Source organism: Acinetobacter seifertii (genome assembly GCF_000368065.1).
Lineage (GTDB): Bacteria > Pseudomonadota > Gammaproteobacteria > Pseudomonadales > Moraxellaceae > Acinetobacter > Acinetobacter seifertii.
The window spans coordinates 492,543-607,885 of sequence record NZ_KB851200.1 but is presented as its reverse complement, the minus strand read 5'-3'; the positions used below and the strand labels follow the sequence as shown (position 1 = coordinate 607,885).

Genomic DNA, 115,343 nt, shown 5'->3' with positions numbered 1-115,343 from the left:
CATAAATTCAGCAAACGCTAAACAGGCTGCAAACATACCCAATGTAGTAATTGCATTATCGGCTGTAATTAAACGAACTTGATGCGGATTTTCAAACGGCGCGAGATCATCCGAATTTTGTTCAACATGCGTATCACGGTTTTGAATTTCCGCATTGGTTTTTGCTTGAGCTAAGCCATAACGATTAATCAGCAATTTAGCTAGTGGACCACCAATCACACCACCAATGATCAAACCAAAAGTAGCGCTCGCCATACCTAGCGCTAATGCACCCTGTATACCATGCTGAGTTTCTAAAATTTCACCCCATGCACCTGCTGTACCATGACCACCCGTTAAAGTAATTGAGCCAGCAATCAAACCAATAAGTGGGTCTAAACCCAATAAGGTGGCGAGGCTCATACCAACCGCATCTTGCACAACAATAAATGAAGCGACACATATTAAGAAGATAATTAAAGCAGTACCGCCCTCTTTAAGCTTCATGAAATTGGCACTTAAACCAATTGAAGCAAAGAACACGAGCATAAAGCTGGTTTGCAACTCACTGCTGAAAACAACGCTATATCCCCACAATGTGTGAACAAGTAAAGACACTACAGCAGCAACCAAACCACCAGCTACAGGTTCGGGGATATTGTAACGTTTTAAAAAATCAATCCGATTGACAAGAAAGCGGCCCAACAGTAGAACGATGACCGCCGAAATTAGTGTATAAAAACCATTAAAAACAAATTCCATATATACTACTTTCTAATTACATTTCTAATCGATTGTAAAATAATTATATTTTATTTTTTCATATGTAAAAAAAACACAAATAAACTTTACAAAATTACCCTAGCAATGTGTTTTTCACTATTCTTAAAAATAGCTTAAAATTTTTAATAATTTAGAAAAATTTATCTGAAAATTATTATTAATTTATTAATATCAAAAACTTATATTAAAAAATTCATATTTTTATAGTATTTATGACTTGATATCTTAAGCAAAAAATACTGTCTTTTAAGTCACTGAACTCCCCTATTTTTATCGTTAATATGCCTCAAAACCAGCTCGTTATTGCTCTGGGCAACATCTTTACAGGTTTTATATTCAATGAGTTTATTGCTTAAAGTTCGTCAAAATGTGCCGCAGGTGCAATCGCTTAAAACATCTCTTAAAAAACATGCTGGCCAGAAACTACCTCACATGCTAGCCAATGCATCAGATCTGTTTTTTAGAGGTCAGCAAATTGCTTTGTCAGGAAAAACGCCTTTTGATGTGATTTATAAGCATGAAATTATGAGCTTACGTCACTATAGAAATGAGGCTGAAGTTCCTACGCATAAACACCGCGTACCCTTAGTGATTGTTCCGCCATTGGCAGTCAACATGCTCATTTACGATTTATTCCCTACACGCAGCCTTATTCGTTACTTTTTGGCTCAAGGATTTGATGTTTATTTAATAGACTGGGGCGTACCAACACTACATCAGGCAAAATATAATTTTGGTACTTATGTAAAAGTTTTTATGCCTGAATTGTTGAAGCAAGTCCGTGCACATAGTGGACAACAGCAGCTTTCATTACATGGCTGGAGTTTGGGCGGTGCACTTTCACTCTGCTATACCGCATTATTTAAAGATAAAGATATTAAAAATCTGATTATTCTTGCTTCACCGATCGATACTCACAAAGCAGGCTATATGGGCAAACTCTATGGAAGCCTAACCAAACCTGCCGAATGGGTTCGCAAACACACACCTTTTCGTATTCGCCAACATGTACCAAGTAAAGTGTTCCATATACATGGCTGGCAAAACACTCTAGGTTTTAAATTAACTGACCCGATTGGCAACTTAAAAACCTATTGGCAACTTTTTAAAAATTTAGATAACCGAGAATTTATAGTAGACCACGCCACCTCTAGTTCATTTATAGATAACATGCTGGCTTATCCAGGCGGCGTGATGCGAGACATTATTCTTCGTTTCTGGATAGATAATGAACTTTCAACGGGCGTAGTTAAATTTGGTGAACTCACTGCCAATCTTAAAGATATTGAATGCTCTGTGTTAGCTGTAGGAGGTAGTACCGATATTATTGTGACCAGTGATGCTGTGAAGCCACTTATGGATTTAATTAGCAGCCAAGATAAAACGTTTAAAGTTGTCTCAGGTGGTCATATGGGTATAGTTTCCGGCAGCCAAGCACCTATTTCTGTTTGGCCAGAAATAAATAGCTGGTTAGCTACACGTTCAAGTTAATTTACCCGTACATCAACACCAGTGTAGCCAATCAAACCTACACTGGTGAATATCAAATTTTGCAAAATTATTCTTTTTAATCACATTTATATTTCAATATATTTTATTCCAAAATTTTAAACCTCCTTTATATTTTAAATATATAAATCTACAACAAGATAATATTACTTAGTATCAAAAAATTATCACAAACACAAAAATCATAAAATTTATTTATAAAAAGTTTATTTTAAAAATAAAATATTTTATCAAACGTTAAAAAATAATTAATCAAAAAACCACACAGTAAGTTAATGCTTTTCTTTCAGAATGATTACCTTCTTAAAGGGGATGTTACTTTTTGTTATTTTTGTAAAGCTTACATCAATAAAATTTTGCAATAAATATTTGAAAAAAAAGTATTTTAAAAAATTAAACTTTGTAAAATTTGATCATTATTCAAACAAATGTAGGCAATATCTCACAAACATGTAAGCTAAATCTTACAACACAAGCGATTGTTTTTCCTATAATTAATTTCAGTACATATAAGCACTCTTTACTATTAAATAGAAAGCTGAATATTAATAAAGAGATCTGGAGAAAATGATAAAGTCATCTTTATTAATATAAAAACTCTCAATAGTAGAAAAAGAATCTCAAAAATTAATATGTACTATCTTTCCTCTGGAAACAGAGGAAAGATACCTTTTAATTCTTCAGATAGGATATAGAAAATGTTTATCGCAAAAAATATATTTGTATATTTACTATCAATGTTAGCTTTATGCTTAATGATTATTCTTTTTAACTATCTTGGAATGAATGAAACCTTAAACCTACTCATTTCTTCGGCTCTGTTTGGAATATTTATTACATGGTATTACAAAGGTAGCGGTCTATGTATTGCTCTATTTAGTTTTTTCTATTGGGCAATGTTTGTGATTAGTCAAAGTTTAGAAGTGATATGGATGCTCGCGACTTCGGTTATTGTTTATCTCGTAATGACGAAACTAGTACCTAAGCTCAAGAACATTCATATCGGTATCGCATCTAATAGTTAAAATGGGTTTACTCCCCGATTGACCATTCCAACTTTCTTATCTGTATTAACCTTAGTTTGCTCTGCAACTAACAATTCATTTAAAAAGTTTTTGAGATTTTGTTGATCTAGCGAAATTGGGTTAAAGGTATTTTCTCCCATCTTAAGAAAGAAAGCCTCAATATTTGTATTACGTTGTACATATTTCATTGACCAACGTTGAAAAGCGTTTTGGTCGATGGAATATGTGCATAACCATTTAACATTGTAGTGTCTTTCATCTTTTTGGATCTTTTCAAATAATTGCTCTACCACCTCTTGTTCGCCTTCTAAACATTGAAAAAATGCATTATCGGCATAATAAAGTACCCCACAAATCTCGTTTAAATCATTGAAATCACGAGCTTCAGTCAGGATATCACGCAAATCTTGTAGCAAATCTTCATTTTTTTCGTTTCGTTGGCTGGCATAACACAGTCGAACGTTCATAAGACTTCCGTGAAATTTAAAATTTCATTACTAATTGAATTTTCAAATTAACACACCTTTCTTAGAATTACTTTATATTTCTTTCTTATAAAAATCATAACTTTAGGTATTTTCATAAAAAGTCCAAATCTCGCTCAAACTCTCAAGACTAAAAAATGTATTAAATCCCTAGTACTAGATTTTTTGTTTTATCGTGCTAAATATAGAGTACGGTTGTTGAGTTGTTTGAACATTACATGTCGCAGTATAGTTATTTTTTAATAAAAAAAACCACATCGGGTGATGTGGCAAAAGATGTAACGCAATGAACACTAAAACAATCGGTGTAACAGAGGATATATATTAAGATTAAAAAGCAATTATTAAAATAAACTTAATAAAATTATCATAATTAAAGATTTTCTAAAAAAATTGATAAACCTTGAGGTGCCCTGCCTTCCAAGCGACTGCTAGTCGTTACACGCACTAAATTACTCCAAGTAATATTGCAGCAATGTCTAGTCAGTTTCTCAATCAGTGAAACATCCTCATGACATGGGATCGACTCAAAACCGCCCACTTGCATATAAGCAGCAGCACTAAAACTTAAATTTGCACCATGAATATGATGATGATCCATACAATCTTGATAATGTGACAAATACTTTTTTTGTTTTTGAGCCGATAAATGACTCAAATCATCTAAAGTGACAATACCGCAAATTGCATCGGTAGGTTGATGCCGAATTTGACAACTGAACCAGTCTGAACTAACAACAGTGTCGGCATCTGTACAGGCAATCCAGCTCGCTCCATTTTGAATGAGTTGGCGAATACCTAAATCCCGAGCCTTGCCAACGCATTTATAATCACATTCAATCCAATTTACTGCGTAACGCTGTACAACTAAACGCGACATATCTGTACAGCTATCTAGTACAACCATGACCTCGATTTGTTCATGTGGAACTCTTTCAATTGCAACCTGAATCGAATGTAAACAGGCAGACAAATATTGCTCTTCGTTATGCGCTGGAACTACCACACCTATTTTCATCGTAATTGTTCTCGCTGAGCTATGGATGATGTGCTAACCGTCCAAACATCAACCATAAAATCTGGATCGTTTAGGCTTAAATAGTGATGAAATGGAAAATATTGCTGAAAGCTTTGGTGAACTTGCTGAGCATTCAATTCAAAATCTTGAATATCGTGTCGCCAATGGCAACAAAGAATTTCCCCTTCTGGCTTTAATGCATCCTTTAATTTTTTAATAAACTCATCTAACTCATCACATGTGAGGTAATACGCCACTTCACTAATCACAATCAGGTCAAATTTTTGTTCGTACAACTCTTCAGGGATTTTTCTATTTTCTACAGTTACATGTTCAAATGATTGTAAGCGCTGAGTCGCTAAATGAACGGCGTGTTCAGATACATCAATACATAAAAGATGAGCCGCACGTTTTGCCAAATGAACACTTAAATGCCCATTTGAACAGCCAATTTCCAAAACATTTTGATAGTGTGGTCGTGTTAATAATGCAAGACAGATTTGTCTTTTACGGGCTTCATACCAGTGATAATCATAGCCCCACGGATCATTATTAGTACGATACAACTCCTCAAAATACATACGAGAATGAGTCACTCAGATATACCTCATAAGGCATTAAAAGCCGGCGAATTGCACTTGAAGATAAAACGGCGGAATTGCCTGTGCTTTCATCGGCTTCAATTTGGGTTTTAAATTGCATAAGCGCTTGATGTTTTTTAATTAACTGATTTTCCGTTAGGGCATAAGCTTTTGCTTTGGACCAATCAATCCGTGGGTCTAAAGGCTCTGCCCAATGCCATGCCCAAATCAATACATGTAGACAGAGTAACTGATGAGTTTTTGCAAAGGCCTGTACCGTTTTTCCGACGGCTTCGTGGTCAGGATGACCATCAAATTCATAGCTACAAATTAAAATATCCTCGGGCTGAACGATTCTGCTGAGCGCTTGATTCAACTGATGAGTCTGCAAATGAATCTGACCATCCATAAGATTTAAAGCAATTCGTTCAGAATGATCTGACACACCTAGACTATCCAAAGCAGCTAAAGTTTCTTGTGGTCGTAAATCGTTTAATTGGTCTGGGCTGTATTTTGTTGAATGAGGATGGCTTTGCGTGCCATTACTGACCGCCACAATAATAATGTGGCAGTTTTCTTTGACTAGCTGTTGCATTAAACCACCGCAACCCAGCACTTCGTCATCGGGATGCGGCGCAACAATCACCACTCGTTTAGATTGAAATAACTGTAAATTCAGCCCATCTAAAGGATGCTTTTTAAATGCCTCTAGCCATCTGAACTTCGGTGTCCCTTCACCTGAAATCACGCGGTCCTCGACCAAGGGATGCGTTAAAGTTCCCATAAGCTTTTCTCCGACAAACAGAGTTCTGCAATACACTCATAGTCAAAAGCTGCATGGCTCTGTCGAATAAAGACGGGCAAATCAGCAATGAGCTGAGAAAATATAGCTTCTTCACAATAAGGGCGTGCACCTAAAGCTTTGCCAACGAGTTGAATAACACTCTGGCAGCATTGTTCTGTTTGGGCACGTAATATACGGATTTCACGCTCATGGCTGAGCATAGGCTCGTCATCTATAAGCTTGGCAATATATTGAAAATACTGTTTGGTTACAGAAAGCTGTTGAGCTAGCTCTCCTAAATACATTTTTTTAAATGCGTTTGGATTAAGTTCGCAGCTTTCATGTAGAAAGCCAACTAAGCGTACCGCCGCACCATACCAACACGCAGCGACACCAGCGGCACCATGCCAAAATCCGGGACGCTCCAAATAGCGATTTGGCTGACCTGTAACAGTAACGGGAGTATTATCAAAATGTACTTGGGCTGTTTGAGTTCCCCACATGCCTACTGCTTGCCAGTGGCTGAGGTCAACCTGAACCGAAGGATGAGCAAGTTCAACAATACAAAGCTGTGCTTGGCCTTGTTTATCCTTATAGCTCATTAAGGCTTTTTGAATAAACTCAGCACCTGAACACCACGTTTTGATACCGCTACAGTGATTGTTCTCTACTTGTATGGGTACAGGCCCACCCTCTGCTGCCCATACAGCCCAAGTTTGGTCGTCTATTTCAGCTTGATAACCCAGTTCTTTTAAAATACTTAAAGCATCACAATGCGACTCAAATAATTTAGCAAGACTTAAGTCGTACCCTGCAATTTGAGCAAACATTTGCCACCGCTGATAGGTTTGACCTGATGCGGGATAGGGTAAATTTTTAGCCAAATCTACCAATTTGTATAGTAAATCTTGGCGTAGCTGACTTTTGTTTTCAGCATGAGTATCTTCAAACTCATTCAACATACTCAAGATTTTCATATTTATAGATATTTTAATATTCATTACAAATAATTATTCAAAAGTATTCACTTAAACATATCGAAATAATTCTGTTTATTTAAAGATATAAAATGTAATAAAAAGATATTTTATACAATCTTTATTAAATGAATATTTCTTTTTATTTCATTGTTATTTAAGTATATTGCTTAAGTGAAATTATAAAATAATCATGTAAGGTTTATTAAAAAACAAAGATTTCTCCGATTTTATCCAGTAATTTAGTTTCTACGGTTTTTCTATTTCCAAAGAAGAGGTCAAAAAATGAATACTTTAAATATTAATGATATTAAAAAACATGCCGACGTTATTGCTTCTTGTGGCACAAAAGTAGGAACTGTCGATCACCTTGAAGGTGAAAACCAGTTAAAACTTACTCGTGATGAAAACGATCAACATCACCTTATTCCAACGTCTTGGATTGGTGAGGTAAAAGATGATCAAGTGATTTTAAATAAAAATTCACAAGAAGTTAAAGACAACTGGCAAGCGATTTAAGTCTCTGGCTGAGTTATTTTATAACTCTGCCGCCTATTTAAAATATAAATAACAACTAAAATAAAAATATCAGACTTAAAAAATAAAAAGCTCCTTTTTCATTAAGGAGCTTTTTATTTATACCATTAAAATTTTATTTAATATTTTTATAAATTACTCTGATTTATGGCAACCGAGCTAGTTACTTTACGCTTTCGGGTCACAACCAATCCGCAAACCACCACAGCCAAAGTCACACCTAAAGATAAAGTTGTTTCATAACTATATGCAGGTGATAAGAACATATAAGCGAGCACACTTAAAATAATGATAATCACAAACCAAGTCAGCCATGGAAATAACCACATTTTAAATGGAACTTCCGCTCCAACTGCCTCTAGCTTATGTCTTAAACGTAACTGTGAGAACGCAATAACCAAGTACACCAGCAACGCAATTGACCCTGTGCTTGAGAGCAATAGGCCAAAAATTTTTCCTGGGAATACATAGTTAATAACACAGCACACCAGCCCAATAAAGGTTGAAGCGAACACTGCAATGGCAGGCACACCGGCATAATTCACCTTAGTGACGGCCTGTGGCGCTTCATTACGTGTGCCTAAACGAAATAACATACGAGAAGACGTATAAATTGCAGCATTCATACAACTCGCCACGGCGATAAATACGACCGTATCAATGATGAGTTTCGTGCCCGGTACGTTTAAACTCATTAAAACGTATTGGAATGTCCCGTATTTCTGTAAGTCTGGTGAACGCCAATCGACCAGCGAAACGGCAATAAACATTGAAACCACAAAGAAAAGAATAATACGGTACAGCACCAAGTTGGTGGCACGTCTAATTTTCTGTTTAGGGTTTGATGACTCGGCTGCGGCAATGGAAACAATTTCTACCCCAAAAAATGAAAATGCCGTAATTAAAATGGCAGATAAAACACCTCCCATACCGTGCGGCATAAAACCTGCGTTATTGTATAAATTGGCAACGCCGCTGACATTTTTAGCTAAAGGCCAAACACCTGAAATTGCCAAAATACCAATAATGATAAACCCAATAATGGCAAGGACTTTGACTAAAGAAAACCAGAACTCAAACTCACCAAAACTTTTGGTACTAAAAAAGTTGGCCAAGCTTAGGAACACAATAAAGCAAAACGCATAGATAGAAACCGAAACGCTCGGAAACCACGAATGTAAAATTTCAGCACCAGCAATGGCTTCGACCGGAATCGCGAGTACCCAAAACCACCAATATAACCAACCAATGGTAAAGCCTGCCCACGGGCCAATTGCTTTACGGGCATAGGTAGAAAATGAACCAGTGTCCGGCTCTAAAACGGCCATTTCACCTAACATACGCATCACTAGAAAGACCATAATACTGGTAATCAGGTAAGCAAGAATAACTGCGGGGCCTGCCTTGGCAATTGCAGAAGATGAACCGACAAATAAACCTGCACCAATAACACCGCCAATACTAATCATTGTGATATGGCGATTTGAAAGTCCTTCGCCTAATTTTTTTGTTCTATCATTATTCATATTTCATTCCTTAAAAATATATCCATCAAAACAATCTATTACATGTTTAAAATCCTACAGTCATGAAAAAGGGAAAACCTCATGTTTTCCCCTTGTGGTAATTATTAATTTAAAGTCGGCATTGAAAATTGCTTTGCTTCACGGACTTGAGCCGATGGCCAACGTTGAGTAATGGTTTTACGGCGTGTGTAGAAACGGACACCATCTGGACCATATGCATGTAAATCACCAAACAACGAACGTTTCCAGCCACCAAAGCTGTGGTAAGCCACAGGTACTGGTAAAGGCACATTAATACCGACCATACCCACTTGAATATGACTGCTAAAATAGCGCGCTGCCTCACCATCACGGGTATAGATACAAGTACCGTTGCCATATTCGTGGTCATTAATCAGCTGCATCGCTTCTTGCATGCTATTCACACGCATAACTTGCAACACAGGACCAAAAATCTCTTGCTGGTAACTGGTCATGTTTGGTGTGACTTGGTCAATTAAAGTTGGCCCAACAAAGAAACCTTTTTCATAGCCTGCAGGTTTTGCATCACGGCCATCTACCACAATTTTTGCGCCTTGCTGCTCTGCACTTTGTATATAAGCCTGCACTTTGTCTTTATGTGCTTGGGTAATCAGTGGCCCAAAGTCATTGCTTGCATCTGCATAGTTACCGAACTTCAATTTTTTCATTTCTTGAGTCAGTTTATCAATCACAACATCGGCAACTTCATTACCAATGGCAACAGCAACCGAAAGTGCCATACAACGTTCGCCCGAAGAGCCAAAAGCTGCACCTAACAATGAAGTCACCACGTTATCAATATCGGCGTCAGGCATGATAATCGCATGGTTTTTTGCACCGCCTAATGCTTGGCAACGTTTACCTGTTGAAGTTGCGGTACGGTAAATATATTCAGCAATTGGTGTTGAACCTACAAAGCTAACTGCCTGAATACGAGGATGATGCAATAAAGCATCTACCGCTTCTTTGTCACCATTCACCACATTAAATACGCCATCAGGTAAACCTGCTTGTTTTAATAGTTCTGCAAGGTATAAAACCACAGAAGGTGCTTTTTCAGACGGCTTTAAAATAAAGCAGTTACCGCAGACTAGTGCCATTGGGAACATCCATAAAGCGACCATAGCTGGGAAGTTAAATGGCGTAATACCAGCGACAACACCTAACGGTTGGAACTCGCTCCATGAGTCGATATCTGGACCGACATTTTTTGAAAACTCCCCTTTTAAAAGCTCTGGTGCACCGCAAGCATATTCAACATTTTCTATACCACGTTGCAATTCACCTTGAGCATCATGAGAAATTTTACCGTGCTCTTGCCCAATCAAAGCGCAAATCTTTTCGGCATTTTGTTCTAGTAATTGTTTGAACTTGAACATAACACGTGCACGTTTAATAACTGGTGTATCACGCCATGCAGGAAATGCTTGCTCGGCTACCTGAACGGCTTCATTTACCGTTTGAGCATCTGCAATTTCGACTTCTTTACTAATTTCACCCGTCGCAGGATTGTAAACTGGCTGTTTTCTTGCCGTTTTAGATACAATTCGTCCTTGAATGAAATGCCCTAGCACTTTTTTGGCTTGTTCACTATGCGTACTATTTTCAGTTGAAACTTCGTCATAGCTAAAATCTTCTAGGCCATTTGTCATTGTTGTTACTCCTTACTACAATTAATTTTCAGATCAAACTGCTTTTTCATCTGGTTTCTAAAGAGCATCTATTACCGTTATAGATGCTCATGAAATGTCTCTAAGCCTTATTTCACTTGATAAAGCGCATCGCCCACGGCATTCATTAAGCGGTCAATATCAGCCTCAGTGCTGTTAAACATTGGACCGAACTGAAGCGTGTCACCCCCAAAGCGAACATAGAAACCTTCTTTCCAGAGTTTCATACCAAGCTCAAAACCTCGAATGGTGGCATCGCCATCACGCGGAGCTAACTGCAAAGCTCCAATCAAGCCACAGTTACGTATGTCTAAAATGTGCGGTGCGCCTTTTAAACCGTGTAGCATTTTTTCAAAACTTGGAGCCAACGCCGCAGATTGAGCTAACAGGTTTTTCTTTTCTAAAACTTCAAGCGCAGCTAAAGCAGCCGCACAAGCAACCGGATGTGCCGAATAGGTATAGCCGTGAGTAAATTCAATGGCGTGTTCTGGTAAGTCTTGCTGCATAAAGGCAGAGTAAATTTCATGGCTAGCCACCACACCACCTAAAGGAATGGCACCGTTGGTGACTTGTTTAGCAAAGTTCAAAATATCTGGCGTAACTCCGAAATATTCCGCCCCCGTCCACGTTCCTAAACGGCCAAAACCTGTAATCACCTCATCAAAAATTAACAAGATGTCATGCTGATCACAGATCTCTCTTAAACGTTGTAAATAACCCGTTGGCGGCACAATACAACCTGCCGAGCCAGAAATAGGCTCTACAATGACGGCTGCAATATTTGAAGCATCGTGTAGCTCAATTAACTTAAGCATTTCATTGGCAAGTTCTACACCGCCTGTTTCTGCACAGCCTTTGGTAAAAGTTAAATTCGGCTGTAAGGTATGCGGTAAATGGTCTACATCCATAAGTTGACCAAACATTTTACGGTTGCCGCCAATCCCACCTAGACTTGTTCCCGCAACGTTTACCCCATGGTAGCCACGGGCACGACCAATCAATTTGGTTTTGCTTGGTTTACCTTTAATACGCCAATACGCACGTGCCATTTTTATAGACGTATCTGCCGACTCCGAACCTGAGTTGGTAAAGAAAACGTGTTGTAGTTTTTCAGGCATATGCTGAACAATTTTATCTGCCAGCTTAAAAGAAAGTGGATGACCAAACTGAAAAGCTGGTGAGTAGTCGAGCTGACCTAACTGAGCGCTCACCGCTTGTTGAATTTCAGGCAAGGTATGACCTGCACCACACGTCCATAAGCCCGAAAGTGAGTCATAAATTTCACGGCCAGAATCATCAATCAGGTATGACCCTTTTGCACCGACGATCATGCGCGGGTCTTTAGCAAAGTTTCGATTTGCAGAGAAAGGCATCCAGTGTGCCTGATAATTTATATGCATATTATTATTAGGTTGAACCGCATCTAAAGTATGCTCAGAGTCGCTAAATTTATCCGTATCAAACATAACCATTCCTGTTTATTTTCAAATTATGGTTTGAGTGTACATAGCGACATAAGTTTGATAAATTCAAATTATCTTGAGTTTAGATTTAAAAAAACAAAACTAAATGAAACCTAAAAAATTAAATCAAGTCACTGATTTTGATATAAAACTTCTCAAAATATTTAAAACGGTTTGCGACTGTCACAGCTTTACATCTGCCGAAAGTATTTTAGGTATTAGCCGCTCTGCAATTAGTTTGCATATGAGTGATTTAGAAAATCGTCTGGGGATTCGACTATGTCAGCGAGGCTGTGCTGGATTTGCCCTCACCGATGAAGGACGGGAAATTTTAGAATATATTGAAGTGCTCACAGCAGCAATTGAAGACTTCCGCTCTAAAGTCAACCAAATGCATAATCGCCTCAAGGGTGAGTTTAATATCGGCATTATTAACAACCTTGTGACTATGCCTAGAGGCTATATCACCAACACCTTGACTCAACTTGCCGAAGAGCATGCCGAAGTTATTATTAATATTAGTATGAGCACTTTGTCAGATATTGAGTGCCGTGTACTCGATAATCGATTGCATGCGGGTGTTATTCCTCTTGTGACGGCTTTGTCTGGTTTAGACTATTTCGATTTATATAGTGAAAGTTCATTTTTATATTGCGGCAAAAACCATCCTTTATTTAACCACTGTAGCAACATCAATTTAAATGAATTAAAAAAATGGCAAGCCATTCTTCCTAATTATGCGATTACATCGGAAGCAGCAAAGTTACATCAGCTTTTAGATTGTAAAGCCACCGCTAGTGACCGCGAAGGTATTGCCTTTCTGATTTTAACCGGAAAATTTTTAGGTTTTTTACCCGACCACTATGCAAAAAAATGGGTTGAAGATGGTGTGATGCAACCTGTTTTAAAAGATAAAATGCACTATAGTACCCCTATATGTTTAATTACTCATAAGGGTAAGAACCACAATAATATTTTAAAAACATTTGTAGATATGCTTGAGAAAAGAATCAGCAGTGATTAAAAATATTTATATATAGATATAAGAATGTAGATTATTTATAAATAACAAGCCTTTTTATTTATAAAAACTTCACAATAAAAATTTACAAAACTAAAGCTCCATAGGGGCTTTTTAGGTAAAAATGACTATGCAGTATATTTAAATATATTTAATATTTAACAAATACAACTTAACAGTCTGTTTTTAATAAATAAAAAATATATAATCACGCCCGCAAAGTAAACATAAATACTTAAGGTTTATTCATGAAAAAAATTTCAACTTTAGCAGTTTCTATTTCATTTATTATGTTAACGGGGTGCGGTGGAGGTAGTTCAAGCTCTAATAATACTGAAAATGTATCATCACAAGCTCAGGAACAATCTACTCAAAATGTATCATCGCAAGCTCAAGGGCAATCTACTCAAAATGTAAATAGTCTAAAGTGTGATAGAGGTATTCTCTTAAATTCTACGCTTTCAACCAATACAATTTTTGATGAAACGCTATATTCTTTAAATTATAGATTTAAGGAAATTTCTTCAGGAAATCCTCCAACTTCAATTCCACAACTTTATGCATATGAAATTAAAAGAAATGATCAAATGTTATATGCTTATCCAAAAGCACTTTACAATATAACTGCTGATGAAATTGAAAGTAGTTTGGCTGAAGATATCGTCCAAAGTTATGACCTTAACTCTTTCGGTCTTTTCACTAAAAAGACATACCAAAAGCAAAATAATGGTTGGCCTTTAGGTTATGTCGTTGCATCCCAAGGCTCACAAATTACGACTGCTCAATTTAATGATAGTTGTAGTTTAAATTCAGATAATGTGAGTTACGACTACGAAAAAATTGATGTTTCAGGTAAAAAAATATCTGACATTTTCCCATCAAATATTTTAACAAGTCGACCAGAAAATATAGACTACTTATATATGAGTAATCGCTTTGCTGGAACACTTAAAAATAATCAAACAGCTTTTACGAGCTTATTGAATAGTAATGCGACTTTCCCAAGTGGTTCTTTTGTTTATGTACCGAAGTCTGTTGTTTATAACAATACCGAATTTTATTTCTTTGATAGCTCACTCACTAGTTTCAAAACCGTAGCTGAATGGCAACAAGCTCTTTATCCAAAGGCCAACTATAAATTTGATACTGTTGCTGGCTACAATGTGACTTACTCTGTAGACAGTGCAGGAAACCAAATTTATTCGGGTGGTAAAGACCCTGCTATTGAAATGAATGGCAAAATTTACGATGGTGAATGGCAAGTTAAAGGTAATGTTGTTTCTGAAACATACGGTGAACCAGCAATTATGTCGACCACTAACTATGAAACAAAAGGAAAATTTGCTTTATACAATAAAGCGAGTTATGACTTTCTTGCTGCCCAAATCCAAACTTACTATAAGTAAAATTTAAGACCTGTATATCCCAAAGTACCTTGCCCATGTACTTTGGGATATTTATCTAAACCACACCAAGCTTTAGTAAAAAATAATCCAGTACCTTCTCTGTTTCAGCCACATTGCAGTTATCTAACAATTGAATAATCGTGCCTTCAATCACATATAAAAAGAGTCTGGCCTCATTAAATGTTGCATCGGTTTTTAACTGTCTGAGATGGCTATAAATTTCATTGATAAGCCACATTCTATATCTCACTGCGGTCTGAAAAGCGTTTGGATAGCTAATTTTTGTTTCAAAAATGGCCTTAAATAATAAGTAATATGGCCCTTCTATATCGCTATGTAAAAAGTACAGCTTCTTAAGTTTATCTAGTGTACTTGTAGCGTGGTCATATTCGACCATTTCAATCACTTGTTCTTGAAGACGTTCTTTTTGCACGATTAAACAGATTTCAATAAAGCGCTGTTTAGAGTGAAAATAATTATAAAACGTCATTTTTGTGACTTCTGTTTCCCTCACAATCTTGTCGACGCCAACTGTGTGAAATCCACCATGATGGAAAAGATGAATCCCTTTTTTTACAACATTTAAAGCACGTGTTGGGAGTGTTAAATTTGGCATAGTTTTACCGTTATAAAATAAATTTTTGTTGTATATAAGTGAGTTAAAAAAATCTGTGCCCTTTCTGGGAGAAAAAAAGGCACAGCAAAACCCATAAAGACTGTGCTTAGCACATCTCGAGTTTTATAGTTGCTAAGTTTTTGGTCGTGATGATTTAAAGCTTGATAAACCCAATGGCGATCAAACTCGTTAATAAACTAAGTTGTGTTGTTATAGCTTTTGGCAAAGGCTGCCAAGAAATAATGAATGTACAAAGCCAACTCCTTTTTATTGGGAGTTCTGCCAGACATTAAAATTATGGTGGCAGAACGAAGGGGGTTCGCAGACTGGTCAAACGAGGCCAGCACACCCAAAGGTGTCCCCCTCCGTTCCACCGTAGAGGGGGCACGAGGGTGTACACACTAAAAGAAGAATCTTTTAATGCTCGTTTGATTCGGTCTGCGACAACCGACTGGCAATGTAGGCCAGCACGCAAAGAATAATAGTCACTCTATTTATCGTCAAGCACAAAAAGTGACAACTGTTTTAAAATAAATCAGACAAAGTATTTGATAAATCAGTGGGTTTTAAGATGAACTACAAAATCTACGGGTAAAATCAGATGTTTTTATTTCTATAGGTTTTTTAAAAAATAATTGAGTTCAGCAATAAGAAAGATTGGGCTAATTCTTATAGTTCCTAATCAGAATAGATGAGAAAAATAAGCCTCTTACTCTCAGTTGGCTTGAGGCTTAGTAAATCCTTTTCAATAGCACCTGTTTAAAGATGCTACACAAAATAATTAATGGTTCTTTTTAGAGAATTTATGACCTTTAGGAAGTGGAGCATCACATGGTTGATCCGTCTTTACATCCACCATTTTCACTGGCCCATCATTGTAGACTGTTACTTTACAGCCTTTTACAACATATTCCTGTTCAATACCACCGTACCTTTCATCATCAGAAACGGGAGCTACAGAAGTTACACCATAACAAGCTCCATCAGCACCACATTCAACCTCTACTCCACTAACATCAGCTCCACCCGCTTCTGCCACTTCTGCTCCAGCAGCTTCCATTGCATCAACCTCTTCAACCTGTGTCTTTGCTGCATATGTATTTGAAAGACTCATCATAAGAAAAACTGCAAGAAAGAACTTACTACTGCGATTTATTGAATTCATGTTTTATCCATATCTATTGATTTGAAATTGGTGCTTTCTGGGAGGGATGAAAATTAATTAGCGATAGTAGAATTTCTACTTCAACTTATTTAAAAGCCTTTCTATATCAACCTTATGTTTATTATATACATCTTTCTTTATTTCATATTGAAATATTCTATTCAGATGATAACTCAATAGAGTTAAATCTTCATTATTTTTATCAGTTACAATTTCTTCCAAAATTTTCATAAACTCTGACAACGGTGAAATCTTCAAAAATACTAAATATGGCCTTTCTGATGAAAATGGTAACTTATGTAAATAATAATTCATTAATATTTTTCTTTCCTTTTTTCCCCATGAAAAATGAGGGATTAACTGGAATGCCAAATAATAATCCTCACTATTTAAAGGATAGTTATTCAACAACCAAAAGCATCTTTCCTCATTAGTATATTTTTTTAAATTTTTGATAATATTCTTTAATTCATCAACCATTTAACCTCCCATAAAACACAAATTTTTATAGATCTTACCTACTATCTCAAACTTTTAAATTGTACAAGTCAAATGCTTATGTATCAATACAGGAAAACTCGGCTTCCTCCGTCGCTCTCATTTAGTCCGTGACTTTATAAACACTCAATGGTATAGAAATTTTATATTTCCCGATTAAAGATAAGAATTCAGCATTTAAAACCTCAAAATTACATTGCTCATCTTCTGAAATATATACCTCCATAAATAAACTAAAACCATCAGCTCCATTTTTTATAAAATTTTCAATATTTTTAGAAATGAACTCATAAAATATAGACTCATATTCTTCATCATAATATTCATTAGAAAAATCTTTGTTAGAGTTAAACTGAATATAATTGGGGTATTCTTCATCAAAAGCAAAATAAATCTTATCACTAGATATATTTTTAAAGCTTGAATAGCATCCAAAAAGTCTCCAGACACATTAAAAGTCAACCTAATATACATTATAAAAATTTCTCCAGATTAATTTAATTATTTCTTTTGCTTATAAAAACATGAATAATTAAATAACAATCTAAATACCAATTATTATGATTTATACTCATTCACTTTAAATAGCTTTTTTCATGCAAATCCTTTAAAGCTAGGTTTTTATAAACTGCTCACATTTAAGTAAAAAAATAGGCATGAATTCGGTCTAATTGAGTAAATTTATTGAGCACTGTTACGCGTGTACGTATTCTTATTTAAATACACACTAATTCTTCCTTTACTTGGCCATTAAAGTACAAATAATGCGAACCTATAAATTATTTTGTCTAGGATTAAGTTAAGGCTCCGCTATTTTCCTTGGCGGTTTTTATACTGGTCGTGGTATAAATAAATATTAGACCTCTTGCATAATTGTACAAAATAAAATCAACTCGATAGTAAAAGCCTTTGTTTTATAAATTCTAGACTGATCATTTTTTTGATTTATCCAAGAGGTATCTTGACTTACCAAGCCAATATATTTATATCATCCTTTTCATTGCATTCTAGCTAAATGTAGTTCAAATTATAAATCTTTACCCAACAAAGCTCAGGTGTTATCTATACATTTTTGGGAAGTATTCACTTATTTTCTCGTTATCAAATAATCTATCCACAGTAAAATCAACTGTATCAGAGACAGCTATTCCATGATGTAATTCTATTGGGAAATCATTAATTGATGCATACACTGTTGGCATTAAATATCTAAAATAATCTCCTATCTTCGTTTCTCGATTATAACCCACAGGGTAGTCTTTGCCAGCATTATCGCCCTCAAGACTATGATAAATAAAAAAACCTTTTTTTGAAGGCATATTAATTTCATTTAAATCTTCAGAATTTTGCTTACTTTTCACCCAAAACTCAACATCTTGTCTAGGGTAATTTTCCCCATGGACTAAAGATGAATACAAATCTAGGATAGTTTCTCCATTTTTTTCTGCAGGATAACTCGCATACTTTTCTGATTCTTGCCATTTATATTCATTAAGATCATCTAATAAATCTTCAAAGTTAGGTATAACCAACAATGCTTCCGGTAGCCGTCCCCAACAATTATTCACCATTACTGCTATTTTTCCATTTTTATCCATAGCAAACCATGTAAATATTTCACCAAAACCTGGTTCCCAATCACTTCTAGAAATATGCATTATTTTGTTCCTTTCGGCCATGTAACTTGACAATTACTACATGTTTCAATAATTATCTTATGCTTCCTGACGGTTGGCATCAAAATTCTTCGTTACGTCCATCTGTAAATTAATTTCACTTTGAACTCTATCTTTATCAAAATTGTTTTGCAGTGCTACAATATTCTCACGTGTGGTATCTGTGGTTACAAACGTCAATATCTCAGATTTAATTTGTCAGGCAGTTTTACCTGTTAATGCTTTCTGACTTCGTTCATCTTGGATTGTAATGTTTTGGGTTTAATACCACTTTTGGTCACACTATAAGATAACCTTGATTAATTAACTAAGCTCTTGCTTTCAATTTGGATTATTTTTCCCATCAAATTCTTTTAGTTTTTCTAGAAAAATTTGCCAAGGCTCTGGAACACCTTCAACTATATCTATATATAAATCCCAGTCCTCTTTTAATATATTATACAGAACAGGATGCATTTGACGAATATCGTTATATAAGGCAGCCTTAAACTCAAATAACTCACATGAATCATTACTAGTTATATCTATTTCATTTTCAAAAAAAACCCTCAGCCCCATATAATTTTCTATCATTAACAAGTAGTGATATTTTCCATCAGTAAAATATATAGAACCTACCATCCCTTTCAATCCAGAGTCTTTCTCAACAAATCTCATTTTACTTACTCCAAGCTGGTTTAGGGGTTGTTATCTTCATATCATACGCTTTATTTGTATACTGATTATATTGATATAGCAAACCATATATTTTAGTGATTCATGCATAAGAATGGATTCAAATTTTTCCAAGCTGAAAATGGAGTATGATTGGTTAAACAAGTACTATAAGAGTTTATAGCTTTTCAGTAAAATGAGAATTATGCTTCCACTCAGAGGTGGAAGATTTTTTTAAAAATCCTATCTATATTAGTTTAGATTTTACCTAATTTTCTATTTTATTTAGCCTTTCTCTCAGATATTAAGTTTTGTAAATTAACTAATGTATTATTAATTATATTTATTTCCTCACTAGTGAGAATGAACTTTTTATCTAAACTTTCTTCTTGCCTTTCTAAAGCTAATGCATAAATTGTTTCAATCGTAAACCATTCCTCATTAAAAGAATTTCTCCAAGTTTCAGGAATAGATTCCAAAGCATTGAACAAGGATTTCAAACTTAAAATAAGTTGCTTAATACCAATCTTCTCTTTTTTAAAGTCGGATATTATCTCTAACATTAAATTATATTGTCTCTCATTATGTTCATTTTGCCATGAGTTCATAAAAAGACCTCTTCTGTATTAATAGTTCTCATTTTGTTTTATTAATTTTATAAAAAACTATTTAAAAATTGAGTGGGGAGCTCTACACCTGTAAATCTTAACTTCATTACCCCACTTACGATAGTTCAGGCAACTTTTTTATTCGTACCTCTATATTAATGAAACCGGATCTATACTGTTTTGGAAGTCATTTATTTTGGTCTTGAAGCTACAATCGTATTTATAACATGACTCTTTTATCTCTAAATATGGTAATACTAACCATATAATTTCCAAAAATTCATTCCATTAACAATCCAATATTGATATCTATCTGGAATTAATGACCAAAATTGACTGGATGCCTTACCTTTCCAATTGTCTGGCAATTGATTTTCAAACTCACGTTGCCAATCTGTATGGAAAAATAAATTCCTATCAAGATTTAAGTAAAATTTCGGCAATCTAGATTCCATTATAGCCCATAATTCATTTTTTATATCTCCCTCCCCAGACATAAGATAGTCTTCCACATAAATATATAATTTTTCCAAATCATCCATATTAATTTTATACTTAAAAAAACTCTTCATCCAATCAAGCGTTTTAATATTCATTTCAGGCAAGTTTGACAAATATAGTGGTAAAGTTTCATTATTTAAAATTGATGCTCCCCCTCTAAATTCCTTTAAAGCAAAGGTATAGCTATTTTCATCAAGTATACCTTTTTCTAAATATGAATCATAAAATGGTTTTATATCTATAACAAAGTTTTCTTTATCATCAACAATGAAATAATGCTTTCCTTGTGAAACAATAATAGCTATTTCACAACTACCTTCAAATATAGAATTTAATAAAAATTCATATTGATTATTATTTTCTATATTCATTTTCAAACTCCTTCTGCGTTAACACTCTTGCTTTAGAAGAACTTTCTTCTAATAATCTATCCCATACTTTAGGTAACTCTAAATTAATACTTGGCTGACCTTTAGATTCATCCACAATCTTTGGTGCATTAGGATTACGGCTAATGCCTGGTATAGGTTTTTGCGGAATAGCTTCTGAAAGGATTTTTTGATGTAGAGCTTTATCTATCTCAAATACAACAACTTTCCCATCTGGACGTTTTTCTGAAAGATAGTATAAAGCATGTGATGGTCCATTTGTACTAACACATAATTGACCAGAGCATCCAGAGTTAATTGAAATCGTTTGGTCAGAATTTACAGTGATTCTATTCAGACTACTTTTCGTTCCGACTCCTCCGCCTTCAACCCTATAATATGTTTGAGTTTCAATTTTCTTAACAATATCTTTACCATATTGCTTTTCAATCGCAACCAATACCTCATCAGTTAATCGAGTAACCCCAGAAACAGATTTAGTAAACCCTAATCCCAATATAGAGGCTTTAGCTAACTGTCTTTCATTTGGTGTAATTTCCTCACCTGTCAAAGGATCATATTTTGCCCCAGCCGCTGCAGCGAGTTGACGAAGAGTCATATCATTAATGACATTTAAGGTCTTATCACTCAGGCTCTTTTCAGGTATTGGAATAATACAACTTTTATCTTTACAATTTGCCATTATTTTATCATTAAGATCCTTTTTCTTTTTGTTTTCAGCGATGGCTTTTTCAATTCCTTTATTAATTATAGAAAAGTCATTATTCTCCACCGCATTCTGCGCAACTTGCCCACTCTGAACTGTAGAACCAATATCACCAGTCGTTGATCCAACTGCACTACCCGCTAAACCTACAATAGAACTAATCGTAGATTTCTGATCTGCTGTGAGGTCTTTGGCATCTTTTCCATACAAGAAACTCGATAATACTGGTGCCGCTGCCTCTGCTCCTCCTGCTGAAAGTCCCGCAGTCAACGCATCATTTCCACCAGCCGCCGCAACTGCTGCACCAAGAACGGTATGAGCTAAAATATGTGCTGCTTCTTGACCACTCAGTACACCATTAGTTCTCAATTCAGCCTTTTGCGCATGAATATTTTGTATATCCATATTTAAGCCAGCTTGGCCCGAATGCAAGATCACACCAGAGTCACTATTGAGTCCCTGTGCTTGAATATTTAGTTGATTTGCATTGGTGAGAATACGGCCTTGCTGGTTATTAATGACTCCCTGAACAGTTAAATTCAGATCATCTGTCGCAGTGTGCTGAATCAAACCTTGTTGGTTATTAATATCTTTCCCAATATTCAGATTCAATTTTTTCGCAAGAATTTGACCACTCTGGTTAATCAAACTTTGCTGGTTTTGTACAGCATTTAATTGGATAGTGTCAGCCTGCAACATACCAGACTGATTATTTATATCTCCATCACGAGCTGTAATATTTATATTTTGAGCTGCTGCAGTTCCTTGTGATAAATCTACATTTGCCCCATCTAAATCAATATTACGGCTTGCCAGTAGTTTCCCGTGATGCTCAAGTGACTGTTCTGTTTTAATATTTAAATCTGCTTGAGTATTTTGATCTTGCTCACCTTGAGCATTGATACCGACCGCAATAACACTTTTTTCATCACTAACAAGACGCTGACTTGCTAAATCAATACTACCGTAGGCAGAAAGGATACCTCCTTGCTGCGTCATAACACCTGTATTATTAATTTTTAATTGTTGATCAGCACGAATATAACCGTGATTGGCAAGTTGCTGGCTGTCAATTTGCAGATTTTCATGGCTAGATAACGTACCGTTGACTGCATTATTTAAAGATCCAGTTTGAATTTTTAAACTTTGGTCAGCATAAATCGTTCCTGAACCATTATTTAAAGCCTGATCTTTGTTTTGAATCGTAATATTTTTTGCAGAAATTTCACCTTGGTCGTTATCTAAACCAAAAAGCGAACTATCCAAGTTATTATTAGTGACTATTTTTCCTTTCTGGTTATTCAAATGACCTGAAAGATTAAGTTTTAATAATTGTTCAGCCTCCAGATCACCCCCACTATTATTTAGGCCCAACCCCTGTAAATAAAGTTCAGACGAACTCGCGATCTGCCCCGCTTGATTTAGAATGTTTCCGCTCGAGATCATACTAATATTATTTAAGGCATTAATTTTACCGCCCTGATTATCAATCGACTGGCTATTTACATCTAAAGAAGTGAGCGATTGCAGCAATCCTTGTTGGTTACTAAAACTTGAGGTTTGAATATCAGCACTTTTAACTGTGAGCTCACCTTGGTTGTTATTAAAGCTATTCCCTTTAATATGAATAGCACCCAAATTAAGTTGACCGCCTTGGTTATCTAACCCATTTTGGCTATCTAAATCTACACCACCATTGGCAATGATCGCCCCTTGGTCATTATTTAGTTGTTCCTTAACATGAATATATCCTTGATCATAAGTTTTTGGAGTGGTATCTGTTGGAGTGGCAACTTCTAAACTTCCGCCATCTTTGGATGGATCAATTGGAACTGTCGGAACACTGCCACCTGTCGACCCACCCGTACCACCACCTGTGGTACTTTTGGCAATTCCGATTTTACCGCCAAGGTTGGTCATTGAACCCGACTTTAAATCCAGCCCTTGCAAACCTGTTTGTTCGATAGAGCCACTATTTTTTAAGCTTCCCGCATCAATAACAACGCGAGCGGCATTCAATGTGCCACTATTACTTAAACTATTCTGGTGATTAAGATGTAACTCGTCTGCACTACTGATTAAACCAGAGTTATCTAGACTTTGACTCTCAACTAAAATTTGTGAAGTTGCACTACTGACATTACCGGTATTTTGAATATTTTGAGCTTTCAGCTGTACCTGATCTTTGTTCGCAATCAAGTTACCATTATTGACCAAATCACCATTTGCATCCAGTGTAAGCGTACTTTGGTTACTATTTATCGTACCTGCGTTACGTACACCTAGCCCTTGCTCTGTTCCCACCAAAAAGATTTTTCCAGCATACATCCCACCGAGTTGGCCTACATCTAAAGCAAAGCTTGGCGGAGGTGTGGTAGTAGCTGCTGTCGTTGCCGTGATTTGAGGAGCTACTTGGTCTTTGACTTGAATATCATTTTGTCCAAGTACCGTATTAAGCTCATTTGCATATAAGCCTGCATTCACTTTTAAAGCACGCGCATAAATATCTGTATAGGGAGTTAAACTTCCGTTTAAGCCTTTACCTTCAATCGTGACCTGCCCCTCGCGGACGCGGAATGATTCAAGATAACCTTGGTTCATCACCGCTTGACCTGTAGTTAAAGTAAAACGGTCTGCGTTAATCACACCACAGCCATCACAGATCAAACCAGATGGATTCGCAATAACAACTTGTGCTTGTTTTCCGGCAACCTCAATATAGCCTTTGAGTTGACTTGGATTATTACTATTCACTTCATTCAAAATAACTTTGGCTTCGCCTTTTGCGAGCCATGGGTTACCTTGTACCCAGCCTCCTAATTGGGTTTGGGTGTTATTACGTGAGTTATTTAAAATAGCGCCTTCTTGCCCAACATCAAATTGAGTATAGGTATTACGTGAAACACCCCCAGCGCTTGGTGTCTGAATATTGACCTGAGTTGTTCCATTTGCGCTATTTAAAATGGTCGGTTGCTGCGATGTAGGTGCACCTTTATCGGCAATAATCTGAGTTTCAGCAACACTGCTCATTGGCAAGCTAATCACCAACGCTCCCAAACAGCCAATTACAGCAAAATTAAGTGGATTTAGTTTTTTATAATGAATAGGTAGAACCGAATCTATGGTCGAATCTGTTCCGATTTGTCCCTGACTTTGCCCTGCTTGCTTGGTTTTACTTTTTACAATTTCAGCAACAGCAATAAACATACCGCGAGCATGGCTAAAAATAATACGATAACGGTTCTTATTCATTCTAAAATCTCACTAAATCTTTTTTTAATAAAGTTGATTAAGTTCTGGACCTTTAAACTTGAATTAATAGGTCCAATTCACGCTAAATCCAGTCGTGTAATCATCTGTTTCGAAGTGATCTGGCTTTTTCAAAGGCGCACCCACAAAAGCGTCATAATTCAAACGCAAGGGAGCAATTTGTCCACGCAACCCGATAACTGCACCTAATAAACTCGTGCCTGGTAAAGGATTCGGATAATGTGCAGTTTTTCCACCAACCTCTCCGTAATCGATACCTGCATACCAAGAGTGTGGCCTATTCATAATTGAGCCACTTAGTTCATTGCGAACTAAGAAACCGTTATCGGCCAATAAAGTTTGCTCACCATCAAAACCTCTTACGGTATAACGGTTTCCAATTGAAAATCTGTCTTGAGGAGTTAAAGGTTGATTGCTGTGTTGAGTACGCCATTCAGCTAGATATTGCAGATTTTGCTGACCCACTTTAAAAGGCACTTGTAAACTGGCATTGGCTTGTAGAATCCCGACATGCGTATAAGCTTCCCCAAAGTCTTCTTCTGGTGCTCTCATTGCATTCAACCAGCCTGTACCACGCTTATAAGTCACATTGCCGCTTAAAGTAGAGTTAGAAAAATATTCAGTATGATCAAGGGTTGCTTTCCAACCCGCGGTTTTACGGCGTTGTACTTCAATTTCTACATCATTAATATAGTTTTGTGATTCACGGTACCACCCACCAAAACCTAAGGCTGTTTTACGGTGTGCATCTCGATAAATCACTCGAGATAAATCTGCATTAATGAGTTCGCTTTTACCGCTATATTGATAAGTTTCACTACTTCCAGCCACTGTTTGCAGGTAATTAGAGCGACTATAACTGGTTGAAAATAACCAATAATCAAATGGAATAGTATAACTTGCATAAAAGCCATCAGTACCATGTTTACCAGAGTTTCCACCACCTAAATCATGGTTATAGCTGATATAAAATAGATCATTTAAGGTCAGCAGATGATCAAGCGATAAAGTTGCTGTACCTTGATATTTTCCGGTCGCCTCACTCCCTGAATCATCAATTCCGAGGTGTAAGCGATAAGGTTTAGCTTGTTGCCAAGCCAAAACCACATCACTATAGCCTGGTTCTTTTTTTTGTTCTGCTGGCTGGATTTTAAAGTCAGCCTCAACTGTCGGCACTCGTTTGAGGTTTTCTAGACCTTGCTCCATATCACGAATATTTAACAGCTCTCCCGACTTCATCGGTAAAGCATTCCACAAATGTGCACGTTTAGAAGTACCCTCAGCAAACTTAATCTGATCCACTCGTCCCGGAATAACACGAACGCGAACCTTGCCAGATGCGATATTTTGTTGAGGAAGCAAAACTCGTGTTGTGACATAACCATCTGCAATAATTTTATTTTGTACAAGATCAAGGGCTTGGTTTAGTCCATTTACCCCCAAACAGCGTCCAATAATATTATTCCTGCCAGTCGTAATCACATGAAAATCTGATATGAATTGATGAGCTTCTTCACCTTCTAAAAGTATTTTCTTAATTTCAAAACACGGGGTTTCACTGTTAGAGCGTAAATATTGTAATTGCTGAACTGAAATCTTATTTTGTTCTTGCCCTAGATTGACGTTTACATCTGGTTGTATTTGTTTTTCTAAAGCACTATCACGTTGCTGTTGTCGAATAGTTTGATCAGCCTGAATTCTCTGACGAATAGGATCATCCGAGTCCGCAGCAAAACTTAGGCCCCCTGTTAGTGATAAGCAGATGAATAAGACACTTTTATTAAATTTGTTATAGTTCAACATATAAAATTAAACCGTGATTAATATCAACTTAATTTTATTTTAACAAAACCTTAACAAAGTGGAAGCATTTTTTATACAGATTTGTCTGTATGTAAAATAAATCTTATTTTCTTAAATCTTACTTTTATAAGATATTAGTTTTAAATCACAATTTATTTATAAAAATCAGTTAGACATAAAAAAACTCCCGTAACAGGAGCTTTTTTTGAATCTTGGCAGAGGATCAAGGATTCGAACCTTGACGAACGGTTTTGGAGACCGTCATGCTACCATTACACCAATCCTCTATATATACAATTAAACCCTTTAGATTTAATCATAAAAAAAGCAAGATCATCGTCTTGCTTCTTTCAATGGTGGGGGCGAAGAGACTCGAACTCTTACACCTTGCGGCGCTGGAACCTAAATCCAGTGCGTCTACCAATTTCGCCACGCCCCCATCTGGGACATTTATTTAAAATAAATGTGGCAGAGGATCAAGGATTCGAACCTTGACGAACGGTTTTGGAGACCGTCATGCTACCATTACACCAATCCTCTTCCAAGATTTAAATGACTTAACATTCAAATCAACTTTAAGTTAAAACTTAAAGTGGTGGGGGCGAAGAGACTCGAACTCTTACACCTTGCGGCGCTGGAACCTAAATCCAGTGCGTCTACCAATTTCGCCACGCCCCCGATGGCTGTGTATATTAGCGATAAGATCTAACAGTGACAAGTGTTTTTTTTCTAAAAAAAACTGACCGTGTAAATTGTATACAGATACTAGATCAATGATTTTTATAAGTTTGAATGTACTTTTAAACAATTTATCGCTTCAAATGCATTTGAAAACCGATTTTTCTGTTGTTTTTGCAATAATCCCGCCAGTAAAGGATAAAAAACTTGAACTGAATCAGGCAACTGAATGTCTAAATTTTGACAATGCAATACAGCCCAATCATGATAACTATTTGCTTGTAAACGCATTTGGCTTAACCATTCATACAAAACAATTCCAAAAGCATATAAATCGCTTTGTATACTCTTACTTGCTCCATGGAACAGTTCAGGAGCCATATATCTTGGGGTAGCATCAACGATTGAATCAGGACTCGATATAAGCCGTGTTTTTTCAAAATCAATTAAATAGAGCTGCTGTTCAAACTTTCGAAAGTGTTCCCTTTTTATATCTCCATGAATCCATCCCAACCCATGAAGCGCTGTTAAAGCCTTAAGTGCGCTAATAACTGTCTCATAAATATCTTTTAAGTTTTGCTTTGGGATGGAACGATCAAACCAGTCTTCTGTATCCGGCAAAATTAATATTTTCCCTTCATGTTGTTGTAGTTGGGAAACAGTGTCGGCATCAACTATTTTAAATGGTAAAAGCCAATTTACGTTTTTATGCTGAATATCTTCATAAAATTGCAATTCATGCAAAAAATCTTGCTCATTTTGAGCATATACATGCGGCACTTGATATTTTAGCCAGTAGTGATGGGCATCTATAGTACATGTCCATAGATGCCGTCCTAAATCTGCACTTTTAGGTTTTGTCACACTTTTTAGATTTTCTATATGAGAAGCAAAATCATGCTTCAGCATAATAAGACTCTGGTTGTTGTCTCTTTTCTTCAAAACGTAGAACTTCTAAACAATGCTGAATAGTTTTACCAATACGTGCATGAGTTTCAATAGAGGAAATTTTTGGCCAAGTCGCCCGCTCACCTTCTCGTTGTAAACGCTTAAACAAATGCGGACGAGGGTTTTGCAATGTATAGGCATAATGTTTTAGGCCATATTTAGCAATAATATTGACATCGCCATAATAGCGCTGCCCTATTACCCCATATCCATGATCAAGCAATCTTCTTACTGGAGAAATAGCACCAAGTCTTTGACGAGTAAAGTCCATTACTCCCATAGACAGGACTTTACCTTGGCGTCTTAAAATTCGTTCTGGCCAACTTAAAAGATCTTTACGGAAACGGTGTGCATCATCTTGCATAAATGGCACAACATGCGGATTCACTTGACTGGCAATGGTGTAGTTTAAATTGTAAAGCCTTGCCATTCTTTCTTGTGGAAAGTCACTGCGCACACTGCCATCTACCCATTTTGTATTTGCCATATAAGGCGTATGTTCACCATCATAACGCTTACTGGTTAAACGCACAGGGGGAAATAAAACTGGCACAGCACAAGAAGCCAATACAGCACTCCAAACCAAAACGTTGGGTGTCATAATTGCATTCATAATTCGCGGGTTTTCTGTTGCATCGTATGGTGCAACGGCCACATTAATATTTAAACCCGATTTTTTAAATGCCTCTTCAAAAGTCAAATCACCTAAGTTTTCGATAAGGAATTTTTTCAAATAGTGGACATCCGCAATGCCCCCATTCCCTTTTATAAGTTCACGAAGCTTTCTAAAATGAAATGCATCACTAAAAAATTGCTCGCCATTTAATAAGTTTTGAACGTCTTCACTCGCAGAAGTTCCAAGCATGCCTGTCATAATGGCGCCAGCACTTGAACCAGAGAGGACTTTGGGCATTAAGTCTTGTTCAATTAAAGCCTTACATACACCTGTATGAAAAAGACCTAAAGTTGCACCACCCGAAAACATAAGCGCGGGTTGCCCATATGCTTTTTCACAATTTTCAAAAAACTCGATTTTTTCTTTTCTTTGAAAGGTAATACATTCACTAGAAGCAATATAAGCTAAGCTTTGGCTGACTTCTTCGATATAATCTTCAATTAACTTTTTTGTACCTACATGCGTTGCAGCAAATAACATAGGATGACCAATATTTGCAATATCGTAAGTTAGCCCTTCTTTTAAAAGATAAATCAAATCTAAAGTACGATGTTGCTGACGATATCTTTTCAGTAAAGTGTAACGATAAGAAATGAGCTCAGCATCAAAATAAGGTGAACTATTATCGAACTTCCACTCTTGTGCACCTGTTTCTTCATCCAGTTTTAATGCAAAAGACTTCCACTCTTCATAAGATTCAGCCATGTCTAATTGACGTTGTAATTTTTTGATACGGTAAGCCTGATGCGGATTCATATCACTTCGTATTTTTTCAAACATATTTCGTCCTCATCTTCACAGATGATTTTACTGAATAGACATGACAACACTATGCGCGGTCTGAACATTTCAATCAATTGCAAAACAGATAAACTAGATTGGCAGTATCTTTTTTGTCAGCTTGCAAATTTCGGTGTTAGTATCCTAGTAAATTACTGTTTAACATGATTGATTAACCATGGCTACCATTGATTTACCCGACAATTTAGTTCAAACCTTATCACTTGTATTAAATCAGTTACAGCAGGTTTTACCTGAACCGAAACAAGAAACTGATTTCACTGCACCTGCTTTTAGATGGGAAAACCAGCAACTTAAAGCCATTTATACGCCTAAGAATATTTATCTTGATGACTTAAAAGGCATCGAACGTCAAAAAGAAAAAATCATTCAAAATACTTTGCAGTTTTTAAATGGCCTACCTGCAAATGATGTACTGTTAACGGGTTCACGTGGTACAGGCAAATCCTCTATAGTACGTGCTTTACTCACTGAATATGCGCCTCAAGGACTACGTTTAATTGAAATTGAGCGTGATGATTTAGCAGACTTACCTAAAATCCAAAAAATCATTCAAAACCGCTCTGAAAAGTATATCGTCTACTGTGATGACTTAGCTTTTAATGCTGAAGATGAAAATTATCGTAGTCTAAAAAGTGTATTAGATGGTTCATTACAATCTGGTTCAACAAATTTTATTATTTATGCGACCAGTAACCGCCGTCACTTATTACCCGAGTTCATGCATGAAAATACGCCTGTAACTAAGGTTGATGTACCTCAATATACCGAACTACATCCACAAGAAGCGATTGAGGAAAAGATTTCTCTATCAGACCGTTTTGGCTTATGGTTATCTTTCTATCCAATGGATCAAAATTTATATTTAGAAATCGTAGAACATTATCTTGATAAAGCAAACATGCCTTTTAATGATGAAGTTCGTGCTGAGAGTTTACGTTGGTGTCAAATGCGTGGTCAGCGCTCTGGTCGTGCGGCTTATCAGTTTTCTAAGCATTGGATTGGTTTGAATGCTTTAAAAGAGTTGTCTAACAGTTAAATAAAATGTCCCACAAAGCCTTAGCTTTGGCCTGTAAACCGCTTAGCTTTGGCAGTTGTTTTTCATAACCTAAAACCAAGATCGCCCCCTTTTAGGTTTATATATATGAAAAAACAATTGCCAAAATTTTCTATCGCAAGCAAAACTATTGCTAAAAGTTTGTTATTCGCACAAGGCTTTTTAGACCAAGCAAAAAAATATTCAACGCTTCCTTTTACTCAATCTCATATCATTCGCCCACGTGTTGACGAAAAATATTATAGCTGGACTCATTACGGCATCTTTTTTCCCCTTTTGCCAGAACCGCATCGCTATTTAAATATTATGATTTTATTAGGCACACCTGGTGCGCTTGCTTTTGATCATGATGACATTATTGTTGGCAATCCCAGAAAAACAGCGACTTTTTTTTCAAGCACAGCCGCCCTTGAACAAGCCTTATTGAAAGCCTATATCATTCCTAAAGATACAAAAATTAATGAAGATGGAAGCTTAATCGAACTAGGTCAGGAAATTTCAATTCAAGGAAAATTTCCTAAAATTCATATTAATGGACATTATGAAAGTCTAGATTTTGACTTTGATATTGATGTGACCTCACATGTTTCATGGTTTGTAAAAACGCCTGTTTATGATCATTTGAGTTTATTAGCCAAATTTAAAGGTTTTTTAAACTATCAAGATAAATACATTGAAAGCGAAGGACTTTGCACTTACGAATATGCTCGAGCAGTTGGCCCCCACTCATTAACAAATCAACTTGTCCCTGAAAACCATAAATTACCGCTGGATTTTTTTACCTATCAAATCATTAATTTGAATGAAAATACTCAACTTCTTCTAACCAAAGCTGATATTGCGGGTCAAACAGTAACTTATACATTGCATATTAGACATCTTGATCGGCCAGCTGAAATTTTTACAGATGTCAGCTTTGATATTATTTCATATCAAATTGATGACTTCATTTCTCCAACGGGCAAGAAAATGCGACTTCCCAAATACTTTTCTTGGATTGCTAGAAATGATGCAAAGCAAATTATTTTAAATATTCAGGCAGAAATTGACTGCCCATTCCGCTATGGTCATGGGCAAGGTTATGCAAGTGGTTATATATTTACTGGTCATTATTTTAGCAATGAAGTGCAAGGCCGTGGTTATATCGAATATATAGATATTGAAAACCAACAAGCCTTTGCAGATAAATAATTTTACTCAGGAATAGATAATTCAGTCATTGGCCAACGTGGTGTAGTCGTAACAGCCAAGCCATCATGTTGGCCTGCTTTTAAGCGCTGATATCCTGCAAATGCAATCATTGCACCATTATCTGTACATAAAGCAGGTTCTGCATTGTAAACCTGCGCTTTAATTTTCGCTAAGGAAGTTTCTAACTGTTCGCGTAATCGTAAATTTGCACTTACCCCACCAGCAATCACTAAACGCTTAAGCCCAGTTTGCTTTAAAGCTTTTACCGATTTTTTCACCAAGGTATCTACAATTGCTTCTTGGAATGAAGCAGCTATATCAGCATCTCTGTTTTCACCATTCAATTTTTTCAATTGAACAGAAACGGCTGTTTTTAAGCCACTAAAAGAAAAATCTAGGCCTTGATGAAGCATTGGTCGTGGAAATTCAAATGCTAGCGGATCACCAGATAGCGCCAGTTTTGCGATATTTGGCCCACCCGGATATGGCAAGCTCATCATTTTCGCAACTTTATCGAAAGCTTCACCAGCAGCATCATCAATAGACTCACCTAAGAGTTCATATTGACCAATTGCATGGGCAGCCATCAATTGTGTATGACCACCTGAAACAAGCAATGCTACAAATGGAAATTCGGGTGGCTGACTTGAAAGTAATGGAGCCAACATATGACCTTCCATATGGTGAACACCAATCGCAGGCTTATTCAAAGAAAAAGCTAAAGTTCTTCCAAATAATGCACCTGTCATTAATGCTCCCATTAAACCTGGGCCACGCGTATAAGCAACTGCATCAATCTCTTGTTTCGTTACACCACTTTGTTCAAGCAATTGATTCATTAAAGGAATAAGCTTACGAACATGGTCACGAGAAGCCAACTCTGGAACCACCCCACCATATTCAGCATGAAGTTTTATCTGGCTATAAAGAACCTGTCCCCGCAAGCCGAGTTCGCTATCATAAAGTGCCAACCCTGTTTCATCACAAGAAGTTTCTAAGCCTAAAACAATCATCAAAACTGCCTTTTATATGAGTCAAAATATTGCAATCGCTATTATAGACTTGTGATATGAGTTGTAAATGAGTAAAATACTGACCTTCACTTGTGATCCGGCGCAATGGTGTGCCTGATCTTATCCATAATCTAGAGGATTTTACATGCCACAAGTTAAGTTGAAAGAAGGCGAACCAGTTGACGTAGCTATCCGTCGTTTCAAACGTTCATGCGAAAAAGCTGGTGTTTTAGCTGACGTTCGTAAGCGCGAATTCTACGAAAAACCAACTCAAGAACGTAAGCGCAAAAAAGCTGCTGCAGTTAAACGCTACCAAAAGAAATTGGCTCGCGAATCTGTACGTACTACTCGCCTTTACTAATTAATTTGTGATTGACTGCTGAAATTATGACTACTTTAAAAGACCAAATTACTGATGCATTAAAAACTTCTATGCGTGCCAAAGATATGGCAACAGTGACGGTTTTGCGTAGTCTACAAGCAGCAATTAAGCAAATCGAAGTTGATGAGCGCATAGAGCTTGGCGACGCTCAGGTTCTTGCGGTCATTGAAAAGCAAATTAAACAACGTAAAGAATCGATCAAAGCCTTTGAAGGTGCTGGTCGTGATGATTTAGCTAGTAAAGAACAAGCCGAAGCTGAGATTATTTCCCAGTTTCTACCAGAAGCTATGACTGAGGAAGAGCTTGATTCTATCATTGAGCAAACGATTGCTGCTCAAGAAGCAACTAGCATGAAAGATATGGGTAAGGTGATGAATTCTCTACGTCCGATCATAGCCGGGCGTGCCGATCCTGCTCAAGTTTCAGCAAAAATTAAAGCTAAGTTAGCTTAATTCCCTCCTCTTTCCTTATACATTCTTAGACCAAGCTTTCAGTTACTTGTCAGTTTAAGTAAATTCGTGTCTGCGAAAATCACAAGATTACTCTACACGTCCTAAATTTTCATTCGTCGTTCATCTTGCATTTGCTTTAAGCGGCTATCTATTTTAGCAGACATTGCATGATTGTCTTTTGCAAGTCGCTGTGCATGTAACATCGATTTAATTGCATTTTCTTCACTACCAGACCAAAATTGTGCTTCTGCTCGATAGCGCAAAACATTCACCGCCCTTAAAGGCGACTCTTTATCTAAATTAGCGGCTTGCTGTAATAGTTGCCAGCCTTGAATATCTCGGGCATTTTTATTAATAAAACGCTGAACAAGTGTCTGTACTTGCGCATATTTCCCCTGACGTAACAAAACCTCAGCCAACTTATAGCTAAATGCTTTATTTTCAGGCATGGTCATTTGCAATGGCGCAATAGAATTATAGGCCTGATCAAGTTTATTTTGCCCCAAATAAATATCTGTTTGAATTAAAGAAACAAGCGGCTTACCACTAGATTTTACTTGATCTAAGGTTGTTTGAGCTTGCGTATAATCACCTTGTTTTAAATAAAATGCAGACAACGCCAATAACCCTGCCAGATTTTTTTGCGAGGCTAAACTTTGAAGCTGATTTTCTGTAGCTTCTCCAGCAACCACCATGGTGTACCATTTTAAAATTTCAAAATCGACATCATATATTCGACTTTTAACACGAGGCATTTGATTAGCTCTTAGACGAGCCTCACTCATACGCTCAGTCGTTAAAGGATGGGTAAGCCAAAAATCCGGCAGAAAACTTACATGGCTAGTTGCCCTATGCATTGTTTCAAAATAATCCGCCATACTTTGCGGGTTATAACCCGCGGCATACATGTATTGCATTCCGATGCGATCGGCTTCACGCTCTTGATTACGGCTATAGGTAAGCTGCTTATCCAAAAGTGCAGCTTGCGTACCTAACATGACTGCCGCCCCTGCATCTCCACCCGCCTGAGCAGCCAAAGCTACGCCTGCCAGCAAACCAGCCAAACTTAAGAGTGCTTGCCCTTTAAAGGCTTCTTCTGAACGACTAAAGTGCCTTTGAGAAACGTGAGCAATTTCGTGTGCCATCACACCAGCAATCTCATCAATATTGCGAGCAGATGAAATAAGGCCAGTATTTAATGCAAATAGCCCACCTGGGACAGCAAATGCGTTAATTTGAGGGTCTTTAATTACAACTAGACCAATAGGTTGCCCAAGCTGGGTTTGACCCAAAATATTAGAGAAGACTTGAAAAAACTGATCTTCCAGCCATACATCCTGTATGACTGGCATTTGCTTATGAACTTCACGAAAAACTTTTTCACCAATAAATTTTTCTTTCTGTTGGTCAAGCAATCCTATTCCACTACCAATATTCGGAATTTCAACTTGCCCAGAAGCTGGTTTGGAATCAAAAGGATCGGCATAAGAGGCATTTGTTATAAAAGCCAAACTTAAAATAACTGGCAAAAATTTCAAAAGTTCTTCTCTATTAAAAATTAGACCAACAAAAAAGCCCATTCATACAATGCTTGAATTATCTTGCATCATATCAATAGGCTTTCACTATAACATTGAAAATAGACTATATTTGCAATGAAGTGTTATTCAATTTTTATGCAAAATTAGGGTTCACCAAATATCTTGGAGTTTTATCTTCCAGTGCTTCCACTAAGTTTTTATAAGCTAAATTTGCCATTTTTTTGCGAGTTTCAGCTGTAGCAGAACCTACATGAGGCAAGGTAACAACATTTGGTAATTTGAAAAGTGCCGAATCTTGCAAAGGCTCTTTTTCATATACATCAAGACCAGCAGCAAAAATAAGTTCATTCTGCAAAGCTTCAATAAGCGCCTGCTCATCGACCACTGAACCACGCGCAATATTGACAAAAATAGCGTGCTTTTGCATAAGTTCAAATTGAGCTTTACCCATTAAAGCTTTAGATTCTGTATTTAAATCAACTGCTGTGACTACAAAATCAGACTGTTGTAACAACTCATCCAAACTTAAATATTGAGCATTCAATGGCTCGGCCAATTCAGGCTTTTCTCGTCGATTATGGTAAACAATATTCATGTTAAAACCATAAAAACCACGACGTGCAATTGCAGCACCAATATTACCAAGCCCAATAATTCCTAGCGTCTTCCCAAAAACATCTAGTCCAAACTGCTGTGGCCCAACTGTTCTTTTCCATTCACCTTGTTTAGTCCAATGGTCTAGAAATGGTACTTTTCTAGCTGCACTTAATAATAGTGTAAAAGCAAGATCTGCCGTAGTTTCAGTCAAAACATGCGGTGTATTTGATAACCAAATTTTCTTTTGGTTCAAATAAGCAACATCATAATTATCATAACCAACTGTCACAGATGAAATAATTTTTAGTTTTTGTGCTGGAGCAAGATTACTTTCATTGAGCAAGCGCCCCGCGCCAATCATTCCATCAGCATCTACGACTTCTCTTCTTATCTGTTCATTAATATCACCCAGTTTAGGGTTTAATACGACAACATGATAATCCCGCTGTAACCGTGACAAAATTTCTTCATCAATTTGGCTAAAAACCACAACCTTTTTCATGTATATCCCTACTACTCATTGTTATCTTGCATAAGTTGCCACAGCCTTTTTTTAAGGAGAGGCTTATCTAACATCTCTTTTAAACTAGCTAAATGAATAATATTTGCATGTTGAATATAGGTACATTTACCTAAACACAAAATCTTTTTTTCTGCCGCTACAGCATCTAAAAAACCTTGAATATATGAACCGACACCGCGTTGATCTTGATAAGCTGCTAATGGAAAAGGCCACCTTAATTCAGCATAATGTCCAACTTTGGCCTTTTGTATATTTGCCCAAAGTTGCTTTTCCTCTTTCTCTAATGCAGTTACATCAACAAAGATTACACACTTTTCAAGACAATAAGCCTGCAACTCAAATGGAGCAATTACCTCTCGCTCAACAACGATAGGTTTTTCTACAACCACTTCAGGCTGCGGAACATCCACAATGGCTATTGAAGGCTCCTCAACCACTTTAGCAACTTCAAGCAGTTCAGGATTAGATGGTACCTGTTCAAATGCAGGAATATCTACAGCAATAGGTATATTAATTGGAATATGAGGCTCAACAACCTGATCACGCCATAAAGTATGAGCATTATTTTTTTGGCACACTTGTGTTCTAGGAATCCACACATCGATTCCTAAAGTTGCCAGTATATTTCTTTGCTGCCCAATCATGTTTAAATCAGTATCTCTAATCTACTCACATTCTAACGGGCTTCTGATTTTTTTTCAGCGTTTTCTTTAAATGATCTCTTTTCAAAACCACATATGTTTCTTAAATAATCATAACGCTATTTTTCTTCTGCATTTGCTCTACAATTTCATCTGACTCAAAACCAAATCGCCAATAAAGCAACTCAAGTACATCAAGTTCATCTTGAGTAATAATTCTGTCACTCCATAAGCACATTTCAGCAATTGCCAAAATGCTTAAACGATCACGAAGTAAAAGCCCAGCAATGTCATTTAAAATTTCAGCCAAATCCAAAGGCTCATCCGAAATTTCATCATAAATATTCATTTCATCTGGGTTTAGCAATGAACGTAAAATACGTTCACGAACTTCCAACTGGTTTGGACTATTAATTTGCTGCACATGAAGTAGTGCATCAATTAAACGAACTATTTGAGGTTTTACTTCTTCAAATGCCGTAGGTAAGTGAAGTGGCATCAGGTTCAATTCATATTTAACCCGCTCTAATAACAAGGCATCAAGCAGTCCTATTTCGCCATCTTCCTGAATAATGAGTGCCAGTTTTGTCAAAAATTGACGAGCAATACTCGCCGGCATATGGCCAATATTTTTACATGCATCGTGAAATATCTGAATATGAATACGACCATCTAAATTAAGCAAAGCATCAACAATAGAATGACTTACAGGAGCTTCTTGCGGAATAAATTCTCGATATTGACGAATCATTAAAATTGCAACCATCACCTCACGCGAACCAGTAGCAGTTTGCAAGGCGCGCTGAATGAGCTCCGGCCGTTTTTTATTACGCCGAATATCATTACTTAAAGGTTTAATCGCATCATTTAATGCAAAACTAATTGGAGAAAGGCGCAACAAAGGCAAAGGCTGTGGTGATGACCACGGAATATAAATTTCTGTTTCAGATTCTTCTAATGAACGAAAAAGACTAAATAACGGTCTATTGCGAAGTTTCTTTAAATTTTCTAATTGTAAATCTTGCAATAGAGTTGGATTTAGTTCGTAAATACGCTCACGAATACTTGGGTGAATATTCATCCAACTTTGAGGGCTAAGTGAGTTTGCAAAACACATATGTGCAATAGATTCAGAGTAAGCACTATGAATTTGCGAACCTGAATGGTGAACATAAATACGCAATAAAGTTTGGGTGTTCGTACTATTTTTTAGCAACCGCATGGTTTTTTGGTCGTTGCGGAACGTACGACCACTTAATGTTAAATATTTAATAAAACGTGTGATTAATACACCCAAGCTTCCTGCCAGCCAGATTACACCACCAACAGCTACAAAGACTGTTTCAAATTTATGCTTATAACCAGGACTATAGCGTTTGAAACCCTGCTTGGCGAGCTTACTGCCCCATTGACTAAAGGTTGTTAAACCACTATATAAAATTTTTAATTTAGTATTTTCTACAGCTTCACCGGATAAAATCTGGTTAAACTCATGACCCAATAGACCATACAGCTCTAGTTCATCTAGATTCTGCAAAGCTCCCCAAGTCAAAATAATGACAATATCGTTTGAGTGAAAACCTGCAGTTAATGCATTCACTCCTACTTCGTCAGGCAAAACATAAAGTGTTGGAATATTCAGAGAAAATGTTTGCGCCAAATGTTCTGTAATTTTTAATGCAGCATGTTCTTCCGGTGTACTCTCACCTTTTACCAAACGACGCGCTTTAAGCTGTTTAGCAAGTGAATGTCCTCCTTTACGCAAAATATAAAGCTCGATCACTACAGACCAAACCATAATAAAAAGCAAAAGAGCAACAAAATATGGACTTAAGGTATGCCACCAAATTGGCTGGCTATAATCAAAGAAATGAACAAGTAAACCCAAAATGAGATTTAAAATAAAAATAGTTAAAAGCACAGCGACCAAACACATAGTGATGGACCATGCCATATTCTTATTTTCGATTAAATAGTGGCTTACTTCTTTCAATGTAAATAATCCCAATTACATTGTTAAGTTTCATCATAAAAGAAAAAAGCGGGAAACACCCGCTTTTTTCGGCTATTTCTATTCTTCTTTAATACCCGTCAAATCTACTGACGCTGCATCAATATTGACATCAATATAACCATCTTTTTTCTTTTTCGCAGAGTCATTACGCTTCTGCTCCAAATTATTCAGATAGTCTGCATCGATACCGCCAGTTACATAAATTCCATCAAAAACAGAGCAATCAAACTCAGTCAATGTAGGAACCTTACTTGTACGTACGGCGTTCTTCAAGTCTTCCAAATCTTGGAATACTAAACGGTCAGCACCAATAATTTCTTGGATTTCTTCTACACTGCGTTCCGAAGCGATAAGCTCAGTCTTAGCAGGCATATCGATACCATAAACGTTTGGATACATCACTTTTGGTGCTGCTGAAGCAAAGTATACTTTTTTCGCACCTGAGTCACGCGCCATCTGAATAATCTCATTACACGTAGTACCACGTACAATAGAGTCATCCACCAATAAGACGTTTTTACCTTTAAACTCTAACTCAACAGGGTTTAATTTTTGACGTACAGATTTTTTACGCTGTTGTTGGCCCGGCATAATGAAGGTACGACCGATATAACGGTTTTTCATAAAGCCTTCGCGGAACTTCACACCAAGAATATTTGCAAGTTCTAGTGCAGAAGTACGGCTGGTATCTGGAATTGGGATAACCACATCAATATCATGGTCTTCCCCCCAGTCACGCAAAATTTTATGCGCCAATTTTTCACCCATTTTTAAACGGGCTTTATAAACTGAAATACCATCAATAATTGCATCTGGACGAGCAAAATAAACATATTCAAAAATACATGGGCGGTATTTTGGTTCTGCTGCACATTGTTTAGTGAATAATTGACCTTCTGAATCAATGAAAATTGCTTCACCTGGTGCAATATCACGCTCGATTTTAAAACCAAGTGCAGTAATCGCTACAGACTCTGATGCAATAATATATTCCATCCCACCTTGTTCAGTCTCACGAGAACCATAAATAAGTGGACGAATACCATTTGGATCACGGAAACCAACCAAACCATGACCAGTGATCATAGCTACTACGCCATAAGCACCTTGACAGCGCTCATGCACACGAGAAACTGTATGAAAAATATCTTCAGCTGTAGGGTTTAACGTTCCTTTCTTTTGCAACTCATGCGCAAAAACGTTTAAAAGAACTTCTGAGTCAGAATCAGTATTCATGTGACGTAAATCTGTTTTAAACAGGTCATCATGAATTTCTTCTGCATTGGTTAAGTTACCATTATGTGCAAGTGTAATCCCATAAGGTGAGTTCACATAAAATGGTTGAGCTTCAGCACTGCTAGCAGAGCCAGCAGTTGGGTAGCGTACATGGCCAATACCATAATTACCAAGTAATGCTCTCATATGACGAGTATGAAAGACATCACGCACCATACCGTTATCCTTACGAAGGAAAAGACGGCCTTCATGGCAGGTTACTATTCCAGCTGCATCTTGCCCACGATGCTGCAACATCGTTAATGCATCAAACAACATTTGGTTCACTGGCGATTTACCGGCTATACCAACAACTCCACACATAGCAACCTCGCAGACAAGCTAGGAATTAATAAAAAGGATTCTTTGTTGAATGGTCGGATCGGGTTTCTGATTCATCCGATTCGTCCATTGTTTTTGAAGGAGTGCTTGATGCACTACCTCCAGATGTTATCTGATGATACGCCTCACTTGCTGCATCTTTAGACAACTCTGTTGCTAAAGGCGCATAAGGCAATAAAAACTGTATAAGTATGGACTGTTTCCAGTTTGCTGAACTTTCAACCCAAGGTCCTACGCCTTGCATGGTAACAAGAACAACTAGTAAACCTTTTAAGGAACCAAAAGCACCACCTGCTAAACGATTTAATGGCCCCAATTTCAAACTTTTCAAGAGGCCATTTAAAATTGCAGTGACGATCCAAGTTAAAACAATAATAATGAGTGCAATAAATGCAAAAGCCGCAATCTTTTGAACCACCGGATCCTGACTTAAACCCGACATTGACGGAGCTAGAAGAACAGCATATTTTGCACCCATAATTAATGCAAAAATCCATCCTACCAAGTTCGCAAAGGCTTTTATAAATCCTTGTCGCAAACCGTTTAGCCCCCCAATGAGCAAAAGTATTAGAATGATGATATCAATAGTGTTCATGTTCAATTAGGTCATAGCTTCAACACATTGCTTTACAAGTGTTGGTCCCGTATAGATTAGACCACTATAAATTTGAACAAGTATTGCTCCAGCTTGTTGTTTCGCTAAAGCCTGCTCACCAGACAAAATACCACCCACACCGATTAAAGGAATTTGTCCTTTTAATGATTGAGCAAATAAACGCAAACATTCTGTACTTTTCTCAAATACAGGAGCGCCTGACAAGCCACCTGACTCATTACCGTAAGGCAGGTTTTCAACCCCTTCTCTCGATAAAGTCGTATTAGTCACAATAAGACCATCAATTTTAAAATCAAGTAATTGTGCAGAGATAAATTCAACATCTTCAGCCGTAAGGTCAGGAGCGACTTTTAAAACCAAAGGAACATAATGATGATATTGCTCAGCCAACTCAAGTTGACGTGCTTTTAGTGTTTGCAACAATTCAGTTAACGCATCACCACTTTGTAAACTACGCAAGTTTTTAGTATTTGGAGATGAAATATTAACTGTAATATATGACGCGTAGTTATAAACTTTCTCAAGACAAATTAAGTAATCATCAACCGCCTTTTCAACAGGCGTATCGGCATTTTTACCAATATTGATTCCTAAAATGCCTCTAAATTTTGAAGCTTTAACATTTTCAATAAGCTTATCAACACCATCATTATTAAAACCCATACGGTTAATAATGGCTTTAGCTTCAGGAATACGGAATAACCGTGGTTTTGGATTACCTGATTGTGGGCGAGGTGTAATTGTACCAATTTCAATAAAACCGAAACCTAATCCGGCTAAGGCATCAATATGAGCACCATTTTTATCTAGCCCCGCAGCCAAACCTACAGGATTAGGGAACTCGATTCCCATACATTTGGTGGGCTTTGCTTGTACAGCCTGACGCATCATGCCTAGCTTATGTGCTTTATCAAGCATGGATAATGTTAATTCATGGGCACGCTCTGGTGCTAAACTAAACAACATCGGGCGAGCAAGTGAATATAACATACCAATCACAATCTACTGATTTTAGGTACGCATATTATAGGCACAGGTAGCACAAAACACCATGCTTGACATAAGCATATTTTGATATGTTATTGAACTGTCGCTGTTAATTTAATCTGACCTTCACTGGAAACCATTTCCATCTTCTGAATACTAAGACCCATCTGTGCAAGTTGTGTTAAAAAGTTAGCTAAAATTGCATAATTTTGATGTGTTACAACAATTTGTAACTGCTCTCCATTTTGCTGAGAAGTCACAGTTAAACCTTGCTGTTGAGCGACTCTTTGAATTTTTCCAGACTTATCAAGTTCAAGCTCATTTGCAGGCTTCATAGTAACAGCATTACTTTGCATCCACACCATCAGATCTTTTAAATCATTTAAGCGCTTTTGCTGTTGTTCTGCCAAAGAATGCATTTTCCAAAGCGAAGAGCCAATGATCGCCACCACCACAAAAATTGTAGTAAAGATAACCATAATACGTTCACGGACCGTTAAACGATCCAAATATTGAACAACTTGTTCAATCCACTGATCAAAACGATTTTGCAATTGAGCTAACATTTTCATTATTGTATTTTCACCACCCCAATTGCACCACTACCATTTGCTTGGACATTACCTAGCTCAGCCTTAAATCCTTGCTGATTCAATTGTTGTGTCAAAGCTTGTAAATCATCTGCCGATTTTGCTTTTAATGCCATTGTTAGGATTGAAGCATCATAATTAAGTTGCTGAGCCAAAATCTGTCTTTGCATTAAAATAGGCCCAACACGACTTAACAATGAAAGTGCTTGAGTATCACCCTGCTGGCTCATTCTTAAATGGCTTTCAAACTGACCTTTAATATTTTGTTCGGTTACGCGACTAGATGGCCCAAACCAGTATTTATATTGTTCAATTGTTTGATCAGCAGTTTGGTTCGCCACTTTTTTCAATTTAACCCAACGCAATAAATCATAGCTAAATTGCACCACAATAATTGCTAAAACAATAGCCGCACAAGCTTTCCAATAGTTAGAAAAAGTACGCTCTTGGCCTTTTGACTTTGGCAAAACATTAAAAGGATGTTGTTTAGTTTTATCTAAAGTCTGGAATTGATAAATAAACTCAGAACGTTCGTCAGCACTTGAAGCCGCCTCTAAACTTTCGAGCTGCTCTACTGTTAAACCGCTATATTGATAATGCGTTTCAGTTGCCTGAAATTCTAAAAAAAGCCCCAAATCATCAACTGAATTGCCCAACCACTTATTTTCACGTACCAAAAGCTGATGATCAATATTACACAGAATAACTTGCTGAGCTTGTGGTTCGGGTAAAATCAGAAAATCTGGTAGTAAGGCCGCAAGTTTAGTTGGTAACAATGCTAAAGAATGTTGCCATGTCTCGACCATCCCCTGGGCAACACCCAAGATAGTTAACTGATCGCCATGAAAATGATGAACCACTTTCATATGATCAATCGGCAAAGTCACAAACTCTTCAAGTAGATATTTAACCCCATCAGCCCCAAGCTGTTTATAGTGGGACTTTGCCATAGTTTGCTGAAGCATTTGAGCATGACGACTCGGAAAAAAGACTGTAGCTTCTTTTCCTTGGTGTATTTGCAAGTCTTGTATTAATTGATCGAGACTTGTAGCCTGCAACCAGTTCTCTCCGTTAGACCAATGCCATGTTCCATTGGTTTCAGGCATCCTTATATACAGCATGTCGGCTAAATAACCTTTTTAATTATATTGTGGGTATAAAACTATTCTTTTGTGTTGATAAACCATTTGCAATAACAGCTTGATCATAAATTCTAGCTTCGGCAAGAGCAAATGGATTGAAGTTCTCATGAGTAAGTAACTCTGCAATATGACCAACAACATTCATATGGCAAACCACCACAATCGACTCATAAGGAATTTGAGACAACCACTCAACCGCTTCTCTTGCATCATCATCTGGCTTAATTTTATCGCATAACAATACAGGCACATCTTTAAAATATATCTGGATATGCGCTAATGTTTCTTGAGCACGCAGTAACGGACTAACAACAAAAATATCTGGTTTAACAATATCTTTTAAAAATGTTGCTGTTTGCTCAGCCTGTGCATGTCCACGCGCAGTAAGTGGACGTTTAATATCATTACCATTTACTGGCGGAGCAGCTTCCCCATGACGAACTAATGTCAGTTGCATAAAATTTCCTTGTTAATAATTCCTGCATTATAACCACAATTTATGACATTTATTCGTCAGACTTCATGATGAGGTAAAACAAACTCAACATCACTACGGTGCCCATTTTTCATAAGTGAAAGCGCAATATTTAATGGTGGAGCACCCTCAAAAATTACTTCATATAAGGCATTGGTGATTGGCATATACACATCCAGTTCTTCTGCTTTACCACGCACTTGAACAATTGTATTAATACCTTCTGCAGTTTGACCCAACTCTTTACTTGCCTGATCAAGTGTCTTACCAGAACCTAATGCATAACCGATTTGATAATTACGACTCAATGGACTATTACAAGTCGCAAATAAGTCACCAACACCAGATAAACCTAAGAACGTAAGTGGATTTGCACCCTGCTTTACCGCAAAACGGCTCATTTCAGCCAAAGCACGCGTTAAGATCATACTCTTGGTATTTTCACCAATTTTATATGCTGCCCCAATTCCCATCGCGACTGCATAAATATTCTTAAGCGCACCGCCTAATTCAACGCCATGCACATCATCACTCCCAAAAACACGGAATAACGCACTATGCAGTGCATGTTGTACAGCATAACGAACAAGTTCCGAATCACTTGCAATCACCGTACCAGATGGCATACCTGCCATAATTTCTTTGGCAAGGTTTGGACCCGATAATACACCGTATGGAACTTCTGGTAATTCTTCACGAATAATATCGCTCATGAAACTAAACGTTTTAGCTTCAACACCTTTGGTTAAAGAAACAACCGCTTGTGCAGTAATATAAGGCGCGATTTGTTTTAAAACATCGCGGAAAGAATGACTAGGAATTGCGACCAAAATAATATCTCGATCACATACAGCTTGTTCCAAATCCGAAACAGCGCGCAATGAAGATTCTAAAGTGAAGTCTGGCAAATAACGCTTATTAATATGGGTTTTATTAATTTCTTCGGCTGTTTCGGCATCACGAATCCAGATCATGGTATCGCAGCCATTACGAGCAGCCAAATTAGCCATGGCCGTACCAAAGCTACCGCCGCCTAAAACAGTAATGCGTAATGCCGTTTTTTTATCGACCGCAACAGGCTCCACCAAATCTGTAAACTTAAATTCAGACATGCTTTATTATCCTATTTCTTACTTTTACAGACGTTTAAGCCTGCCAAACTTTTACGAATTCTTTACTTTCAATATCTGCACGCGGTGCAATTGCTTTAGCTGCTGTACCAACGTAAATAATACCTGATATTAAATCATGGGGTTGCAAACCTAAATGCTGTTTTAACCAATTTGATTCGACAACAGCACCACTACGCCACATGGTTGAAAACCCTTGAACTTGCAAAGATAACAAAAGATTTTGTACTGCCGCACCTGTACTTAAGATTTGCTCAAAATGTGGCACTTTGGGATGATCTTGCAACTGAGTAAGCGCTAAAATAAGTAGCGGAGCGCGAAAAGGATGTTGCTTAACGCGTTCAAGTTGAGCAGGATCAGTTTCACCTAAATCTGCCAAAGCTTTTGCTAGAACCTCACCAAAAGCTCCACGTTGTTCGCCAGAAACAATTACAAAACGTGTTGGCTTAAGTCTATGATGATCTGGAGCTGTTAAAGCAGCCTGAAAAGCCAACTCTAATTGATCTGAGTTTGGAGCGGGTTCAATTAATTGGCCAATAGACTGACGCTGATGAATATTTTGGTGAATTATTTGTATTGCTGAATCCGTCATTAATATTGATCTAACTCAAAAATTCGAAATAGATTAGCATAATCTACCGTTAATCCACCATGGAATCTAGCTTATAAACTTAGTGAACTCATAGTTTGACATTTTTTAATACAAAACTTCAAAACTCATACAACGTCTTCAAAATCAATTAGAAAACTTATGTTCAAATAACCCTATCTTTTGGCGGTTAACTTAGGTGAATCATGAAAAAAATAATTTTAGCGAGTGCAATGAGTAGCGTTATTTTATTACTAGGTGCTTGTGCAACTACTCCTAAAAACACTTTAGCAATTCAAAAAGAAAATAATCAGTTTGAAGTAACTGGTATTGGTAAAACTAATTTAATTGCAAAAAACAATGCAGTGACTGCCGCACAAAAAACCTGCTCTAAGAGCACAACCCCAGTTATTATTGATGAAAAAACCACTTATCACGGTGTATTAAAAGATGTAGTCAGTGAAAAAACTGGTCAAATGGTAGAAGCTGCTGCAGGTGTCATTGGTAGTTTAACTGGTAAAAATGCGTCTTTAGCAAAAGATGATGATTACCAAACCACTCTTACTTTTTACTGTAAAATTAATTAAGTGAAAAAAATCCCAATCAACTGATTGGGATTTTTTTTATTAGCAATACCCATCTAATCGTGTGAGTGGTAGTTTTTTACCAATTGCTTTTTCAATTTCTGGTAAATAGAAAGCATCATCTTCAGACAAGAAACTAATACTTACACCTTGTGCCCCTGCACGACCAGTACGGCCAATACGGTGTACATAATCATCAGACTGTTCAGGCAAAGTAAAGTTGATTACATGCGATACGCCATCTACATGAATACCACGACCAGCAACATCGGTTGCAATCATGATGTTGTGTTTACCTTGCTTAAACTGCTCTAACATTTTCATACGTTTGTCTTGAGCAATTTCACCCGAGAGCATTCCCACTTTATATCCATCTTTTTTCAAATGGTCATATAGGCGGCGCACTTGATCACGGCGATTTGCAAAGATCATAACCTTATCAATCGGCTCTTCACGCAAAATATCTTGTAAAAGACGATATTTATCTTGTTTAGCTACAACGTAAACACGTTGTTCGACATCGTTATTGGTCTTTTGTTCAGGTTCAATTTCAACTGTTACGGGTTCAAATAACCACTGTCTTGCCAAATTTAAGACGTCGTAACTAAATGTCGCTGAAAACATGAGGGTTTGTCGTTGTTCCTTACGCGGTGAATAACGAACAATACGCTTTACCGAAGGAATAAAACCCATATCTAATAAACGGTCAGCTTCATCAATCACTAAAAATTCAATTTGATCGAGCCAGACTTCTTTTTGTTCTACGAAATCAATTAAACGGCCAGGTGTAGCAACAATGATATCAACAAAATTAGCATCAAGTTGCTTCTTCTGCTTATCAAAATCGACACCACCCAATAGGGTCACGACATGTAAATTAGAGAATTTTGTGAGAAATTTAGCATCACTTTCAATTTGTAATGCCAACTCACGAGTAGGCGCCAAGATTAAAGCACGAGGCTCGCCACGGAAACGTTGCTCTTTAATTGGATTATTGAGTAAATCATTGATTACACTAATCAGAAAGGCAGCGGTCTTACCTGTTCCTGTTTGTGCTCGCCCAATTGCATCATGCCCGGCTAATGTATATTTTAAAACCTTTTGCTGAATTGGGGTCATTTGAGTAAACCCTAAAGCATCAATCGCCTTTTTAAGTTGCGGATGTAAATTCAAGGTTTCAAAACCAGATGTCATAAATACGTGCTCTAACAAACAATCTCTCGAATGAGAAGATCATTATAAACAAAAACGCTCCAATTCAAAAATTGGAGCGTCCATGATTCATCAAAAGATGAATTTAGTCTTAGTCTAAAGGCTGAACGTTTTCAGCTTGAAAACCTTTTTGACCTTGTACAACGCTAAACTCTACGCGTTGACCGTCACGTAGAGAACGGTGACCGTCACCTACGATTGCACGGAAGTGAACGAATACATCGTCGCCGCCGTTACGTTGAATAAAACCAAAGCCTTTAGTGTCATTAAACCACTTTACTACGCCTTGTTCACGAGCTGTCATAAGTCAATCCTCAGATGATGAAAAAAGGACCTTCCGGTGTTGCAAACAGCAGAGTAAACAAGGATTTAAAATTTTTATAATCTTAAAGCTTGTAATCATTCTGTAAAACTATCAACAATTTCCGGTTACATCCATTTGTTATAGGTTATTAAAACAATTTAACTGTGTGGTAATCCCTAAAACGGTTCGAGCTTAACACGGGTTTATGACAATTAATAGAATTTTTTTCAAATATTTCCCCTATTTTTTAGCTCTTTTTTTAAACACCTTATGACTAGAATTTTTATAAGAATCCGTGACCTCATAATTTTATAAAACAGCTAGAGTTCATAAGAAAATTTGTTAGAATATTTTTTTTAGTTGTTTTTATGATGAATGAGCACTACCTCTTCTGCTATTACCCCCATTGAAATTAATGCGCTTGGTCAACCATGTCCAATGCCTTTATTAATGTTAAAACGTGAGCTTAAAAAACTATCTGGAAAGCAACTGTTTTTATTAAAGTCATCTGACCCACATAGTGAAATTGATGTAACCCGTTACTGCAATTTACATCATTTTATGTGTCAAACCATGCAGATTTCGGAAAGAGAGTTTCACTATTTAATTGAAACTCAATGATTCTTTGATAAAATAAAAGATTAGAAACTGCATAAAATTTTACATTTTTCTACCCAATTTTCCTTAATTATGAAGACAATTCAAATTAAGATGAATTTATTGGTTAATCCATCCTATCCTATAAGGAGAACTCATGAGTGACAGCAGCAATCAATTGATGCCCCTGTCATTGTCTGCGCCCGGTGTAAACCTTGGTGCATATATCAGTACTGTCAATCAGATTCCTATTTTAACGGCCGAGCAAGAAAAAGAACTTGCTGAACGTTATTATTATGACCAAGATCTTGATGCCGCAAAAATGCTGGTAATGTCGCATTTACGTTTTGTCGTTCATATTGCGCGCAGCTATGCAGGTTATGGCCTACCACAAGGCGACCTTATTCAAGAAGGTAACTTAGGCTTAATGAAAGCCGTAAAACGTTTCGACCCAAATATGGGCGTACGTCTTGTCTCTTTTGCCGTCCACTGGATTAAGGCAGAAATTCACGAATACGTTATTCGCAACTGGCGTATTGTCAAAATTGCAACGACAAAAGCTCAACGTAAATTATTTTTCAATTTACGTAGCCTAAAAAAATCGAGTAAAAAATTAACGCTCGAAGAAGCTCAATCGATTGCTAATGACTTAAATGTAACTCCAGAACAAGTTCTGGAAATGGAAGGTCGTTTAACCGCTTATGATGCTGCCTTTGAGGCACAAGGCGATGACGACGATGACACACCACACACAGCGCCTGCGTTGTATCTTGAAGATAACCGCTACGACCCTGCTCGTTTAGTTGAAAATGAAGACTGGGAAGAGCAAAGCACATCTGCTTTACATGACGCCATGGATCAGTTAGATGATCGTTCGCGTAATATTTTGCAGCGTCGTTGGTTAGATGATGATAAATCTACCCTACACGAGCTTGCTGCTGAATATAATGTTTCTGCGGAACGTATTCGTCAGCTTGAAAAAAATGCGATGGAAAAAATTAAAGTCGCAATGTCAGCAAGCTAAATTAAATGAAAAAAATAAAAGGGCGATAAGCCCTTTTGTTTTATCTGGCTATGTTTAGCCAACCTATTCTATGGTAACGTTGCCTTTCATTATTCAGTAGCGTTTTTTGTTATGTGGATTGCCATTTCAGCCCTTAATCTTGCTTTTGCAGTCATGTTGGGTGCTTTTGGAGCACATGGTCTTAAAGCTCACGCGGGTCCTGAGCAACTTGCTTGGTGGCAGACTGCAACCGATTACTTTTTTTATCATGCTTTAGGCCTACTAGCACTTGGTATTTTAAGTAAGGTTCTTCCTCTCTTTCCAATCAAGTTATCTTTCTTGCTTATTCAAATTGGTATTCTATTTTTCTGTGGTTCGCTTTATATCATGGCACTAGGTTTACCACGAATATTAGGCGCAATTACACCAATCGGTGGAGCCTTAGTGATTGCTGGATGGCTGATCTTGGCTTGGAATGCTTTCAAATACGCTAAATAATCGGAATGTGATCATGCAAATTTATTTAAATGGCGAATTAACGGACACGCCTAGCCAAAACCTGTTGCAACTCATTCAGGAACTGGCACTTGAAGGAAAACGTTTTGCTGTTGAACACAATCAGCAAATCGTTTCTAAAAGCAAATTAGAGCAAATTACGATTGCTCAACATGACCGTATCGAAATTATTCACGCTGTTGGCGGCGGCTAAGTCGGAGTTATCCATGCAAGACACCCCTCTCATTATTGGTTCACGTTCTTTTCAATCTCGTTTATTGGTAGGAACTGGCAAATATAAAGACTTAAATGAAACGGATTTAGCTATTCAAGCCAGTGGTGCAGAAATTGTAACTGTCGCAATTCGTCGTGTGTATATTGGACAAAATCCAGATCAACCGAATTTACTTTCAGTCATTCCACCAGAAAAATATACAATTTTGCCAAATACCGCAGGTTGTTTTGATGCTGATAGCGCAGTACGCACATGTATGTTAGCGCGTGAACTTCTAGACGGTCACAACTTGGTAAAACTCGAAGTTTTAGGTGATGAAAAAACCTTATATCCAAATGTAACCGAGACTTTAAAAGCCGCTCGAACTTTGATTGATGACGGTTTTGAAATTATGGTCTATACGTCTGATGACCCAATCATTGCTCAAGAACTTGAAAGTATGGGCTGTGTTGCGATTATGCCATTAGGCAGTCTGATTGGTTCAGGTTTAGGTATTTTAAATCCTCACACTATTTCAATTATTAAAGAAAATGCAAAAGTACCTGTCTTAGTCGATGCAGGCGTTGGTACAGCAAGTGACGCCGCTATTGCGATGGAACTTGGTTGTGACGGCGTACTCATGAATACTGCAATTGCAGCTGCCCAAAATCCTATTTTGATGGCTTCTGCAATGAAAAAAGCTGTTGAAGCAGGACGTGAAGCATTTTTAGCTGGTCGTATGCCACGTAAACGCATGGCAAATGCAAGCTCACCAGAAACAGGTTATTTCTTTAAATAATTTATTTCTTGCAAGAACATAGCCTTTAATTGCCGTTGTAATTTCAGTGCAACTTGTATGGGCATTTTACTTTTCAAAGATGAAAAGTAACAAAAATCTTTTGTTTCGCTGATATTACATCCATGTAATACAGCGAAACGGTGGCATCCATGCCACCTCACGATAGTTACATCTTGCTAGAGTTTAATTTGAGTAAGGCTAAGCCACTTGCTCATCACGTTTAAATACCAACTCTTTTGCAGATGAGTTATCAGCATCAAAGTAGTAACCCTCTGTATTAAACGCTTTGATGTCTTCAGCTTTATTTAATCGGTTTTCAATAATAAAACGAGCCATTAAACCGCGTGCTTTTTTCGCATAGAAACTAATGACTTTATATTTGCCATTTTTCTGGTCAAGGAAAACAGGCTTCACAATATCAGCCTTAATTTTCTTTTCATTCACAGACTTGTAATATTCATCCGAAGCTAGATTTACTAATAATTCAGATTTAATTGCGACCAAGTCTTCATTAATCTGGTTAGTGATAATATCACCCCAAAATTCATACAAATTATGGCCACGCGTATTTTTTAATTTAGTGCCCATCTCTAAACGATAAGGCATCATTAAATCTAAAGGACGCAATAAACCATATAGACCAGAGAGCATACGCAAATGCTGCTGTGCAAAATCAATATCTTTGTCTTTTAAATGATAAGCATCTAAACCAGTGTAAACATCACCTTTAAATGCATAGATTGCTTGGCGAGCATTTGAGAAATTAAATTCGGGATTCCAATCTCTAAAACGATCTGCATTGAGTGTGGCAATTTTTTCACTAACACTCATTAAAGTCGCAATTTCCGAAGCGGAAAGTTTACGGCAAACATCAATTAATTGTGCTGAGTTTTCTAATAAGCGCGGCTGAGTAAACTCATCTGTAGGTAACGCTGTTTCATAATCTAAAGTTTTTGCAGGAGAAATTAAAGCAAGCATAGACAACCTGAAAAAATTATTCTTAATACCAACTATAACAGTAGATATTTTTTAATGCTAACTCGTGTTTTCAATGACGACTATCGGTAAAATAGGAATACGTATTGTTATTTATCGATTCTTATATGTCTGAGCAAATTTTCATTCAGGGTCCAGTTGGTAAAATTGAACTTTTTGTAGACCGCCCTGAAGGTGAAATCAAAGGCTTTGCGGTCGTTTGCCATCCGCATCCATTGCAAGGTGGAACTCCTCAACATAAAGTCCCTGCTCTTTTAACCCAAATCTTTAATGAATATGGTTGTATTGTTTACCGCCCAAGTTTCCGTGGTTTAGGTGGTAGTGAAGGCATTCATGATGAAGGTCATGGTGAAACCGAAGATATTTTAGCTGTGATTGAGCATGTTCGTAAGCTTCATGAAGGCTTGCCGTTCTATGCAGGCGGTTTTAGCTTCGGTTCACACGTTTTGGCAAAATGCCATGCGCAGCTTAGCCCAGAATTACAACCAGTACAGTTAATTTTGTGTGGCTTGCCAACAGCGACTGTAGTGGGCTTACGTCACTATAAAACTCCAGAAATTCAAGGTGATATTCTACTCATTCATGGTGAGCAAGATGACATTACCTTACTTTCAGATGCAATTGCATGGGCAAAACCACAGAAGCATCCAATTACGATTTTACCAGGCGCTAACCACTTCTTTACAGGTTATTTAAAACAGCTTCGTCAAATCATTACACGCTTTATTATCATGAAATAAAGTGTATTTGATGGGCATAGATTGAGTCTATGTCCATCATTTCATAAGCACAGTAACTGCTAAAAATTATTCCAACTTAACCCAAAACGTGCCAAATATTTTTTTACTCGGTCGCTATCATTTGTTGTATTACGTTGTTGGCGAGATACTGAAAAGAGTTGTCTTCCCGCCTCTGCCATTGATTTTGAATTTTCACAGACTTTGAGCACACCTCGTAATTGAATCTGATCAAATTCATCTATTTGTTCTAGCTGCTCAGGACTCAAATAGTTCAACAAAATATCTGTATTTTTACCATTGTAAGATTCACCCTGAATAAGCCAAAGTTGCCTTAGGCGCTCAATTTCTTTTTCTACAGCTTCACGACGAATTAACTCACCTTGAGATAAAGTTGCTAAACGAGTTACGCTCGCTGCTAAATCTCTAAAATTTCCTTGCCATGATGCATCTGCCGATTTAGCAAACTTTAAATATGTTTCTAATGCCTCACGTTGAAAACGTAATTGTCTTTGATGAATTGCAGCAAAACGCTGTAACTCAAAATCAATATTGGGTGCAATATCCTCTACACGATCTTTTAAATTAGGTAAAAAGAATGTCCACGTATTCAAACGAGCCCATAAATCTTCACGAAATCGGCCAGCTTGAACTTCATTACGCAAATCACGGTTAGTACCCGCTATTAGCTGAAAATCGGCCTGAATTTCCTTATCACTTCCAACAGGAAAAAAGCTTTTGTCTTCTAGCGCTTTTAGCAGCATAGCTTGTTCATCAAGTCCCAATTCACCAATTTCATCTAAAAATAAAATGCCTTGGTCAGCACTTTTTAATAAACCAGCACGAGATGCAGCTGCGCCTGTAAATGCACCTTTTATATGACCAAATAAGGTCGACATGGCACTATCACCACGCAAGGTTGCACAGTTAACATCAATAAAACGGCCGCTTAATTGAAATTTATCTTTCTTTAACTGAAAAATTTGTTTTGCCAAATGAGACTTACCAACCCCTGTTGCCCCCATAATTAAAATAGGTGCACTAGAGCGGGTTGCAACTAATTCAACCTCCTCAATAAGCTGATTAAACGCTTTATTATGAGTAGAAATATTGGCTTTAAGTTGTTGCCAATTTTGCTTTTGCTCATCATCGAAGCGTTGTTTTAAAACATCGTATCGAGATAAGTCCAGATCAATAATTCTATATTCACCTTCTGATGTCTTGTGTTGATTAGGTGAACTTTGAATGAGTTGAGCTGGCAAATAATGTGCATCTACCAATAAGTACCAACAAATTTGAGCAACATGCGTTCCTGTCGTGATATGCAGTAAATAGTTATTTTTTTCGACATCAAACGGATAGGTTTTTACAAAGTCATAGAGTGCACCATAAACTTCAGCAAAATCCCAAGGATCTTTAATACTTACCTTATGTCCAGAAACCTCAGTTTGTGGAGAGATTTCTTTAGCATCTGCTGCTATAGATTTAACTAAATTATGATGTTGTCGATCATGTAAAAGTACCAATTCATCTACAAGCAAATCTTCATGCATTAACAGGCTAAGTGTAGGACGCCAACGCTGCCAGCGATCTGGCCTTCTCCCCTGATCAAGTGTAGAACCGACAAAGCCAATAACAACTGTTTTCTTTGTATCCGCCATAATTTCTATAAAATTTTATAAGTGTCTATAATATACAATACGCATTTGACCAAAAAATTCCAAGAATATGCTTCATTTTACTTTTTTAGGCACATCTTCAGGTGTACCGACCCTGACGCGTAATGTTTCAGGATTAGCAGTTCGTAACAGCAAAAATAAGGACTGGATTTTAATTGATGCTGGCGAAGGGACACAGCACCGTATTCAACAAGCTAAACTTTCACTACAAAACCTAGTTGCCATTTGTATTACACATGTTCACGGCGACCATTGTTATGGTCTAGTTGGTTTATTAGCAAGTGCAGGCATGAATGCCCGTAGCAAACCCTTAATCGTGATTGCACCGAAAGAAATTCAGCAATGGTTTGAAATCACTGCCGAACTTACAGATTTACATTTACCCTATTCCCTTCAATTTATTGATGTGAATGAAGCAACGCAGCCACAACAAATCACTGACGAATTCATTGTTCAAGCACACCCTCTAAGCCATCGTGTTCCAAGTTTTGCTTTTAGCATTTATATCAAATCTATTCATAAGAAGTTAGATACCCAAGCTCTAACTCAACTTGGCGTACCTCAAGGCGATATGTGGGGCCATTTGAAACGAGGCTACAATATTGAATTTGAAGGACAAACATTAAAAGCTCAAGACTTTATCAAAATTCAAAATCAACAAGTTCATGCAATTATAGGTGGTGATAATGACCAACCAGAACTATTAGCTGACGCTTGCAAAGATGCTCAACTCCTTATTCATGAGTCCACATACTTACAAACGGTTTTAGATAAAGTCGGCAAAGGTCCAATGCATAGCTCAGCAAAAATGGTGGCTGAATTTGCAGAAGAGCAATCTTTAAGCAATTTAATTCTAACGCATTTTAGCCCCCGACATCAGGATAAAGCTGGGCAACAAGCTATTACTGAAGAAGTTCGCCAGTTTTATAAAGGTCATTTTTATTTAGCAAATGATTTTGATGAATTTACTTTAAATGAAGCTGGACAGCTTTTAAAAGTCGATAAAAACGGGAAGACACATTAAATACATATATCCAAAAAGATATTTAAATATACTTTTAGATATCTTTTAAATATTAAAATTTCCAACAGAAATTAGTTGCGCAGAAATAACAATTGTTTTTATATATTATTTTCAATAACTTATATTTTTAATTAAGTATATTTTTAAAAGTTGGCACACTCAGTGCAATAGTACAAAGCACACAACATCATTCGGATATTGTGAATAACACCTGCCTGCAAACGCTTGGCAGGCAGGCTTTGAAAGGAAAAGAAAATGTCTGTCATTGAAGAAATTAACCAACAAGCTCAGTTTGAACAAAAGCAGCAACAACGTTCTTATGAAGTTCTGCAAAATGAAAAAAGTATGCCAGTCAAAATGTGGACTAAAGGCGTGCTTGTTGATGACAACTCAAAACAACAATTATTACAAACAGCACAAATGCCTTTTATTTATAAATGGATGGCTGTAATGCCAGATGTACACTTCGGTTTAGGAGCAACTATTGGTAGCGTGATTCCAAGCAAAGGGGCAATTATTCCTGCTGCTGTGGGTGTAGATATTGGTTGTGGAATGATGGCAACCCGTACAAGCTTAACTGCTTCAGATTTACCAGATAACTTACATGCTCTACGTACTGAACTTGAGCGATTAATTCCCCATGGAATGACTAAGCGCGGACGTGATCGTGGTTCATGGGAAACTCCACCAGAAATGGTAGATCAAGCTTGGATCGATCTGGTTGCAGATTTTGAATACATTTGTGCAAAACATCCACGCTTGAAAAACACCAATAACCGCAAACATTTGGGGACTTTAGGTACTGGAAACCACTTTGTCGAAATCTGTTTAGATGAGCATGATCATGTTTGGATTATGTTGCACTCAGGTTCTCGTGGTGTAGGAAATGCTATCGGTAATCATTTTATCGAACTTGCCCGTAAAGACATGCAGAAGCATTTCATTAATTTGCCAAATAAAGATTTAGCATACCTAGTAGAAGGAACTGAACACTTTGATGATTACTGGTTTGCTGTAGGTTGGGCTCAACGCTTTGCGATGAAGAACCGAGAAATCATGATGCAATCTGCGATTAAAGCCTTGGCTACGATTGTACCAAAGCCTTTTCAGGCACGTTTGGAAGCAGTGAACTGTCACCATAACTATGTGGAAAAGGAAGAACATTACGGTGAAGAAGTAATGGTCACTCGTAAAGGTGCAGTCCGTGCGCGTCTAGGTGAATACGGAATTATTCCAGGTTCAATGGGTGCGAAGTCGTTTATTGTACGTGGACTTGGAAATCAGGAATCTTTCTGTTCATGTTCTCATGGTGCTGGCCGTGTTATGAGCCGTACTGAAGCAAAACGACGTTTTACCGTAGAAGATCAGATTGCACAAACTGAAGGTGTGGAATGCCGTAAAGATGCAGCAGTTATTGATGAAATTCCATCGGCATATAAACCAATTGAAGATGTAATGAAAGCCCAAAGCGATTTGGTTGAAGTGGTTTATACATTAAGACAAGTGGTGTGTGTGAAGGGTTAATGCTATGCAAAATATAGATATAGAAAAATTCAATCACATTTTAGAAGGGATATGTATAACAGCAAATGCTTTAGATCCAGCATTTCAACCACAATTTGACTGTTATATAGAACTATTAAATTTCAATGAAAATATGCCAATTTATGAGAACTTCAAGCAATTCTTTACTTCTAAATCCATTTGGAGAAGCATGAAGAAAATGTGTGATGATCCACAATTTGTAGACTGGCAATTTCAAATGAAAAGTATAGGAACACCCACTGAAACAATAGATTACTTTTTTCGTAAAAATCTATTTTCCACGTTAAGTGATAAGCAATTCACGGTAATTGCAGTTTATTTAAAATCATATATTGAAGGTCTAATCGGAGAATTAAAAGATTCCCAACAGGGCTATATAAGACCACCAAATAAATACCTTCCGAAGTATCTCCAACATTGGCAGCATCTTTACCTCCAAGGTAAAGATGCAGAAATTCTGGTTACTTTTGAAGCCAACACTTAAAACTGATACGGGTAAATAAAATGAAACTCGCAGAAGCACTTTTACTTCGAAGCGATCAACAAAAAAAGCTTGCTTCGTTAAAACAACGAATTAATGCCAATGTATTGGTACAAGACGGTGATGAACCTAGTGAAGATCCAAATGAACTGATCAAACAGATATTTGCTTTAACTCAGGAAAGCAATCAATTGATTTGTCGTATTCATTTGACCAATGCACAAGCAAAACTGGAAGATGGCAGAGTATTATTGTCTCTATTAAGCTTGCGCGATAATTATGCTGAACAGCATAAGATTTTAATCGATGCAATTGCCAATACACATCGAGAACCTGATCGTTATAGCTCACGTGAAATTAAGTGGAAGAAAGTCATTCCTGTTTCTAACTTACAAAAGCAGGCGGATGATATTAGTGCGAAACTACGAGACTTAAACGTAAAAATTCAGGCTGCTAATTGGCAAATTGATCTAATCGATTAAACAATGAATTTTGTGAAATCATTTTCACAATCAAAGTTTGGACATACTGGGCGAGTACAAGATCCTACATTACTCCGATCTGAGGGATTGAAAATAATTCAGGCGGCTATGGCAGCATGTGAGCCGTGCATCGATATTCACTTATCAGGCTCAGCACTATGCACCTAGCAAACCTTTGTCAAAAGCAAAGTCACGCGTTACTTCGCATTACCATGTACTGACAGTATGTTCATTAAATTAGAAAATAAGGAAAATAGAAGTGAATACAGTTTTGGCAAATATGCCAAAAGCCATTCAAATTGATGGTTCACAAGGTGAAGGTGGTGGACAGATTTTAAGAACTGCCCTTGCGCTTTCAATGATTACAAGCCAACCGTTTGAATTAATTAATATACGTGCAGGACGTAAAAAACCTGGGCTAATGCGTCAACATTTAGTTTGTGTACAGGCATCTCAACAAATTAGCCAAGCTTATGTGGAAGGCGCTGAATTACATAGCCAGCGTTTATATTTCGCACCTCAGCATGTTCGAAGTGGTAAATATCAATTTCAAATTGGTTCAGCCGGTAGTACAACACTGGTTTTACAAACGCTTCTACCTGTTTTGTTATTACAAAATGAAGCTAGCGAACTCACCATTTCAGGCGGTACACATAATCCACTTGCACCAACAGCAGATTTTATTGAACATTGCTTTTTACCTGCTCTAGCGAAGATTGGAATTAACGTAGATTTTAAATTAAATAAAGCTGGCTTCTTTCCAATTGGTGCGGGTGAAATTCAAGTTACCATTCAGCCATGGCAAAATCGAAACAAGCTAAATTTATTAGATCGTGGTGTTTTACAAAGCAATGAGGCTTTTGCAGCAGTATTAAATCTTTCAGAAGAAGCACAAATTGCACAACGCGAATTAACCACATTAAGTAAAAAGCTAAACTTAAGCTCTCAGCAGCAATTTCATTTAAATGGAATTAGCCAAGGCAATACAGTATATGTGAAAGTTACTTATCAATATCACAGCCAACTATTTACAGCCTTAGGTGAGAAGAGCAAAAGTGCAGAGCAAATAGCTGATCATTTAGCAAAAGATGTAAAGCTATATTTATCTTCGCAGGCTGTTGTAGATGAATATTTGGCAGATCAATTGCTTCTACCTTTAGCTTTAGGTCAAGGTGGTGAATTCACCGCACAATGTATTAGCGAGCACACTCGTACTCAAGCAGACATGATTGAAAAATTTATTGATTGTGAAATCGAATTTATCGAGTTAAGTCCAGATCATTTTCACGTAAAGGTTAAAGTTTAAGAAGCTCATAACTGAGCTTCTTATTTCTTAAAAAATTACTCTACAGATGCCAAAGCGGTTACCAATAACTTCCAACATTTATCTACGGTCTCTACTTTTACTCGCTCACCCGGCGCATGCGCACCTTGAATATCCGGGCCAAACGAAACCATCTGTAAATGTGGATAATGCTCGGCAATAATTCCACACTCCAAGCCTGCATGAATCACTTTAAGATTTGGCTCAATGTTAAATGCCTTTTGATAGGCCTGCTGTAAGCACTTTAAAGCAGCCGAGTCAGGATTTGGTGTCCAACCTGAAACTAATGGTGTGAGTATAGAGGCGATATAAAATTGACGAAAATGCGCCTGAATTTTTTCTGCAAAATCTTGAGCTTCTTGGTTCACCATTGAGCGAACCATTAAAACAGCTTTTCCGCCTTCTCTATTTAGTCTCACCACTCCAATATTATTTGAAGTTTCAACTACGTCTGGTAAAGCTTGACTCATACTTGCAACGCCATAAGGACTTGTTGCTAAAGCTTGTAACCACTCGTTTTGCTGTTGTTGAGCAATCACTTCGGTCACTTCAACGCTAGTAGGCTGAATAATTAATTGCAGATTGTCATCAATACCTTGTAGCTGTTTTTTCCATGCTGTTTGATATTCATCGAGTAATTTTTCTAATTTAGGCAATTGGTTAGATGAAATTGCAATAGTCGCTACAGCTTCTCTCGGTAAAGCATTACGGGCCGTACCACCTGTAAACTCAACAAGATGCCCACCAAGTGAGCCTAAATATTGATTTAAAAAGCGAGCCAAAATAACGTTAGCATTGCCACGTCCTAAATGAATATCTACGCCAGAGTGACCACCTTTAAGACCAGCTACCTGAATATTTACAACCGTCAAATTTTCAGAAATTGGTTCATACGTGAGTGATTGTTCTACTTCAACATCAATACTGCCAGCACATCCGAGATATAACTCGCCCCATTCTTCCGTATCAATATTAAATAACCATTTTCCTTTTAGTACACCTGCCTGTAAAAGCCGTGCACCACTCATGCCTGCTTCTTCATCGACTGTTAAGAGAACTTCAATTGGCCCATGAGCAATATCATTTGAATCTAATACAGCTAAAGCTAAGGCTACACCAATGCCATTATCGGCACCTAAAGTAGTATCTTTAGCAATTAACCAGCCATCTTCAAGGATTGGACGAATTGGGTCTTTAAGGAAATCGTGTACTGTGCCAGTGTTGGCTTGTGTGACCATATCTAAGTGGCCTTGAAGAATAACGCCAGACACATGTTCTTTACCCGCAGTCGCATTCTTACGGATAATTAAATTACCAACTTCATCTACGTAAGTTTCTAAATTTCGACTTTCAGCCCAGTTTTTTAAAAACTCACGAAGCTGCTGTTCGTGCTTTGAGGGACGTGGAATAGTGCAAAGTGTTTGAAAATGCTGCCAAACAACTTGAGGAGATAAGTTCGAAAAATCAAATGGCACCATATATTTATACTCTCACAAATATTCTTAATAAACGTAGGTTTATTGAAAGATAAGAATTTATCAGCGCAGTTTTAGCTTTTTATTAAAATCGACGCTGATAAATTAAAAAAATGACTTTAAATGTAGAATATATTAGGTATAAAAATCAAAGCTAAATTTCGCGAACCAAACGGAATCCCCACATAATTGAACGAGCTTGTGAAGTTACATATGCATTACGATAAGCAGTTCGCACATTATAAGTGTTATATATCCATGCCCCTCCACGCAAAACTGGGAAATTACACTGTCCATTATTTTCTTCACCCCAGCGACGATTCACACTAGGAGCATTTTCATAATTTGAATGCCAGCAGTCATCCACCCATTCTCGTGCGTTGGCACTCATATCATATAAACCAAAATTGTTTGGTAAAAACTTCCCGACTGGTGACGTAAATGCATAACCATCCGTACAATTAAATAGACTCCAACCACTGGTTTGGGGTATTGCCGCGGCTGTAGTTGGATCTAACACATTTGCATATTTACAAGCTTGATCAAGATTAAGATCATCTCCCCAATAATACGCTGTTGTCGTTCCAGCACGCGCCGCATATTCCCACTCAACTTCTGTTGGTAAACGGTAGGTCTGACCTGTTTTTTTAGATAACCATTTCGCAAATTCTCTTCCATCTTCACGGCGTACACATACAACAGGATCCTGAGATGTTTGATTCATACCCGAATTATTCGGATTTAAATCATCTCGATACCACATATTGAAAACACCATTGCGTGTTTCCCAATTACGACACCCCTCGACTTCCCATCCAGTTTCCTTTTGGAAAGCCTGAAACTCAGCAATTGTTGTTTCATAAGTTGACATTGCAAATGGTTTTTCGACTTGTACTAAATGTTGAGGTAATTCGTATGGTCGAGATTGAGCCGGTACATTTTGTTGCTCTTGCTCATTTATATTTCCACCCATTAAAAAGCTGCCAGCTGGAATAACCGTCATTTCCGGACAAAAACTATCTGAACAATCTTTGAATTTAGACTTTGCTAGAGTTGATTGATTAATATTGGTGTTGGTTAATGAGGCTAATTTAATTTCAGGATTCATATTTGGCGGGTTATTGATTTGACGAATTAATAAATTAATTGTTCCTTGCCATTCACTTAACATTTCCCTTAGCATGGCAGGTCGTTCAATACTTACGCCTGTTCCATCATAGTCTGGAGCATTACACCTCGCTCTTAATACAGTCGACTCATCGGTAAGCTGAGCTAGTTTCGGAATAATTTGATTATCAAGAAAAACTCCTAAATTATTTGAACTAGCGATATTGGCTCTTAGTTCTGCCGCTGATTTTTGAGCAATTGCTGCCTCACTGATCACTTTAGAATAGACACTATCACACTGATTTTCTTGCCATACTAGATTTTGCTTAAGATTCTCTAAAGAAGTAATTGTTCCTTCTAGCAACTTCTGGTTTGTTGAGTTTATGGTCGTATCATTATCATCACTATTACACGCTGATAATAAGGAGATAATCAATATACCAAAGCCTTTTGAATAGTTACTGGAAATTATGTTCATGTTAATTCTCTGTAAAATAATATAAATAAGAAGAGGAAATTGAGTAGTTCTTTGTTAAAAAGCATTTTTAAATTAATAGAAAATTAGTTCAAAATTCAAACAATATTATTTTTTCATTTGTTAATTTTTATTAAATAATGTCACTACAAAAATAATTAATTCTTATCAATATTAATAAATAAAAAGGGTGAACAAATATGTTCACCCTTACTTCATAAAATATATTTAATTGATCAAGACTTCCAAACAAATTGGGAAAAACTCTGATCGGCTTTCAAACTATTTTCAACGGCCTGTGCAAGCTGGCGAATAATGCTTTGTGTTTCAATTTTCTCAAACCAGTCTTGTTCTTCATCTGGATTGGCAGAAATTTCACACATCAGGTGTCCATCATGGTCTGTTTTTTGACAAGTAATAGACAAAGGTAAAAGATGATTATCAATACTCACTTCTACCTTTTCATGTTCATGCACAATATGCTGTGCATCGAAACCATAATGCCCCAATTGTTTAAATAATAAAGCCGCTACATATTCTTGAGTGATATGGCATTCATTTGGTGGATGATCAAGCACCCCATGTTGTGGGCAACTGGCAATAAATTGTAATTTTTTCATCCTTTGTCCTAACACTATTATCATTATCTGCACTTAGCATAAGCAATAAACAAACAGCAGCCAAGCTTTTAGCTCGCTGCTGCCGTTGCTATTGTGTTAGCAATTATAAAATGTGTTAGGTAAAAAGTTATTGGCTAACTTCTATTGTTAAACCTGCACGATTCGCCAACTCAGTGAAAGTTGGGAAACTTGTAGCAACGGTTTCAGTACCATGAATTGTAATCGGACCAGAATTACGAAGACCTGCCATACTAAAACTCATAGCAATACGGTGGTCGTGGTGTGATTCAATTTCACCGCCAGCGAAGATTGGTGACCAATCGCCAGATTTGCCTTTACCTTCGATAATGATGCCATCTTCAGTTGGCGTACAGTCAATACCCATGATTTTTAAGCCATCTGCCATCACCTGAATGCGATCAGATTCTTTCACGCGAAGTTCTGCCGCACCAGTTAATACTGTTTGGCCTTCGGCACAAGCCGCTGCAATAAATAAAGCTGGGAATTCATCGATTGCTAAAGGTACTTGGTCTTCAGGCATATGAATGCCTTTAAGCGTGCGTGAGCCTTTAATATGAATATCAGCAATAGGTTCGCCACCAGCAATACGTTCATTTTCAACAGTCAGATCTGCACCCATCTGTTTTAAAATTTCAATTACACCAGTACGTGTTGGGTTAATACCTACAGCTTCCAAAACAACATCAGAACCTTCAGTAATTGCAGCCCCCACCATAAAGAAAGCAGCAGATGAAATATCAGATGGAACTTGAATATCAGTACCTACTAATTTTCCGCCACCCACAAGTGAAATCTTGTTGCCTTCAGTTTTAACTTCATAACCAAATGCACGAAGCATGCGCTCTGTGTGGTCACGAGTTGGTTCTGGTTCAGTTACCGAAGTTTCGCCTTCTGCCCACAAACCAGCAAGTAAAATACCTGATTTCACCTGAGCAGATGCCATAGGTAAATCGTATTGAATACCTTTTAAGTGCTGGCTACCTGTAATACTTACAGGTGGTGTACCTTTCTCACCTGTAGTCTGAATTTGCGCACCCATTAAACGTAATGGCTTAGCAATACGCTCCATTGGACGCTTAGAAAGTGATGCATCACCTGTCATCACTGAATCAAACTTTTGCGCTGATAACATACCTGAAAGCAAACGCATGCTTGTACCAGAGTTACCCATATACAATGCACTTGCTGGCACTTTTAAACCATGCATACCTACGCCATGAATGGTCACTTCACCATTTTTAGGGCCTTCAATGCTTACACCCATATCACGGAAAGCTTGCAAAGTTGCCAAAGCATCTTCACCTTCGAGGAAGCCAGTTACATGAGTAGTGCCTTCGGCAATAGCACCAAACATAATGGAGCGATGTGACACAGATTTGTCACCCGGTACGGTAAATTTACCTTTAAAAGCCTTATTTCCCGGTAAGATACTGAATTGCTGTGTCACCTTATTTTTCTCCATTAAAGGTTTTTTGGCTAACATATGATTGAAATGCTGACGTGCTGCCTGAGCATGACCGAGTAAACCCATTAATGCATGAGAGTCTTCGCTTTCAATCAATTGTCTAAGTACTGTAAGTTGCTTTTCGAAGCCATCAACAGCATTTAATATCGCTGTTTTATTGGCAAAGAAAATGTCATGCCACATTTGAGGATCACTAGCCGCAATCCTTGAAAAGTCACGAAAACCACCTGCTGCATAGCGGAAAATATCAAGATTATCTTCACGGTTTGCAAGTTGCTCAACCAAATTAAATGCCATTAAGTGCGGTAAATGACTCGTATGTGCCAAAACCTCATCGTGCTTGGCAACATCCATACAAATTACTTCAGCTTTAGCAGCCGACCATAGTTGAATCAGTTTATCAACAGCCCATTCTGCACTTGTTGGCAACGGCGTTAAAATCACTTTATGATTTGCAAATAGATCAACCTTACCTGCATGAACACCTGTGTGCTCACTACCAGCAATAGGATGTCCCGGCACAAAACCTACAGGTAAGTCTTCACCAAATACAGCTTTTGCTGCATCTACAACATTACCTTTTGTACTACCCACGTCAGTTACAATCGTAGTTTCTGACAAATACGGTTTAATTTGCTCGAGCACTTTTTGTGTAGCACGTACTGGCAAGGCTAAAACAACTAAATCGGCCCCTTTCACAGCTTCTACAGGATCGGAAAATCCTTCTTGTATTAAGCCAAGTGATTTTGCATCTTCTAAAGTTTTCTGTGAGCGTGTAGATGCAACAACTGTTGTCGCCAATTTTTCTGCAAAAATAACACGCGCCAAACTCGACCCGATGAGTCCTAAACCAATAAATGCAACTTTTTTAAATAGGGGTTGTGACATAACTTCAACTTTGCTTTTGCTCAAAGTGATTTAAACCTCTGAGCAATTTATTTTTAAGCATAATGACATGCTCTATTTTGATACATGCCATTATTCCAACATGAGTGATTAGAGAACAGCAGCAGGATAAGAACCTAGAATACGAAGCTCTTTTACCATTGGACGAATATCATTGATTGCCGCAGCAACGTTCTCTTGATCAATATGACCTTCTAAATCGATAAAGAATACATAGGCCCATTTTTCAGGTAACGCTGGGCGAGTCTCAATGCTCGTTAAGCTGATATTATGTTTTGCAAACGGCGCTAAAATTTCTAATAAAGCACCTGCACGGTCATGTGCTGAAATTAATAACGATGTTTTGTCATTACCGCTTTGTGGAATTTTTTCACGACCAATGACTAAGAAACGAGTTGTATTTTCTGGGTTATCTTCAATATTGCTATGCAAAATTTCAAGGTTATACATACCTGCTGCAATATCAGATGCAATTGCTGCTGAATGCCATTCGTTGCGAATACGGCGTGCAGCTTCTGCATTTGAGTTTAAGGCAACACGTTCAACACCCGGATAATGCGCGTCTAACCACTGACGACATTGGGCCAAAGTTTGCTGGTGAGCATAAATCTGTTTAATGCTGTCTTTACGTGTATTTTCAGAGACTAAGAATTGATGATGAATACGCAATTCAACTTCACCAATCACATTTAAGTTAGATGTTTTAAAACAATCTAAAGTATGGTTCACAATACCTTCAGATGAGTTTTCAACTGGAACTACACCGTAATGTGCACTACCCGCTTCCACCTCACGGAACACTTCATCAATAGTTGGTAATGGACGAACAACTGCATCCTTACCAAAATGCTTAAGCACAGCAGATTGAGTAAAAGTACCTTCTGGTCCTAAAAATGCAATACTTTGCGGAGCTTCTAAAGCAAGGCAAGCAGACATAATTTCACGGAACAAACGCGCCATAGTAACGTCAGATAAAGGACCTTGGTTACGCTCCATCACTTTACGTAAGACTTGCGCTTCACGTTCAGGACGATAAAACAAAGGATTCTCTTCGGAAGCAAATTTAGCTTTAGCAACAGCTTCAGCAAGGCTTGCGCGGCGATTTAATAATTCTTGAATCTGTTGATCAACACTATCAATATCTTCGCGAATTTGTTCTAAACTAAGAGAAGTCGTTTTGTTTTGATCATCGTTGATCATTGGAATGCAGCCTCAGTAAAATCATCTTTTAAACGAGAGTATAACAATAGTCTGCTTTGATTTGTTAGGCAATATGGCTGTAAGAGCTTTTTTCATTAACCTTTTTGCGGACATTCTTTTGATGCCTTTATTTGATAATGATTTTCATTTGTGATTTGAGTAATAAATTTTATTCTTATCTGTCATGCATAAATCATTTTTCTTTTTTTCTTCTAGTTTTATCTTGAGTACTTTAATAAGCGGTAATGTTCTAGCTGAAACGGCTATACAAAATCAATCAAAAATCGTTTTTCAAAACAATCAGGCACAATTCCAAATCAAATCTAAAAATACAGGCCATGATTATCTTATTCAAATTTATAAACCACCTGTTGCCCCACCACAACATGGGTATCCCGTACTATATATACTAGACGGAAATGCAACTTTCCCAAGTGCTGTCAATATTGCTCAGTCGATTGGCGCTGGCTCTACAAAATTAGGACTTGATCCACTTATGATTGTAGCGGTTGGTTATCCTAAGCAAAAAACCTTTGATGTGCAAAAGCGTGCTTATGATTACACTCCAAAACCTTCTTCTGAATTTCAGGCTCAAGGTAAATATAAATATGGCGGTGCTGATCAGTTTATTGCATTTTTAAATAACGAACTCAAACCTGAAATTGCACAACAGTTTCCAATTAATAGCCAGCAACAAAGTATCTATGGGCACTCTTTTGGAGGCTTGTTTGTGCTTTATCATTTTTTTCAAAAGCCAGATGCATTTCAACGTTACTTCGCTGCAAGCCCTTCTCTGTGGTTTGACCAAGGTATGTTATTTCAACAGTTAAAGCATTGGCAAAGTCAAAAATCAAATCATCCCTTACTCATGACCACAGTCGGTACACATGAGCAAGGTGGGCCTCGTACTCAATCTAATAATAAGTTTAATGAAACAGATTTCTTTAAAGCTTTAGAAAACAAACGTTCAAACCAATTTAATTATTGGCATTTTTATAATCCTGCTGAGCAACACATTACAAATTTGTATGCGAGCTTGCCTAAAGCCCTTATGTTTGCTTCGTGCAAAGATCTAGAAAGCTGCAAATCTTTATTTGATGAACAGAGTGAGAAGGCAACGGAATAAGAAATTACTCAAATTTCAAAATGCTGAACTCATCTTAAAGCCTAGATTAGCTATACTGCTTAAAGATGTTAAAAGAACAGTAAAATAGAATGAATAAAATTATTGTTTTAAGTCTACTGAGTCTTGCAAGTTATAGTTTAACTGCTTGTAGCGGTTGTCCAATAATCGCAGGATGTAATGGTACTGATAATTCTCCGTACTATATGACAACTACCAGCAATCAAGTTCGTGGTATTCCAATCCCAGCCGAAACTAAACTGAACTATCAGTCGCAAGCTTTCAAGCAAAAATTTGAGCAAAAACATTCTTTAAATGAGAAAAATTTATCAGGCATTGCTTTACCAGAAAATACAGCAATCATTTGGGGCGGTATGCCAGTAGACATGTTTATACAGTTTTCTAATCCCGAAATGAAAGGCTTCTCGGTCTATCCAGCACGAGGATTTAAAACAGAATTATCAAATGAGTTTTTACGTTTATGGAAAAGCTGTGAAAGTGATTTAGACATTAACTTAAAGAATCCAAATGACTGGTCATTTAATCCTGAAAATATGGAAATAACGGGTTGTGGCATCAATCAAAAACGTAGCAAATATACCGAAGACTCTTTTCGTCAAGATGAAGCCGATGCATTTTTAAGAAAGATCAATCAGGCCTTACACATGTTACCCAAGCAACAAGACTATCCTGTCATTTATCGAACTAACAAATAGGTAATATAAAGAAGCCTACTCAAAGGTAGGCTTCTTTTAAAACTATTTAATTAGGCTTTACCAATTAAACCACGCGCTACGATTTCTTTCATAATTTCATTTGTACCACCGTAAATACGCTGAATACGAGCATCTACAAAGAAACGTGAAATTGGATATTCAGTCATATAACCATAACCACCAAAGAGTTGCAGCAAGTTGTCTGCGACTTTCATTTGCATATCTGTACTGAAGCTTTTTAGTGCTGCTGCTGTTTCCACATCTAGCTTACCTTCTTGATATAGAGCAACGTTTCTCTCGTAAAAAGCAGCCGTAGCAAGCTCATCAATTTTTGCTTGAGCTAAAACAAAACGCGTATTTTGGAACTGAGAAATAGGTTGACCAAATGCATGACGCTCTTTTACATAAGCCGTTGCCAAATCAATTGCACCACGAATAGCGCCAATAGCGGTAGATGCAATCGCTGTACGTTCACGTGGTAACTCTTGCATTAAGTAAGCAAACCCCTGCCCAGCTTGACCGAGTAACTGGTTTTTAGGAACCTTAACATTGTCAAAAAATAGCTCAGATGTGTCTTGAGAATGCAGACCGATTTTGTCGAGGTTGGTACCTTTTTTAAAGCCTTCTAAATGCGTATCAGCCAATAATAATGACACCCCTTTCGCACGCGCTTGAGGATCGGTTTTTACTGCAAGCACCACAAGGTCAGCATGTTGACCATTTGAAATAAAGGTTTTTGAACCATTTAGTAAATAATGGTCATCTTGCAAAATGGCGCTCGTACGCATTGATTGTAAGTCTGAACCAGCACCCGGTTCAGTCATACCAATTGCACCAACCACTTCACCAGTAACCATTTTTGGTAACCAGTATTGTTTTTGCTCTTCAGTTCCAATATGTAAAATATATGGTGCAGCAATTTCAGAGTGACAAGAAATAGCAGTTGATAATGCGCAAAAACCAGCTCGAGCAGATTCTTCAACCAACATTAATGAATAGTAAGTTGGAACGCCATAACCACCGTATTCTTCTGGAACATCTACACATAAAAAGCCATTTTCGCCCAGTTGATTCCAAACTGAACGCGGCATAATTCCTTCGTGTTCCCATTGGTCATAATGTGGAGCGATATGCTCATTCATAAAACGTTTAAAATTATCACGAAATAATTCTAAATCTGCATCGTATGCCAACATAATATTTTCCTTCAGCTTTATTGTTTTATCAATTCTCATTGCTGAGCATGCTAATCATTTTTTTAGTTACTGTCATGACATAGCTGCTCATTAAAACTGTACTTTTCAGTCAGCTAATAAAAAAGGAAGCCTAAGCTCCCTTTTTATCAATCATATTGTTTAGTGAGATGCTTCAGCAACAACACTTTTTGGCTCAAGCATTTTTCTATCCACGTCCTCTGGATTATTTAATGCATCATTTAATTTATCTTTGTCTAAAGCACCTACCCATTTAGCAACCACAATTGTTGCTAGAGAGTTACCAACAAGGTTGGTTAAAGCACGTGCTTCTGACATGAAACGGTCAATACCTAAAATTAATGCCAAACCTGCAACTGGAATATGACCAACAGCAGATAAAGTTGCCGCCATAACAATAAAACCAGAACCTGTTACACCTGCTGCACCTTTAGATGAAATTAAAAGTACCAAAAGCAAAGTAATTTGATGCTGGATATCAAGCTGTGTATTTGTGGCTTGAGCAATAAAAATTGCAGCCATGGTCAAATAAATTGAAGTGCCGTCAAGGTTAAACGAGTAACCCGTCGGAATAACTAAACCGACTACAGACTTTTCACAACCAGCAATCTCAAGTTTACGCAGCATACGTGGTAAGACTGATTCTGAAGAAGAAGTACCAAGCACAATTAAGAGTTCTTCACGAATTAGACGAATCATCTTAAGGATGCTAAAACCGCTGATACGGCTGATTGTACCCAAAATCAAGAAGATAAAGAGCAGACACGTAATATAGAAGCAAATAATAAGTTGCCCTAATTGTACGAGTGACCCCACACCATATTTACCAATAGTAAATGCCATTGCTCCAAATGCACCCAATGGAGCAAGCTTCATGATCATATTTACAATGTTAAAAAATACATGTGCAATTTGATCAATTAACTTTAAAACTGGACGTCCTGCATCACCTAACTTATGAAGTGCAAAACCAAAAAGAATTGCAAAAAGAAGGACCTGTAAGATTTCACCATTTGCAAATGCACCTACAACCGTGTCAGGAATAATGTGCATTAAGAAATCAACGGTAGATTGTGACTCACCAGAAGTAACGTATTTTTGGATACCTGAAGTGTCTAGGGTTGTAGGATCAATATTCATTCCTACACCTGGCTTTGCAATGTTAATCACCACAAGGCCAATCAGAAGTGCGATTGTTGAAACGATCTCGAAGTATAACAACGCAACACCGCCAGTTTTACCAACTGACTTCATACTTTCCATACCAGCGATACCACTGACCACTGTACAGAAAATAACAGGTGCGATGATCATTTTAATCAAACGAATAAAAGCATCACCTAATGGCTTGAGTTGCTCACCTAAACCTGGAATATGATGTTCAACACCATTCACTATTTGCGTTGTACTTGGAGAGAAATGCCCTACCAAAACACCCGCAATAATCGCAATAATCACCTGAAAATAAAGTGATTTATAAATCGGTTTTTTAGCCATAACTTTACTTCAATCTATATTTCCAAGTCCGTTGGAAATATCAAAATGAAACGTCTATTCTTTACGAATACACAGCCCTAACCTTTCACATGGACACCGCAAAAGGGAAATGGTTTTTTAATAACAAAAAACCTTCCTACTACCTCAACGAAAACAAAAAAGCTGTTTTCTAAAACAGGAAAATACCTGAAGTTTCCAACCACTTTGAGTAGCCAGAAATAACCTCTTACTTTTTCAATAAAAAGCTGAAGATATAGGAGAATCACAGAAAATTATGATATGAGTGCTCAAAAAAGCACATGAAAGTTTACTCGAATTAAATCACGATTCGGTTAAATTTTTGGCTAATACGTATAAAAAACACCCATGCGGCCTTAAGACTTTAGTATGACAAACACTTTTGATATTTTTTCAGCAGATTTTTATGTCATATTGATAAGTACTTGCAGACATTTCATTTTGAGCTGCATACCCCTTATTTTTACTGTTTTGAACTGCCATGAATACTAAACGTAATATCTATAAAGATGCTGAACATCCCTTTGCGCAATATGTCCGTATTTTAGGTAAGGGGAAAACCGGATCTCGCTCACTGAGTTATGAAGAAGCCTATCAAGCTTTTACCATGATTTTAAAAGGCGAAGTTCTTGATGTTCAGTTGGGTGCTTTTTTAATGCTACTACGTGTTAAAGAAGAGTCCATTGATGAGCTTTCAGGTTTCGTACAAGCCACCAAAGACCAGCTTAATTTTCAACCTTTAGACGTTGACTTAGATTGGTCATCTTATGCAGGCAAGCGTAAACATTATCCTTGGTTTTTATTGGCTGCTCTGACACTTGCGCATCACGGCTACAAAATCGTCATGCATGGCGCTTCTGGGCATACGATTAACCGAGTCTATACTGAACAAGTTTTGGAATATTTAGATTATAAAATTTGCCATTCTGAACAAGAAGTCCGCACACAATTAGCCGAACAGAATTTTGCTTACTTACCATTAGATGTAATTTCACCTGTTTTAAGCGATTTAATTTCTTTGAGAAATGTGATGGGCTTACGCTCGCCTATTCACACTTTGGCTCGCCTCATTAACCCATTTAATGCGAAAGCCACCTTACAAGCGATATTCCATCCCGCGTATAGAACCTCTCATCAACATAGTGCGCTTCGCTTGGGCTATCAAAATAGTGCAGTGATTAAAGGTGAAGGCGGTGAATTTGAGCGAAACCCTGATGCTAAAACTCTCATTTGCGGTATTAAAAATGGTGAGCTCTATGAACATGAGTTGCCAAAGCTTACGCCTGAACGTAGCCGAATTGAAGAAGAGTTAGATTTAGCAACGTTTAAAGCGGTCTGGCTTGGTCAGCAGCATCATGAATATGGTGAAATGGCAGTAACAGAAACCATGGGTATTGCGTTATATACCATGGGCGTTGTTGCTAGCTTTGAAGAAGCGATGCAAAAAGCAAAAGTGCTATGGGAAACACGAAATTTAAGCAATATTAATTTGTAGTTAACAGATGCTATCGTGAAGGTCGACATGGATGTCGACCGTATCACTGCGATACAGGAAGTATCGTCAGTGATACAGAGGATTTTTGGTTACTTTTGATCCTTCAAAAGTAATAAAAGCCTATATGCTATGAGTTATGAAAAACATGCTATATAAGGGCTGTATGGAATAACCAAAAATAATTTTTCTGTCTTATTAAGTTTTAAACAAAACGAATCGGTTTAAACTCAGGCTCATGCTTGTGATGATCATCATCACACTCTTCACCCTCTTCTTTCGTTCCGCGGTCAATATAACCACTACGCTGATCTTCCGGTAAGTTCTTTAACTCCCAAGCAATCACAGCTTGCATACATGTTTCGCGCTGTTCCTTTGTCAAAACAACACCATTTGGCCATTTACCGATCTCTACGGCTGTTTTTAAACGCTCGACAATTTCAGGGTTTAAAACAGATAGCATTTGTTCAATATTCATGATTCATCTCTTTGAAAAGATTCAAAATCTTGGTTCCAACCCAGTTTGGTACGACAAGCCATATAGAAATCATAACCTGGTGGGTGTAATAAACTTAATTTAAATGGATGTTTGCGGATGTGCAAACTATCACCGACATTGAGCGATACACTGTGTTGTCCGTCTGCACTCACCATCGGTAATACCCGGTTTTCGCGAATAACAATTTTAATTTCACTTTGCCCACCGACTACGATTGGGCGTGAAGATAATGTATGGGGGTGCATAGGGACTAATGCAATCGCATCCATACTTGGATGTAAAATTGGGCCACCACCTGACAATGCATAAGCAGTTGATCCTGTTGGTGTCGAAACAATTAAACCATCACTATGCTGACGGTAAACATATTGACCATCAATATTAAGTTCAAAGTCGATCATGTGTACCGACTTACCTGAGTGTAGTACGACATCATTTAAAGCAATTGCGTCGTAAATGACTTCGCCATTGGTACGTACTTCCATTTCAAGCAAGAAACGGCGATCAAGTTGAAAATGACCTTGTAATACCTGATCAAGTTTAAAAATAGCTTCCGCAGGCTTAATATCGGTTAAAAATCCTAAACGCCCACGGTTAATGCCAATAACAGGTGTATTGTAGCGAACTAAAGCTCTGGCTGCATGAAGCAAAGAACCATCTCCACCTACTACAATGACCAGATCAGCGACTTCACCTAATAAGTGACGACTAACAACTTGCGCATGATCATAGGGCACTAATTCGGCAGTTTCCTGATCAAAAATGGGGTTTAGGCCTAAACTTAGCAAATGGTCATGAATTAAACATAGTGTTTCTACAACTGATGATTTATCCGGTCGACCAATTAACCCGACGTTTCTGAAGGACTTATGTGAAATTTGCACGAATGAGTAAGCTCCGCTGCGATTCTACGTTATCATAACATTATCCTGATTAATTTAAAAAAACATAACAACAAGATGCTGTAAAATTCAATCTAAGTTTTCAATTTATTCACAGTTTTATCATTGCAAATTGATGACAAGCTATCGCATCATTAACGTATTGTTTAGGGTTTTATCTCATTTATATGAAGTTTGAACGTGGTATCGGTTTCTTCGCGCTAATTTTTTCAATTTTGGTGATTAGTGCTTTTATTGCTCTTAGTATCTATCTGATTCGTTTAGATAATATTATTCGTGAAAAATTTGAAGGACAGCGCTGGGACATTCCGGCCAAAGTGTTTGCTCGGCCTTTGGAAATTTATAATAATGCACCCATTACACAAGCAAATTTCACTCAAGAATTAAAATTATTAGGTTACAAAACTTCAAGTAATTATGACAAGTCAGGAACCTTTGTTGCTCAAGGTAGCAACATGTATGTGCATACACGTGGTTTCGACTATGGTGATAGCGTAGAACCTGAACAGGTTTTAGAGCTCAGCTTTGCAAACGATCAGGTTGCAGATGTACGTAGTACAAAACCATCATCAACAGGTGTGGCTCGTTTAGAACCTTTACTCATTGGGGGCATTTATACCCAGCATAATGAAGACCGTGTCCTGATTAAACTTAATAGTGTTCCTAAACCACTGATTGAAGCTTTAATTTCTACCGAAGACCGCAACTTCTATCATCACCACGGTATCTCGATTCGTGGTACAGCACGTGCTTTGGTGAGTAATGTCACTGGAGGACGTCGCCAAGGTGGTTCAACACTCACACAACAGTTAGTTAAAAACTTCTATTTAACACCTGAACGCACCTTAAAACGTAAAGTGAATGAAGCATTAATGGCTTTACTTATTGAGTTGCATTACAGCAAAGATGAAATTTTAGAAGCTTATTTAAACGAAGTAAATTTAGGCCAAAATGGTAACTATTCAATCAATGGTTATGGCTTAGCTTCACAATTTTATTTTGGTTTACCACTTCGTGAACTCAATGTCGCGCAACAAGCTTATTTAGTCGGTTTAGTTCAAGGTCCATCGTTATATAACCCTTGGAAAAACCCTGAAGGGGCAAAAAATCGTCGCGATACAGTGCTCAATAACATGCGTGTAATGGGTTATTTAACTCAAGCAGAATATGAAACTGAAATTGCACGTCCTTTAGGTATTCTAAGTAAACCAAGCCTAGGGCCTGCAAAATTCCCTGACTTTTTAGATATTGTACGTCGTCAGTTACGTACCGAATATCAAGAAAGTGATTTAACAAATCAAGGACTACGTATTTTTACGACCTTGGACCCAATTGCTCAAACTCAAGTTCAAGATGCATTTAAAGCATCTGTAGAACGTCTTAGTCAAAGCAACCCTGCTCGTTTGAAAAACTTGCAAGGTGCTGTGCTCATCGCACATCCAGAAAATGGTGAATTGATTGCAGCTGTCGGCTCGACTCAAGACTTTACTGGATTCAACCGTACTCTAGACGCAAAACGTCAAGTCGGTTCCCTATTGAAGCCAGTGATTTATTTAAGCGCAATGGAGTCTGGACGTTATAACTGGGCAAGCAAGATCGAAGATGCGCCAATTAGCATTCCTGTAGATGGTGGTAAAAGCTGGACACCGAAAAACTATAGTGGCGGTGGTCATGGCGTTGTAAGTTTAAGTGAAGCCTTGGCAAACTCTTATAACCTTTCTGCTGTGCGTTTAGGTCAAGAATTTGGGTTATCTACATTTACCAACAACTTAAAGAAATTTGGTGTCGAATCACCAATTCCAGCCTACCCTTCTATTTTCCTTGGTGCAGTTAATATGTCACCAATGGAAGTACTCGGTATTTATGAAAACTTTGCTACAGGTGGTTTTAAATATCCAACTCGTGCAATTCGTTCTGTAGTAGATGCCAAGGGTCGTTTACTTGATCGTTATGGTTTAAACGTACAACAAACAATTGATCCATCTGTTGGCTATATCATGAACTATGGTCTACAACAGGTTATGTCTTCAGGTACTGGTCGTGCAGCTTATAACAGCTTATCACCTACTTTAAAATTGGCTGGTAAATCAGGTACAACCAACGATACACGTGATTCATGGTTCGCTGGATATTCCGGTAACCATGTTGCTGTAGTCTGGTTAGGTCTAGATGACAATAAAGTAACTGGCTTAACTGGCTCATCTGGAGCATTACCTGTGTGGATTAATGTGATGAAACAGTTACGTCAAACCCCAGTAAATCTACGTCAACCAGACACTGTACAGTGGCAATGGATTGATCATGCAACAGGTGATTTGTCGGCACAGGCTTGTGCTGGCGCAATGTATATTCCTATGCTGACGCATACAGTGCCACATCGTGCTACGCCATGTGCAGCACCTTATTATCAAGTTGATCCAACATACGCACCACAAAGTGATAACACAGCACCAGCATCTCAACCGGATAATAGCGATAGCTATATTCGTGATAGTGAAAGTCAGATGGAACAAGATCTGTCGAATAACACACGAGTGATTTCTAGTGGTAGTTATAACAACTAAGTGTTAACAGGAAACAGGATATGTTAAAGAAGGGTGTTTTTTATATTGGTGCTGTACTTATGGTCGGCTGTACAACTTTACCAGATCATTCAGTCCCAAAAGAGAAAACACCACCTGTTGCCGAAAAAAAGAATACTGAGACACCATCTGGTGTAAAAATTACACCTTATGATCATCCAGATATTCAACGTAAAAGTTTACAGGTGATTGTTCCTCAGCAGAAAAAGCCCCAACGATTTAATGATGATGGAAGCCAATTACCTGCTTTTAAAACGTTAATGCAAAAAACTGAGCAAGCTTACAAAAACCAGCAATGGTCAGAGGCTGAGCGCTACGCCCTTCAAGCGCAGCGTTTAGCACCACAAGCCGCCGAGACTTATTTATTTTTAGCACTCAGTGCAAGTCATAAACAGCAATATGCTAATGCTGAGTCTCTTGCAAGACGTGGTTTAAGCTTTGCTCAGAGCCAAGCGATGAAAAAACAGCTTTGGCTAACCATTTTAAAAGCTGGGCAACAACGCAATAACCAAAAAACTATTCAAGAAGCTCAGCAAGCATTAAAAGCGCTTTAGCTTTTAATGCTTTTATATCTTTTTAAAAATTACGAATACCTGCCAAGCCATACGCACCGTGTTGCTGTGCTGTGGCTAAATCATCAGGACTCATCCCCCCCAAAGCAAAGACGGGAATCTGGCATTTCTCAATCAAGTCAGCAAAACGATCCCACCCAAGTGCTCTCGCTTCTGGGTGAGTTTCAGCTACTTTGACAGGACTTACAAAAACAGCATCACAGCCGATTTGCTGTGCGTGTTGTAAAGAAACTGCATCGTGGCAAGCTGCAATAAAACGCACTCCCACCTCTAAATCACCTTTATGCAAACTCATTAATTGGGACTGTTTAAGATGAACTGTTTTTATGTGGCTTTTTAACTCAGGTTTTAGTTTGCGCCAAATATCGATATTTATGATTAATTTTGAAAGCTGCTCTGTATTTAACAGCACTAATTTTTCTATATCTTCTGGATTAAAACTATCTTTTTCACTACGCCAATACACTAAAGTGTCCTTATTTTCGGTTAGTACGAGCGTAGAATTAATTTTAATGAAATGTGGCCAATACAATCTTTTTATGATGTCTTTATTGGCTTTCGGGAAGTTTAAGTTAACTAGCTGATCACGCGTATACCATGTCCAAGGCTGGTGAATAAGATTTAATAACTCATCAGGTACATAGCTATGGAACAAATGAAGATTGACAATAATGTCATCATATTCATGGTGAATATAATCAAATTGATGCCATTCTTTTAAACCGATACCGACTTCTTCATAAATTTCACGGCGGCAGGCTTCTTTTGGTGTTTCACCTTGCTCGACCTTTCCTCCTGGAAACTCATGCTTGCCACCTTGATGCTGCTGCTCCCCACGCCATCCAACTAATATTTTCCCACGATGAATTAAGATAGCTATTGCAACATCGACGATCGGTTTAGGCATTTTTCTACTCACTCAAGTTTTTCACAAGTGTAAGCAAATTTTATCAATTTATAAATTCTTTAAAATCTCATTGACAGATCTATTCGATAATGATTATCATTTAAATCGTTCAAGAATATACCACGGAGCACAACAAATGAACGCACCTTTTAGCTTATTTACTCGTAACACTGATTCAGCTCATGCCTTACCAATGCTGCATTCTAACAACCTATTTGCATTAGGTCGTGAAATTCGAATTATGCATGCTGGCGAGGAATATCGTTTACGCCTTACACGCAATAACCGTCTCATTTTAACTAAATAAGAACCATCCTCGCGTTTCAACAATATTCGTGGGAAAACAAAAAATGGATAGCATGGGCAACCATGCTATTTTTGTATTTCCTGATTAAAAGGCATTATCACTTCAACTTTTAAACCACCTTGGCTTGCATGCATAAATTGTAGTTCTCCACTATGGAGTTGAATAATTTTTTTAGTAATTGAGAGCCCTAGTCCTGACCCTTGCTGCTGCGTACCTAATACCCGAAAAAAACGCTGTCCTAGACGTCTTAAAACTTCATCATCTACCCCATTTCCAGCGTCTTCTATAGAAATTTTCAGTTGTTGCTGGGACTGACTCAGTTCAACATGAATAAATCCTAAAGTAGGACTATAGCGAATCGCGTTATCAAATAGATTTCGAAAAGCAATAAAGAGTAACTCTTCATTCGCAAATACTTTAGTTTCATTTGACAAAATATTGGTCTCAATCATCATTTGTTTGGCTTGCGCATCAATATTTACGGTTTCAATGACTCGAGCCAATATATGGTTTAAATCAATCACACTCTTAAACAGATCTGGCTGTTCTGTTTCATTAGGCTCTAAACGAGCAAGTAGTAGTAAATTTTCAAGAATCTTTGTACTTCTTGAAACGTCTTGTTGGATGCGTTCGAAGTCTTGGTCAAGCTCTGGAACATGCTGGTATTTACGCTGTAAAACTTGAAGCCTCATTTGTATTGCTGATAAAGGTGAACGTAACTCATGTGAGGCATCTGCGGTAAAGCGTTGTTCAGCAACAAGCGCCCGCTGGAGTCTTGCAAGTAACTGATTTAAAGCATCTATGACTGGTTGAATTTCTGTAATGACATCCGGGTCTTGAATAGGTTCTAAATTTGATGCAGTTTTTTGAGCAATACGCTTAGAAAGTAGATTTAAAGCCGCCAATTGTTGTTCTGTACGCCAGCTTACAATCACCCATTGTAATAGCCAGAACAGAACCATAAGACCGCTATATCCAGCGAGTGCTTTGAGTACCTCTTCAACACGTGTACTCATGGGCTGAAAGACTTCAACTTGCAGCTCTGAATCTTTTTGCTGTGTGGCTAGACTACGCCATAATTGACCATCAAACCAAAAGTATGAAAACCCTTTGGATAAATTACCCTGCTCAAAAAGCTCATGTTGATAAGTATGAGAATGGGTAAGCAATTGACCAGAGTCTAATAATTCATACTGAATATCAAATTCATCACTAAGCTCATCAAACTGCTTCATAGGATGGTTAGAAAGATCAGAAACCAACAAAGTATCTGAAATTTCATCCATAATTTGATCTTGCACGGACATGTTGTGGTAAATCGAGAATATAGTCAGCAAACCTAAAGCCAACAGCCCTACCACTACACTGCTCCACATGGTGGTCTTAACCAGTTGAGACTGTAAAGATGAACGGTTCAATTTCATTTTAAATCTCCCATACGGTAGCCTAGTCCCCGTATGGTTTTAATGCTGCTATTGCCGATTTTTTTTCGAAGTTGATAAATAAAAACTTCTATCGCATTACTTTCAATCTCGTCACCCCATGCATAGAGCGCTTCTTCTAACTGATCACGCGTAATAATATGTTCAGGATGAACCATGAGCTTACGTAAGATTTGGAACTCTTTTGCTGTTAAATCAATAGAGATTCCCGCCAATAATACAACTTTTGCTTGAGTATCAAGATGTAAATCTCCCCAAGTTAAAACCGATTGCTGACTCAAAGTTTGTTTACGTAATTGAGCCCGAATACGGGCAGATAACTCTTCTAAGCTAAAAGGTTTAACCAAGTAGTCATTAGCACCTAAATCTAGCCCCTCTACTCGGTCATGAATGCTGTCACGCGCCGTAATAAAAATGACTGGTACATTTTTTTGTTTATAACGTATTGTTGCTAAGACTTTTTCACCCGCCAATTCAGGCAAACCTCGATCAAGTAGAATACAGTCATAGTCATGCTGTTCAATCGCAGTAAGCGCGTAATCACCTCTTTCAACCCAGTCGACTTGATAGCCATCTAACTCTAACCAAGATTGAATACTTTCCGCTTGAGAGCGATCATCTTCTGCAAGCAAAATTCTCATCTATTTATCCTGTTATATTCTGACTTGATCTTGCCAAGCATTTATTAAAAAAGCAAAGCCGCATCATTCGTGCGGCTATAAATGGTATAAGCAAAGTCCAATGCTTAAAATTGGACTTGCTCTACATCAATTTCTACATGTTTTGAGGGTTTAAAGTCTATATCGACTTCACCAACCAGACCAATATTAGTCGTTGGAGAAATAGGATGACCCTGCCAAAGTTCATCATCTACATTAATAATGATAGTGCCTGTTTTATCTCGGAACTGATATTTCTCATCGCCTATAGACTTCACTACTTGCCCATGTAATTTTACAGGCGTATTGTCTTTTGCCTTTAATGCTTGCTTAACAGTAGTAACCGTTGCAGGTATCGCTGCTGCCTGACTCGTAGATAGATGTGCTATGGCGATACCAGTAATAGCTGTCATCAAGATCACTTTAAATGTTTTCATAAAATCACCTATTTGATTACATCTTGGAATGACATCAGTAAAACAAGCATAAATGAGGTGAATCTTAAGAAAAATTTAATTTAAAGGCACAACACGTAATACCTCTTCCAAAGTAGTAAGTCCTTCAATGACTTTATGCGCTCCAGCAATTCGCAAAGGCTCCACACTTTCTTTTTTAGTTTGGCTTCTTAGTTCATTTAATGTTGCGTGACTACCAATCAAATGCTTAAGCTCAAGACTAACAGGCATAAATTCATAAATACCGACTCGGCCTTTATAGCCTGTATGACGGCATTGTTCACAGCCTACTGCTTGATACACTTTTTCTGGCATTTCCATAATGTAGTCGAAAGTTAGGTGCTGCCATTCATCCTCATTAATATGAGTTTGCTGCTTACAGTGCGGGCAAAGCTGTCGCACTAAACGCTGTGCCAATACACCTAAAATAGTCGCTGCTGTTAAAAAGGGTTGCACGCCCAAATCGTGTAAACGAGTCAAACTTGACGGCGCATCATTGGTATGTAAAGTTGACAGCACCAAATGCCCTGTGAGTGCCGCCTGAATGGCCATGTTCGCAGTGTCTTGGTCACGAATTTCCCCAATCATAATAATGTCTGGGTCTTGACGCATCAGGGCACGCACACCATCAGCAAAGCCCAGATCAATTGCATTATTGACCTGCATTTGGTTAAAACTAGGCTCTAGCATTTCAATCGGGTCTTCAATGGTACAGACATTGACTTGATCGGTTGCGAGTTGCTTTAAAGAAGAATATAACGTTGTGGTTTTACCAGAACCTGTTGGACCAGTAACCAAAATAATGCCGTGACTATTTTGTGTTATGCGTTGCCACTGTTGTAATAAAGACTGATCAAAACCCAATTGCTGAAAAGAACGTACCAATACATCTGGGTCGAAAATACGCATAACCAGTTTTTCACCAAATGCAGTCGGCAAAGTTGATAAACGTAGTTCGGTTTCTTGTCCTTTCGGTGTCCGTGTTTTTAATCGACCATCTTGCGGTTTACGCTTTTCCGCTACATTTAACCGCCCTAAAATTTTAATTCGGGAAATCACGGCGGTCAGTGTATTTGAAGCCATGTTATAAATGGTGTGTAAAACGCCATCAATACGGAACCGAACGTTACCATTGTCTTTACGCGGTTCCATGTGAATGTCACTGGCGCTTTGTTCAAACGCAAACTGTAAAATCCAGTCGACCAATTTCACAATGTGTTGATCATTGGCATCAGGGTTTTGGCTATCACCAAGCTGTAAAAGTGCTTCTACCCCCTTGTTATCACGGTCATGAGCTGCATCTTTCTGAGCTGAGTTTACTGCACGGCTAACCTGATAATACTCTCGCAAATAACGTTGCAACTGTTCGGGATTAAGCAGTACCCGTTCAATTTTCTTCGGTGCCAAACTGCGTTCCAGATTATTTAACCAATCTATTTTAAAAGGCTGGTCGGTACCAATCACAATTCGGTCCGCATGGACTTCTACAGCTAAAATGTGGTTTCGAATCGCAAACTCTTGTGACATGACTTGAGTTAAAGCGCTGACATCTGCCTTTAAAGGATCAATCACAAATAATGGTAATTGCGCCCGATCGGCAAACCATTGGCACAGGCGGTTTAAACTTAAATGTGCCTGTACGTGGTGTTGATCTTTTAAATTAAAATGGGCAATCCACTGTAATGGATGCCATTTCAATTGATCTTTTTGTCTATTTGTCGTTTGTACCAGTAATTTATCACGCTCAGTAATACGGCCTTCTTGTAATAGTTGTTCTAGGCACCAATGTGCGTCTATTTCTACATGTGCATTCATGTGTTATCCCCAATATATTTTTATAATATAGCAGAGATGTTTTAGATTTAACTGGTATGAAAATTTCCAAATTCAGCTTTTAAATACCTTTTAACTTCAATTAATTAAACCAATTCTCAACTTATTATTGTTTTGTGGCATAGATCATATTTATAAAGATATTTATTGTGATAGTTTGATTAAAAAAGAGACTAGGCTCAATACAATAAAAAGCATACACTGCATATGAATACATGATTTAAATATGATTAACACCTGTATATAACAATAAACCAAAGAGGAAGTATTATGAATCTTCCAATGACAATGTCATTACAAACTGCATCTTTTGAAGAATTTATCACCATTATTGCAGCGGCATTAGGCTGTGGGTTATTAATTGGTTTGGAACGTGAACGCAGCAAGCTCAAACATGAATACAAAACGTTTGCAGGTTTTCGATCTTTTGCAATTAGCTCCCTACTTGGTGCAATCTGCTTTTTATTTGGTACTGAAATTGGAATTGTAGGCGCTCTACTTATTGGCGCAATCAGCATAGTCTCCCTTAAAAATCAGCCGAATGACCCCGGTGTTACTACAGAACTCGCTTTTATTATGACTTACTTTATAGGAGCACTTTGTATCTGGAATATTTCGTTAGCTGCGGGTCTCGCCGTCATCATGACGATTATTTTATTAGCAAAACAATCCATGCATGGCATAGCCAGTCAATGGATTACAGAATCAGAATTGCGTGATGGGATTTTTTTACTGGCATTACTTTTAATTGCCTTACCGTTAGTCCCCAATAAACCATTTTGGGGACCTGTTTTAAACCCACATGTGATTTTAAAATTACTGACTTTGATTTTATTTGTTCAAGCGCTCGCACATATTGCAAAGCGGCTTTTGTCATCGAAAAATGCTCTATTACTTTCTTCTTTAGCATCTGGTTTTGTATCGAGTACAGCGACTATTGCAACTCTAGGTTTAGAAGTTCGTTCTGGTCGTGCGAACGCCACCACAAATGCAGGTGCTGCATTGATGTCGTGTGTTTCTACACTCATTCAGACCTTAATTATTGTGATTGGAATTAGCTTAGCATGGTTCAAAGTCATTATATTTCCAATGCTGATTGCATTGGTTTTTTTAGCGGTGTGGGCCTTTATTTTATTGCGTAAGGCGGAACCAAGTACGACTTCAGCCGAATTAGACTCCAGAATGTTCAGCTTAAAAGAAGCCGTGATTATTGCGGGAACACTCACACTCATTCAGATTGGTGTTTATGGTCTAAGTCTATATTTAGGAGATGCAGGCTTAATCGCAGGGACCTTACTTGCCTCTTTATTCGAAATACATGCAGCTATTGCAGCAGTAATTGTACAAGGAGAACCGAATAACGCTCACACATCGCTACTAATCGCTTTTATGAGTGGTTTTGCAGTGCATGCAATTGCCAAGAGTATTAATTCGGCTATTTCAGGTGGAATACGCTATGCCCTTGCTTTTATTCCCGCACAACTCACTCACATGGCGATATTAATTTGCCTACTCTGGATGAACATACATTGGTTTTGAAATGAGATGTTTAAGCGAGTAAAACATCTTCTACCATATCAACCACTGTAATTACATTATCATTCACTTTAAAATGAATATCAAAATTAGAAAACTTCATTTTATAGACTCGTTCAGGGTCTTCTTGATAGGCAGGCCTTGGGTCTAAAGCTAGAACTTGCTCTAATTCATCCAGATATTGCCCGTTAATTTTTTTATTTTTTAGAAGATTTTGCTGGATATTCACTGCACTTTCCGACCAGATGACTTGCTTTCGTTCTGGTTCAGCTTGTGCATAGCCACTTTGAGCATCAACAATGGCATCTGAATATTGAATATAAGGTTTAATATCTAAAATTGGCGTGCCATTTAGTAAATCACTGCCCGTAACATACACTCTTAAAGACTTACCGACTTTTTCAACCTTTTTTAAACGTACTACAGATAAACCTACAGGCGCTGGACGATACATACTGCGTGTTGCAAATACACCAATTTTTTCATTCCCCCCTAAACGTGGTGGGCGAACCTGAGGTCGAAACTTAGTTGCAGTCTCCTGATTTTTATTGTCATGAAACTGCCAGATGAGCCAGAGATGAGTAAATTGCTCAATTCCCTCAAAAGCCAATAAGTCATTATAAGGTTCAACCATTTCGATATAAGACTCGATATTGACCAAGTTGGGCTGACGTGGAATACCAAATTTTTCTCGAAAAGGTGAGCACATGTGCCCGACTATTGGGAGGGTGACAGAGTTCATCATCACTTTTTCTTATAAACACAATTAAATATATTCAGTTTATCGGGAATGAAATTAGATTAGAATAGCAATCTGTTTTCTTTTAATCGTGATCGAGACCTTTAATGGCTGCTTTTAACGTTGAACGCATTACTCATGTGCACCACTGGAATGACACCCTTTTCAGTTTTAAAACTACACGCGACACTAGCTTACGTTTTAAAAATGGTCAGTTCGTGATGATCGGACTTGAAGTGAATGGCAAACCGTTAATGCGTGCGTATTCGATTGCAAGTGCGAACTACGAAGAAGAGTTAGAATTCTTCTCAATTAAAGTACAAGACGGTCCTTTAACTTCGATTTTGCAAAAAGTACAAGTTGGTGACGAAATTTTAGTTTCTAAAAAACCAACAGGTACATTGGTTCATGATGATCTTTTACCGGGTAAAAACTTGTACCTTTTATCTTCTGGTACTGGTCTTGCTCCATTCTTATCAATTATTCGTGACCCAGAAACTTACGAACGCTTTGAAAAAGTCATCGTTGTTCATGGTACACGCTATATTTCTGAATTAGCGTATCAAGACCTGATTTTGAACGAATTACCAAACCATGAATTCTTTGAAGAATTAGGTATTAAAGACAAACTTGTTTACTACCCTACTGTTACTCGTGAACCTTTCCACACTCAAGGCCGTGTAACAACTGCAATTGAAACTGGCGCTTTATTTGAAAAAATTGGTTTACCACGTTTTAACCGTGAAACTGACCGTGCAATGCTTTGCGGTAGCCCCGCATTCTTAAAAGACGTTGCTGCGTTACTTGACCAACATGGTTTAGTTGAATCACCTCGTATGGGTGAAATGGGCGACTACGTAATTGAACGTGCGTTCGTAGAAAAATAAGATTTTTCTAAATAAAAAAACCGAGGTAAAGTCCTCGGTTTTTTATTTCTTTTTATAAGGTGATACTGCCATCAATACAGGTAACAGCTGTTCCACCCACTAAAATTTTATCTTGGTGCAATTCAAGTTGAAGCTGTCCATCTCGGCCTAAAGCCCGACCTTGTGAAGAAAGCACCACATCATTTTGTGCTGGCAAAATTTCATGGTAACGAATAAATGAAGCTACGCTACCATTACCACTCCCACAAACTGGATCTTCATTTATTCCAATAGAAGGAGCAAATGAGCGGACTTCTATATGTTTTTGCTCATCATTATTTTCATAAAAACCATAAACCGTCGCTCCACCAACTTTCATTTCTAAATCATGTTCTTTTAAAGCAGCAAAGTCTGGTTGGCTATCTAAAACAGCTTCGGCATTCACCGCTTGTAATACAATCCAACGTGCGCCTACATCAACCAATGTAGCATTCCATTGAGTATCAATCTGACATTTTAAAATTTCAGCCAGTTTTTCAGTGTGCATTGGGTCAAGTGGAGTAATTTTAGGCTTAGGTAGTTCAAATGAAATATGCTTTGAGTCACTTACGGTCAGAGTCACCAAACCCGCAGCACATTGCTGTACCAGTTTACCATCTTTAGGTGTCACGAGGCCTGCTTCAAGCAAAGCATAGGCAGTACCAATTGTAGGATGTCCTGCAAATGGCAACTCACTTTGCGGAGTAAAAATTCGAACCTGATAGTCAGCTTGAGAATCGGTCGCAGGGAGCACAAATGTTGTTTCAGAAAGATTAGTCCAATTCGCAATTTCCTGCATCTGTTCAGATGTTAAGGCACTGGCGTCCATAATGACTGCAACAGGATTACCTTTAAATGCTTGTGAAGTAAAAACATCAACTTGTTTAAATGCAACAACAGACATAGACCACTCCTACTGATTTTGTAATTAAAAATTATGGCTTTTAAATCCTTACCATTTTTTGATCTTACTGATTTATTTTTAATGGTTACAGTATCAGTTCATATGAAAAATAATAGACACAGTTTTTAAGTTAGATTTGTGTTAAATGAACTAATCAAAAGCAATCACTATATTTGAGTTAAATATAAGATCACTATAAAGTGTATCCATTGCTTTGGCTTTTTAATGAATTGACATGTACAAATATAAAAAAGTGAGTGATGACCTCACCCTGCAAATTCAGAATGGCAGACAGCCTATCGGCTCTCGCTTACCATCAATTCGCGACTGCGCAAATCATTATCAGGTCAGCATTAACACCGTAAAAGAAGCTTATCGTCAGCTTGAAGACCAAGGTTTAATTTCAGTTCGTCCACAGTCTGGCTATTATGTTTGTCATGCACCTTCAAACTTACTCGAACTCGAAGAACGTTATGTCAGTGAAGAAAAAGTATCTCTTTCAGGAATTAGCTGTTTTCTCGCGCAAATTATTAAAAAGCAGATGGACACCGACTATGTCAATTTGGCCTTAGCTTGCCCTACAGGTGAAAACTTCTATCCAATTGAACGCTTAAAACGCTTAACTGCTCAAGTTTTACGGACGCAGCCAGACATTTTTAAAAACTATACTTTACCGCCCGGCTCTATGCGTTTACGTACTCAAGTTGCGAGGCGAAGTTTACAACTTGGTATGTTTCTTTCAGCAGATGATATTGTGCTGACTCACGGCACAATGGAGGCTTTGAGTCTTGCGATTATGGCAACCACACAAGCAGGTGACAGCATTGCTCTTGAGATTCCTACTTTTCATAACCTGTACCCGCTTCTTCATAATTTAGGCCGAAAAATCGTAGAAGTGCCGACTTCGCCGCATACAGGTATGTGCCTTGATGCTCTTGAAGAACTGTTAAAATCTAAAAGTGTAAAAGTTATATTAACCATTCCAACAGGTCACAATCCTCTCGGTTTTAGCATGCCTGAAACTAACCGTCGTCGCTTGGCAGAGTTAGCTAATCAGTTTCAAGTTCCTGTCATTGAAGATGCGATGTACGCCGAATTGCAACTGACAGAACCGCTTTTACCCAACATTAAGGCGTTTGATCAAAATGGATGGGTTTTGGTGTGTGGTAGCTATACGAAAACCGTAGCACCCGACTATCGAATTGGTTGGGTAGAAGCTGGGCGCTTTCGTAATATTGTGCAGCAACTTAAATTTACGACCACTGTTGCTGAACCGGCTTTGCTCACGGAAACGTTGGGACTTTTTTTAGAAAATGGCGGATATGATCTACATTTAAGGCAGCTCAAAAAACGCTATCAACAGCAAATCGATACCGTCAAATCTTATATTTGCCGTTATTTTCCACTCGGTACTCGAGTCAGTCGACCACAAGCAGGATTTATTTTATGGTTAGAGCTACCCGAATCAATTGATACTCTAGAACTGTTTCATCAGGCCATGGATGAAAAAATCTTATGTATGCCGGGAATTTTATGTTCGGCTGATAAACGTTTTAGACATTGTTTACGTATTGCAGCTTGTTTTGAGCCAAATCCTAAAATGTTAAATGCTTTGATGCGCTTAGGAGAGTTAGCAAAAAATATGCTACCCGCGCAAAATGATATAGATCAAATCCCTACTAATTCAGTAGGTTGAATCCAACATGTGGAGTTAATAAAATAAAACCATATATTTTTTATGCCTTTTTATTTTATGAAAACTGAACTCCTCTCTCCCGCAGGTTCACTAAAAAACATGCGCTATGCATTTGCCTATGGAGCAGATGCCGTATATGCAGGCCAACCACGTTACAGTTTACGTGTGCGTAATAATGCTTTTGATCATGACAACTTAAAAATTGGAATTGATGAAGCGCATGCTTTGGGTAAAAAGTTTTATGTTGTGGTGAATATTCAGCCTCATAACAGCAAATTAAAGAACTTTATTCGTGACCTTGAACCGATTGTAGCGATGCAGCCAGATGCACTTATTATGTCTGATCCGGGTTTAATTATGATGGTGCGTGAGCATTTCCCAGAAGTGCAAATTCATCTATCGGTTCAAGCCAACGCTATTAACTGGGCCACTGTTAAATTTTGGAAAGACTACGGTCTAAGCCGCGTGATTTTATCACGTGAGTTGTCATTAGAAGAAATCGAAGAAATCCAGCAACACGTCCCAGATATTGAACTCGAAGTTTTTGTACATGGCGCACTATGCATGGCCTACTCAGGTCGCTGCTTACTTTCTGGTTATATGAATAAACGTGATGCCAACCAAGGTGCTTGTACCAATGCTTGCCGTTGGGACTATAAGTTGCATGAAGCTCAAGAAGATGTGAACGGCGATGTGATTCCAGTCACTCAGCTCAACACCTTAGAAAAGTCTTGCTGCTCATCTGCACAATCAGAGACAACTTCAGCTCAAACTTTGCTTGTACAACGTAATGATGAAGAAATGTTTGCTGCCGAAGAAGATGAACATGGCACCTATTTTATGAACTCTAAAGATTTACGTGCGGTACAACATGTAGATCATTTAACCAAAATGGGCATCGCCTCACTGAAAATTGAAGGCCGTACTAAGTCGTATTTTTACTGTGCGCGTACTGCTCAAATTTATCGAAAGGCCATTGATGATGCTTTAGCAGGTAAACCATTTGACCCAAGCTTAATGACTCAGCTCGAAGGGTTGGCAAATCGCGGTTATACCGAAGGTTTTTTAAGACGTCATGTTCATAGCGAATATCAAAACTATGCTGATGGTTCATCACATTTTGACTATCAACAATTTTGTGGAGAGGTTTTAGAACGTCGCGGTGATTATATTCGCATTGAAGTTAAAAATCGTTTTGTGGTTGGCGACTCACTTGAACTCATGACACCTCAAGGCAATATCACCTTTACCTTAACCGAAATGCGCGATTTAAAAGGTAACCCAATTATAGATGCTAAAGGTTCGGGGTATTTTGTTGAAATTCCACTCTCACAAGATGTTGATATCAGTTATGCCCTACTCGTACGCAATTTGCCGCATGCGAAAGAAAGTATTACTGCATCTACATTGGCTTATTCAGCGAGTTAAACATGGCACTTTTGATTACGAGTGACTGCATCAACTGTGATATGTGCTTACCTGAATGTCCCAACATCGCTATTTTTGAAGGGAGCAAAGTTTATGAAATTGATCCACTTCGTTGTACCGAGTGCGTAGGTTTTTACGATGCGCCAACATGTAAAGCGGTTTGCCCTATCGATTGCATAAAACCAGACCCTGCGCATATTGAAAATAAAGAGCAACTGTTAGAGAAATTTAAAGGGTTAAATTTACTCAACTAATTTATCTCATTAAAAATTCTATAGAGGATCAAGCTAAGGTTGCTGATTCTCTTAAATGACTATACAGATCAATGATTAAATAAATGAATAAATAGCTTAAGCCACTTTGCTAATATAAAATCAAATGATCAGTTCAGTTTGGTTTACTGGTAATGTTGTACCAAAAAAATTGCACAATCGTTAAAACTGGCAAACCATTTCAACATTTCATATAGATTGATTAAAACTCATTCTGGCGCAGTTCCCCATGTCTTATCTTTATTTAGCAATTGCGATTGCTTGTGAAGTCATTGCAACTTCAGCCTTAAAAGCATCTCAAGGTTTTACTGTTCCCATTCCATCCATCGTTACGGTTGTGGGCTATGCGATTGCTTTTTATTTATTGTCCCTGACGCTAAAAACGATCCCAATTGGAATTGCATACGCCATTTGGTCGGGCGCGGGTATTATTTTAATTTCTGCAATTGGCTGGATATTTTACAAACAACATTTAGACTTAGCGGCCTGTATTGGTCTTACTTTAATGATTGCAGGTATTATCATTATTAATGTGTTTTCTAAAAACACTCATCTATAAAATATAACCAAAAAGAAACCGAGTACGATGAAAATCTTTTTATAAAAAATTTCATCTTACTCGGTATCAATGGCTTATTTTAAACTGCCTGTTAAAAATTGCTTTAAACGCTCACTTTTCGGATTGTTGAGTACTTCATCAGGATGGCCCTGTTCCTCAATTTTTCCTTGATGCAAGAAAATCACTTGATTAGACACATGACGTGCAAAGCCCATTTCATGTGTCACCACAATCATGGTACGGCCTTCTTCAGCCAAACTCTGCATAACCTTGAGCACTTCACCCACCAACTCCGGATCAAGTGCACTGGTTGGTTCATCAAATAGCATCACTTCCGGTTCCATTGCCAAAGCACGAGCAATCGCTACCCGTTGTTGTTGCCCACCAGATAAAAATGCTGGATATTTGCTTTCAACACTTTCAGGCAATCCAACTTTGCGTAGATATTTGCGTGCACGCTCTTCTGCTTCTGCACGTTTTACTCCAAGCACATGAATTGGCCCTTCAATGACATTTTCCAGCACTGTCATATGTGACCATAAATTAAAGTGCTGGAACACCATCATCAGTTGAGTACGCATTTTTTGTAGTTGCTTTGGATCAACCACTTTTAAATTGCCTTTTTTATCAAAGACTGTGCGTAGTTTTTCACCATTGAGTTTAATGGTGCCATTGCTCGGTTGTTCTAAAAAATTGATACAACGCAGCAAGGTACTTTTACCCGAACCAGATGAACCGATGATACTAATTACATCACCAGCATTTGCATCAAGTGATATCCCTTTCAGTACTTCATGATCGCCAAATGTTTTGTGTAAATCACGAATCACTAGTTTTGCAACGTGTTCCATTTATGTCTCCTAATGATTCGATGGCTTTAAAAATGCCAACCAACGTTTTTCCAACTTACGAAATATCCAAATCAAAATAAATGCCAACACTGCATACAACACAGCAGCAATTCCAAAAGCATTGAAAGTGTCATAGGTTGCGGCATTCACATCGCGCGCAATTTTTAAAATGTCGGGAACAGTTGCTGTAAATGCAATGGTTGTCGCATGCAACATTAAAATGACTTCATTGCCATAAAATGGCAGAGCGCGGCGTAACATCGACGGAATGATAATCCGTGTGTAGAGTTTCCATCTTGACATACCGAAAGCTTGAGCAGCTTCAATCTCACCATGTGGAATAGAACGGATCGCTCCAGCGAAGATTTCAGTCGTATATGCACCAGTATTGAGCGCGAATGCCAAAATGGTGCAATTTATGCCCTCTCGAAAGAATGCATCGAGCGCTTGATGTTCATGAACATAATCAAAGCTATAAATGCCCGAGTAAATAATTAACAATTGGATGTACAGTGGTGTTCCACGAAACACATAAGTAAACAGCCAAACTGGGCCACGCAACCAGATATTTTCTGATACTCGTGCAAGTGATAAAGGCACAGCAAGCACAAACCCAATACCGATTGAAAGCACCAATAACCAAGCAGTCATCGCGACACCGGTCATCTGTAGGCCATCGGTCCAAAGGTATGCCTTCCAATATTGTTGAAGGATTTCAATCATAATTGCCCCTTCCTTACACCAGCAGAATAACGACGTTCAAGCCACATTAAAATCAGGTTTGACACGGTGGTAATTGCCAAATAAATTGCAGCAGCGACGATGCTGAAAAAGAACAATTGCATGGTACTTCTACCTGCATCTTGCGTAATTTTTACAATGTCAGTTAGGCCAATAATGGAAACCAGTGCGGTCGCTTTAATCAAAACTTGCCAGTTGTTACCAATACCAGGCAATGCAAAACGCATCATTTGAGGGAATAAAACACGTCGAAAAACCTGCCACGGCGTCATCCCATAGGCCATTGCTGCTTCAATTTGTCCCGTTGGAACAGATTGAAATGCACCACGAAAGGTCTCTGTAAAATATGCACCATAAATGAACGCTAAGGTAATCACACCAGCCACAAATGGGTTGATATCAATCTGATCCATTTGCAGTGCTTCAGTAATTTGATTTAGACCCAACTGCAAGCTATAAAATAACAGCAGCATAATCACTAAGTCAGGCACACTACGAATGAGCGTGGTATAGCCGGTCGCAATATAACGTAAAGCTTTAATATTAGAGAGTTTTGAACTCGCACCAATTAAGCCAATAATGACAGAAAGCAAGAGTGACAACAGCGCAAGCTGTATGGTCATCCATGTTCCGCTGAGAAGGAGTGGCCCATAGCCAGAAAAAGACATGACTCATCTTCTCCTTAAAAACAATATCTAATATTGATGAGATGAGAATAGATTTAAAAATGTCGGCACTTAGCCGACATTTTTCACATCATTAGTAAATGCTAAAAGCGAAGTATTTTTTCTCGAGTTTCTTGTATGTGCCATCAGCAATGATTGCAGCCAAAGCTTTGTCGATATTCGCTTTCAAATCTGCATCTTCTTTGCGTAAACCAATAGCCGCACCTACACCCAATGTTTTGACATCAACCACATTGCCACCAGCAAAAGCGAAGTTTTTGCCTTTCGGTTGTTTTAAGAAAGCACCATCAACCATGATTGCATCTTGTAACGTTGCATCTAAACGACCAGACATCATGTCTTGGTAAATCAAGTCTTGAGTTGGATAAGGAACAACACTCACACCTTTTGGAGCCCAATAGGTTTTAGCGTATGTTTCTTGAATTGTGCCCTGTTGTACCCCTACACGCTTACCTTTTAATGAAGTAGGTGTTGGCAATAACGGTGAGCCTTTTTTTGCAACCATACGCGTTGGGGTATTGTAGATTTTGCTACTAAATAAAATTTGTTTCGCACGTTCATCAGTCACTGTCATTGATGAAAGAATGCCATCAAATTTTTTCGCTTTAAGTGCGGGAATCATCCCGTCAAAAGAGTTTTCAACCCAAACACATTTGGCTTTAAGCTTTGCACAAATGGCATTACCTAAATCAACATCAAAACCAGTTAACTTGCCATCTGGTGTTTTATATTCAAATGGAGCATAAGACGACTCAGTACCAAAACGAATCACCTTCCAATCCTTTGCTTGAACATTCGTTGCAACAGCAGCCAAAACTAAGGTTGTTGAAACGAACATTTTTTTCATAAAGCTTGCCATCTTGAAGCTTCTCCTTAAAATCCAAATAAGGTGATAAAAACTTGAGCAATTTCTAAATTACTCTTCTGCCGAAATAATTGCAATTTCTATACCAGTAAATTAAGGATTTATGAATATGTCTAAACAATGGATTGGATTAACTATCTAAATGTTGAAAAATCACTCAAATTTTAAATTAGTTTTTGAGTGTATAGGCTTCTGCCATATTTTCATTTTCAACCAATGTCCGAATAGTATATTCATGGTTATTTTCTTTAGCGCTGGCAAATTCACATTTCGAATCCCATGCCATTGAACAACCACTCAACAATGGACAACTTGCAAATAATTCAGCTACCCAGTCTACAAATACACGAACTTTAGGCGATAAATGACGGTTTTGTAGATAAACGACTGATATTGGCATCGGTGCAGGTAACCATTCAGTCAATACCTCTCTAAGTGCACCAGATTCTAAATGTTTTGCCGCCATGTAATATGGACATTGAATTAAGCCGAAACCTTGCACTGCCAAATCAATATATGAATCACTATCATTGACAGAAACACGCCCTTTCACACCGACGCTATGAATCTCGCCATCCACCATAAAATCCCAGTCAATATTGCGTCCAGTACGACTATTAAAATAATGCACCACTTGATGTTTTTGTAAATCTTCAATGGTTTTTGGTTCGCCATGTTCCATCAAATAACGAGGCGCAGCAACAGTGACACACTGAATTGTTCCGATACGACGTGCAACTAAACTTGAATCTTTCAATTGACCAATACGAATAACACAGTCCACTGCATCTTGAACCAAATCGACTGGACGATCACTCATTCCAATCACCAAATCAATATCGGGGTACTTGGCATGAAAATCACAAAGCATTGGAATAAGGATGAGTCGTCCAATTGACGCTTTAACATCAATGCGCAGTCGACCTCGAGGGCCACGTTCAGAATCATGAAAATTCGATTCTACATCTTCTACGTCGGCTAAAATTCGTGCAGTCCTTTCATAATAAACTGCACCATCTGGTGTCAAACTCAGTTTACGAGTGGTTCGGTTCAATAAACGAACTTGCAAATGTTTTTCTAAACCTTGAATGGTTGTCGTCACAGAAGCACGCGGTAGTCCTAAACTGTCAGCCGCTAAACTGAAACTATTTGTTTCGACAACTTTGTTAAATACTTTCATCGCATGAAATAGATCCACACGCACACTCCTATCAATGCATTTATTTAATCAAACACATCAATTGTTATAAAAATACGAATAGTGTTATCGAATTTAATATATTTATTCGTGATTGACAAACTTTTATGCTCCGTCCATCCCATAAACCCTGTTTCTCCCATACGGACCACAACTAAAAGTCTGAAAACAGGTATCCAAATAACTAGGAGCACCTCATGTCATTTTCCCGCAAACAGTTCGCACTGTCTGCCATCTTTGTCGCCATTTTGGCTACAGGGGGTAGTTTTATGTTTTTACATGAAAATGCCGATGCAAAAGCTGCACCGACCAGTGCCCAACAAGCTGCAACAGTTGATATTTCTAATGTCATTAGCAAAACGATTACCGATTGGCAAGAATATTCCGGTCGCTTAGAAGCGATTGATCAAGTCGATATTCGGCCACAGGTTTCAGGTAAACTCATTTCCGTACACTTCAAAGATGGCAGTCTTGTAAAAAAAGGCGATTTACTTTTTACAATCGACCCACGTCCTTTCCAAGCAGAACTCAATCGTGCTCAAGCTCAACTTGCTTCGGCTGAGGCACAAGTCACTTATACGGGATCTAACCTTTCTCGTATTCAACGTTTAATTCAGAGTAATGCTGTATCACGCCAAGAGCTGGATCTAGCTGAAAATGATGCACGTTCAGCCAATGCCAACCTACAAGCTGCTAGAGCCGCTGTTCAGTCTGCACGTTTAAATCTTGAGTACACTCGTATTACTGCACCAGTCAGCGGCCGAATTTCCCGTGCCGAAGTAACCGTTGGTAATGTGGTGTCTGCCGGTAATGGCGCACAGGTCTTAACAAGCTTGGTGTCTGTATCTCGCCTTTACGCCTCTTTCGACGTTGATGAACAAACTTATCTAAAATATATCAGTAATCAGCGTAATTCAGCACAAGTTCCTGTCTATATGGGGCTTGCCAATGAAACAGGTTTCTCTCGTGAAGGAACCATCAACTCCATCGATAACAACCTGAATACGACCTCAGGTACGATTCGTGTTCGCGCAACTTTTGATAATCCTAACGGCGTTTTATTACCGGGTTTATATGCTCGAATCCGTTTGGGTGGTGGTCAACCTCGTTCAGCAATTCTGATTAGCCCAACTGCAATTAGTGTCGATCAAGATAAACGTTTTGTTGTGGTCGTCGATGCTAAAAATCAAACTGCTTACCGTGAAGTAAAACTCGGTGCACAACAAGATGGCTTGCAAATCGTAAATAGCGGATTACAAGCGGGTGACCGTATTGTGGTGAATGGTTTACAGCGGATTCGTCCGGGTGACCCTGTTACACCTCATCTTGTACCTATGCCAAACGCGCAAATCACTGCGAACAGCACTACTCCTCAACCTCAGCCAACAGAAAAAACTTCAACTCCGGCAAAAGGTTAATCACATATGAATATCTCTAAATTTTTTATTGATCGGCCGATCTTTGCTGGCGTGTTATCAGTACTGATTTTACTTGCCGGTCTTCTTTCGGTATTTAAATTACCGATTTCAGAATATCCGGAAGTTGTTCCACCCTCTGTGGTGGTACGTGCTCAATATCCGGGTGCAAACCCGAAAGTGATTGCTGAAACTGTTGCTTCTCCGCTTGAAGAATCCATCAACGGCGTTGAAGACATGCTGTATATGCAATCTCAGGCAAACAGCGACGGTAATTTAACCATTACGGTGAACTTTAAGCTCGGTATCGACCCAGATAAAGCACAGCAATTGGTTCAAAACCGTGTATCTCAAGCCCTGCCTCGTTTACCTGAAGACGTACAGCGTTTAGGCGTTACTACTTTAAAAAGCTCACCGACTTTAACCATGGTTGTGCATCTGACCTCACCAGATAATCGCTATGACATGACTTACTTACGTAACTACGCGGTGCTCAACGTAAAAGACCGTTTGGCACGCTTACAAGGTGTAGGTGAAGTCGGTTTATTTGGTTCTGGTGAATATGCGATGCGTGTGTGGCTCGACCCACAGAAAGTAGCGCAACGTAATCTCACAGCCACTGAAATTGTCAGTGCAATCCGCGAACAAAACATTCAAGTTGCAGCAGGAACCATTGGTGCATCACCAAGTAATTCCCCTTTACAACTTTCGGTAAACGCTCAAGGTCGTTTAACCACTGAGCAAGAATTTTCCGATATCATTTTAAAAACGGCTCCTGATGGCGCGGTTACTCGATTGGGTGATGTTGCACGCGTTGAACTTGCAGCTTCACAATATGGCTTACGTTCATTACTTGATAACAAACAAGCGATCGCCATTCCAATTTTCCAAGCACCAGGTGCTAATGCTTTGCAAGTTTCTGATCAAGTGCGTAGCACAATGAAAGAACTTTCAAAAGATTTCCCATCTTCAATTAAATACGACATTGTGTACGATCCGACTCAATTCGTACGTGCCAGTATTAAAGCAGTCGTTCATACCTTACTTGAAGCGATTGCACTGGTTGTTGTGGTTGTTATTTTATTCTTACAAACATGGCGTGCCTCAATCATTCCATTACTTGCTGTACCAGTTTCAATTATTGGTACATTCGCTCTCATGCTTGCTTTTGGTTACTCAATCAATGCGCTTTCGCTATTCGGGATGGTGCTTGCCATCGGGATTGTGGTCGATGACGCGATTGTCGTCGTCGAAAACGTCGAGAGGAATATTGAAGCTGGCTTAAATCCAAGGGAAGCGACGTACCGTGCCATGCGAGAAGTAAGCGGACCGATTATTGCAATTGCTTTAACGCTGGTTGCTGTATTCGTACCTCTTGCCTTTATGACAGGCTTAACAGGGCAATTTTATAAACAATTTGCCATGACTATTGCCATTTCAACGGTTATTTCGGCATTTAACTCACTTACTCTATCTCCTGCTTTAGCAGCCATGTTACTAAAAGGACATGATGCGAAACCTGATGCATTAACACGCCTTATGAACCGTGTATTTGGACGTTTCTTTGCGCTGTTTAACCGCGTATTTACCCGTGCATCAGACAACTATGGTAAAGGCGTAAGTCGTGTTATCTCCCATAAAGCATCGGCAATGGGTGTCTATGCAGCACTTTTAGGTTTAACCGTTGGTATTTCTTATATTGTTCCGGGTGGCTTTGTTCCCGCTCAAGACAAACAATATTTGATTAGTTTTGCGCAGCTACCAAACGGCGCATCATTAGATCGTACCGAAGCTGTCATTCGTAAAATGAGTGATACGGCACTTAAACAACCTGGTGTAGAAAGCGCGGTTGCCTTCCCTGGTCTCTCAATTAACGGTTTCACCAATAGCTCAAGTGCCGGTATTGTCTTTGTGACCTTAAAGCCATTCGATGAACGTAAGGCCAAAGACTTATCTGCAAATGCTATTGCAGGTGCCTTAAACCAGAAATACTCAGCTATTCAAGATGCTTATATTGCGGTTTTCCCACCACCACCTGTGATGGGCTTAGGGACTATGGGCGGCTTTAAACTTCAACTTGAAGACCGAGGTGCCTTAGGCTATTCAGCCTTGAATGATGCTGCACAAAACTTTATGAAAGCAGCTCAATCAGCTCCTGAGCTTGGTCCAATGTTCTCAAGTTATCAAATTAACGTACCTCAACTCAACGTAGATTTGGATCGTGTAAAAGCCAAACAGCAAGGTGTTGCTGTGACAGATGTTTTCAACACTATGCAGATTTATTTAGGTTCGCAGTATGTTAACGACTTTAACCGCTTTGGACGTGTTTATCAGGTTCGCGCACAAGCCGATGCGCCTTTCCGTTCAAATCCTGAAGATATTTTGCAGCTTAAAACCCGTAATAGTGCCGGACAAATGGTTCCATTATCTTCATTGGTAAATGTAACTCAAACCTATGGCCCTGAAATGGTGGTGCGTTATAACGGTTATACCGCAGCAGATATTAATGGCGGTCCTGCACCAGGTTATTCATCTAGCCAAGCAGAAGCTGCGGTTGAACGTATTGCTGCTCAAACTCTACCACGTGGTATCAAGTTTGAATGGACAGATTTAACTTACCAAAAAATCTTGGCTGGTAATGCAGGACTTTGGGTATTCCCAATTAGCGTATTGCTCGTGTTCTTAGTTTTAGCCGCTCAATATGAAAGTCTAACTTTACCATTAGCAGTCATATTAATTGTACCGATGGGAATTTTGGCGGCTCTGACAGGTGTTTGGCTCACCAGTGGAGATAACAACATCTTTACCCAAATCGGTCTGATGGTACTGGTTGGGCTGGCCTGTAAAAATGCCATTTTGATTGTTGAATTTGCGCGGGAACTCGAAATGCAAGGTGCAACTGCTTTTAAAGCAGCAGTTGAAGCAAGTCGTCTTCGTTTACGTCCAATTTTAATGACCTCTATTGCATTCATTATGGGTGTCGTCCCACTGGTTACTTCAACTGGTGCAGGTTCTGAAATGCGTCATGCCATGGGTGTTGCAGTGTTCTTCGGAATGATCGGGGTAACTTTCTTTGGTTTGTTCCTGACGCCAGCCTTTTACGTCCTTATTCGTACATTGAATAGCAAACATAAATTGCATTCGGCAGCAGTTCATGAAGCACCATTAGCTAACCCACACGATCATTAAGGAGGACATTTAATGACTACAGCAAAACAAAGCTTGTTATTGTCCTCACTGATGGGGAGCCTGCTTCTTGCAGGCTGCTCTTTGGCTCCGGAATATCAACCTGCAAAAGTTATAGTTCCTGTCAAATTCAAGGAGTCAGACCCTAAACTTGAAGACAATAATTGGAAAATTGCCCAGCCTGCCGATCAGCAAGTTCGAGGTGAATGGTGGCGTGTTTTTAATGATGCTCAATTGAATAAGCTAGAACAACAAGCGATTGCCGGCAACCAAAATCTTAAAGCGGTAGCAGCTAATATTCAGGCTTCACGTGCAATACGTTCGGCAGCACAAGCCGAACGTTTGCCAAGTATTGGTGCTGGCTTTGGCCCAACTCGTCAAAAACCTTCTCCTGCTTCATTGGGGTTAGATGACAATGCGCATACATCTGCACAAACCTTATGGCGCGCTCAAGCAAATGTTTCATATGAGCTCGATTTATTTGGTCGTATCGCCAGTAGTGTCAATGCAGCAACAGCGGATCTACAACAGCAAGAAGCGTTATATCAGTCGGCACTTTTAGCGTTACAGGCCGATGTTGCACAAGGTTATTTTCTCATTCGCCAGCTTGATGCTGAACAAGCAATTTATACTCGTACTATTAAATTACTTGGTGAGACACGAGATCTCGTTCAAACCCGATTTAAAAATGGTTTAGTCAGTGAATTAGATGTTTCTCGTGCACAAACTGAACTTGCTACAGCTCAAACCAATGCACTGAGCATTGCTCGTAACAGAGCCAATGCAGAACATGCACTTGCAGTATTGTTAGGCAAAACACCAGCTGACTTTAGCTTAACTGTCCAACCTTTAACTACAAATAGTCTTCGTCTTCCAGCAGGATTACCATCGAGTTTACTTGAAAGGCGACCTGACATTGCTGCTGCTGAACGTGCTATGGCAGCAGATAATGCACGTATTGGAATTGCCCGTGCAGCTTTTTTCCCGAAAGTTAATCTAACGGGTGCCTTAGGTTATGAATCTTCAAGTTTAAGCGAGTTAGGTAAATGGTCGAGCCGTACCTTCTTGCTTGGTCCAGTCGCAGGTACTATTTTATCTTTACCACTATTTGATGGCGGACAACGTAAAGCAGGTATTGCTCAAGCACGAGCAGCTTATGAAGAAAGTGTTGCCAACTATAGACAAACTGTACTAAACGCCTTTCGTGAAGTTGAAAATGGTTTGTCCGATCAACGTATTCTTGATCAGCAAATTCAAGCTCAAAACCAAGCACTCTCATCGTCTCGCCATGCAAATCAACTGTCTCATCTACGCTATCGAGAAGGTGCGATTAGCTATCTTGATGTGATTGACTCCGACCGGACTATTTTGCAGCAAGAACAATTGGCAGCTCAGCTTAAAGGTGGCCAAATCATTGCAAGTGTAAACTTAATCCGTGCTTTAGGTGGGGGTTGGAATAATTGATATAAAAAAAGCGCCTTACGGCGCTTTTTTTATACACTCAAATTATTTTGCATATACAGGGAATTTCGCACAAACAGCTTCAACTTTCGCTTTTACATCAGCAATAACTTTTTCGTCACCTTTGCTGTCAATCACGTCAGCGATCCAACCAGCAAGTTCACGAACTTCAGCTTCACCAAAACCACGAGTTGTTACTGCTGGAGTACCAATACGGATACCAGAAGTTACAAATGGAGAACGTGGGTCATTTGGAACTGAGTTTTTGTTCACAGTAATGTGAGCAGCACCTAACCAAGCGTCAGCATCTTTACCAGTTACGTCTTGTTTGATTAAAGATAATAAGAATAAGTGGTTGTCTGTACCGCCAGAAACAACATCATAACCACGTGCGATTAATACTTCAGCCATTGCTTGAGCATTTTTCACAACTTGTTGTTGGTAAGCTTTAAAGTCATCAGACATTGCTTCTTTGAAGCAGATTGCTTTAGCAGCAATCGCATGCATTAATGGACCACCTTGGTTACCAGGGAATACAGCTGATTGAAGTTTTTTCTCGATTTCTTCATTCGCTTTCGCAAGGATTAAACCAGAACGTGGACCACGAAGTGTTTTGTGAGTCGTCGTTGTAGTTACGTCAGCAATTTGAACTGGGTTTGGATATACGCCAGCAGCAACAAGACCTGCAACATGAGCCATATCAACAAAAAGGTAAGCGCCAACTTTGTCCGCGATGTCACGGAAACGTTGCCAATCTACAACACGGCTATAAGCAGAGAAACCAGCAACGATCATACGTGGCTTGTGCTCTAACGCTAAACGTTCAACTTCTTCGTAATCGATCTCGCCAGTTTCAGAGTTTAAACCATACTGAACAGCGTTATAAGTTTTACCAGAGAAGCTTACTTTTGCACCGTGAGTCAAGTGACCACCGTGAGCCAAGCTCATACCCAAAACTGTGTCGCCTGGGTTAAGAAGTGCTAAATAAACAGCAGAGTTAGCTTGTGAACCAGCATGTGGTTGAACGTTTGCGTAATCAGCACCAAAAAGTTCTTTAGCACGGTCGATCGCCATTTGCTCAATAACATCTACATACTCGCAACCGCCATAATAGCGTTTGCCTGGATAACCTTCTGCGTATTTGTTCGTAAGTTTTGATCCTTGCGCTTCCATCACAGCAGGAGAGCAATAGTTTTCAGATGCAATTAACTCGATATGTGCTTCTTGACGCTCATCTTCAGAAGCAATAGCTTGAGCTAATTCTGGATCAAATTCAGAAATGGAAATATTGGCAAACATTAGCGGGGGTCCTATAAATTAGGGCTTTTAAGCCGTGCTAAGATTGCGGCATATTGTAGCATGAACTTTATAATTAAACAGAATCAAGTTAGCTCAGTTTTAAATAAAAATGGCTCAATTTTTATAAAAAATGAGCCATCAAATCTAAAATAATTTATAAACACTTAAAAAGTATTTATTTAATAATTTTCTAAAGTTAAATTTAGCTTTTCATAGCAACAAAAAAACTTTAAATATCATTACCCTTATTGAGCTGACAATAGGTTTTGTACATTTCCAACAATGTTATCTACATTACTACTCATCGCCGTATTATGGTCCCAGTTACCCGTTACATAGCTATTAATTTTTGTACCTACCACAGTGGCATTAGATATCAAAATATCAGTCGCTACTTTCGGAACTGTTGTATCTGCTAAGCCCTGATAAATAATAATCGGGGTAGTGACTTTTGCCTGTAAAGGTTGAGAATCTTTATCTAAGAATGTTTTAACTAAAGGTACTGCCATAAAATTAGGTTGTGTACGCGTATATCCATCCAGTGTTCCATTATGCTCTGTAGCATACTTAGTCATACCTGCACCAAAGGCTTGACCCAATGGCCCTGCACAAATTGTTTCCGCCTGCTGTGCAGTACTTGCGGTTTGTGAAGTAAATACCTGCGAATAATCAAAGCTTGGTTGTGTATTTCGAATGCCAGCTGTAACTAAAGCAGTATATGTATCAAGCTGTGCATACATTGGGATCTTTTTATCCAAAGTTGCATTGGCAACGGCTTGTTCACCTGCAATTAAAATAAATCCTAGATTTGAAGCTGGTGCTACCGCTACTGTACCTTTATAGTTTAGCTGTGCACGACTTGCATATTGTGCAGCACCCAATGCAGCATGCCCACCCTGAGAGTGACCTACAGTGACCCATTTGTTCGAAGTTAATAAATTACGCTGAGATAAATAATTGCGTGTTGCAACCACGGCGTCCGTAATTGAATAAGCTTCACTTTTAACATTTAAGAATGGATGTATGCCTGGGGTTCCTAAACCCTCATAATCAGGAGCGACAACGACATAACCCGCCGCAAGAAGTTTACTAATTAAATCTTTAGTACTATCTGTTAATGCCGATTTACTTGGTGCACATGCATCTGCAACCCCTGTCGTACCATGAGCCCAAACCACAATTGGCCAACCGCCTGCTGGTGGTGGTGTCGTCGGTGTAAATACTAAACTTGTCGCCTGAACCTCTTGTCCACTTTGGCCTAACATTTTATAAGTCAAAATACTACTTTCAGCGGCAACCGCTCCTAAGTTAGTACTTGTGTAAGCATCAACTTTAACCACTGGATTTTGAATATTATTGGCTGGTGTACCAGATGGATCAGTAGTCGCTGGACTGTCATCACTACTTCCACCACCACATGCCGTCAACAATAAACTTGTGCTAAGAACACTGGTCATGAACAGTTTCATTTTCATTGGTATATCTTCCCTTAAATTCGATTTTTGTTGTGCTTTAGTTTTTAATGAACATTTTAAATGTCTTACAAACAATTACGCCTAATCTTCATTTTTCGCAAGTGATATTTAATCAAAATAAGTGGCGAGATTTTCTACTTTTCAACATAAATTAAATTTCATAGCTATATCTCACCTTAATCTATGTTTTAAAGTCGCTAGTCAACTGTTAACATTGACGGTTACTTGTAATTGTTTAAAGGTTCAAAAGATGCAAGCCATTATTTTAGATACAGAAACTCATACACTAAATGGTTTGCCTATTGAAATTGCATACGCTCCCATTGAACTTAATGCAGGTAAACTGACTTTAGATAAAAGCAAATTATTTGATCAGCTCTATCAGGTTGGAACGCCGATCTCTTATGCTGCGATGGCGGTGCATCATATCTTGGAGTCTGACCTAGAAAACCAGCCTCACTATAAAACATTTAAATTACCTGATAGCACAACTTATATTATTGGTCACAACATTGATTATGATATTGCAGCTATTGCTCGTTGTGGCGTTGATGTATCTCATATAAAACCAATTTGTACTTTAGCTTTAGCACGCAAAGCTTGGCCAGATGCAGAAGCTCATAATATTTCTGCACTCATTTATATGATTTCTCAAGGCAGTAGTAAAGCACGAGAATTACTCAAAGGTGCACACCGTGCCGATGCCGATATTATTTTAACTGCCAATATTTTGATGCATATTATCTATCATTTAAATATTCAAGATATTGAAGAACTTTACCAAGTTTCTGAAGAAGCCCGTATCCCCACGACTATGAACTTTGGTAAGCATAAAGGTACAGCAATTGCTGAACTGCCTAAAGATTATATTCAATGGCTTCTACGTCAAGACGAACTTGATGTCTATTTACGTAAGGCATTAGAAAGTGCATTTTAAAGACTTAAATAGATGATATTCATAAATTCTTCATCATATTGTCATTTTTGAGTTTTATCTTTAACCCCATTTATATTTTATTAAGAACAGTGCTGTTTGATAAAAATTAAACAGTCTGCTTCATTTTTATATTGGGGAAATACAATGTCTGGTTTTTATCGAACCAATTTGGGAAGAGTTGCGCTTCAACAACGTAATATCACGTTAAATGCAAAACAAAGACGTTTACTTCTACTCATTGATCATGAAGATTTTCAAAGCCTTAATAGCGAGTTTAAAAAGCGTATTGCTCCTCCAGAGCTGATTCAACAACTGATTGATTTAAAACTCATTGCTACTTCTAACGAAAGTTACTCAGAGTTGACCGAGCAAACATCTATGCAAGAGTCATCTATAACATCAAATGAAGTAAATCAGAAAAATATTGATGAGAATAAAAGTAACGATTTAGTTGGAGAGATTCAGGTTCCTCAATCAACGTCTGTAACTTCTTCAAATATAGACAATGACCAGCCATCTATTCCAGTTCAGCAACTGTCTTTTGAAGAAATACAATTATTAATGAAACAAAGCTTAGGTCAGTTCTGTGGCCTTATGGCAAAACCCCTTATTCAAAAAATAGAGCAAATCAAAACACTTCAAGAACTTAAAATGTGTCAAATGCAATGGATTACTCACTTACAAGAGTCACGTATTCCCCCTCATGAGCTAGCAAAGACACTTCAATCTATTAACTATTCAATTCAGCTTATTCAGCAACCCATCTAAAAATAGAACAAGCTGCTGTTTAAATAAGCATTAAACTCACTTGGTATGTATTTCGTGCTTTACCTAACGGTGTTTTTTTCCTATGATGTGCCCCACACATGTGCGCTCGTAGCTCAGTTGGATAGAGTACAGGTTTCCGAAGCCTGGGGTCGTGGGTTCGATCCCCGCCGGGCGCACCAATCTATTTTATAAAATCAATAACTTAAATATATTTTGGCGTATATTTGGCGTAATGCGCTATTTATCCACAGGTTTAGAGGTAATTTTGCTTCTTATCAAAGGTCCATCTTTTGCCATTGTAAGACACAGTTCCATCCAAATTAATAGGCAACTCTTTTAATGAGTAGTCATAGATTTTAAGAACATTCCCGTTCTTATCTAAATCAGCGGGTAGATTGCAAGTATTTTCCATCCTGCCCGCTTCCGAAACCATGATCATGACTTGCGACATCACAAAGCCCTTACACAAATCGAGACGTTCACATTACTATTTATAGTGTGAGCTGTGCAACCTGAGAATCGGAGGCACAGCTTTAAGCTAATTGTCTTGAGCAGCATAGATGAGATTTTCAGCAACACGATTCGTCCAGCCTTTGCCATAAGTAGCCCATGTGCTTAGTGATGTATAGAACTTCAATCGCTCTGCATTAAGCCTTAATAGGACATCGTTCACATCCATCGCTTTAATGGCAGCAATAGTTTTAGGCCCAATAATTCCATCGTCTGGCACACCAGCAACTTGTTGAAGTTCCTTTACTGCTCTTGATTTACCAGCATTCACAGCAAAGTCCCATAGCTGAAATACAATAGCTGGATGCAACGAATCTGCTCCAAGCTTATCCCACCAATCCTTTTTATAGATTTGCTTTGCTTGATCAAGTGTGAGGTTTTTAATATCTAAATTCGGATATGTATTAGCTGCAATTCCAAACTTTGTGCCTTTTAATATCCCAACATTGACTTTGCCGCCTGTCCAATTCCCCGGATCACGCTTATCATTCGAGTATCCAGCTTCATGCCCTATCAATCGATCAAAGGCTTTATCGAATGTCATCATTTGCTACACCCTCTTTATGCTGTTTATCACTAGATCCAAAATAGAAAGCCACTACAGTTCCCGACCACCCCAAAATAGCACCTAAAGCGACATTAATTAAATCTCGGTTCTTATCTGGCATCTCAATAAAGAAAAGCCCAATGACACAAAAGAACGAGATTGCTATAGCTGCAAATGCTAAATACGTGCGTGTTTTTTCACTGTTCATTTAATACCTCGGTTTTTTTTACGTGTGTAATTGCTGCTATATCAGTATCTAAACGAATTAACTTTGATTCTAAAATCGCAATACGTTGATTAGAATCTGATTGACGCTGCTGCAAGTTTGCAAGACTTTGTACTGTCCACGTACCAAACCCGATAATTGAGGCTAAAGCTGTTCCAGAGATCAGTTTCGCAAAGTTAAGTCCACCTTTTGCTTGATTTACTTCTGTTTGAAGTGAGTCAATATCACGTCTATTTGCGCCCGCTTGCGATTGATATGCTTCATTACGCTCTGTGAGACGAATAAGAACATTATTCATTTCACTCATTTGCTGCTGCATGTGATCGATCTTTTTCTCTACTCGCATGCCGTATGATTCGTTTTCTGCCATTTTATTTCTCCAGAATTTCGGCAAGAAAAAAAAGCCCTAAGCTATTAAAGCAAAGGGCTTGCACTTTTTTTTTGTGTATATTTATACTTAGCCAACTTTTTTAGAACAAACAATAACAATGAAACTACCACTTGTTATGAATGTGTTTTATCGGTTTACTGCTGATAATTTTCCTGAATCATACAAACCAACGGCACGTGGTTTATATAACAAAATCAATAAGATAGTTACCTATGGATATAAAAATAGTGATATTTTTACAGCTATTGATTTTGAGATTAACTCACAATGCAATTTAGAGTGCTCCTACTGCCCATCCTCATTTAAAGATGGTCGAGGTGAGAACTACATGAGCGAAGATACTTACAGAAAAGTGATCGATGATCTCGCGTTGATGAATTACAAAGGTCGAGTATCTCCTCATTTTTTCGGCGAACCTCTTCTCGACAAAAGATTGCCTAAATTGATCAGTTATGCACGTAGTAAGCTTGCTGAAGCTGATATTGTGATACATACAAACGGCATCAAACTCAATGAAAGCAACTATGTTGAGCTTATCAAAGCTGGCGTATCGGGTTTTTTAGTAACTCAACATACTAAGAAAATGCCAAAAGTATTTTTAGAAACTTTTGAAAAATTCAAAAAAGATGGAAAGATAATTCTCAGATCACTGAATAACAAGACGCTTTTTAATAGAGCTGGAACTGTTGATTATGAAAAAAGCCGAAAGATGACGCGCTGTTATTATCTGTCAGATGAAATATCAATTACACATCAGGGAAATGTTGTATGTACTAATGATTTCCATGAGTCGCATAGCTTTGGAAATGTGAACAATACTTCTTTGAGAGATATTTGGCTCAGTCCTCATTTCAAGAAAATAAGAACTGATGTTCAAAATGGAGTGTTTGAATTAGATATGTGCAAGAAATGTACGCAACAGGACATTAAAGTTATGAATCTTGACTAGGCACATGAACTGGTACTTCAAGAAAATTCTGCTCTTTAGAAACCGAACTAAATACAACATTACCACAGCTGCACTCCCATCGTCGCTGTGGTGGATTTGATGTAAGTATAAAGCTTGTATTTTCTTTCATAATTTGACTACATTTAAAACATTTCATATTAATCACCTATGTAATTTGAAATCGGAAACCAGCGATCACCATCACAAAAAAGCTGCAGACATTCTTTTGCTTTTAGAATGATTGATCCAGTTCCAAGCTCAACTGCACCCGCTAAATTTTGGTAATAAAAAACCCTGATCTAATTAAAGATCAGGGTTTGTGGTAATTTGTTGTGTATTCTATAAAGATGTTATATATAACAAAAATCGTCTGAAGGTGGTATTAATTCCTTCTTTATCGACTTATTTTCAGCATTGCGTAAATAAGCATAAAAACAACTCCTGAGGAGGATGAGAATAAAATCGGATTAAACATCGCTCCATATAACCAAAAAATTATCAATGCAGAAAAACTAAGAATTGTAATGGCTTTTTTGTGATTCATTGACGAAATCAATGGGCTAATAATAAGAAAGGCTAAAGCAGTAAAACCAATAAAGCCAAACTGCATGATTAATGCTGGTATTTGCAATTCATATGAATATTTAGCGTAATCACTTCTTATTACGTTTGGTATATATGATCCTATCCCTGAGCCTAAAAAAGGGTTTTCGTTAATTTGATAGTATATAGCTTTTTGTTGAATAGTTCTTTCAATATCGGAAGCTGAAACAATTCTACTATCAAATCTAGTTTCAATTAGTTGTTGAACAGCACTCAAAGAAAGTGCTGAAAAACCAACGATTGCTAAAAATATAATTGCAAAAAAAGATTTTTTATTCGTTACATTTATTAGTAGAGCTAAAACAACAGACACTATTGAAAAAGCCCACTGAAAACGCGACATTGTTAGCAATGCCGATAAGCAAATTACTAAAAAAACAATAAGTGATTTATAGTTAAAACCTTTTTTTATTAATCTTTCTGTTAAGAAAAAAATGCAAATTGGGAGAATTGAATCAGATGTAAAATTTATTCGAGATAGAAATGAATTTTCTACATCGAAAGGGCTTTGTTGCACAAACCTATCTCTAAAGGCTTATTCCACAATATAATTTTGAGATGAATAAGCCTACACCTAAAATCTACCGTACAACCAATTGGCCCACATACAACCGAGCTCTCATTAATCGTGGGAATATTGCCATTTGGTTTGATCCCAAAACACAATGGTATGCTCAACCAAAAAGCCAACATGGTCGAAATCAAACTTATTCCGATACAGCCATCCAATGCTGCTTAATGATTAAATCCATATTTCGTCTTTCTCTACGCATGGTCACTGGCTTTGTACAAAGCCTGATTAAACTTTGCGGATTAGATTGGACAGCGCCAGACTATACGACGCTTTGCAGAAGACAAAAACATATTGATATTGCGATTAGCTACCAAAAAAGTAGCAATGGTCTACATCTACTCGTAGATTCAACTGGTTTAAAGTTTTTGGGCGAAGGTGAATGGAAACGGAAGAAACATCAGCCTGAATATCGTCGACAATGGCGTAAGCTTCACATTGGTATAGATGCTGAAACGCTGCAAATACGTGCAGTTCAGCTCACAACGAACAATATCAGTGATTCACAGGTGCTCGGTGATTTACTTGGTCAAATACCACTTGATGAGCGAGTAGATTCTGTCTATACCGATGGAGCCTATGACACTAAATGCTGCAGACGAGTGATCTCAGATCGTCAAGCATATGCGGTGATTCCGCCAAGAAAAAATGCGAAACCGTGGAAAGATACAAAAGTTCATTCGCAAGAGAGAAATGAATTACTAAAAACAGTTAAGCGTCTAGGAAGAGCCCTTTGGAAAAAGTGGTCTGGTTATCATCGGCGAAGTTTGGTCGAAACCAAGATGCATTGCATCAAATTATTAGGCGATAAACTCTACTCAAGGAATTTTGACAGCCAAGTGAATGAGATCCATGCACGTGTAGCCGTATTAAATAAATTTACAGAATTAGGCAGACCTCATACCCAAGTTGTAACCTAAATTTTAGCAACTTAGGAAAACTTTACCTTCAAAGGCTTTATGCAACAAAGCCCATCGAAAGTCATAATTGAAACTCCAAAAATATTTGATATTGATTCAATAATTATCGAAACATTAATACCAGACATTTTAGAGTAAACTATAATTAAGAGTTTTATTAATCCCAATAAAAAAACTGATCTTATAATAAGTTTTATTAACTCATCGTAACCATATCTGTTTTTTGCATAACTTATACCAACATAAAAGACAACAAAAAAAACTAGTATATCCTTAGCCTGCGAAAATATAAAAGTCGAGTCATACTTAAATATTATGTATGAATATAAAGAAGAAGCCAGTAAAAATACAAATACAGGCATTACGTGTATAAATGTATTAACTATAACTTTATTCCTATAAACAATAATTAAGCCAATTAGCACGAATACAAGCATTAATTTAAAATTAATGCCAGATATTGTTCCGCTTGGCAGAATTATTGATGAATAAATCATAAGCTCAAAAAGCCGATCTAAAAAATCCTTTTTGGTTAGATGTATTTGCCCATGTGGTTCTAATTGCAAAGCTTTCATGATTCTTTGTTGATAAAATTTTTCGCAATCTTATCACCAATTATCACTCAACTAAACACATACCAAACCCCACCCAAGTTTCTTGCTGTTAAACGCTTGTATGCGGAAGCTGGTGTAAACACGTAACTAGATACACCATTTACACTAACACCTACCATAGAAGTTATTGTTACTACTGCTGTACCAAACAACAAAATTTCGATTATTTGCCCGTCAACTAAATCTAAAGACGGTAAGATTAAAGAAAATGCAGAATTGTTAAACACATTCCATGATTTGAGGGGTGAAATGACAGCAATTGCGAATATAGGTAGTAACTTTGTTGTAGCGTTACCACCTTCGGACATCTGGCTTAATGACTCCCAAGCTGCTGAGTTCTTGGGATATCGAGATGTACATTTTAAGGCAGCAGTTTGCTGCCTGCCAACCTTTCCTAAACCGCGCTATGTTATTAAGTGCGGTCAAGGAAGACGCTGGAACTTGGCAGAGCTATCAAACTGGTTGAATGAACAATCGGATGATGAGCCAAAGAAAGGAAGACCACGTAAACGGGGCTAATCAAGCCTCGTTGCAATTTCGCTTGCAGTAGCATTGTAATAGACCATCAAGCTTCTTAAGTCTTTATGCCCAATCATACGGGCCAAGTCTAAAACTTCTAATTTTCTTGCAAGACGTGTACAAGCTTCATGGCGTGTGTCATGAAAGTGCAAGTCAGTGATTTGACATCTATCTCTCAATTTACGCCAAAGCGTATCAAAGCTTTGGGAATTACAAGTAAAGACCTGCTTTCTATCCAAGCCTTTTAATAATGTTAGCAATTCAACTGCTCGTTTAGATAAAGGTACATTTCGTTTAGTGCCGTTCTTTGTTTCAGTCAAAACAAGATATCTATCTTTTAAATAAACGCGATCCCAAGTTAAGCCAACAATCTCACCAGCACGCATTGCTGTTTCAATTGCAAACAGGAAAGCAATAATTATTTGCTGAGTTGAATTGACAGGGACATTATTATCCCAATTTGCTGCAAGACATAATCTGTCAATCTCATCCTGAGCAATTCGTCTATCCCGGTGCTTTGAAGGTGGCGGCAAAGTTAAGTCAGCCATTGGAGACTCTTTAATCCATTTCCATTCTTTCCGGGCAACAGTAAATAAAGAAGCTAAAATATTTGCTTCACGTCTGACAGTAGCGCCCTGCACTTCTTTTAAACGAGAATCACGCCATTGCACTAAATCGTCAGTTGTGACTTTGGCCAATTGTTTTTGACATAGCTTTTTATACTCACGCTTAAAGAAAGCCATTCTTTTGACTTCATTCTCATGAGTTTTCTTTTTTATGCTTACTTCATTTAAGTAGCGTTCTATAGCTTCTAAAAAAGAGTGATCTGGTAATTTGCCATGCGATTGTTCGCGTAACTGAGTCTCGCGTTTAGATGCCCAAGCTCTTGCTTGGGCTTTTGTATCAAAGGTTGCACTTTCGCGAATTCCGTTTACACTTATCTCGGCTCGCCATGTATTGTTGCGTTGTCTAAATGAAGCCATAATTTTGTGGCGTAATCTTGGCGTAATTGTGATAACCGAAATAATAGGAAAAAATAAGAAATAATAGAAGTACAGATTATTGACCAATTTGGCATTTGATTGTTTTGTATGAAATAATAAGAAAAGATAAAAAAACCTAAGAAGTTGTTATTTTTGATCAAGTGCCCGCCGGGCGCACCAATTTATATATAATAACTTCATAATTTTATCTCAATTTCATAAAATTCCGACTATTTTACTTGGTTTATTAATCATTATCGCTCAAAATATACCCCTCTTTCATAATGTGAGAATTTCATGACTGATGCTTTGGTATTAAAAGATTTGTCCAAAACATATCGTAATGGTTTTCAGGCGTTAAAAGGTATTAACCTCACTGTGCCTGAAGGTGAATTTTATGCGTTGTTAGGCCCAAATGGTGCCGGCAAATCAACAACCATTGGTATTATCAGTTCCCTCACAAAAAAGACCTCAGGAACAGTTGAGATTTTTGGGCATAATCTCGACACTCACCCATCCTTGGCAAAACAACAGCTTGGCGTTGTCCCTCAAGAATTTAACTTCGGGCAATTTGAAAAAGCCTTCGATATTTTAGTCACTCAAGCTGGCTATTACGGCATTCACAAAAAGATTGCCGAAAAACGTGCCGAACATTATTTAGAAAAACTTGGCTTGTGGGAAAAACGCAATATACAAGCCCGCATGCTATCTGGTGGTATGAAACGCCGTCTAATGATAGCCCGTGCCATGATGCATGAGCCTAAGCTTCTTATTTTAGATGAACCTACTGCGGGTGTAGATATTGAATTACGCCGTTCTATGTGGGATTTTCTAACGGAAATGAACGAAAGTGGCACTTCTATTATTTTAACGACACACTATTTAGAAGAAGCGGAAATGCTCTGTCGTCAAATTGCCATCATTGACCGCGGTGTCATCAAAGAAGACACCAGTATGAAAAGTTTCTTAAACCAGTTGAGTGAAGAATCTTTTATTTTCGATTTAGCAGAACCGATTGCCCCACTCCAGTTAAACATTATTGGAGTGAAGTTCAACTTAATTGATAGTAGCACTTTAGAAGTAACCATGGATAAAGCACATACATTAAATGACTTATTCCAACTTTTAGAGTCACAAGGTATTCGTGTCCGTAGTATGCGAAACAAATCGAATCGCCTTGAAGAGCTATTTGTCAAAATGGTTGAGAAAAATCTTGAAGGAGAGGCAAAATGAACTTTAACCAACTGCAAATTGCCCTCTGGACTTTAGTTCGTAAAGAAGTACGCCGATTTCTTCGCATTTGGCCCCAAACCTTATTACCACCTGCGATTACCATGAGCTTGTATTTTGTCATTTTTGGTAATTTGGTTGGCTCACGTATTGGACAAATGGGCGGCGTAAGCTACATGCAGTTTATTGTGCCTGGCCTAATCATGATGGCTGTTATTACCAACAGTTATGCGAACGTTTCTTCCAGTTTCTTTAGTGTGAAATTCCAAAAAAGCATTGAAGAGCTCATTATGAGCCCTGTGCCATTACATATTATTTTATGGGGCTATGTCATTGGTGGTATTTGTCGTGGTGTTCTAGTTGGGGCCATTGTTACCGCGATGAGTATGTTCTTTACTGACCTTTTTATACATAACTGGTTCGTAACTATATATACAGTCTTAATTACATCTGTTTTATTTTCCTTAGGCGGCTTTATTAATGCGGTCTATGCAAAATCTTTTGATGATATTTCTATTATTCCAACATTTGTACTTACTCCACTCACCTACTTAGGTGGTGTGTTTTATGCCATTAGTGCACTTGGTCCTTTTTGGCAAAAACTTTCTTTAATTAATCCTATTGTGTATATGGTTAATGCTTTCCGTTTCGGCATTTTAGGTCATAGCGACATGAACGTTACGTTCTCTTTAATCGTTGTGACATTATGTTGTGTTGTACTTTACGGAGTTGCTTACTATTTACTTGCTCGTGGTTCAGGAATGCGTGAATGAGTGTCGAACAGTCTTTATTGGGTAAAGAAACCCAGTATCCAACCAGCTATCAACCCGATGTGTTATTTCCAATCGCACGTGCTCAATCTCGTGAAAACTATTCACATATTGAAGGCATTACCCAAGGTAAAGATTGGTGGCATGTTTTTGAAATCTCTTGGTTAAATTCGCACGGTATTCCACAGGTTGCCATTGGCAGAATTACCCTGCCAGCGTCTTCACCAAATTTGATCGAATCAAAGTCATTAAAACTTTACTTCAATAGTCTTAACTTCACTCAGTTTGACTCTAA

At 38.0% G+C, this 115,343-nt stretch carries 110 protein-coding genes, 5 tRNA genes and 4 pseudogenes (2 of these 119 cut by a window edge); 46 read left to right on the top strand and 73 right to left on the bottom strand.

Annotated elements, in window-relative coordinates:
• Positions 1-741: the 5' portion of a sodium/glutamate symporter gene (gene gltS / locus F985_RS10315; RefSeq protein ID WP_004700653.1), read on the bottom strand. 495 nt of this gene lie to the left of the window's left edge; the window shows 741 of its 1,236 coding nt (coding positions 1-741); the start codon lies at positions 739-741; the stop codon falls past the left edge of the window.
• 360 nt (positions 742-1,101) lie between these two features.
• Between gltS and F985_RS10310 the strand changes: the two genes are divergently transcribed.
• Positions 1,102-2,253: an alpha/beta fold hydrolase gene (locus F985_RS10310; protein WP_004700651.1), complete on the top strand. Its 1,152-nt coding sequence runs from the start codon at positions 1,102-1,104 to the stop codon at positions 2,251-2,253.
• Positions 2,254-2,969: 716 nt separating this feature from the next.
• Complete coding sequence (locus tag F985_RS25665; RefSeq protein WP_004700649.1) at positions 2,970-3,296, top strand: hypothetical protein; 327 nt, start codon at positions 2,970-2,972, stop codon at positions 3,294-3,296.
• Here F985_RS25665 and F985_RS10300 read toward each other — a convergent pair.
• The 5 genes from F985_RS10300 to F985_RS10280 all read right to left on the bottom strand — a co-directional run bounded on the left by F985_RS10300 (position 3,293) and on the right by F985_RS10280 (position 7,126).
• Positions 3,293-3,763: an AnBLUF65 family BLUF photoreceptors gene (locus F985_RS10300; RefSeq protein ID WP_004700647.1), complete on the bottom strand. Its 471-nt coding sequence runs from the start codon at positions 3,761-3,763 to the stop codon at positions 3,293-3,295. The genes F985_RS25665 and F985_RS10300 overlap by 4 nt on opposite strands.
• A gap of 391 nt (positions 3,764-4,154) precedes the next feature.
• On the bottom strand, positions 4,155-4,799 hold the full coding sequence (locus F985_RS10295) for a glycosyltransferase family 2 protein (protein ID WP_004700646.1): 645 nt from the start codon (positions 4,797-4,799) through the stop codon (positions 4,155-4,157).
• A complete protein-coding gene (locus F985_RS10290) occupies positions 4,796-5,395 on the bottom strand; it encodes a class I SAM-dependent methyltransferase (RefSeq protein WP_004700645.1) in 600 nt (199 codons plus the stop codon). Before F985_RS10290 ends, F985_RS10295 begins: the two co-directional genes overlap by 4 nt.
• Positions 5,370-6,164 (bottom strand): PIG-L deacetylase family protein, encoded by a 795-nt coding sequence (locus F985_RS10285; protein WP_004700644.1) that lies wholly within the window; start codon positions 6,162-6,164, stop codon positions 5,370-5,372. Before F985_RS10285 ends, F985_RS10290 begins: the two co-directional genes overlap by 26 nt.
• The gene (locus F985_RS10280) at positions 6,152-7,126 is read right to left on the bottom strand and encodes an acyl-CoA dehydrogenase family protein (protein ID WP_025469099.1); all 975 of its coding nucleotides are present in this window, start codon (positions 7,124-7,126) and stop codon (positions 6,152-6,154) included. The genes F985_RS10285 and F985_RS10280 overlap by 13 nt, the downstream gene beginning before the upstream one ends.
• 300 nt (positions 7,127-7,426) lie before the next feature.
• On the opposite strand from F985_RS10280, the gene F985_RS10275 reads away from it, so the two are divergent.
• Positions 7,427-7,660 (top strand): DUF2171 domain-containing protein, encoded by a 234-nt coding sequence (locus tag F985_RS10275; protein ID WP_004700640.1) that lies wholly within the window; start codon positions 7,427-7,429, stop codon positions 7,658-7,660.
• Between the two features lie 146 nt (positions 7,661-7,806).
• Here F985_RS10275 and F985_RS10270 read toward each other — a convergent pair whose 3' ends face one another.
• From F985_RS10270 to F985_RS10260, 3 genes are all read right to left on the bottom strand, one after another.
• A complete protein-coding gene (locus tag F985_RS10270) occupies positions 7,807-9,204 on the bottom strand; it encodes an amino acid permease (protein ID WP_004700639.1) in 1,398 nt (465 codons plus the stop codon).
• 104 nt (positions 9,205-9,308) lie between these two features.
• Positions 9,309-10,877 carry a CoA-acylating methylmalonate-semialdehyde dehydrogenase gene (locus F985_RS10265; RefSeq protein WP_004700637.1) on the bottom strand — a complete coding sequence of 523 codons (1,569 nt, stop codon included), beginning with the start codon at positions 10,875-10,877 and terminating at the stop codon, positions 9,309-9,311.
• Between the two features lie 107 nt (positions 10,878-10,984).
• Positions 10,985-12,367 (bottom strand): omega-aminotransferase AptA, encoded by a 1,383-nt coding sequence (locus F985_RS10260; RefSeq protein WP_081401262.1) that lies wholly within the window; start codon positions 12,365-12,367, stop codon positions 10,985-10,987.
• A 97-nt stretch (positions 12,368-12,464) separates the two neighbouring features.
• Here F985_RS10260 and F985_RS10255 point away from each other — a divergent pair, with 97 nt between their 5' ends.
• Both F985_RS10255 and F985_RS10250 read left to right on the top strand, forming a co-directional pair.
• Positions 12,465-13,382, top strand: coding sequence for a LysR family transcriptional regulator (locus tag F985_RS10255; RefSeq protein ID WP_004700630.1), 918 nt, complete (start codon positions 12,465-12,467; stop codon positions 13,380-13,382).
• Between the two features lie 245 nt (positions 13,383-13,627).
• The gene (locus F985_RS10250; RefSeq protein ID WP_004700629.1) at positions 13,628-14,785 is read left to right on the top strand and encodes a hypothetical protein; all 1,158 of its coding nucleotides are present in this window, start codon (positions 13,628-13,630) and stop codon (positions 14,783-14,785) included.
• 55 nt (positions 14,786-14,840) lie between these two features.
• Here the strand turns inward: F985_RS10250 and F985_RS10245 are convergent, their stop codons facing one another.
• The 17 genes and pseudogenes from F985_RS10245 to F985_RS10170 all read right to left on the bottom strand — a co-directional run bounded on the left by F985_RS10245 (position 14,841) and on the right by F985_RS10170 (position 29,753).
• Positions 14,841-15,401 (bottom strand): TetR/AcrR family transcriptional regulator, encoded by a 561-nt coding sequence (locus F985_RS10245; RefSeq protein WP_004700628.1) that lies wholly within the window; start codon positions 15,399-15,401, stop codon positions 14,841-14,843.
• Positions 15,402-16,182: 781 nt separating this feature from the next.
• The gene (locus F985_RS10240) at positions 16,183-16,566 is read right to left on the bottom strand and encodes a hypothetical protein (protein ID WP_004700627.1); all 384 of its coding nucleotides are present in this window, start codon (positions 16,564-16,566) and stop codon (positions 16,183-16,185) included.
• 75 nt (positions 16,567-16,641) lie between these two features.
• Complete coding sequence (locus F985_RS10235; protein WP_004700626.1) at positions 16,642-17,046, bottom strand: hypothetical protein; 405 nt, start codon at positions 17,044-17,046, stop codon at positions 16,642-16,644.
• A gap of 1,076 nt (positions 17,047-18,122) precedes the next feature.
• Entirely contained in the window at positions 18,123-18,722 is a 600-nt protein-coding gene (locus F985_RS10225) for a hypothetical protein (protein ID WP_004700622.1), read from the bottom strand.
• A gap of 60 nt (positions 18,723-18,782) precedes the next feature.
• Positions 18,783-19,024 (bottom strand): annotated as a pseudogene (locus F985_RS26325) (VENN motif pre-toxin domain-containing protein); the annotation flags it as partial.
• A gap of 37 nt (positions 19,025-19,061) precedes the next feature.
• Complete coding sequence (locus F985_RS25895) at positions 19,062-19,397, bottom strand: hypothetical protein (RefSeq protein ID WP_004700617.1); 336 nt, start codon at positions 19,395-19,397, stop codon at positions 19,062-19,064.
• 278 nt (positions 19,398-19,675) lie between these two features.
• The gene (locus F985_RS10215; protein ID WP_004700615.1) at positions 19,676-20,002 is read right to left on the bottom strand and encodes a hypothetical protein; all 327 of its coding nucleotides are present in this window, start codon (positions 20,000-20,002) and stop codon (positions 19,676-19,678) included.
• Positions 20,003-20,259: 257 nt separating this feature from the next.
• Positions 20,260-20,874 carry a hypothetical protein gene (locus F985_RS10210; protein ID WP_004700613.1) on the bottom strand — a complete coding sequence of 205 codons (615 nt, stop codon included), beginning with the start codon at positions 20,872-20,874 and terminating at the stop codon, positions 20,260-20,262.
• Positions 20,858-21,778: pseudogene (locus tag F985_RS26320) on the bottom strand (VENN motif pre-toxin domain-containing protein); the annotation flags it as partial. The pseudogene F985_RS26320 and the gene F985_RS10210, both read right to left, overlap by 17 nt.
• A 750-nt stretch (positions 21,779-22,528) precedes the next feature.
• Positions 22,529-24,850: pseudogene (locus F985_RS26315) on the bottom strand (two-partner secretion domain-containing protein); the annotation flags it as partial.
• Positions 24,851-24,913: 63 nt separating this feature from the next.
• Complete coding sequence (locus F985_RS10200; RefSeq protein ID WP_004700609.1) at positions 24,914-26,671, bottom strand: ShlB/FhaC/HecB family hemolysin secretion/activation protein; 1,758 nt, start codon at positions 26,669-26,671, stop codon at positions 24,914-24,916.
• Between the two features lie 213 nt (positions 26,672-26,884).
• Positions 26,885-26,958, bottom strand: a tRNA-Trp gene (locus tag F985_RS10195).
• 67 nt (positions 26,959-27,025) lie between these two features.
• A tRNA-Leu gene (locus F985_RS10190) sits at positions 27,026-27,110 on the bottom strand.
• 27 nt (positions 27,111-27,137) lie between these two features.
• Positions 27,138-27,211: transfer RNA gene (locus tag F985_RS10185), tRNA-Trp, on the bottom strand.
• A 53-nt stretch (positions 27,212-27,264) separates the two neighbouring features.
• Positions 27,265-27,349, bottom strand: a tRNA-Leu gene (locus F985_RS10180).
• Positions 27,350-27,451: 102 nt separating this feature from the next.
• Positions 27,452-28,258 (bottom strand): protein kinase domain-containing protein, encoded by an 807-nt coding sequence (locus F985_RS10175; protein ID WP_004700601.1) that lies wholly within the window; start codon positions 28,256-28,258, stop codon positions 27,452-27,454.
• Positions 28,245-29,753 (bottom strand): DUF3336 domain-containing protein, encoded by a 1,509-nt coding sequence (locus F985_RS10170; protein ID WP_004700599.1) that lies wholly within the window; start codon positions 29,751-29,753, stop codon positions 28,245-28,247. The genes F985_RS10175 and F985_RS10170 overlap by 14 nt, the downstream gene beginning before the upstream one ends.
• Positions 29,754-29,931: 178 nt before the next feature.
• Between F985_RS10170 and F985_RS10165 the strand changes: the two genes are divergently transcribed.
• Both F985_RS10165 and F985_RS10160 read left to right on the top strand, forming a co-directional pair.
• A complete protein-coding gene (locus tag F985_RS10165) occupies positions 29,932-30,813 on the top strand; it encodes an ATP-binding protein (protein WP_004700597.1) in 882 nt (293 codons plus the stop codon).
• 105 nt (positions 30,814-30,918) lie between these two features.
• Entirely contained in the window at positions 30,919-32,022 is a 1,104-nt protein-coding gene (locus F985_RS10160) for a DUF6670 family protein (protein ID WP_004700595.1), read from the top strand.
• 2 nt (positions 32,023-32,024) lie between these two features.
• Here F985_RS10160 and tsaD read toward each other — a convergent pair whose 3' ends face one another.
• A complete protein-coding gene (gene tsaD / locus F985_RS10155) occupies positions 32,025-33,035 on the bottom strand; it encodes a tRNA (adenosine(37)-N6)-threonylcarbamoyltransferase complex transferase subunit TsaD (protein ID WP_004700593.1) in 1,011 nt (336 codons plus the stop codon).
• Between the two features lie 145 nt (positions 33,036-33,180).
• Between tsaD and rpsU the strand changes: the two genes are divergently transcribed.
• Together rpsU and F985_RS10145 are read left to right on the top strand one after the other, a co-directional pair.
• On the top strand, positions 33,181-33,396 hold the full coding sequence (gene rpsU / locus F985_RS10150; protein WP_001136722.1) for a 30S ribosomal protein S21: 216 nt from the start codon (positions 33,181-33,183) through the stop codon (positions 33,394-33,396).
• Between the two features lie 26 nt (positions 33,397-33,422).
• Positions 33,423-33,869 carry a GatB/YqeY domain-containing protein gene (locus F985_RS10145; RefSeq protein WP_004700591.1) on the top strand — a complete coding sequence of 149 codons (447 nt, stop codon included), beginning with the start codon at positions 33,423-33,425 and terminating at the stop codon, positions 33,867-33,869.
• Positions 33,870-33,970: 101 nt separating this feature from the next.
• On the opposite strand, the gene F985_RS10140 is transcribed toward F985_RS10145, so the two are convergent.
• From F985_RS10140 to F985_RS10085, 12 genes are all read right to left on the bottom strand, one after another.
• Positions 33,971-35,398 (bottom strand): M48 family metalloprotease, encoded by a 1,428-nt coding sequence (locus F985_RS10140; protein ID WP_077163076.1) that lies wholly within the window; start codon positions 35,396-35,398, stop codon positions 33,971-33,973.
• Between the two features lie 145 nt (positions 35,399-35,543).
• Positions 35,544-36,509 carry a 2-hydroxyacid dehydrogenase gene (locus tag F985_RS10135; RefSeq protein WP_004700587.1) on the bottom strand — a complete coding sequence of 322 codons (966 nt, stop codon included), beginning with the start codon at positions 36,507-36,509 and terminating at the stop codon, positions 35,544-35,546.
• Positions 36,510-36,520: 11 nt separating this feature from the next.
• Positions 36,521-37,174, bottom strand: coding sequence for a hypothetical protein (locus F985_RS10130; RefSeq protein WP_004700586.1), 654 nt, complete (start codon positions 37,172-37,174; stop codon positions 36,521-36,523).
• Between the two features lie 100 nt (positions 37,175-37,274).
• Entirely contained in the window at positions 37,275-39,164 is a 1,890-nt protein-coding gene (locus F985_RS10125) for a M48 family metalloprotease (protein ID WP_004700585.1), read from the bottom strand.
• Between the two features lie 78 nt (positions 39,165-39,242).
• On the bottom strand, positions 39,243-40,784 hold the full coding sequence (gene purF / locus F985_RS10120; protein ID WP_004700583.1) for an amidophosphoribosyltransferase: 1,542 nt from the start codon (positions 40,782-40,784) through the stop codon (positions 39,243-39,245).
• 25 nt (positions 40,785-40,809) lie between these two features.
• A complete protein-coding gene (locus F985_RS10115; protein ID WP_004700582.1) occupies positions 40,810-41,397 on the bottom strand; it encodes a CvpA family protein in 588 nt (195 codons plus the stop codon).
• A 6-nt stretch (positions 41,398-41,403) separates the two neighbouring features.
• Positions 41,404-42,408 carry a quinone-dependent dihydroorotate dehydrogenase gene (locus tag F985_RS10110; RefSeq protein WP_004700581.1) on the bottom strand — a complete coding sequence of 335 codons (1,005 nt, stop codon included), beginning with the start codon at positions 42,406-42,408 and terminating at the stop codon, positions 41,404-41,406.
• A gap of 89 nt (positions 42,409-42,497) precedes the next feature.
• On the bottom strand, positions 42,498-42,977 hold the full coding sequence (gspM, locus tag F985_RS10105; RefSeq protein WP_004700580.1) for a type II secretion system protein GspM: 480 nt from the start codon (positions 42,975-42,977) through the stop codon (positions 42,498-42,500).
• Positions 42,977-44,116, bottom strand: coding sequence for a type II secretion system protein GspL (gspL, locus tag F985_RS10100; RefSeq protein ID WP_004700579.1), 1,140 nt, complete (start codon positions 44,114-44,116; stop codon positions 42,977-42,979). The genes gspM and gspL overlap by 1 nt, the downstream gene beginning before the upstream one ends.
• Positions 44,117-44,138: 22 nt before the next feature.
• Positions 44,139-44,594, bottom strand: coding sequence for a SixA phosphatase family protein (locus F985_RS10095; protein WP_004700578.1), 456 nt, complete (start codon positions 44,592-44,594; stop codon positions 44,139-44,141).
• A gap of 56 nt (positions 44,595-44,650) precedes the next feature.
• Positions 44,651-45,724 carry an NAD(P)H-dependent glycerol-3-phosphate dehydrogenase gene (locus F985_RS10090; RefSeq protein WP_004700576.1) on the bottom strand — a complete coding sequence of 358 codons (1,074 nt, stop codon included), beginning with the start codon at positions 45,722-45,724 and terminating at the stop codon, positions 44,651-44,653.
• Between the two features lie 34 nt (positions 45,725-45,758).
• Complete coding sequence (locus F985_RS10085) at positions 45,759-46,334, bottom strand: nitroreductase family protein (protein ID WP_004700574.1); 576 nt, start codon at positions 46,332-46,334, stop codon at positions 45,759-45,761.
• 203 nt (positions 46,335-46,537) lie between these two features.
• On the opposite strand from F985_RS10085, the gene F985_RS10080 reads away from it, so the two are divergent.
• Positions 46,538-46,918 carry a hypothetical protein gene (locus F985_RS10080; RefSeq protein ID WP_004700572.1) on the top strand — a complete coding sequence of 127 codons (381 nt, stop codon included), beginning with the start codon at positions 46,538-46,540 and terminating at the stop codon, positions 46,916-46,918.
• A gap of 39 nt (positions 46,919-46,957) precedes the next feature.
• On the opposite strand, the gene rhlB is transcribed toward F985_RS10080, so the two are convergent.
• Together rhlB and F985_RS10070 are read right to left on the bottom strand one after the other, a co-directional pair.
• Positions 46,958-48,109: an ATP-dependent RNA helicase RhlB gene (gene rhlB, locus F985_RS10075; protein ID WP_004700570.1), complete on the bottom strand. Its 1,152-nt coding sequence runs from the start codon at positions 48,107-48,109 to the stop codon at positions 46,958-46,960.
• A gap of 109 nt (positions 48,110-48,218) precedes the next feature.
• The gene (locus F985_RS10070) at positions 48,219-48,431 is read right to left on the bottom strand and encodes a cold-shock protein (protein ID WP_000126912.1); all 213 of its coding nucleotides are present in this window, start codon (positions 48,429-48,431) and stop codon (positions 48,219-48,221) included.
• Between the two features lie 375 nt (positions 48,432-48,806).
• Here F985_RS10070 and F985_RS10065 point away from each other — a divergent pair, with 375 nt between their 5' ends.
• The 5 genes from F985_RS10065 (at position 48,807) to F985_RS10045 (ending at position 51,539) form a co-directional block, all read left to right on the top strand.
• Positions 48,807-49,052, top strand: coding sequence for a sulfurtransferase TusA family protein (locus F985_RS10065; protein ID WP_004700566.1), 246 nt, complete (start codon positions 48,807-48,809; stop codon positions 49,050-49,052).
• Between the two features lie 133 nt (positions 49,053-49,185).
• On the top strand, positions 49,186-50,052 hold the full coding sequence (rpoH, locus tag F985_RS10060; RefSeq protein WP_002049311.1) for an RNA polymerase sigma factor RpoH: 867 nt from the start codon (positions 49,186-49,188) through the stop codon (positions 50,050-50,052).
• Positions 50,053-50,163: 111 nt separating this feature from the next.
• A complete protein-coding gene (locus F985_RS10055; RefSeq protein ID WP_004700563.1) occupies positions 50,164-50,529 on the top strand; it encodes a DUF423 domain-containing protein in 366 nt (121 codons plus the stop codon).
• Positions 50,530-50,542: 13 nt separating this feature from the next.
• A complete protein-coding gene (gene thiS / locus F985_RS10050) occupies positions 50,543-50,740 on the top strand; it encodes a sulfur carrier protein ThiS (RefSeq protein ID WP_004700562.1) in 198 nt (65 codons plus the stop codon).
• 13 nt (positions 50,741-50,753) lie between these two features.
• A complete protein-coding gene (locus tag F985_RS10045; protein WP_004700561.1) occupies positions 50,754-51,539 on the top strand; it encodes a thiazole synthase in 786 nt (261 codons plus the stop codon).
• 198 nt (positions 51,540-51,737) lie between these two features.
• Here the strand turns inward: F985_RS10045 and yaaA are convergent, their stop codons facing one another.
• A complete protein-coding gene (yaaA, locus tag F985_RS10040) occupies positions 51,738-52,517 on the bottom strand; it encodes a peroxide stress protein YaaA (protein ID WP_004700559.1) in 780 nt (259 codons plus the stop codon).
• A 125-nt stretch (positions 52,518-52,642) separates the two neighbouring features.
• Here yaaA and F985_RS10035 point away from each other — a divergent pair, with 125 nt between their 5' ends.
• On the top strand, positions 52,643-53,275 hold the full coding sequence (locus tag F985_RS10035) for an alpha/beta hydrolase (RefSeq protein WP_025469095.1): 633 nt from the start codon (positions 52,643-52,645) through the stop codon (positions 53,273-53,275).
• A gap of 59 nt (positions 53,276-53,334) precedes the next feature.
• On the opposite strand, the gene rtcR is transcribed toward F985_RS10035, so the two are convergent.
• The gene (rtcR, locus tag F985_RS10030; RefSeq protein WP_004700553.1) at positions 53,335-54,933 is read right to left on the bottom strand and encodes an RNA repair transcriptional activator RtcR; all 1,599 of its coding nucleotides are present in this window, start codon (positions 54,931-54,933) and stop codon (positions 53,335-53,337) included.
• A 67-nt stretch (positions 54,934-55,000) separates the two neighbouring features.
• On the opposite strand from rtcR, the gene F985_RS10025 reads away from it, so the two are divergent.
• From F985_RS10025 to rtcA, 5 genes are all read left to right on the top strand, one after another.
• A complete protein-coding gene (locus tag F985_RS10025; RefSeq protein ID WP_004700552.1) occupies positions 55,001-55,975 on the top strand; it encodes a ribonuclease Z in 975 nt (324 codons plus the stop codon).
• Positions 55,976-56,230: 255 nt separating this feature from the next.
• A complete protein-coding gene (locus F985_RS10020) occupies positions 56,231-57,499 on the top strand; it encodes an RtcB family protein (RefSeq protein WP_004700550.1) in 1,269 nt (422 codons plus the stop codon).
• A 4-nt stretch (positions 57,500-57,503) separates the two neighbouring features.
• Positions 57,504-58,004 carry a hypothetical protein gene (locus F985_RS10015; protein ID WP_004700548.1) on the top strand — a complete coding sequence of 167 codons (501 nt, stop codon included), beginning with the start codon at positions 57,504-57,506 and terminating at the stop codon, positions 58,002-58,004.
• A 20-nt stretch (positions 58,005-58,024) separates the two neighbouring features.
• A complete protein-coding gene (locus F985_RS10010; protein WP_004700545.1) occupies positions 58,025-58,483 on the top strand; it encodes a DIP1984 family protein in 459 nt (152 codons plus the stop codon).
• Positions 58,484-58,742: 259 nt separating this feature from the next.
• Complete coding sequence (gene rtcA, locus F985_RS10005; RefSeq protein ID WP_004700542.1) at positions 58,743-59,789, top strand: RNA 3'-terminal phosphate cyclase; 1,047 nt, start codon at positions 58,743-58,745, stop codon at positions 59,787-59,789.
• A gap of 35 nt (positions 59,790-59,824) precedes the next feature.
• Here rtcA and F985_RS10000 read toward each other — a convergent pair whose 3' ends face one another.
• The 5 genes from F985_RS10000 to pheA form a co-directional block, all read right to left on the bottom strand.
• Positions 59,825-61,285 (bottom strand): aminoacyl-histidine dipeptidase, encoded by a 1,461-nt coding sequence (locus F985_RS10000; RefSeq protein WP_004700541.1) that lies wholly within the window; start codon positions 61,283-61,285, stop codon positions 59,825-59,827.
• A 151-nt stretch (positions 61,286-61,436) separates the two neighbouring features.
• Entirely contained in the window at positions 61,437-62,867 is a 1,431-nt protein-coding gene (locus F985_RS09995; protein WP_004700539.1) for a formylglycine-generating enzyme family protein, read from the bottom strand.
• 233 nt (positions 62,868-63,100) lie between these two features.
• A complete protein-coding gene (locus tag F985_RS09990; RefSeq protein ID WP_004700537.1) occupies positions 63,101-63,484 on the bottom strand; it encodes a hypothetical protein in 384 nt (127 codons plus the stop codon).
• Positions 63,485-63,611: 127 nt separating this feature from the next.
• Positions 63,612-65,858, bottom strand: a complete 2,247-nt coding sequence (locus F985_RS09985) for a bifunctional prephenate dehydrogenase/3-phosphoshikimate 1-carboxyvinyltransferase (RefSeq protein WP_025469094.1) — start codon at positions 65,856-65,858, stop codon at positions 63,612-63,614.
• Between the two features lie 108 nt (positions 65,859-65,966).
• Positions 65,967-67,076, bottom strand: coding sequence for a prephenate dehydratase (pheA, locus tag F985_RS09980; protein WP_002049199.1), 1,110 nt, complete (start codon positions 67,074-67,076; stop codon positions 65,967-65,969).
• Between the two features lie 184 nt (positions 67,077-67,260).
• On the opposite strand from pheA, the gene F985_RS09975 reads away from it, so the two are divergent.
• A complete protein-coding gene (locus F985_RS09975; RefSeq protein ID WP_004700532.1) occupies positions 67,261-68,202 on the top strand; it encodes an alpha/beta hydrolase in 942 nt (313 codons plus the stop codon).
• 89 nt (positions 68,203-68,291) lie between these two features.
• The gene (locus tag F985_RS09970; protein WP_004700531.1) at positions 68,292-68,915 is read left to right on the top strand and encodes a hypothetical protein; all 624 of its coding nucleotides are present in this window, start codon (positions 68,292-68,294) and stop codon (positions 68,913-68,915) included.
• Positions 68,916-68,965: 50 nt separating this feature from the next.
• Here F985_RS09970 and F985_RS09965 read toward each other — a convergent pair whose 3' ends face one another.
• Together F985_RS09965 and F985_RS09960 are read right to left on the bottom strand one after the other, a co-directional pair.
• On the bottom strand, positions 68,966-70,111 hold the full coding sequence (locus F985_RS09965; protein WP_004700529.1) for an acyl-CoA dehydrogenase family protein: 1,146 nt from the start codon (positions 70,109-70,111) through the stop codon (positions 68,966-68,968).
• A 159-nt stretch (positions 70,112-70,270) separates the two neighbouring features.
• Complete coding sequence (locus F985_RS09960) at positions 70,271-71,626, bottom strand: dicarboxylate/amino acid:cation symporter (protein ID WP_004700526.1); 1,356 nt, start codon at positions 71,624-71,626, stop codon at positions 70,271-70,273.
• A gap of 499 nt (positions 71,627-72,125) precedes the next feature.
• On the opposite strand from F985_RS09960, the gene F985_RS09955 reads away from it, so the two are divergent.
• Positions 72,126-73,139 (top strand): glycosyl transferase family protein, encoded by a 1,014-nt coding sequence (locus tag F985_RS09955; RefSeq protein WP_004700525.1) that lies wholly within the window; start codon positions 72,126-72,128, stop codon positions 73,137-73,139.
• 202 nt (positions 73,140-73,341) lie between these two features.
• Here the strand turns inward: F985_RS09955 and F985_RS09950 are convergent, their stop codons facing one another.
• Positions 73,342-73,614: a YeaC family protein gene (locus F985_RS09950; protein ID WP_002118245.1), complete on the bottom strand. Its 273-nt coding sequence runs from the start codon at positions 73,612-73,614 to the stop codon at positions 73,342-73,344.
• On the bottom strand, positions 73,611-74,519 hold the full coding sequence (locus F985_RS09945) for an NAD(+) kinase (RefSeq protein ID WP_002049094.1): 909 nt from the start codon (positions 74,517-74,519) through the stop codon (positions 73,611-73,613). Before F985_RS09945 ends, F985_RS09950 begins: the two co-directional genes overlap by 4 nt.
• A gap of 185 nt (positions 74,520-74,704) precedes the next feature.
• Between F985_RS09945 and mrcB the strand changes: the two genes are divergently transcribed.
• Together mrcB and F985_RS09935 are read left to right on the top strand one after the other, a co-directional pair.
• Positions 74,705-77,101, top strand: coding sequence for a penicillin-binding protein 1B (gene mrcB / locus F985_RS09940; RefSeq protein WP_004700521.1), 2,397 nt, complete (start codon positions 74,705-74,707; stop codon positions 77,099-77,101).
• Positions 77,102-77,121: 20 nt separating this feature from the next.
• A complete protein-coding gene (locus tag F985_RS09935) occupies positions 77,122-77,673 on the top strand; it encodes a tetratricopeptide repeat protein (protein WP_004700519.1) in 552 nt (183 codons plus the stop codon).
• A gap of 22 nt (positions 77,674-77,695) precedes the next feature.
• Here F985_RS09935 and F985_RS09930 read toward each other — a convergent pair whose 3' ends face one another.
• Positions 77,696-78,598 carry an NUDIX domain-containing protein gene (locus F985_RS09930; RefSeq protein ID WP_004700518.1) on the bottom strand — a complete coding sequence of 301 codons (903 nt, stop codon included), beginning with the start codon at positions 78,596-78,598 and terminating at the stop codon, positions 77,696-77,698.
• 136 nt (positions 78,599-78,734) lie between these two features.
• On the opposite strand from F985_RS09930, the gene hemP reads away from it, so the two are divergent.
• Positions 78,735-78,905, top strand: coding sequence for a hemin uptake protein HemP (gene hemP, locus F985_RS09925; protein ID WP_000993415.1), 171 nt, complete (start codon positions 78,735-78,737; stop codon positions 78,903-78,905).
• A 65-nt stretch (positions 78,906-78,970) separates the two neighbouring features.
• On the opposite strand, the gene F985_RS09920 is transcribed toward hemP, so the two are convergent.
• The 4 genes from F985_RS09920 to F985_RS09905 all read right to left on the bottom strand — a co-directional run bounded on the left by F985_RS09920 (position 78,971) and on the right by F985_RS09905 (position 83,276).
• Positions 78,971-80,329 carry an ATP-binding protein gene (locus tag F985_RS09920; RefSeq protein WP_004700515.1) on the bottom strand — a complete coding sequence of 453 codons (1,359 nt, stop codon included), beginning with the start codon at positions 80,327-80,329 and terminating at the stop codon, positions 78,971-78,973.
• Positions 80,326-80,988, bottom strand: coding sequence for a response regulator transcription factor (locus F985_RS09915; protein WP_004700513.1), 663 nt, complete (start codon positions 80,986-80,988; stop codon positions 80,326-80,328). The genes F985_RS09920 and F985_RS09915 overlap by 4 nt, the downstream gene beginning before the upstream one ends.
• 104 nt (positions 80,989-81,092) lie before the next feature.
• Positions 81,093-81,443: a NirD/YgiW/YdeI family stress tolerance protein gene (locus tag F985_RS09910; RefSeq protein WP_004700511.1), complete on the bottom strand. Its 351-nt coding sequence runs from the start codon at positions 81,441-81,443 to the stop codon at positions 81,093-81,095.
• A gap of 75 nt (positions 81,444-81,518) precedes the next feature.
• Positions 81,519-83,276: a type IV pilus assembly ATPase TfpB gene (locus tag F985_RS09905; RefSeq protein WP_004700509.1), complete on the bottom strand. Its 1,758-nt coding sequence runs from the start codon at positions 83,274-83,276 to the stop codon at positions 81,519-81,521.
• Between the two features lie 288 nt (positions 83,277-83,564).
• On the opposite strand from F985_RS09905, the gene F985_RS09900 reads away from it, so the two are divergent.
• Positions 83,565-84,833 carry an MgtC/SapB family protein gene (locus F985_RS09900; RefSeq protein WP_004700508.1) on the top strand — a complete coding sequence of 423 codons (1,269 nt, stop codon included), beginning with the start codon at positions 83,565-83,567 and terminating at the stop codon, positions 84,831-84,833.
• Positions 84,834-84,843: 10 nt separating this feature from the next.
• On the opposite strand, the gene tsaA is transcribed toward F985_RS09900, so the two are convergent.
• Positions 84,844-85,572: a tRNA (N6-threonylcarbamoyladenosine(37)-N6)-methyltransferase TrmO gene (tsaA, locus tag F985_RS09895; protein ID WP_004700505.1), complete on the bottom strand. Its 729-nt coding sequence runs from the start codon at positions 85,570-85,572 to the stop codon at positions 84,844-84,846.
• 104 nt (positions 85,573-85,676) lie between these two features.
• Here tsaA and F985_RS09890 point away from each other — a divergent pair, with 104 nt between their 5' ends.
• Positions 85,677-86,456 (top strand): ferredoxin--NADP reductase, encoded by a 780-nt coding sequence (locus F985_RS09890; protein WP_002118187.1) that lies wholly within the window; start codon positions 85,677-85,679, stop codon positions 86,454-86,456.
• Positions 86,457-86,508: 52 nt separating this feature from the next.
• Here F985_RS09890 and F985_RS09885 read toward each other — a convergent pair whose 3' ends face one another.
• On the bottom strand, positions 86,509-87,378 hold the full coding sequence (locus F985_RS09885; RefSeq protein WP_004700503.1) for a PhzF family phenazine biosynthesis protein: 870 nt from the start codon (positions 87,376-87,378) through the stop codon (positions 86,509-86,511).
• Positions 87,379-87,607: 229 nt separating this feature from the next.
• Here F985_RS09885 and F985_RS09880 point away from each other — a divergent pair, with 229 nt between their 5' ends.
• The 4 genes from F985_RS09880 (at position 87,608) to abeS (ending at position 91,333) form a co-directional block, all read left to right on the top strand.
• Positions 87,608-89,074, top strand: coding sequence for an aminotransferase-like domain-containing protein (locus tag F985_RS09880; protein WP_077164462.1), 1,467 nt, complete (start codon positions 87,608-87,610; stop codon positions 89,072-89,074).
• Between the two features lie 57 nt (positions 89,075-89,131).
• Positions 89,132-90,502 carry a prephenate-dependent tRNA uridine(34) hydroxylase TrhP gene (trhP, locus tag F985_RS09875; RefSeq protein WP_004700498.1) on the top strand — a complete coding sequence of 457 codons (1,371 nt, stop codon included), beginning with the start codon at positions 89,132-89,134 and terminating at the stop codon, positions 90,500-90,502.
• Between the two features lie 2 nt (positions 90,503-90,504).
• Positions 90,505-90,756, top strand: coding sequence for a YfhL family 4Fe-4S dicluster ferredoxin (locus tag F985_RS09870; protein ID WP_004700496.1), 252 nt, complete (start codon positions 90,505-90,507; stop codon positions 90,754-90,756).
• Between the two features lie 247 nt (positions 90,757-91,003).
• Entirely contained in the window at positions 91,004-91,333 is a 330-nt protein-coding gene (gene abeS / locus F985_RS09865; RefSeq protein ID WP_004700493.1) for a multidrug efflux SMR transporter AbeS, read from the top strand.
• A gap of 74 nt (positions 91,334-91,407) precedes the next feature.
• Here abeS and F985_RS09860 read toward each other — a convergent pair whose 3' ends face one another.
• From F985_RS09860 to F985_RS09840, 5 genes are all read right to left on the bottom strand, one after another.
• Positions 91,408-92,184, bottom strand: coding sequence for an ABC transporter ATP-binding protein (locus tag F985_RS09860; protein ID WP_004700491.1), 777 nt, complete (start codon positions 92,182-92,184; stop codon positions 91,408-91,410).
• A gap of 9 nt (positions 92,185-92,193) precedes the next feature.
• Positions 92,194-92,907: an ABC transporter permease gene (locus tag F985_RS09855; RefSeq protein ID WP_004700489.1), complete on the bottom strand. Its 714-nt coding sequence runs from the start codon at positions 92,905-92,907 to the stop codon at positions 92,194-92,196.
• The gene (locus tag F985_RS09850; protein WP_004700487.1) at positions 92,904-93,593 is read right to left on the bottom strand and encodes an ABC transporter permease; all 690 of its coding nucleotides are present in this window, start codon (positions 93,591-93,593) and stop codon (positions 92,904-92,906) included. The genes F985_RS09855 and F985_RS09850 overlap by 4 nt, the downstream gene beginning before the upstream one ends.
• A 91-nt stretch (positions 93,594-93,684) precedes the next feature.
• On the bottom strand, positions 93,685-94,470 hold the full coding sequence (locus tag F985_RS09845) for an ABC transporter substrate-binding protein (protein ID WP_004700484.1): 786 nt from the start codon (positions 94,468-94,470) through the stop codon (positions 93,685-93,687).
• A gap of 175 nt (positions 94,471-94,645) precedes the next feature.
• The gene (locus F985_RS09840; protein WP_004700483.1) at positions 94,646-95,674 is read right to left on the bottom strand and encodes a LysR family transcriptional regulator; all 1,029 of its coding nucleotides are present in this window, start codon (positions 95,672-95,674) and stop codon (positions 94,646-94,648) included.
• Positions 95,675-95,871: 197 nt separating this feature from the next.
• Here F985_RS09840 and adeF point away from each other — a divergent pair, with 197 nt between their 5' ends.
• Genes adeF through F985_RS09825 form a run of 3 tightly spaced genes read left to right on the top strand, consistent with a single transcriptional unit; the run spans position 95,872 to position 101,739 of the window.
• Complete coding sequence (adeF, locus tag F985_RS09835) at positions 95,872-97,092, top strand: multidrug efflux RND transporter periplasmic adaptor subunit AdeF (protein WP_004700481.1); 1,221 nt, start codon at positions 95,872-95,874, stop codon at positions 97,090-97,092.
• A gap of 6 nt (positions 97,093-97,098) precedes the next feature.
• On the top strand, positions 97,099-100,278 hold the full coding sequence (gene adeG, locus F985_RS09830; protein WP_004700480.1) for a multidrug efflux RND transporter permease subunit AdeG: 3,180 nt from the start codon (positions 97,099-97,101) through the stop codon (positions 100,276-100,278).
• 12 nt (positions 100,279-100,290) lie between these two features.
• Positions 100,291-101,739 (top strand): efflux transporter outer membrane subunit, encoded by a 1,449-nt coding sequence (locus tag F985_RS09825; protein ID WP_004700477.1) that lies wholly within the window; start codon positions 100,291-100,293, stop codon positions 101,737-101,739.
• A gap of 42 nt (positions 101,740-101,781) precedes the next feature.
• Here the strand turns inward: F985_RS09825 and glyA are convergent, their stop codons facing one another.
• The gene (gene glyA / locus F985_RS09820) at positions 101,782-103,035 is read right to left on the bottom strand and encodes a serine hydroxymethyltransferase (protein WP_004700476.1); all 1,254 of its coding nucleotides are present in this window, start codon (positions 103,033-103,035) and stop codon (positions 101,782-101,784) included.
• A 60-nt stretch (positions 103,036-103,095) separates the two neighbouring features.
• Between glyA and F985_RS26105 the strand changes: the two are divergent.
• Positions 103,096-103,173, top strand: a pseudogene (locus F985_RS26105) (hypothetical protein); the annotation flags it as partial.
• A gap of 107 nt (positions 103,174-103,280) precedes the next feature.
• Here the strand turns inward: F985_RS26105 and F985_RS09815 are convergent.
• A complete protein-coding gene (locus F985_RS09815; protein ID WP_004700474.1) occupies positions 103,281-104,510 on the bottom strand; it encodes an alpha/beta hydrolase in 1,230 nt (409 codons plus the stop codon).
• 250 nt (positions 104,511-104,760) lie between these two features.
• Here F985_RS09815 and F985_RS09810 point away from each other — a divergent pair, with 250 nt between their 5' ends.
• The 3 genes from F985_RS09810 to F985_RS09800 all read left to right on the top strand — a co-directional run bounded on the left by F985_RS09810 (position 104,761) and on the right by F985_RS09800 (position 106,394).
• Positions 104,761-105,447: a putative quorum-sensing-regulated virulence factor gene (locus F985_RS09810; RefSeq protein WP_004700472.1), complete on the top strand. Its 687-nt coding sequence runs from the start codon at positions 104,761-104,763 to the stop codon at positions 105,445-105,447.
• 144 nt (positions 105,448-105,591) lie between these two features.
• Positions 105,592-106,215 (top strand): hypothetical protein, encoded by a 624-nt coding sequence (locus tag F985_RS09805; RefSeq protein WP_004700471.1) that lies wholly within the window; start codon positions 105,592-105,594, stop codon positions 106,213-106,215.
• A gap of 102 nt (positions 106,216-106,317) precedes the next feature.
• Positions 106,318-106,394: transfer RNA gene (locus tag F985_RS09800), tRNA-Arg, on the top strand.
• 74 nt (positions 106,395-106,468) lie between these two features.
• On the opposite strand, the gene F985_RS09795 is transcribed toward F985_RS09800, so the two are convergent.
• From F985_RS09795 to F985_RS09780, 4 genes are all read right to left on the bottom strand, one after another.
• On the bottom strand, positions 106,469-106,666 hold the full coding sequence (locus F985_RS09795) for a hypothetical protein (protein WP_004700469.1): 198 nt from the start codon (positions 106,664-106,666) through the stop codon (positions 106,469-106,471).
• An 87-nt stretch (positions 106,667-106,753) separates the two neighbouring features.
• Entirely contained in the window at positions 106,754-107,269 is a 516-nt protein-coding gene (locus F985_RS09790; RefSeq protein WP_025469092.1) for a glycoside hydrolase family 108 protein, read from the bottom strand.
• Positions 107,256-107,480 carry a hypothetical protein gene (locus F985_RS09785; protein WP_004700465.1) on the bottom strand — a complete coding sequence of 75 codons (225 nt, stop codon included), beginning with the start codon at positions 107,478-107,480 and terminating at the stop codon, positions 107,256-107,258. Before F985_RS09785 ends, F985_RS09790 begins: the two co-directional genes overlap by 14 nt.
• Positions 107,470-107,868 (bottom strand): hypothetical protein, encoded by a 399-nt coding sequence (locus F985_RS09780; protein ID WP_004700463.1) that lies wholly within the window; start codon positions 107,866-107,868, stop codon positions 107,470-107,472. The genes F985_RS09785 and F985_RS09780 overlap by 11 nt, the downstream gene beginning before the upstream one ends.
• A 118-nt stretch (positions 107,869-107,986) precedes the next feature.
• Here F985_RS09780 and F985_RS09775 point away from each other — a divergent pair, with 118 nt between their 5' ends.
• On the top strand, positions 107,987-108,838 hold the full coding sequence (locus F985_RS09775) for a radical SAM/SPASM domain-containing protein (protein ID WP_004700460.1): 852 nt from the start codon (positions 107,987-107,989) through the stop codon (positions 108,836-108,838).
• Between the two features lie 394 nt (positions 108,839-109,232).
• Here the strand turns inward: F985_RS09775 and F985_RS09770 are convergent, their stop codons facing one another.
• Positions 109,233-109,958: an O-antigen ligase family protein gene (locus F985_RS09770; protein ID WP_004700459.1), complete on the bottom strand. Its 726-nt coding sequence runs from the start codon at positions 109,956-109,958 to the stop codon at positions 109,233-109,235.
• Between the two features lie 41 nt (positions 109,959-109,999).
• Between F985_RS09770 and F985_RS09765 the strand changes: the two genes are divergently transcribed.
• Complete coding sequence (locus F985_RS09765) at positions 110,000-110,932, top strand: IS5 family transposase (protein WP_001040033.1); 933 nt, start codon at positions 110,000-110,002, stop codon at positions 110,930-110,932.
• Positions 110,933-110,943: 11 nt separating this feature from the next.
• Here F985_RS09765 and F985_RS09760 read toward each other — a convergent pair whose 3' ends face one another.
• Positions 110,944-111,507 (bottom strand): hypothetical protein, encoded by a 564-nt coding sequence (locus F985_RS09760; protein WP_004700457.1) that lies wholly within the window; start codon positions 111,505-111,507, stop codon positions 110,944-110,946.
• A gap of 288 nt (positions 111,508-111,795) precedes the next feature.
• Here F985_RS09760 and F985_RS09755 point away from each other — a divergent pair, with 288 nt between their 5' ends.
• Positions 111,796-112,065, top strand: coding sequence for a helix-turn-helix transcriptional regulator (locus tag F985_RS09755; RefSeq protein ID WP_000123991.1), 270 nt, complete (start codon positions 111,796-111,798; stop codon positions 112,063-112,065).
• Here the strand turns inward: F985_RS09755 and F985_RS09750 are convergent.
• Positions 112,062-113,048, bottom strand: coding sequence for a site-specific integrase (locus F985_RS09750; RefSeq protein WP_004700454.1), 987 nt, complete (start codon positions 113,046-113,048; stop codon positions 112,062-112,064). The two genes, F985_RS09755 and F985_RS09750, sit on opposite strands and share 4 nt — an antisense overlap.
• A gap of 297 nt (positions 113,049-113,345) precedes the next feature.
• Between F985_RS09750 and F985_RS09745 the strand changes: the two genes are divergently transcribed.
• The 3 genes in view from F985_RS09745 to queF are tightly spaced (each overlapping or abutting the next) and all read left to right on the top strand, a layout consistent with a single transcriptional unit that may run on beyond the window.
• Positions 113,346-114,281 (top strand): ABC transporter ATP-binding protein, encoded by a 936-nt coding sequence (locus F985_RS09745; RefSeq protein WP_004700452.1) that lies wholly within the window; start codon positions 113,346-113,348, stop codon positions 114,279-114,281.
• Positions 114,278-115,051: an ABC transporter permease gene (locus F985_RS09740; protein ID WP_004700449.1), complete on the top strand. Its 774-nt coding sequence runs from the start codon at positions 114,278-114,280 to the stop codon at positions 115,049-115,051. The genes F985_RS09745 and F985_RS09740 overlap by 4 nt, the downstream gene beginning before the upstream one ends.
• Positions 115,048-115,343 carry the 5' portion of an NADPH-dependent 7-cyano-7-deazaguanine reductase QueF gene (queF, locus tag F985_RS09735; protein ID WP_004700447.1) on the top strand. 517 nt of this gene lie beyond the right edge of the window, so only the first 296 of its 813 coding nucleotides appear in the window; it begins with the start codon at positions 115,048-115,050; its stop codon lies off the right edge, out of view. The genes F985_RS09740 and queF overlap by 4 nt, the downstream gene beginning before the upstream one ends.

What these genes read in the sequence shown, in the direction of transcription:
- F985_RS09910 (WP_004700511.1), bottom strand. Translation starts at nt 81,443, where the DNA reads ATGAAAACATTTAAAGTGATCTTGATGACAGCTATTACTGGTATCGCC.
- F985_RS09855 (WP_004700489.1), bottom strand. Translation starts at nt 92,907, where the DNA reads ATGATTGAAATCCTTCAACAATATTGGAAGGCATACCTTTGGACCGAT.
- rtcR (WP_004700553.1), bottom strand. Translation starts at nt 54,933, where the DNA reads ATGGCGGATACAAAGAAAACAGTTGTTATTGGCTTTGTCGGTTCTACA.
- F985_RS10200 (WP_004700609.1), bottom strand. Translation starts at nt 26,671, where the DNA reads ATGTTGAACTATAACAAATTTAATAAAAGTGTCTTATTCATCTGCTTA.
- F985_RS10115 (WP_004700582.1), bottom strand. Translation starts at nt 41,397, where the DNA reads ATGAACACTATTGATATCATCATTCTAATACTTTTGCTCATTGGGGGG.
- F985_RS10095 (WP_004700578.1), bottom strand. Translation starts at nt 44,594, where the DNA reads ATGCAACTGACATTAGTTCGTCATGGGGAAGCTGCTCCGCCAGTAAAT.
- F985_RS10265 (WP_004700637.1), bottom strand. Translation starts at nt 10,877, where the DNA reads ATGACAAATGGCCTAGAAGATTTTAGCTATGACGAAGTTTCAACTGAA.
- F985_RS09780 (WP_004700463.1), bottom strand. Translation starts at nt 107,868, where the DNA reads ATGGCAGAAAACGAATCATACGGCATGCGAGTAGAGAAAAAGATCGAT.
- F985_RS09755 (WP_000123991.1), top strand. Translation starts at nt 111,796, where the DNA reads ATGACAGCAATTGCGAATATAGGTAGTAACTTTGTTGTAGCGTTACCA.
- F985_RS09900 (WP_004700508.1), top strand. Translation starts at nt 83,565, where the DNA reads ATGAATCTTCCAATGACAATGTCATTACAAACTGCATCTTTTGAAGAA.
- trhP (WP_004700498.1), top strand. Translation starts at nt 89,132, where the DNA reads ATGAAAACTGAACTCCTCTCTCCCGCAGGTTCACTAAAAAACATGCGC.
- F985_RS09920 (WP_004700515.1), bottom strand. Translation starts at nt 80,329, where the DNA reads ATGAAATTGAACCGTTCATCTTTACAGTCTCAACTGGTTAAGACCACC.
- F985_RS09860 (WP_004700491.1), bottom strand. Translation starts at nt 92,184, where the DNA reads ATGGAACACGTTGCAAAACTAGTGATTCGTGATTTACACAAAACATTT.
- F985_RS10055 (WP_004700563.1), top strand. Translation starts at nt 50,164, where the DNA reads ATGTGGATTGCCATTTCAGCCCTTAATCTTGCTTTTGCAGTCATGTTG.
- F985_RS09750 (WP_004700454.1), bottom strand. Translation starts at nt 113,048, where the DNA reads ATGGCTTCATTTAGACAACGCAACAATACATGGCGAGCCGAGATAAGT.
- F985_RS10010 (WP_004700545.1), top strand. Translation starts at nt 58,025, where the DNA reads ATGAAACTCGCAGAAGCACTTTTACTTCGAAGCGATCAACAAAAAAAG.
- F985_RS09935 (WP_004700519.1), top strand. Translation starts at nt 77,122, where the DNA reads ATGTTAAAGAAGGGTGTTTTTTATATTGGTGCTGTACTTATGGTCGGC.
- F985_RS09970 (WP_004700531.1), top strand. Translation starts at nt 68,292, where the DNA reads ATGAATAAAATTATTGTTTTAAGTCTACTGAGTCTTGCAAGTTATAGT.
- mrcB (WP_004700521.1), top strand. Translation starts at nt 74,705, where the DNA reads ATGAAGTTTGAACGTGGTATCGGTTTCTTCGCGCTAATTTTTTCAATT.
- F985_RS09745 (WP_004700452.1), top strand. Translation starts at nt 113,346, where the DNA reads ATGACTGATGCTTTGGTATTAAAAGATTTGTCCAAAACATATCGTAAT.
- F985_RS10170 (WP_004700599.1), bottom strand. Translation starts at nt 29,753, where the DNA reads ATGTTTGAAAAAATACGAAGTGATATGAATCCGCATCAGGCTTACCGT.
- F985_RS10045 (WP_004700561.1), top strand. Translation starts at nt 50,754, where the DNA reads ATGCAAGACACCCCTCTCATTATTGGTTCACGTTCTTTTCAATCTCGT.
- F985_RS09960 (WP_004700526.1), bottom strand. Translation starts at nt 71,626, where the DNA reads ATGGCTAAAAAACCGATTTATAAATCACTTTATTTTCAGGTGATTATT.
- F985_RS09790 (WP_025469092.1), bottom strand. Translation starts at nt 107,269, where the DNA reads ATGACATTCGATAAAGCCTTTGATCGATTGATAGGGCATGAAGCTGGA.
- rhlB (WP_004700570.1), bottom strand. Translation starts at nt 48,109, where the DNA reads ATGACATCTGGTTTTGAAACCTTGAATTTACATCCGCAACTTAAAAAG.
- F985_RS10175 (WP_004700601.1), bottom strand. Translation starts at nt 28,258, where the DNA reads ATGCTGAAGCATGATTTTGCTTCTCATATAGAAAATCTAAAAAGTGTG.
- F985_RS10255 (WP_004700630.1), top strand. Translation starts at nt 12,465, where the DNA reads ATGAAACCTAAAAAATTAAATCAAGTCACTGATTTTGATATAAAACTT.
- F985_RS10310 (WP_004700651.1), top strand. Translation starts at nt 1,102, where the DNA reads ATGAGTTTATTGCTTAAAGTTCGTCAAAATGTGCCGCAGGTGCAATCG.
- tsaA (WP_004700505.1), bottom strand. Translation starts at nt 85,572, where the DNA reads ATGAACTCTGTCACCCTCCCAATAGTCGGGCACATGTGCTCACCTTTT.
- glyA (WP_004700476.1), bottom strand. Translation starts at nt 103,035, where the DNA reads ATGTTTGCCAATATTTCCATTTCTGAATTTGATCCAGAATTAGCTCAA.
- gspM (WP_004700580.1), bottom strand. Translation starts at nt 42,977, where the DNA reads ATGAAAATGTTAGCTCAATTGCAAAATCGTTTTGATCAGTGGATTGAA.
- F985_RS10235 (WP_004700626.1), bottom strand. Translation starts at nt 17,046, where the DNA reads ATGGTTGATGAATTAAAGAATATTATCAAAAATTTAAAAAAATATACT.
- F985_RS09740 (WP_004700449.1), top strand. Translation starts at nt 114,278, where the DNA reads ATGAACTTTAACCAACTGCAAATTGCCCTCTGGACTTTAGTTCGTAAA.
- F985_RS09995 (WP_004700539.1), bottom strand. Translation starts at nt 62,867, where the DNA reads ATGAACATAATTTCCAGTAACTATTCAAAAGGCTTTGGTATATTGATT.
- F985_RS10300 (WP_004700647.1), bottom strand. Translation starts at nt 3,763, where the DNA reads ATGAACGTTCGACTGTGTTATGCCAGCCAACGAAACGAAAAAAATGAA.
- F985_RS10080 (WP_004700572.1), top strand. Translation starts at nt 46,538, where the DNA reads ATGAAAAAAATAATTTTAGCGAGTGCAATGAGTAGCGTTATTTTATTA.
- F985_RS10275 (WP_004700640.1), top strand. Translation starts at nt 7,427, where the DNA reads ATGAATACTTTAAATATTAATGATATTAAAAAACATGCCGACGTTATT.
- F985_RS09870 (WP_004700496.1), top strand. Translation starts at nt 90,505, where the DNA reads ATGGCACTTTTGATTACGAGTGACTGCATCAACTGTGATATGTGCTTA.
- F985_RS09930 (WP_004700518.1), bottom strand. Translation starts at nt 78,598, where the DNA reads ATGCCTAAACCGATCGTCGATGTTGCAATAGCTATCTTAATTCATCGT.
- adeF (WP_004700481.1), top strand. Translation starts at nt 95,872, where the DNA reads ATGTCATTTTCCCGCAAACAGTTCGCACTGTCTGCCATCTTTGTCGCC.
- F985_RS10110 (WP_004700581.1), bottom strand. Translation starts at nt 42,408, where the DNA reads ATGTTATATTCACTTGCTCGCCCGATGTTGTTTAGTTTAGCACCAGAG.
- F985_RS10085 (WP_004700574.1), bottom strand. Translation starts at nt 46,334, where the DNA reads ATGACGGATTCAGCAATACAAATAATTCACCAAAATATTCATCAGCGT.
- F985_RS10130 (WP_004700586.1), bottom strand. Translation starts at nt 37,174, where the DNA reads ATGATTGGGCAGCAAAGAAATATACTGGCAACTTTAGGAATCGATGTG.
- F985_RS10135 (WP_004700587.1), bottom strand. Translation starts at nt 36,509, where the DNA reads ATGAAAAAGGTTGTGGTTTTTAGCCAAATTGATGAAGAAATTTTGTCA.
- F985_RS09785 (WP_004700465.1), bottom strand. Translation starts at nt 107,480, where the DNA reads ATGAACAGTGAAAAAACACGCACGTATTTAGCATTTGCAGCTATAGCA.
- F985_RS09975 (WP_004700532.1), top strand. Translation starts at nt 67,261, where the DNA reads ATGCATAAATCATTTTTCTTTTTTTCTTCTAGTTTTATCTTGAGTACT.
- rpsU (WP_001136722.1), top strand. Translation starts at nt 33,181, where the DNA reads ATGCCACAAGTTAAGTTGAAAGAAGGCGAACCAGTTGACGTAGCTATC.
- F985_RS10245 (WP_004700628.1), bottom strand. Translation starts at nt 15,401, where the DNA reads ATGCCAAATTTAACACTCCCAACACGTGCTTTAAATGTTGTAAAAAAA.
- F985_RS09905 (WP_004700509.1), bottom strand. Translation starts at nt 83,276, where the DNA reads ATGAATGCACATGTAGAAATAGACGCACATTGGTGCCTAGAACAACTA.
- F985_RS10240 (WP_004700627.1), bottom strand. Translation starts at nt 16,566, where the DNA reads ATGAATTCAATAAATCGCAGTAGTAAGTTCTTTCTTGCAGTTTTTCTT.
- F985_RS09990 (WP_004700537.1), bottom strand. Translation starts at nt 63,484, where the DNA reads ATGAAAAAATTACAATTTATTGCCAGTTGCCCACAACATGGGGTGCTT.
- F985_RS10015 (WP_004700548.1), top strand. Translation starts at nt 57,504, where the DNA reads ATGCAAAATATAGATATAGAAAAATTCAATCACATTTTAGAAGGGATA.
- F985_RS10260 (WP_081401262.1), bottom strand. Translation starts at nt 12,367, where the DNA reads ATGGTTATGTTTGATACGGATAAATTTAGCGACTCTGAGCATACTTTA.
- tsaD (WP_004700593.1), bottom strand. Translation starts at nt 33,035, where the DNA reads ATGATTGTTTTAGGCTTAGAAACTTCTTGTGATGAAACAGGGTTGGCA.
- F985_RS10270 (WP_004700639.1), bottom strand. Translation starts at nt 9,204, where the DNA reads ATGAATAATGATAGAACAAAAAAATTAGGCGAAGGACTTTCAAATCGC.
- F985_RS09850 (WP_004700487.1), bottom strand. Translation starts at nt 93,593, where the DNA reads ATGTCTTTTTCTGGCTATGGGCCACTCCTTCTCAGCGGAACATGGATG.
- F985_RS10285 (WP_004700644.1), bottom strand. Translation starts at nt 6,164, where the DNA reads ATGGGAACTTTAACGCATCCCTTGGTCGAGGACCGCGTGATTTCAGGT.
- F985_RS09795 (WP_004700469.1), bottom strand. Translation starts at nt 106,666, where the DNA reads ATGTCGCAAGTCATGATCATGGTTTCGGAAGCGGGCAGGATGGAAAAT.
- F985_RS10225 (WP_004700622.1), bottom strand. Translation starts at nt 18,722, where the DNA reads ATGCATATTTCTAGAAGTGATTGGGAACCAGGTTTTGGTGAAATATTT.
- pheA (WP_002049199.1), bottom strand. Translation starts at nt 67,076, where the DNA reads ATGATCAACGATGATCAAAACAAAACGACTTCTCTTAGTTTAGAACAA.
- F985_RS10165 (WP_004700597.1), top strand. Translation starts at nt 29,932, where the DNA reads ATGGCTACCATTGATTTACCCGACAATTTAGTTCAAACCTTATCACTT.
- F985_RS09760 (WP_004700457.1), bottom strand. Translation starts at nt 111,507, where the DNA reads ATGAAAGCTTTGCAATTAGAACCACATGGGCAAATACATCTAACCAAA.
- F985_RS09845 (WP_004700484.1), bottom strand. Translation starts at nt 94,470, where the DNA reads ATGGCAAGCTTTATGAAAAAAATGTTCGTTTCAACAACCTTAGTTTTG.
- abeS (WP_004700493.1), top strand. Translation starts at nt 91,004, where the DNA reads ATGTCTTATCTTTATTTAGCAATTGCGATTGCTTGTGAAGTCATTGCA.
- F985_RS09815 (WP_004700474.1), bottom strand. Translation starts at nt 104,510, where the DNA reads ATGAAAATGAAACTGTTCATGACCAGTGTTCTTAGCACAAGTTTATTG.
- adeG (WP_004700480.1), top strand. Translation starts at nt 97,099, where the DNA reads ATGAATATCTCTAAATTTTTTATTGATCGGCCGATCTTTGCTGGCGTG.
- F985_RS09775 (WP_004700460.1), top strand. Translation starts at nt 107,987, where the DNA reads ATGAAACTACCACTTGTTATGAATGTGTTTTATCGGTTTACTGCTGAT.
- F985_RS09965 (WP_004700529.1), bottom strand. Translation starts at nt 70,111, where the DNA reads ATGTTGGCATACGATGCAGATTTAGAATTATTTCGTGATAATTTTAAA.
- F985_RS09955 (WP_004700525.1), top strand. Translation starts at nt 72,126, where the DNA reads ATGAATACTAAACGTAATATCTATAAAGATGCTGAACATCCCTTTGCG.
- purF (WP_004700583.1), bottom strand. Translation starts at nt 40,784, where the DNA reads ATGTGTGGAGTTGTTGGTATAGCCGGTAAATCGCCAGTGAACCAAATG.
- F985_RS10070 (WP_000126912.1), bottom strand. Translation starts at nt 48,431, where the DNA reads ATGACAGCTCGTGAACAAGGCGTAGTAAAGTGGTTTAATGACACTAAA.
- hemP (WP_000993415.1), top strand. Translation starts at nt 78,735, where the DNA reads ATGAACGCACCTTTTAGCTTATTTACTCGTAACACTGATTCAGCTCAT.
- F985_RS09885 (WP_004700503.1), bottom strand. Translation starts at nt 87,378, where the DNA reads ATGTCTGTTGTTGCATTTAAACAAGTTGATGTTTTTACTTCACAAGCA.
- F985_RS09825 (WP_004700477.1), top strand. Translation starts at nt 100,291, where the DNA reads ATGACTACAGCAAAACAAAGCTTGTTATTGTCCTCACTGATGGGGAGC.
- F985_RS25895 (WP_004700617.1), bottom strand. Translation starts at nt 19,397, where the DNA reads ATGAGATTTGTTGAGAAAGACTCTGGATTGAAAGGGATGGTAGGTTCT.
- rpoH (WP_002049311.1), top strand. Translation starts at nt 49,186, where the DNA reads ATGAGTGACAGCAGCAATCAATTGATGCCCCTGTCATTGTCTGCGCCC.
- F985_RS10280 (WP_025469099.1), bottom strand. Translation starts at nt 7,126, where the DNA reads ATGTTGAATGAGTTTGAAGATACTCATGCTGAAAACAAAAGTCAGCTA.
- F985_RS10210 (WP_004700613.1), bottom strand. Translation starts at nt 20,874, where the DNA reads ATGAATATAGAAAATAATAATCAATATGAATTTTTATTAAATTCTATA.
- F985_RS10065 (WP_004700566.1), top strand. Translation starts at nt 48,807, where the DNA reads ATGAGCACTACCTCTTCTGCTATTACCCCCATTGAAATTAATGCGCTT.
- F985_RS10215 (WP_004700615.1), bottom strand. Translation starts at nt 20,002, where the DNA reads ATGAACTCATGGCAAAATGAACATAATGAGAGACAATATAATTTAATG.
- gspL (WP_004700579.1), bottom strand. Translation starts at nt 44,116, where the DNA reads ATGCTGTATATAAGGATGCCTGAAACCAATGGAACATGGCATTGGTCT.
- yaaA (WP_004700559.1), bottom strand. Translation starts at nt 52,517, where the DNA reads ATGCTTGCTTTAATTTCTCCTGCAAAAACTTTAGATTATGAAACAGCG.
- F985_RS10000 (WP_004700541.1), bottom strand. Translation starts at nt 61,285, where the DNA reads ATGGTGCCATTTGATTTTTCGAACTTATCTCCTCAAGTTGTTTGGCAG.
- F985_RS10295 (WP_004700646.1), bottom strand. Translation starts at nt 4,799, where the DNA reads ATGAAAATAGGTGTGGTAGTTCCAGCGCATAACGAAGAGCAATATTTG.
- F985_RS09985 (WP_025469094.1), bottom strand. Translation starts at nt 65,858, where the DNA reads ATGTCACAACCCCTATTTAAAAAAGTTGCATTTATTGGTTTAGGACTC.
- F985_RS10035 (WP_025469095.1), top strand. Translation starts at nt 52,643, where the DNA reads ATGTCTGAGCAAATTTTCATTCAGGGTCCAGTTGGTAAAATTGAACTT.
- F985_RS10090 (WP_004700576.1), bottom strand. Translation starts at nt 45,724, where the DNA reads ATGTCTGAATTTAAGTTTACAGATTTGGTGGAGCCTGTTGCGGTCGAT.
- F985_RS25665 (WP_004700649.1), top strand. Translation starts at nt 2,970, where the DNA reads ATGTTTATCGCAAAAAATATATTTGTATATTTACTATCAATGTTAGCT.
- F985_RS10250 (WP_004700629.1), top strand. Translation starts at nt 13,628, where the DNA reads ATGAAAAAAATTTCAACTTTAGCAGTTTCTATTTCATTTATTATGTTA.
- F985_RS10145 (WP_004700591.1), top strand. Translation starts at nt 33,423, where the DNA reads ATGACTACTTTAAAAGACCAAATTACTGATGCATTAAAAACTTCTATG.
- F985_RS09805 (WP_004700471.1), top strand. Translation starts at nt 105,592, where the DNA reads ATGTCTGGTTTTTATCGAACCAATTTGGGAAGAGTTGCGCTTCAACAA.
- F985_RS09765 (WP_001040033.1), top strand. Translation starts at nt 110,000, where the DNA reads ATGAATAAGCCTACACCTAAAATCTACCGTACAACCAATTGGCCCACA.
- F985_RS09810 (WP_004700472.1), top strand. Translation starts at nt 104,761, where the DNA reads ATGCAAGCCATTATTTTAGATACAGAAACTCATACACTAAATGGTTTG.
- F985_RS09890 (WP_002118187.1), top strand. Translation starts at nt 85,677, where the DNA reads ATGGCTGCTTTTAACGTTGAACGCATTACTCATGTGCACCACTGGAAT.
- F985_RS10160 (WP_004700595.1), top strand. Translation starts at nt 30,919, where the DNA reads ATGAAAAAACAATTGCCAAAATTTTCTATCGCAAGCAAAACTATTGCT.
- F985_RS10020 (WP_004700550.1), top strand. Translation starts at nt 56,231, where the DNA reads ATGTCTGTCATTGAAGAAATTAACCAACAAGCTCAGTTTGAACAAAAG.
- F985_RS09915 (WP_004700513.1), bottom strand. Translation starts at nt 80,988, where the DNA reads ATGAGAATTTTGCTTGCAGAAGATGATCGCTCTCAAGCGGAAAGTATT.
- thiS (WP_004700562.1), top strand. Translation starts at nt 50,543, where the DNA reads ATGCAAATTTATTTAAATGGCGAATTAACGGACACGCCTAGCCAAAAC.
- F985_RS09950 (WP_002118245.1), bottom strand. Translation starts at nt 73,614, where the DNA reads ATGAATATTGAACAAATGCTATCTGTTTTAAACCCTGAAATTGTCGAG.
- F985_RS10025 (WP_004700552.1), top strand. Translation starts at nt 55,001, where the DNA reads ATGCTTCATTTTACTTTTTTAGGCACATCTTCAGGTGTACCGACCCTG.